The sequence below is a fragment of the Mesorhizobium monacense genome (assembly GCF_056781675.1).
In genome coordinates, this window is sequence record NZ_CM165567.1 from 3,760,785 (window position 1) to 3,876,127 (window position 115,343).

General features: G+C 61.4%; 93 protein-coding genes, 1 tRNA gene and 3 pseudogenes (2 of these 97 cut by a window edge). 41 read left to right on the forward strand and 56 right to left on the reverse strand.

All coding sequences use genetic code 11. The features are described 5' to 3' along the window. On the reverse strand, positions 1-234 hold the 5' portion of the coding sequence (locus AC1RUK_RS18440; protein ID WP_481839462.1) for an SH3 domain-containing protein. 138 nt of this gene lie to the left of the window's left edge; 234 of the gene's 372 nt are visible here — the first part of the coding sequence; its start codon is at positions 232-234; its stop codon lies beyond the left edge, outside the window. Positions 235-345: 111 nt separating this feature from the next. Between AC1RUK_RS18440 and AC1RUK_RS18445 the strand changes: the two genes are divergently transcribed. The 3 genes from AC1RUK_RS18445 to AC1RUK_RS18455 all read left to right on the forward strand — a co-directional run bounded on the left by AC1RUK_RS18445 (position 346) and on the right by AC1RUK_RS18455 (position 3,755). Next, complete coding sequence (locus tag AC1RUK_RS18445; RefSeq protein WP_481834478.1) at positions 346-2,457, forward strand: S9 family peptidase; 2,112 nt, start codon at positions 346-348, stop codon at positions 2,455-2,457. An 81-nt stretch (positions 2,458-2,538) separates the two neighbouring features. Then, entirely contained in the window at positions 2,539-3,165 is a 627-nt protein-coding gene (locus tag AC1RUK_RS18450; RefSeq protein ID WP_481834477.1) for a LysE family translocator, read from the forward strand. A gap of 200 nt (positions 3,166-3,365) precedes the next feature. Beyond that, the gene (locus tag AC1RUK_RS18455) at positions 3,366-3,755 is read left to right on the forward strand and encodes an SET domain-containing protein (protein ID WP_481834476.1); all 390 of its coding nucleotides are present in this window, start codon (positions 3,366-3,368) and stop codon (positions 3,753-3,755) included. An 84-nt stretch (positions 3,756-3,839) separates the two neighbouring features. On the opposite strand, the gene AC1RUK_RS18460 is transcribed toward AC1RUK_RS18455, so the two are convergent. The 4 genes from AC1RUK_RS18460 to AC1RUK_RS18475 form a co-directional block, all read right to left on the reverse strand. Next, positions 3,840-4,790, reverse strand: coding sequence for a cytochrome c (locus AC1RUK_RS18460; RefSeq protein WP_481834475.1), 951 nt, complete (start codon positions 4,788-4,790; stop codon positions 3,840-3,842). A gap of 9 nt (positions 4,791-4,799) precedes the next feature. Next, positions 4,800-5,237, reverse strand: coding sequence for a c-type cytochrome (locus AC1RUK_RS18465; RefSeq protein WP_481834474.1), 438 nt, complete (start codon positions 5,235-5,237; stop codon positions 4,800-4,802). Between the two features lie 154 nt (positions 5,238-5,391). After that, positions 5,392-5,988 (reverse strand): superoxide dismutase, encoded by a 597-nt coding sequence (locus AC1RUK_RS18470; RefSeq protein ID WP_006199690.1) that lies wholly within the window; start codon positions 5,986-5,988, stop codon positions 5,392-5,394. 187 nt (positions 5,989-6,175) lie between these two features. Next, positions 6,176-7,054 (reverse strand): branched-chain amino acid aminotransferase, encoded by an 879-nt coding sequence (locus AC1RUK_RS18475; protein WP_481834473.1) that lies wholly within the window; start codon positions 7,052-7,054, stop codon positions 6,176-6,178. 151 nt (positions 7,055-7,205) lie between these two features. Between AC1RUK_RS18475 and AC1RUK_RS18480 the strand changes: the two genes are divergently transcribed. Beyond that, on the forward strand, positions 7,206-7,868 hold the full coding sequence (locus AC1RUK_RS18480) for a haloacid dehalogenase type II (RefSeq protein WP_481834472.1): 663 nt from the start codon (positions 7,206-7,208) through the stop codon (positions 7,866-7,868). Between the two features lie 220 nt (positions 7,869-8,088). Next, on the forward strand, positions 8,089-8,892 hold the full coding sequence (locus tag AC1RUK_RS18485) for a L,D-transpeptidase (RefSeq protein WP_481834471.1): 804 nt from the start codon (positions 8,089-8,091) through the stop codon (positions 8,890-8,892). Positions 8,893-9,060: 168 nt separating this feature from the next. Here AC1RUK_RS18485 and AC1RUK_RS18490 read toward each other — a convergent pair whose 3' ends face one another. The 5 genes from AC1RUK_RS18490 to AC1RUK_RS18510 all read right to left on the reverse strand — a co-directional run bounded on the left by AC1RUK_RS18490 (position 9,061) and on the right by AC1RUK_RS18510 (position 13,447). Then, entirely contained in the window at positions 9,061-9,447 is a 387-nt protein-coding gene (locus tag AC1RUK_RS18490; RefSeq protein WP_481834470.1) for a RidA family protein, read from the reverse strand. A 105-nt stretch (positions 9,448-9,552) separates the two neighbouring features. After that, entirely contained in the window at positions 9,553-10,869 is a 1,317-nt protein-coding gene (locus AC1RUK_RS18495; RefSeq protein ID WP_481834469.1) for an MFS transporter, read from the reverse strand. Between the two features lie 38 nt (positions 10,870-10,907). Next, positions 10,908-11,696 (reverse strand): SDR family oxidoreductase, encoded by a 789-nt coding sequence (locus AC1RUK_RS18500; protein ID WP_481834468.1) that lies wholly within the window; start codon positions 11,694-11,696, stop codon positions 10,908-10,910. A 1-nt stretch (position 11,697) separates the two neighbouring features. Then, positions 11,698-12,684 carry a D-2-hydroxyacid dehydrogenase family protein gene (locus tag AC1RUK_RS18505; RefSeq protein WP_481834467.1) on the reverse strand — a complete coding sequence of 329 codons (987 nt, stop codon included), beginning with the start codon at positions 12,682-12,684 and terminating at the stop codon, positions 11,698-11,700. A gap of 16 nt (positions 12,685-12,700) precedes the next feature. Beyond that, positions 12,701-13,447 carry an RraA family protein gene (locus tag AC1RUK_RS18510; RefSeq protein ID WP_436171657.1) on the reverse strand — a complete coding sequence of 249 codons (747 nt, stop codon included), beginning with the start codon at positions 13,445-13,447 and terminating at the stop codon, positions 12,701-12,703. A 38-nt stretch (positions 13,448-13,485) separates the two neighbouring features. On the opposite strand from AC1RUK_RS18510, the gene AC1RUK_RS18515 reads away from it, so the two are divergent. Further along, positions 13,486-14,553, forward strand: a complete 1,068-nt coding sequence (locus AC1RUK_RS18515) for a LysR family transcriptional regulator (protein WP_481834466.1) — start codon at positions 13,486-13,488, stop codon at positions 14,551-14,553. Positions 14,554-14,628: 75 nt separating this feature from the next. On the opposite strand, the gene AC1RUK_RS18520 is transcribed toward AC1RUK_RS18515, so the two are convergent. Together AC1RUK_RS18520 and AC1RUK_RS18525 are read right to left on the reverse strand one after the other, a co-directional pair. Next, a complete protein-coding gene (locus tag AC1RUK_RS18520) occupies positions 14,629-15,630 on the reverse strand; it encodes an MBL fold metallo-hydrolase (protein ID WP_481834465.1) in 1,002 nt (333 codons plus the stop codon). Between the two features lie 237 nt (positions 15,631-15,867). Next, a complete protein-coding gene (locus AC1RUK_RS18525; RefSeq protein WP_481834464.1) occupies positions 15,868-16,176 on the reverse strand; it encodes a hypothetical protein in 309 nt (102 codons plus the stop codon). Positions 16,177-16,198: 22 nt separating this feature from the next. On the opposite strand from AC1RUK_RS18525, the gene AC1RUK_RS18530 reads away from it, so the two are divergent. Together AC1RUK_RS18530 and AC1RUK_RS18535 are read left to right on the forward strand one after the other, a co-directional pair. Further along, a complete protein-coding gene (locus tag AC1RUK_RS18530; RefSeq protein WP_436171653.1) occupies positions 16,199-16,618 on the forward strand; it encodes a GlcG/HbpS family heme-binding protein in 420 nt (139 codons plus the stop codon). Between the two features lie 56 nt (positions 16,619-16,674). Beyond that, on the forward strand, positions 16,675-17,439 hold the full coding sequence (locus tag AC1RUK_RS18535; RefSeq protein ID WP_481834463.1) for a hypothetical protein: 765 nt from the start codon (positions 16,675-16,677) through the stop codon (positions 17,437-17,439). 59 nt (positions 17,440-17,498) lie between these two features. Here AC1RUK_RS18535 and AC1RUK_RS18540 read toward each other — a convergent pair whose 3' ends face one another. Beyond that, a complete protein-coding gene (locus tag AC1RUK_RS18540) occupies positions 17,499-18,434 on the reverse strand; it encodes a LysR substrate-binding domain-containing protein (RefSeq protein WP_436171651.1) in 936 nt (311 codons plus the stop codon). A gap of 272 nt (positions 18,435-18,706) precedes the next feature. Here AC1RUK_RS18540 and AC1RUK_RS18545 point away from each other — a divergent pair, with 272 nt between their 5' ends. Next, positions 18,707-19,753, forward strand: coding sequence for a Kelch repeat-containing protein (locus AC1RUK_RS18545; protein WP_436171650.1), 1,047 nt, complete (start codon positions 18,707-18,709; stop codon positions 19,751-19,753). A gap of 51 nt (positions 19,754-19,804) precedes the next feature. Here AC1RUK_RS18545 and AC1RUK_RS18550 read toward each other — a convergent pair whose 3' ends face one another. Beyond that, positions 19,805-21,352, reverse strand: coding sequence for a helicase HerA-like C-terminal domain-containing protein (locus AC1RUK_RS18550; RefSeq protein ID WP_481834462.1), 1,548 nt, complete (start codon positions 21,350-21,352; stop codon positions 19,805-19,807). Positions 21,353-21,595: 243 nt separating this feature from the next. Here AC1RUK_RS18550 and AC1RUK_RS18555 point away from each other — a divergent pair, with 243 nt between their 5' ends. Continuing rightward, positions 21,596-23,038 carry a methylmalonyl-CoA mutase subunit beta gene (locus AC1RUK_RS18555; RefSeq protein WP_481834461.1) on the forward strand — a complete coding sequence of 481 codons (1,443 nt, stop codon included), beginning with the start codon at positions 21,596-21,598 and terminating at the stop codon, positions 23,036-23,038. Further along, positions 23,035-25,155: a methylmalonyl-CoA mutase gene (gene scpA / locus AC1RUK_RS18560; protein WP_481834460.1), complete on the forward strand. Its 2,121-nt coding sequence runs from the start codon at positions 23,035-23,037 to the stop codon at positions 25,153-25,155. Before AC1RUK_RS18555 ends, scpA begins: the two co-directional genes overlap by 4 nt. A 103-nt stretch (positions 25,156-25,258) precedes the next feature. Here the strand turns inward: scpA and greA are convergent, their stop codons facing one another. Further along, positions 25,259-25,732: a transcription elongation factor GreA gene (greA, locus tag AC1RUK_RS18565; protein ID WP_436171646.1), complete on the reverse strand. Its 474-nt coding sequence runs from the start codon at positions 25,730-25,732 to the stop codon at positions 25,259-25,261. Between the two features lie 118 nt (positions 25,733-25,850). Between greA and AC1RUK_RS18570 the strand changes: the two genes are divergently transcribed. Next, positions 25,851-27,227, forward strand: coding sequence for a TIGR03808 family TAT-translocated repetitive protein (locus AC1RUK_RS18570; protein ID WP_481834459.1), 1,377 nt, complete (start codon positions 25,851-25,853; stop codon positions 27,225-27,227). On the opposite strand, the gene AC1RUK_RS18575 is transcribed toward AC1RUK_RS18570, so the two are convergent. Beyond that, on the reverse strand, positions 27,220-28,224 hold the full coding sequence (locus tag AC1RUK_RS18575; RefSeq protein ID WP_481834458.1) for an asparaginase: 1,005 nt from the start codon (positions 28,222-28,224) through the stop codon (positions 27,220-27,222). The genes AC1RUK_RS18570 and AC1RUK_RS18575 overlap by 8 nt on opposite strands. Positions 28,225-28,252: 28 nt before the next feature. Next, a complete protein-coding gene (locus tag AC1RUK_RS18580; RefSeq protein ID WP_481834457.1) occupies positions 28,253-29,419 on the reverse strand; it encodes an acetyl-CoA acetyltransferase in 1,167 nt (388 codons plus the stop codon). A gap of 199 nt (positions 29,420-29,618) precedes the next feature. Here AC1RUK_RS18580 and betI point away from each other — a divergent pair, with 199 nt between their 5' ends. The 5 genes and pseudogenes from betI (at position 29,619) to betB (ending at position 35,895) form a co-directional block, all read left to right on the forward strand. Further along, the gene (gene betI, locus AC1RUK_RS18585) at positions 29,619-30,209 is read left to right on the forward strand and encodes a choline-binding transcriptional repressor BetI (protein WP_436171642.1); all 591 of its coding nucleotides are present in this window, start codon (positions 29,619-29,621) and stop codon (positions 30,207-30,209) included. A 23-nt stretch (positions 30,210-30,232) separates the two neighbouring features. Then, a complete protein-coding gene (betC, locus tag AC1RUK_RS18590; RefSeq protein ID WP_481839461.1) occupies positions 30,233-31,729 on the forward strand; it encodes a choline-sulfatase in 1,497 nt (498 codons plus the stop codon). After that, a pseudogene (locus AC1RUK_RS18595) lies at positions 31,726-32,728 on the forward strand (threonine/serine dehydratase family protein). Before betC ends, AC1RUK_RS18595 begins: the two are co-directional and overlap by 4 nt. Further along, entirely contained in the window at positions 32,721-34,373 is a 1,653-nt protein-coding gene (gene betA / locus AC1RUK_RS18600) for a choline dehydrogenase (RefSeq protein ID WP_481834455.1), read from the forward strand. The pseudogene AC1RUK_RS18595 and the gene betA overlap by 8 nt, the downstream one beginning before the upstream one ends. Positions 34,374-34,431: 58 nt before the next feature. Next, the gene (gene betB, locus AC1RUK_RS18605; RefSeq protein ID WP_481834454.1) at positions 34,432-35,895 is read left to right on the forward strand and encodes a betaine-aldehyde dehydrogenase; all 1,464 of its coding nucleotides are present in this window, start codon (positions 34,432-34,434) and stop codon (positions 35,893-35,895) included. A 59-nt stretch (positions 35,896-35,954) separates the two neighbouring features. On the opposite strand, the gene AC1RUK_RS18610 is transcribed toward betB, so the two are convergent. Both AC1RUK_RS18610 and AC1RUK_RS18615 read right to left on the reverse strand, forming a co-directional pair. After that, on the reverse strand, positions 35,955-38,192 hold the full coding sequence (locus AC1RUK_RS18610; RefSeq protein WP_481834453.1) for an AGE family epimerase/isomerase: 2,238 nt from the start codon (positions 38,190-38,192) through the stop codon (positions 35,955-35,957). A gap of 44 nt (positions 38,193-38,236) precedes the next feature. Next, on the reverse strand, positions 38,237-39,136 hold the full coding sequence (locus tag AC1RUK_RS18615) for a LysR family transcriptional regulator (protein ID WP_481834452.1): 900 nt from the start codon (positions 39,134-39,136) through the stop codon (positions 38,237-38,239). A 100-nt stretch (positions 39,137-39,236) separates the two neighbouring features. Here AC1RUK_RS18615 and AC1RUK_RS18620 point away from each other — a divergent pair, with 100 nt between their 5' ends. Next, the gene (locus AC1RUK_RS18620; protein WP_481834451.1) at positions 39,237-40,124 is read left to right on the forward strand and encodes an NmrA/HSCARG family protein; all 888 of its coding nucleotides are present in this window, start codon (positions 39,237-39,239) and stop codon (positions 40,122-40,124) included. A gap of 215 nt (positions 40,125-40,339) precedes the next feature. Further along, positions 40,340-40,416 (forward strand) — tRNA-Pro (locus tag AC1RUK_RS18625). A gap of 266 nt (positions 40,417-40,682) precedes the next feature. Here AC1RUK_RS18625 and AC1RUK_RS18630 read toward each other — a convergent pair. Continuing rightward, complete coding sequence (locus AC1RUK_RS18630; RefSeq protein WP_481834450.1) at positions 40,683-42,719, reverse strand: oxidoreductase; 2,037 nt, start codon at positions 42,717-42,719, stop codon at positions 40,683-40,685. Between the two features lie 148 nt (positions 42,720-42,867). Between AC1RUK_RS18630 and AC1RUK_RS18635 the strand changes: the two genes are divergently transcribed. The 3 genes and pseudogenes from AC1RUK_RS18635 to AC1RUK_RS18645 all read left to right on the forward strand — a co-directional run bounded on the left by AC1RUK_RS18635 (position 42,868) and on the right by AC1RUK_RS18645 (position 45,311). Further along, positions 42,868-43,497: a TetR/AcrR family transcriptional regulator gene (locus AC1RUK_RS18635; RefSeq protein WP_481834449.1), complete on the forward strand. Its 630-nt coding sequence runs from the start codon at positions 42,868-42,870 to the stop codon at positions 43,495-43,497. A 14-nt stretch (positions 43,498-43,511) separates the two neighbouring features. Then, a pseudogene (locus AC1RUK_RS18640) lies at positions 43,512-44,306 on the forward strand (pyrroline-5-carboxylate reductase family protein). A 663-nt stretch (positions 44,307-44,969) separates the two neighbouring features. Further along, on the forward strand, positions 44,970-45,311 hold the full coding sequence (locus AC1RUK_RS18645; protein ID WP_481834448.1) for a hypothetical protein: 342 nt from the start codon (positions 44,970-44,972) through the stop codon (positions 45,309-45,311). Between the two features lie 26 nt (positions 45,312-45,337). On the opposite strand, the gene AC1RUK_RS18650 is transcribed toward AC1RUK_RS18645, so the two are convergent. The 4 genes from AC1RUK_RS18650 to AC1RUK_RS18665 form a co-directional block, all read right to left on the reverse strand. Further along, a complete protein-coding gene (locus tag AC1RUK_RS18650) occupies positions 45,338-46,957 on the reverse strand; it encodes an ABC transporter ATP-binding protein (protein ID WP_481834447.1) in 1,620 nt (539 codons plus the stop codon). Between the two features lies 1 nt (position 46,958). Next, positions 46,959-48,077 carry an ABC transporter permease gene (locus AC1RUK_RS18655; protein ID WP_481834446.1) on the reverse strand — a complete coding sequence of 373 codons (1,119 nt, stop codon included), beginning with the start codon at positions 48,075-48,077 and terminating at the stop codon, positions 46,959-46,961. Further along, positions 48,070-48,993, reverse strand: coding sequence for an ABC transporter permease subunit (locus AC1RUK_RS18660; protein ID WP_436171631.1), 924 nt, complete (start codon positions 48,991-48,993; stop codon positions 48,070-48,072). Before AC1RUK_RS18660 ends, AC1RUK_RS18655 begins: the two co-directional genes overlap by 8 nt. A 180-nt stretch (positions 48,994-49,173) precedes the next feature. Beyond that, the gene (locus tag AC1RUK_RS18665; RefSeq protein WP_481834445.1) at positions 49,174-50,766 is read right to left on the reverse strand and encodes a peptide ABC transporter substrate-binding protein; all 1,593 of its coding nucleotides are present in this window, start codon (positions 50,764-50,766) and stop codon (positions 49,174-49,176) included. Between the two features lie 313 nt (positions 50,767-51,079). Between AC1RUK_RS18665 and AC1RUK_RS18670 the strand changes: the two genes are divergently transcribed. After that, on the forward strand, positions 51,080-51,436 hold the full coding sequence (locus tag AC1RUK_RS18670) for a hypothetical protein (RefSeq protein WP_481834444.1): 357 nt from the start codon (positions 51,080-51,082) through the stop codon (positions 51,434-51,436). Between the two features lie 36 nt (positions 51,437-51,472). Here the strand turns inward: AC1RUK_RS18670 and bglA are convergent, their stop codons facing one another. The 10 genes from bglA to AC1RUK_RS18720 form a co-directional block, all read right to left on the reverse strand. Further along, on the reverse strand, positions 51,473-53,095 hold the full coding sequence (bglA, locus tag AC1RUK_RS18675; RefSeq protein ID WP_481834443.1) for a beta-galactosidase BglA: 1,623 nt from the start codon (positions 53,093-53,095) through the stop codon (positions 51,473-51,475). Beyond that, the gene (glgX, locus tag AC1RUK_RS18680) at positions 53,096-55,108 is read right to left on the reverse strand and encodes a glycogen debranching protein GlgX (protein WP_481834442.1); all 2,013 of its coding nucleotides are present in this window, start codon (positions 55,106-55,108) and stop codon (positions 53,096-53,098) included. A 286-nt stretch (positions 55,109-55,394) separates the two neighbouring features. Beyond that, positions 55,395-57,023: an alpha-D-glucose phosphate-specific phosphoglucomutase gene (locus AC1RUK_RS18685; RefSeq protein ID WP_481834441.1), complete on the reverse strand. Its 1,629-nt coding sequence runs from the start codon at positions 57,021-57,023 to the stop codon at positions 55,395-55,397. Between the two features lie 3 nt (positions 57,024-57,026). Further along, positions 57,027-58,472, reverse strand: a complete 1,446-nt coding sequence (glgA, locus tag AC1RUK_RS18690; RefSeq protein ID WP_481834440.1) for a glycogen synthase GlgA — start codon at positions 58,470-58,472, stop codon at positions 57,027-57,029. Positions 58,473-58,493: 21 nt separating this feature from the next. After that, on the reverse strand, positions 58,494-59,759 hold the full coding sequence (gene glgC / locus AC1RUK_RS18695) for a glucose-1-phosphate adenylyltransferase (RefSeq protein ID WP_481834439.1): 1,266 nt from the start codon (positions 59,757-59,759) through the stop codon (positions 58,494-58,496). A 35-nt stretch (positions 59,760-59,794) separates the two neighbouring features. Continuing rightward, a complete protein-coding gene (gene glgB, locus AC1RUK_RS18700) occupies positions 59,795-62,008 on the reverse strand; it encodes a 1,4-alpha-glucan branching protein GlgB (protein ID WP_481834438.1) in 2,214 nt (737 codons plus the stop codon). Between the two features lie 58 nt (positions 62,009-62,066). Beyond that, positions 62,067-64,529, reverse strand: coding sequence for a glycogen/starch/alpha-glucan phosphorylase (locus AC1RUK_RS18705; RefSeq protein ID WP_436171621.1), 2,463 nt, complete (start codon positions 64,527-64,529; stop codon positions 62,067-62,069). Positions 64,530-64,671: 142 nt separating this feature from the next. Beyond that, a complete protein-coding gene (locus tag AC1RUK_RS18710; RefSeq protein WP_481834437.1) occupies positions 64,672-65,460 on the reverse strand; it encodes an ATP-binding cassette domain-containing protein in 789 nt (262 codons plus the stop codon). Further along, positions 65,457-66,542: an ABC transporter permease gene (locus AC1RUK_RS18715; protein ID WP_481834436.1), complete on the reverse strand. Its 1,086-nt coding sequence runs from the start codon at positions 66,540-66,542 to the stop codon at positions 65,457-65,459. The genes AC1RUK_RS18710 and AC1RUK_RS18715 overlap by 4 nt, the downstream gene beginning before the upstream one ends. An 85-nt stretch (positions 66,543-66,627) precedes the next feature. After that, entirely contained in the window at positions 66,628-67,605 is a 978-nt protein-coding gene (locus tag AC1RUK_RS18720; RefSeq protein WP_481839460.1) for a sugar ABC transporter substrate-binding protein, read from the reverse strand. A gap of 272 nt (positions 67,606-67,877) precedes the next feature. Here AC1RUK_RS18720 and AC1RUK_RS18725 point away from each other — a divergent pair, with 272 nt between their 5' ends. The 4 genes from AC1RUK_RS18725 to AC1RUK_RS18740 all read left to right on the forward strand — a co-directional run bounded on the left by AC1RUK_RS18725 (position 67,878) and on the right by AC1RUK_RS18740 (position 71,870). After that, the gene (locus AC1RUK_RS18725) at positions 67,878-69,101 is read left to right on the forward strand and encodes an ROK family protein (RefSeq protein ID WP_192183709.1); all 1,224 of its coding nucleotides are present in this window, start codon (positions 67,878-67,880) and stop codon (positions 69,099-69,101) included. A 3-nt stretch (positions 69,102-69,104) separates the two neighbouring features. Beyond that, positions 69,105-69,551 (forward strand): RbsD/FucU family protein, encoded by a 447-nt coding sequence (locus tag AC1RUK_RS18730; RefSeq protein WP_436171618.1) that lies wholly within the window; start codon positions 69,105-69,107, stop codon positions 69,549-69,551. Then, complete coding sequence (locus AC1RUK_RS18735) at positions 69,548-70,471, forward strand: carbohydrate kinase family protein (RefSeq protein WP_436171617.1); 924 nt, start codon at positions 69,548-69,550, stop codon at positions 70,469-70,471. The genes AC1RUK_RS18730 and AC1RUK_RS18735 overlap by 4 nt, the downstream gene beginning before the upstream one ends. Before the next feature lie 256 nt (positions 70,472-70,727). Then, entirely contained in the window at positions 70,728-71,870 is a 1,143-nt protein-coding gene (locus AC1RUK_RS18740) for a DegT/DnrJ/EryC1/StrS family aminotransferase (RefSeq protein WP_481834435.1), read from the forward strand. A gap of 3 nt (positions 71,871-71,873) precedes the next feature. Here AC1RUK_RS18740 and cysQ read toward each other — a convergent pair whose 3' ends face one another. From cysQ to cysD, 3 genes are read right to left on the reverse strand one after another with little or no spacing between them, the layout of a single operon-like run. Further along, on the reverse strand, positions 71,874-72,662 hold the full coding sequence (cysQ, locus tag AC1RUK_RS18745) for a 3'(2'),5'-bisphosphate nucleotidase CysQ (RefSeq protein WP_481839459.1): 789 nt from the start codon (positions 72,660-72,662) through the stop codon (positions 71,874-71,876). A 10-nt stretch (positions 72,663-72,672) separates the two neighbouring features. Beyond that, on the reverse strand, positions 72,673-74,610 hold the full coding sequence (gene cysN / locus AC1RUK_RS18750) for a sulfate adenylyltransferase subunit CysN (protein WP_481834434.1): 1,938 nt from the start codon (positions 74,608-74,610) through the stop codon (positions 72,673-72,675). A 2-nt stretch (positions 74,611-74,612) separates the two neighbouring features. Beyond that, on the reverse strand, positions 74,613-75,518 hold the full coding sequence (gene cysD / locus AC1RUK_RS18755; RefSeq protein WP_481834433.1) for a sulfate adenylyltransferase subunit CysD: 906 nt from the start codon (positions 75,516-75,518) through the stop codon (positions 74,613-74,615). Between the two features lie 489 nt (positions 75,519-76,007). On the opposite strand from cysD, the gene AC1RUK_RS18760 reads away from it, so the two are divergent. Together AC1RUK_RS18760 and AC1RUK_RS18765 are read left to right on the forward strand one after the other, a co-directional pair. Next, the gene (locus AC1RUK_RS18760) at positions 76,008-77,270 is read left to right on the forward strand and encodes an O-antigen ligase family protein (RefSeq protein WP_481834432.1); all 1,263 of its coding nucleotides are present in this window, start codon (positions 76,008-76,010) and stop codon (positions 77,268-77,270) included. Positions 77,271-77,288: 18 nt separating this feature from the next. Next, positions 77,289-78,227 (forward strand): NAD-dependent epimerase/dehydratase family protein, encoded by a 939-nt coding sequence (locus tag AC1RUK_RS18765; protein WP_481834431.1) that lies wholly within the window; start codon positions 77,289-77,291, stop codon positions 78,225-78,227. Positions 78,228-78,245: 18 nt separating this feature from the next. Here the strand turns inward: AC1RUK_RS18765 and AC1RUK_RS18770 are convergent, their stop codons facing one another. The 6 genes from AC1RUK_RS18770 to rfbA all read right to left on the reverse strand — a co-directional run bounded on the left by AC1RUK_RS18770 (position 78,246) and on the right by rfbA (position 84,630). Continuing rightward, the gene (locus tag AC1RUK_RS18770; RefSeq protein WP_436171610.1) at positions 78,246-78,791 is read right to left on the reverse strand and encodes a sugar transferase; all 546 of its coding nucleotides are present in this window, start codon (positions 78,789-78,791) and stop codon (positions 78,246-78,248) included. 120 nt (positions 78,792-78,911) lie between these two features. Further along, positions 78,912-80,900, reverse strand: coding sequence for an SDR family NAD(P)-dependent oxidoreductase (locus tag AC1RUK_RS18775; protein WP_436171609.1), 1,989 nt, complete (start codon positions 80,898-80,900; stop codon positions 78,912-78,914). 250 nt (positions 80,901-81,150) lie between these two features. After that, entirely contained in the window at positions 81,151-82,089 is a 939-nt protein-coding gene (gene rfbD, locus AC1RUK_RS18780; protein ID WP_481834430.1) for a dTDP-4-dehydrorhamnose reductase, read from the reverse strand. Beyond that, positions 82,086-83,168, reverse strand: coding sequence for a dTDP-glucose 4,6-dehydratase (gene rfbB / locus AC1RUK_RS18785; protein ID WP_481834429.1), 1,083 nt, complete (start codon positions 83,166-83,168; stop codon positions 82,086-82,088). The genes rfbD and rfbB overlap by 4 nt, the downstream gene beginning before the upstream one ends. 25 nt (positions 83,169-83,193) lie before the next feature. Beyond that, entirely contained in the window at positions 83,194-83,748 is a 555-nt protein-coding gene (gene rfbC / locus AC1RUK_RS18790; RefSeq protein WP_481834428.1) for a dTDP-4-dehydrorhamnose 3,5-epimerase, read from the reverse strand. Further along, positions 83,749-84,630, reverse strand: coding sequence for a glucose-1-phosphate thymidylyltransferase RfbA (gene rfbA / locus AC1RUK_RS18795; RefSeq protein WP_481834427.1), 882 nt, complete (start codon positions 84,628-84,630; stop codon positions 83,749-83,751). Between the two features lie 115 nt (positions 84,631-84,745). On the opposite strand from rfbA, the pseudogene AC1RUK_RS18800 reads away from it, so the two are divergent. From AC1RUK_RS18800 to AC1RUK_RS18845, 10 genes and pseudogenes are all read left to right on the forward strand, one after another. Beyond that, a pseudogene (locus tag AC1RUK_RS18800) lies at positions 84,746-85,103 on the forward strand (VOC family protein). A 93-nt stretch (positions 85,104-85,196) separates the two neighbouring features. Then, positions 85,197-86,624 carry a phosphomannomutase gene (locus AC1RUK_RS18805; RefSeq protein ID WP_481839458.1) on the forward strand — a complete coding sequence of 476 codons (1,428 nt, stop codon included), beginning with the start codon at positions 85,197-85,199 and terminating at the stop codon, positions 86,622-86,624. Beyond that, positions 86,621-88,036, forward strand: a complete 1,416-nt coding sequence (locus tag AC1RUK_RS18810) for a mannose-1-phosphate guanylyltransferase/mannose-6-phosphate isomerase (protein WP_481834426.1) — start codon at positions 86,621-86,623, stop codon at positions 88,034-88,036. Before AC1RUK_RS18805 ends, AC1RUK_RS18810 begins: the two co-directional genes overlap by 4 nt. Positions 88,037-88,121: 85 nt before the next feature. After that, positions 88,122-89,108, forward strand: coding sequence for a GDP-mannose 4,6-dehydratase (gene gmd, locus AC1RUK_RS18815; RefSeq protein WP_481834425.1), 987 nt, complete (start codon positions 88,122-88,124; stop codon positions 89,106-89,108). A 36-nt stretch (positions 89,109-89,144) separates the two neighbouring features. Next, the gene (locus AC1RUK_RS18820) at positions 89,145-90,089 is read left to right on the forward strand and encodes a GDP-mannose 4,6-dehydratase (protein ID WP_481834424.1); all 945 of its coding nucleotides are present in this window, start codon (positions 89,145-89,147) and stop codon (positions 90,087-90,089) included. A 21-nt stretch (positions 90,090-90,110) separates the two neighbouring features. Next, positions 90,111-90,896 (forward strand): ABC transporter permease, encoded by a 786-nt coding sequence (locus tag AC1RUK_RS18825; RefSeq protein ID WP_481834423.1) that lies wholly within the window; start codon positions 90,111-90,113, stop codon positions 90,894-90,896. 2 nt (positions 90,897-90,898) lie between these two features. Further along, positions 90,899-92,125 carry an ABC transporter ATP-binding protein gene (locus AC1RUK_RS18830; protein WP_481834422.1) on the forward strand — a complete coding sequence of 409 codons (1,227 nt, stop codon included), beginning with the start codon at positions 90,899-90,901 and terminating at the stop codon, positions 92,123-92,125. Further along, a complete protein-coding gene (locus AC1RUK_RS18835) occupies positions 92,122-93,678 on the forward strand; it encodes a class I SAM-dependent methyltransferase (RefSeq protein ID WP_481834421.1) in 1,557 nt (518 codons plus the stop codon). The genes AC1RUK_RS18830 and AC1RUK_RS18835 overlap by 4 nt, the downstream gene beginning before the upstream one ends. After that, positions 93,675-96,548 carry a glycosyltransferase family 4 protein gene (locus AC1RUK_RS18840; protein WP_481834420.1) on the forward strand — a complete coding sequence of 958 codons (2,874 nt, stop codon included), beginning with the start codon at positions 93,675-93,677 and terminating at the stop codon, positions 96,546-96,548. Before AC1RUK_RS18835 ends, AC1RUK_RS18840 begins: the two co-directional genes overlap by 4 nt. A 36-nt stretch (positions 96,549-96,584) precedes the next feature. Beyond that, entirely contained in the window at positions 96,585-97,655 is a 1,071-nt protein-coding gene (locus AC1RUK_RS18845) for a class I SAM-dependent methyltransferase (protein WP_481834419.1), read from the forward strand. A 397-nt stretch (positions 97,656-98,052) separates the two neighbouring features. Here AC1RUK_RS18845 and AC1RUK_RS18850 read toward each other — a convergent pair whose 3' ends face one another. The 13 genes from AC1RUK_RS18850 to AC1RUK_RS18910 all read right to left on the reverse strand — a co-directional run bounded on the left by AC1RUK_RS18850 (position 98,053) and on the right by AC1RUK_RS18910 (position 113,177). Continuing rightward, positions 98,053-99,249, reverse strand: coding sequence for an acyltransferase family protein (locus AC1RUK_RS18850; protein WP_481840078.1), 1,197 nt, complete (start codon positions 99,247-99,249; stop codon positions 98,053-98,055). A gap of 35 nt (positions 99,250-99,284) precedes the next feature. Then, positions 99,285-99,911 carry an acetyltransferase gene (locus AC1RUK_RS18855; protein ID WP_481840079.1) on the reverse strand — a complete coding sequence of 209 codons (627 nt, stop codon included), beginning with the start codon at positions 99,909-99,911 and terminating at the stop codon, positions 99,285-99,287. Next, positions 99,908-101,152, reverse strand: a complete 1,245-nt coding sequence (locus AC1RUK_RS18860; protein ID WP_481834417.1) for a glycosyltransferase — start codon at positions 101,150-101,152, stop codon at positions 99,908-99,910. The genes AC1RUK_RS18855 and AC1RUK_RS18860 overlap by 4 nt, the downstream gene beginning before the upstream one ends. Positions 101,153-101,523: 371 nt before the next feature. Then, the gene (locus AC1RUK_RS18865; RefSeq protein ID WP_481834416.1) at positions 101,524-103,734 is read right to left on the reverse strand and encodes a glycosyltransferase; all 2,211 of its coding nucleotides are present in this window, start codon (positions 103,732-103,734) and stop codon (positions 101,524-101,526) included. Between the two features lie 122 nt (positions 103,735-103,856). After that, positions 103,857-104,639: a sulfotransferase family 2 domain-containing protein gene (locus tag AC1RUK_RS18870; protein WP_481834415.1), complete on the reverse strand. Its 783-nt coding sequence runs from the start codon at positions 104,637-104,639 to the stop codon at positions 103,857-103,859. After that, positions 104,636-105,382, reverse strand: coding sequence for an ABC transporter ATP-binding protein (locus AC1RUK_RS18875; protein ID WP_481834414.1), 747 nt, complete (start codon positions 105,380-105,382; stop codon positions 104,636-104,638). The genes AC1RUK_RS18870 and AC1RUK_RS18875 overlap by 4 nt, the downstream gene beginning before the upstream one ends. Then, entirely contained in the window at positions 105,379-106,185 is an 807-nt protein-coding gene (locus AC1RUK_RS18880; protein WP_481834413.1) for an ABC transporter permease, read from the reverse strand. The genes AC1RUK_RS18875 and AC1RUK_RS18880 overlap by 4 nt, the downstream gene beginning before the upstream one ends. A gap of 16 nt (positions 106,186-106,201) precedes the next feature. Next, entirely contained in the window at positions 106,202-107,332 is a 1,131-nt protein-coding gene (locus AC1RUK_RS18885; RefSeq protein ID WP_481834412.1) for a DegT/DnrJ/EryC1/StrS family aminotransferase, read from the reverse strand. Between the two features lie 202 nt (positions 107,333-107,534). Then, positions 107,535-108,545 carry a class I SAM-dependent methyltransferase gene (locus tag AC1RUK_RS18890; protein ID WP_481834411.1) on the reverse strand — a complete coding sequence of 337 codons (1,011 nt, stop codon included), beginning with the start codon at positions 108,543-108,545 and terminating at the stop codon, positions 107,535-107,537. Between the two features lie 177 nt (positions 108,546-108,722). Continuing rightward, on the reverse strand, positions 108,723-110,612 hold the full coding sequence (locus AC1RUK_RS18895) for an acyltransferase family protein (protein ID WP_481834410.1): 1,890 nt from the start codon (positions 110,610-110,612) through the stop codon (positions 108,723-108,725). A gap of 60 nt (positions 110,613-110,672) precedes the next feature. Continuing rightward, the gene (locus AC1RUK_RS18900; RefSeq protein WP_481834409.1) at positions 110,673-111,590 is read right to left on the reverse strand and encodes a hypothetical protein; all 918 of its coding nucleotides are present in this window, start codon (positions 111,588-111,590) and stop codon (positions 110,673-110,675) included. Then, complete coding sequence (locus AC1RUK_RS18905; RefSeq protein WP_481834408.1) at positions 111,551-112,192, reverse strand: class I SAM-dependent methyltransferase; 642 nt, start codon at positions 112,190-112,192, stop codon at positions 111,551-111,553. The genes AC1RUK_RS18900 and AC1RUK_RS18905 overlap by 40 nt, the downstream gene beginning before the upstream one ends. 4 nt (positions 112,193-112,196) lie before the next feature. Next, a complete protein-coding gene (locus AC1RUK_RS18910) occupies positions 112,197-113,177 on the reverse strand; it encodes a glycosyltransferase family 2 protein (RefSeq protein WP_481840315.1) in 981 nt (326 codons plus the stop codon). Positions 113,178-113,410: 233 nt separating this feature from the next. Here AC1RUK_RS18910 and AC1RUK_RS18915 point away from each other — a divergent pair, with 233 nt between their 5' ends. After that, on the forward strand, positions 113,411-114,535 hold the full coding sequence (locus AC1RUK_RS18915) for a glycosyltransferase family 4 protein (protein WP_481834407.1): 1,125 nt from the start codon (positions 113,411-113,413) through the stop codon (positions 114,533-114,535). After that, positions 114,532-115,343: the 5' portion of a glycosyltransferase gene (locus AC1RUK_RS18920; protein WP_481834406.1), read on the forward strand. 307 nt of this gene lie beyond the right edge of the window; the window shows 812 of its 1,119 coding nt (coding positions 1-812); its start codon is at positions 114,532-114,534; its stop codon lies beyond the right edge, outside the window. Before AC1RUK_RS18915 ends, AC1RUK_RS18920 begins: the two co-directional genes overlap by 4 nt.

Consider the following 115,343-nt stretch of genomic DNA (forward strand, 5'->3'; position numbering starts at 1 on the left):
CAGATTTATGCCGCCGGTGCATTTGCCGGTCATCTGCAAGACTGTCCCGCTGGGATAGGCGGCCTGCTTCTGTGATTCACCTGATGGATATTTGCGCGCGTTGAGCGTGTCGCCGAACGGCACGTTGGCCACTTGCCAAGCCGCGAACACGGTTGCATGAGACTGGCAGGTGAAGGCCAGAACAGTCGAAGCAACGGCCAGAGCCGCAGCGGTGCGAACATAAGACTTCATCATCTCTCCTCCGGCCCATTTCCAGAGAGCCGCCCTCATCCTGCCGTCCTGCCCTTGAACCGGTGCTAATCGGCGTGTTCATTTGCCATTCAAACAACTTCCCAGCGAGACGCAATGACCAGAACACCAGCCTTTCCGATCGCCAGCCCGCCGCCGCCCGAGAAACGGCCTGTTTTCGACACGCATCACGGCTTCACCCGCACCGACGACTACGCCTGGCTGCGCGCCGATAACTGGCAGGCGATGTTCAGGGATCCTTCCCTGCTAGACGGCGACATCCGCGCTCACCTCGAAGCCGAAAACGCCTACCAGGCAACGCTGACGGCCGATATGGCCCCGCTGCGGAAGCGGCTCTTCGCCGAGATGAAGGGACGCATCAAGGAAGACGACTCCACCGTGCCGATGAAGGATGGCGCTTACGCCTACGGCTCGTCCTTCAAGCTTGGCGGAGAGCAGCCGCGCTATTTCCGCACGCCGCGCGATGGCGGCGACGAGCAGATCCTGCTCGACGGCGACGCGGAAGCCGAGGGCAAGGCCTATTTCAGGCTCGGCGGCGTTGACCATTCGGCCGACCACGGGAAGCTGCTATGGGCGTTCGACGACAAGGGCTCTGAATTCTTCACGCTTCGCGTGCGCGATCTCGCCAGCGGCAAGGAACTGACGGACCAGATCGCCGATACGGGCGGCGGCGGCGTCTGGGATGCGGGCGACAGCGGGTTCTTCTACACAAGGCTCGATTCCAACCATCGCCCGTCGAAGGTGTTGTTCCATGCGCTTGGCGACGGAACCGAAAACGACCGGCTGGTCTATGAGGAAACCGATCCCGGCTTCTTCATGGATGTCGGCGGCACGCGCTCCAACGAGTGGATCCTGATCGGCATCAACGATCACGAGACATCCGAATACCGGCTGATGCGTGCCGGCGATCCGCTTGCCGAGCCGAAGCTGGTCGCGCCGCGCGAGACCGGCCTGCAATACGATCTCGAGGAAGGCGGCGACGTCTTCTTCATCCTGACCAATGCCGACGGCGCCAAGGACTTCAAGGTCATGGCGGCGCCGGCTAACGATCCGGTACGCGCCAACTGGCAGGAACTGGTGCCGCACGAAGCCGGCCGGCTGATCCTGTCGGTGATCGGCTTCAAGGACCATATGGTGCGTCTCGAGCGCAAGGAGGGCCTACCGCGCATCGTCGTGCGCGATCGCGCCAGCGGTGAGGAACATCTCATCTCGTTCGACGAGGAGGCCTTTTCGCTTGGTCTGTCCGGTTCCTATGAATACGACACCGAGTTCATGCGCTTTACCTACTCGTCGATGACGACGCCGGCGCAGGTCTTCGACTACAACATGCGCACACGCGAGCGGGTGCTGCTGAAGACCCAGGAGGTGCCTTCCGGCCACGACCCGGACCAGTATATCACGCGCCGGCTGATGGCGCCTGCCGCCGACGGCGAACTGGTGCCGATCTCGCTGATCCATCACCGCGACACGCCGCTCGACGGCACAGCACCTTGCCTGCTCTACGGCTACGGCTCCTACGGCATCACCGTGCCGGCCGCCTTCAACACCAATTGCCTGTCGCTGGTCGATCGCGGCCTCGTCTATGCGATCGCGCATGTCCGCGGCGGCAAGGACAAGGGCTATGGCTGGTACGATGACGGCAAGCGGCAGCACAAGATGAACACTTTCACGGATTTCATCGCCGCGGCGCGCCATCTCGTGGCCGAGCGCTACACGGCGCATGACCGGATCATCGCGCAAGGCGGCTCGGCCGGCGGCATGCTGATGGGGGTGATCGCCAACATGGCGCCGGAGTGTTTTGGCGGCATCGTCGCCGAGGTCCCGTTCGTCGACGTGCTCACCACCATGCTCGACGCGACGCTGCCGCTGACGCCGCCGGAATGGCCGGAATGGGGCAATCCGATTGCATCGGTGGAGGACTACCGGACCATCTCTGCCTATTCGCCCTATGACAATGTGGCGGCGCTCAACTATCCGCCGATCCTGGCGCTGGCGGGGCTAACCGACCCGCGCGTCACCTATTGGGAGCCGGCCAAATGGGTGGCGCGGCTACGCGAGCGCAAGGGCGGCGACAATCCGGTGCTGTTCAAGATCAACATGGACTCAGGCCATGCCGGCGCCTCCGGGCGGTTTTCCAGGCTGGAGGAGATCGCCTATATCTATGCCTTCGCGCTCAAGGTGACCGGCAAGGCCGATCTTGCCGGGTGAACGCGATGCGATGAGCAGTCATTGCCTTCCGTTCCGCAACGTGGCTTTCATTGGCGGCGAAAGTAACGGAGACGCGCAGCGATGATCGACCTCGCCACATTGATTGCCTATGTCGCGGTTGTGCTTGGCTTTGTCTTCGTTCCGGGCCCGGCCACCCTGCTGACGGTGGCGCGAGCGACGAGTTCGGGAACCAAGGTGGGTATCGCGACCGGCGCCGGGATCGCGGCCGGCGACGTGTTCCACACCTTCATGGCGATGGTTGGCATCTCGGCGATCATTGCCACTTCGGCAATGCTGTTCAGCATCATAAAGTATATCGGCGCGGCCTATCTCGTCTATCTCGGCATTCGCGCCATCATCGAGAGCGCGCCGGCCGATCCGGCAGCCGGCGCGCTTGCGATCTCTGCTGGCAAGGCATTTCGGCAGGCCGTGCTGACCGAGATGCTCAACCCAAAGACTGCCCTTTTCTTCCTTGCATTCCTTCCCCAGTTCGTGCGGCCCGAAAACGGATCGGTGATGCTCCAGTTGGCGACATTGGGTGTCATCTTTGTTTTGCTCGGCCTTTTCAGCACGGTGATTTTCGCGGTAGGCGCGAGTGGGCTCGGCACTTTCCTGCGCCGAAATCCTGCTGTGCAGAAATGGCAGGGCAAGGTTGTTGGCGGCATCTATTGCGCCCTCGGCATCCGTCTGGCGCTGCAGCAGCGCTAGAGCCATGACAGGCGATGTGCCGGCACGGCTCGCATATCGCCTTGGGTAATGATTTTTTGATTTGCACATGACCTTTTTCGAAGCTTTGAATCAGCGGCAAGCGCCGCTGATTTTCCGCTCGCAATTGCCATCGCCGCGCGCTACCCAATGCCCGGCTTTTCAGAGCCGCACCCGCAGTCACAATCTCGCAAGGGCCCGCCATGCTGCTCGTCGACGTCTATCTCGACAAATCGCCCATCCAGGGCATCGGCGTCTTCGCCAAGAAACACATTCCACGGGGCACGCTGGTCTGGAAGCTCGACCCCCGGTTTGACCGGCTGATCAAGGTCGACACCTACGAGGGTGAGTCCGGGCCGGTAAAGGGGTATCTCGACCGCTATTCCTATCCTGATCGGCGCAACCCCGGATACATCGTCTTCGAAGCCGACGACGCGCGCTACATGAACCATGCCGATGAACCGAATTGCGACGTCTCCTCGCCCGAGGAGACCTACGCGTTGCGCGACATCGCGCCCGGCGAGGAATTGACCTGCGACTACAACCACTTCTTCGAAACCGGCTTCGATTTCCTCGGCGACCGCCACCCGTAGAGCGGTTCAGAACCGCTCTATCTCTTTGTTTTGACGCAATTCCGGACGGAAACCCGTTTCACACTTTTCCTGGAATTGCTCTAATCAGTTGGCTGGTTTTTTGCGCGCGGGATAGCCGTTGGGATGCGGCGGGACGGCCTTCAGATAGGCGGCGATGGCCGCGCGGTCTTCGGGCGTCAGTTGGGCCATGTTCCTTTGCACGTCGACCATCGCACCGCCAACAGAATCGAAGTCCGGCGTGAAGCCGGTTTCGAGATAGTTGGCGATGTCGGCTTCCGACCAGTCACTGATGCCGCCCTCGCCCGAGGTGATGTTGGGGACGATGCCGCGGCCTTCGGCGGAGGTCGCGCCCGCCAGCCACTCGGCCTTCTTCGTTCCGCCCGCAAGGTCGCGCGGCGTGTGGCATTCGCCGCAGTGGCCTGGCGCCTCGACCAGATAGCGGCCTGCCATCACCGGATCCGTTGCGTTCTCAGGCAATGCGATCACCGGCTGCGGGCTGAGATAGAGCAGCTTCCACAGGCCGATGCCGCGGCGGATGTTGAAGGGGAAGCCGAGCGTATGGCCCGGCGCCTTGCCGGCCACCGCCGGAAGCGTCTTCAGGAAGGCGTAGAGGTCGGCAATGTCCGATGGTTTCATGCGGGCGTAGGACGCGTAGGGAAATGCCGGATAGAAGTGCTCGCCGCCTGGCGACACGCCCTTCAGCACGGCGTTGGCCAGGTCTTCCTCCGACCAGGCGCCGATGCCGTCCTTGGCGTCCTGCGAAATATTCGGTGGCACGAAAATGCCGAACGGCGTCTTGAGTTGGAGACCACCAGCCAGTTGCAGACGCGCCTCGCCCTTCGAGCCCGGCTTGGCATGACAGGAGGTGCAGCCGCCGGCATAGAAGATGCGTTTGCCCCTGGCGGCATCGCCAGGGCCGAGCTGCGCCAGGGCTTCAGCATCGAGCCTGACCGGTGCCGACAGGAACCACGCGGCAACAGCGCCGACGCCGCCCAGCACAAGGGCGGCGCCGATAAGCTTTTTCAGCACGGGCATTGCCCGCCGTCAGCCCTTCTTGATCCTGTAACCCTCGTGGCAGGTGCCGCAATCGCCACCGATGGTGTTGAACTGCGCCTTCAGCGCATCGACATCGGCGGGTGCGGCAGCGACCGCCGCCTTGACGTCGGCGACATACTTGTCGTTGGCCGCCTTGAAGCCGGCCGTATCTTCCCAGATTTTCGGAGATGCCGTGGTGTCGCCGGTATCGCTGCCGGCCGGGAAGAGGGCATCAATGTCAAGTTTCTCGGAATTCGCCTGCAGCGACTGCAACGCAGTGAGCACGGCGGCAGCGTCGAAAGCCTCCTCGCCCTTGACCACTTTCGACAATCCGCCGGCAATCTTTCCACGTTCCTTCATCAGAGCCTGGCGATCCAGCATCGGGTCGGCAAACGCCGCCGAACCGACAAAGGCGAGCATAGAGATGGCGATGACAAGCTTTCTCATTCAATTGGCTCCATGGTGAAGATAGTTCGAGACACAACCATAACGGCGCCGATGGCGTGATTATTCCCCTTCCCTGGGTGCTATTTTGTCGGACGCTGTATAGGCGCCGGGAAAAGAAAAGCCCCGGTCGTGCCGGGGCTTTTCAAAAGTGCGATCAGGCCTTTTCGTAGAGTTCGAGGACGTGGTCCCAGTTGATGAGACTGTCGACGAAGGCCTCGAGATATTTCGGCCGGGCATTGCGGTAGTCGATGTAGTAGGAGTGCTCCCAGACGTCGACGCCAAGGATCGGCGTCGCGCCATGGACCAGCGGGTTCTCGCCATTCGGCGTCTTGGAGATCGCCAGCTTGCCGTCCTTGACCGAAACCCAGGCCCAGCCCGAGCCGAACTGGGTGGTGCCGGCGGCGATGAAGTCCGCCTTGAACTTGTCGTAGCCGCCAAGGTCGCTGTCGAAGGCCTTCTGCAGCGCGCCCGGCAGCTTGTTGCCGCCGCCACCCTTCTTCATCCACTTCCAGAAATGGATGTGGTTGTAGTGCTGGGCGGCGTTGTTGAAGAGCCCGGCATTCTTGCCGAAAGACTGCTTCACCACGTCCTCAACCGACAGGTCGCCCATTCCGGCCTCGGCGGCCAGCTTGTTGCCGTTGTCGACATAAGCCTTGTGGTGCTTGTCGTGGTGGTATTCCAGCGTCTCCTTCGACATGTACGGCTGGAGCGCCTCGTAGTCGTACGGCAGAGCGGGCAATTCGAAAGCCATGGATGGTACTCCCTCATGGAAAAATCCGGTGTCGATACCGGACTAACATAGGTCTGGAATGATTAGGGACAACTCCGGAATGAAGCGCCGGTTCCCTTTCTAGAGAGGTTCCGGAAAACTGTCACACGGTTTTGCGAACGGACCCTGCGTCAAAACAAACGCAGCGCCGCAAGGCGCGCCTGGCGGCTCAGGCGGCGGACGTCGAATGCGCCCAGTCCCAATAGAGTTCGCGCGCCTTCTTGGCCACCGGCCCCGGCTGCAGGTTGCGCTCCTCGATGCGCGTGATCGGCACGACCTTGGAATGGTTGCCGGTCGAGAAGATCTCGTCCGCCTCGAGGAAGTCGCGCACCGAGAGCGTCTTTTCGGTGGTCTTGAAGCCGTAGTCGCCGAGCAGGTTTATGGTGCGCGAACGGGTGATGCCGGACAGGAAGGTGCCGTTGGCGGCCGGCGTCATCACATGGCCGTCCTTGACCAGGAAAATGTTCGAGGTTCCGGTCTCGGCGACATTGCCCAGCATGTCTAGCACCAGCGCATTGTCGAAGCCGCGCATCTTGGCTTCGAGGATGGCGCGGCCATTGTTGGGATAAAGGCAGCCGGCCTTGGCATTGGTCGGCATGGTCTCGATCGTCGGCCGCCGGAATGGCGACACGGAGACCGAAAAGCCCGCCGGCGAAATCATCGGCGATTCGTAGAGGCAGAGGCAAAAGCGGGTCGAGGCCGGATCGGCCGGCACGCCCATATAGCCGCCATGCTCGGCCCAATACATCGGCCGGATATAAACAGCCGTCTTGCCGTCGAATTTCTTCAGGCCGTCCCAGGTCAGTCCGACGATCTTGTCGGTGGTCATGGTGGGTTTCAAGCCGAGCGCAATCGCCGAAGTGTTGACGCGCGCGGCATGAAGTTCGAGGTCAGGCGCGACGCCTTCGAACCAGCGGGCGCCGTCGAAGACGCTGGTGCCAAGCCACATGGCGTGGCTGCGCGGTCCCAGAATGGCGACATTGCCTTCATGCCAGTCGCCGTCGACGAAGGTCCATGTCGCGGATTGCGCCGCAGCTGCCAGTGTCATCGCTTGTTTCCCTGGATGATATTCCGGGGCAGCATAGGAAGATGCTTTGGCGGCTGCCGTCAACCGGCATCGTCGAGAATCGTTCAGGCCAGCATGAGCGCCTTGCAATCAATGCTTGCGCCTTTCGCCTGCTCGCCTCAAAACTGTCGCCATGCATCACGCAGCCTATGTTTTCGACGCCTACGGCACGTTGTTCGACGTGCATGCCGCCGTACGCCGCCATGCCGACCAGATCGGGCCGGACGGCCAGCTGCTGTCCGAAATCTGGCGCGCCAAGCAGCTCGAATATTCCTGGGTCAGGACGCTGATGGGCGCCTATGCCGATTTCTGGCAGTTGACCGAGCAGGCGCTCGATTTCGCATTTCGCACGGTGCCCTCGGCGGACAAGGCGCTGCGGACCAAGCTGCTCGACGCCTATTGGCGCCTCGACTGCTACCCGGAGGTGCCGGCCGTGCTCAAAGCGCTCAAGGCATCGGGCGCAAAGCTCGCCATCCTCTCCAACGGCTCGCCGGAGATGCTGGAGGCGGCGGTCAAATCCGCCGCGCTCGACCAGGTGCTGGACGACGTCTTTTCCGTCGATACCGTCAGGTGCTTCAAGACCGACCCGTCGGTCTACGACATGGTGAGCACGGGGTGGCGTCTTTACCCGGCAGCGGTGTCGTTCCAGTCCTCCAACCGCTGGGACGTCGCCGGCGCCACCAAATTCGGCTTCCGCACCGTCTGGATCAACCGCGCCGACCAGCCCGACGAATACCGGGACTTTCCACCATCACTGATCCTGCCGTCGCTAGAAGGTCTGCTGACCGGTGGATGAAACCGCGCCCGACCATGGTTCAAGGCCTGTGGCGCGGCCTGTTGCTGTTGGGCAACAGATGTATGGCAGTCACAGCTTTGCCTTTGTTTGTCCACCGTCAGGCCAGAATCGGAACCGTCTATCGCCGCCGACTGTTGAGAGCAAAAGGATGCTCCCCCCGGCCAGATCCCGCTTGGTGCATTCACGCGTTCTTGCAAATTAAGACCTAGAAAAGGCAACCATGTTCACACCCGATTCGTCCTCCTTTCGCCTGAGCCGCCGCGGCTTCCTCAATGCCGCTGCGCTCGGCGCCGCCTCGGTCGCGGTTTCCGCCTGCGGCACGGTCGGGCAGCAGCTGGTCGAGCCGCCGCCACCGGCCTATGTCGAGCCGCCCCTGTCCGATTATGCGATGATGTACGGTCCGATCAGCGATGGAGGCTTCGAGGTTCCCGCCATACCGTACCAGAAGATCGACCCACAGTTCCTGCGCCAGATCGTACCCGATCCGACCGGCCAGAAGCCGGGCACCATCATCGTCGATACGACCGGCCACCACCTCTATCTCGTGCGTGAGGGCGGCCAGGCGATCCGCTACGGCGTCGGCCTTGGCCGCGCCGGCTTCGAATGGGCGGGAGACGCCGTCGTCCAGTGGAAGCAGAAATGGCCGAAATGGACGCCGCCGGACGAGATGGTCGCCCGGCAGCCGGAACTGAAGGAATACAGCGCCGACAATGGCGGCATGCCAGGCGGGCTCAAGAATCCGCTTGGCGCACGCGCGCTCTATCTGTTCCAGGGCAACCAGGACACGCTCTACCGCCTGCACGGTTCGCCGGAATGGAATTCGATCGGCAAGTCGGTATCATCGGGCTGCGTTCGCCTGATCAATCAGGACATCATCGATCTCTACGATCGCGTGCCTTCGAAGACGCCAGTGATCGTTACCGCCAATATTGGTCAGCCGATGGTGGCTACGGCGAACCGCAGAGCCATTCCGATCGACGCCGGCGTTCCGGACGGATCGATCCTGCTCGGGCCGGTGGACTGAACAGCGACCAGATCTTCCGACCTGTTCGTACAGGGCGGCGGATGTCGCCGCCCTGGGGTCTCGCGTGATCATCGAATGTGGATCGGTGCGCAGCGCGCACTCGCGGTGCGGCTGACGAACTACCCTATCAATAGCTCTTCCAGCCGCAGACCAGCTTTGGTGCTGAGATCAGGCAACGTCCTCGATGACGGCAATGAATTCGGATTGCACCAGGGATGGGCTATCCGGCGGCAATGGCCGAACGTGCCGGGCCGGACGCGACTGCGGATCTGGAAACATCCGCAGCCATTCTTCGTTCACGGAATTCCTGTCGCTGCTGTCGCGGAGATAGATTTCCACCTTGATAATGTCCTCCACGCTGCCGCCTGCCGCCTCGATGATGGCAAGCATATTGGCAAAAACATTGGCGGACTGATCGGCCATGCCGGACGGCAGTTCGTGCGTGATCGGGCTCACCCCGTGAACCGCGCCTGAGAACACCATGTTGCCGATCCGACAGGCATTGGGAACCGGATGCCTGTGGCTCAGTCCTTTCACCGAAATGCTCTTGCGCATGGTCTAATGATCCTCCGCGAGATCTGATCCGTGGGTTAATTCGGGGGCGCTGGGTGCCGAGCACCTGGAAACAGGCTGCGCAAGAGCAAACCCGGAACCGGCCGGCTATCGTCTCGCGCGCACAACGGCGGCCTCGGCGGACGGCGAAGAGACACCGCAGTCGGGATGCGGCGCAAGAGGCTCATAACCGGGAGTGAGTTGAATTCCACGCGTCTCGGGCAGCATAAGGGTCGCGACAAAAGCGATGCTGTAGCCCAGCAGCGCAACCAGGCCGATCGCCTCCGCCAGGGTGATGTATTGCGCCAGTATTCCGATAGTGGACACAGCCGCCGCGCCTGCAGCCTTGCCGAAATTATAGGCGAAACTCTGGCCGCTCGCGCGAATGGCAGAGGGGAACAGCTCGGTGAAGAACGGCCCCAGCGTCGCATAGTTTCCGATCGTGAAGAAGCCGAACGGCGCGCCCAGTATGACCAGCGGCCAGCCGGAGAGCGGCAAAAACATGTAGGCGACGGTGATCAGCCAGGAACACAGCAAAAACAGCTGGAACGTGCGACGCCGCCCCAGATGATCGGCCAGGTATGCGCTCGCCAGAAATCCGAAGAAGGAGCCGCCGGTCACCACGAACACGTAGTATCCCGATGTGGCCGGCGACAGTTCGCGCACGGTCTTCATGAAAGTGGGCAGCCAGTTGACGATCGCACCGCCAACGCCAATCACGCCGAATGCAAGCAATGAGGACAGGATCGTTATCCGCAAGGTTTCCGGCTGGAATATCGCGCCCAATCCCGGACGAGTCCCGGTCTTCTCGACATGCGCGCGCGTTTTGACGAAGATCTCCGGCTCCTCGATCTTGCGGCGCAAATAGAGAACCAGAAGGCCGGGGAGAACACCAATCATCAGCAGAACGCGCCATCCATACTCCTGGGGCAGATGCGCCAGAACCAGGCCTGCCAGGATCGCGGCCGCGCTCCATCCAACGCCGAATCCGCTCTGGACGGTACCCACGGCCTTGCCGCGATGTTCGGCGCGAATGATCTCGCCCATGAGAACCGCGCCGGCGGCCCACTCACCGCCAAAGCCCAGCCCTTGCATGATGCGCAGGACCATCAGTTGCTGGAAGTCCTGCGCAAAACCGGCGAGGAAGGTGAAGGCGCAGAACCACAGGATCGTGAACTGCATGATGCGAGCACGGCCGAAACGGTCGGCGAGATATCCGCAGGCCCATCCTCCGATCGCCGCCGAGAGCAGCGTTGCCGTGGCCAGATAGCCGGCCTGCGCCGTCGTCATTCCCCAGGCTGCAATAAGAATTGGCAGCACGAAGCTGAAGAGCTGCGCGTCCATCGCATCGACGGCCCAGCCGGCGAAGCAGCCCCAGAAGGTGTTTTGCTCCCGCTCCGTCAACTCCCTGTACCAAGCGAACATTTTCTTCCTCCCGTAATTTTCCTTGCTGTGGGGCCGCGTCAAACGACCAATGGAGTGAGACCTCCGTCCATGGTCAGCGACGCTCCAGTCACGTAGGAGGATCTTGCGCTGGAGAGAAAAAGCACGGCGTCGGCCACTTCTTCCGGCATTGCGTAGCGCCGCAGCGGAATGCGTTGCTCGTTCAACCGCAGCAGCTCCTCCGGCGCCTTGCCCGTCATTTTGGATTCGACTTCAAGCGACATCTGCAGACGCTCGGTCATGGTGGCGGCGGGATTGATGACGTTGACCCTGACCCCTGCGTGCCCCCAGGCAGCCGCCAGTCCCGCCGAGGCGAGCATCAGCGCCGCGTTGGCAGCCCCTCCTGGCAAATGCATGGGTGATGCGATCTTGCCGCCGGTGCCGACGATGTTGACGATCGTGCCGGCACGCCGGGCCACCATCAGGGGCAGGACGTAGTCCGTGACGTTCATGTAGGTGAAGAATTTCGCGTCCATCGCGATACGCCACTTGTCCGGCGTCAGTTCGTCCGGAGGAACTCTCCGGGCGCCGCCGGCTGAATTGACCAGGGACGCGATCGGACCCACCTGATCCTCAAGTGCTGCGACCATTTCCTTTGCCGCAAGCTCGTCCGACAGGTCGGCGGCGAAGCTCGCTACCGACAGGCCGTCGGCTGCCAGCGTTGCCTTCGCGGCGTCCAGGTTCTGCTGGCTGCGCGAGACAATCACCACGCGTGCTCTTTCCCTGCCAAAGGCCCGTGCGCAAGCCAGCCCTATTCCCTTGCTGCCGCCAGTTATCAGGACGACTTTACCGTCGAGTTCGAGGTTCATTTCAGTGATCCTGTTTTGGGCTATGGGCGTTGCGCACGTTGATCGGGCTTCCCTGCGCGAACGCGACGATCTGGTCGAACGCGTTGCCGTAGGCGAACTCGTAATTGTCGCGTTCGACGTAGCCGAGATGCGGCGTGCATAGTGCGTTGGGGAGCCTGAGCAGGGCGTCGTCCGGATTGGTGAGCGGCTCGCGTTCGAACACGTCAACGGCAGCCTTGCCGGGGCGGCCACGCACCAGCGCCGACACCAGAGCCCCCGGCTCAATCAACTCGGCGCGGCTGGTGTTCACAAGCAGCGCGGTTGGCTTCATCAAGGCCAGGTCATCAGGACCAATCACACCGGTGGTCTCGGCATTCAGCCGCAGATGCAAACTGAGGACATCCGACAGGCTGAACAGTGAGTCCTTGTCCGCGGCGGTGTCAAACCCCTCGGACCTGGCGCGCGCCAGCGAGCCCTCGCGGCCCCACACCAGCACATCCATGCCGAAGGCCTTACCGATGCGCGCCACCATCGAGCCCAGCCGGCCGAAACCATAGATGCCCAGGACACGGCCTCTCAAGCCGAGCCCGATGGTCGTCTGCCAATGGCCTTGCCGCAGCGAGGCGCTCTCGAACGGAATGTTTCGCATCGCTGCAAGGATCAGCCCCCAGGTGAATTCCACCGTCGAATAGGACGGGCGCGACGTGAGAGCGGACGAAACGACGACGCCATGCCTATCGCACGCCGCCAGATCGATATGGGGGATGTGGCCGTTCTGGCTGATGAGCTTCAAATTGGGCAGGCGGCTGAGCAGATCTTCGTCGATCCTGGTGCGCTCACGCATCAGCACAAGGACATCCGCATCGAACAGACGATTTGCCAAGACGTCGATGTCGTCGACGATATCGGTCCAGATGGTAATTTCATGGCCTTCCAGCGTGGAAAAGCAGTCCAGTGTCCGCACCACGTCCTGGTAGTCGTTAATGATGGCGACGCGGAGCTTTTTCACTGGATGATCCATCGCTTCATGCATTGCCGGGCAGGTCCGCGACGGCGGTACCGGCGTCGATTGCTTCGCACTTTGCCCATTCGAAAGCTGACTTTTTAAGCGCCTTTGCGAGAACCTCGGCGGCCCGGGCGATTGGGATGAAGCAGACGCCGGTTTCGTCCGCGACAACAATATCGCCGGGAGCAACCCGAACGCCGGCGATCTGGATATCGCCATTGATCTCCACGGTCTCGATCCGCCATTTGCCGGTGACGGGCGTAACCTCCGTGGCCCAAAGCGGGTAGCCGACCCGTCGCGAATGTCCGAGGTCGCGAATGCCTCCAGAGACGATTGCGCCGGCCTCCCCCTGTCTCTTTCCCGTCTGGGCCGAAATTCCGCCCATGTTCGAAACGCCGGCGACACCGTCGATGACCACCACGTCGCCCGGCAGTGCCAGATTGTGGGCCTCGAATTCCGCCATCCGGTTGACGTGGTTTCGCGCCGTCTCGTAGACATGCTCGCGCTGCAGTATGTTGCGTACAGTAAGTGCTGGACCGACAATCGACGTTGAAGGCAGGGTCGGCTTCAGCAGCGATGCGCCAATCGCACCGGTGATGCCGAGCTCATCCAAAATATCCGAAACAACGCTGGTGGCGTCGCCGATCCTCTTGAACCCGTCGATCAGTTCCTTCGGCGGACGCGGCGTCCGCATCAACCGGATGCGGTCGGCGCTGATCTTGCCGGTAAGTTTTGGCAGCTCGTCCGCGAAAGCGACGTCATCCATGTCGTATCCTCTGTTTTGTACGGAGCTTTTATCACCGGTTGCGAGGTGCGCGCATTCACTCGCATGTGTTCGGTGGCTCGTTCGAAACAGGATTGCTTGCCGCGGCCGGCGCGTCCAATTTAGAATTAGACACAAGCGTCATTTCCTGGGTGAATAACGTGCGCCTCGATTTGAACCTGATCGCCGTTCTCGAGGCCATCATGCTGGAAAGAAACGTAACGCGTGCGGCCGCGAGCCTGGCGATGAGCCAGCCAGCGGTCAGCAATGCGTTGCGCCGCGCCCGCAAGCTGACGAAAGACCAGCTCTTCCTCAAGACCGCGACGGGGGTCCAGCCGACGGCACGCATGGTCGCGATGTGGCCCGAACTGCATCGCTCGCTTACGGCAATCCGCGCCTCTTTCACCCCGGACGACTTCGATCCCGCATCGGATGCGACCAGTTTTCGAATTGCCGTCACCGACAGTCTTGCGTTGGAAGGTGTCAGCGCAATCACGCTGAAGTTGCAGGCTGCGTCCCCACGCGCCCGCGTTTCCTTTGCGATCCATACCCATGAAAGCTCACTGGGAGGAATCGACCGCGGTACGCTTGATTGCGCCGTAGGCATGTTTGCCTCGCTGCCAAGAGATGTACATGTGCAAAGCCTGCGGACGGATCGCTATGTCTGCGTAATGCGCAGCGGGCACGAACTGGCCGACGGCCTGACGCTGGATCAGTTCACCGCCGCGGCGCATGTTCTGGTAACCCCATCCGGCATGGAACTGGGATTGGTGGACGGCTGGCTCAGCCTGACGGGGCGGACAAGGGCGATCGCCGTCGTCGTCAATCACTTTGCCGACGCGCTGAGGATCGTCTCACGCAGCGACCTTCTGACCTGCGTGCCGCTTGGCTTCCTAAGCGGACCATGGCGTGCCACTGCCGATGAGCATGAGTTGGTGGTGCGCAATCTGCCGTTCGAGACAGAGAAATTGCTCTACAAGCTGATCTGGCACGAACGACTGCAGACCCACCCTGCCCACCAATGGTTTCGATCGCTGGTGGGAGAAGTTTGCGGATCGCCATTCGATGACCCGCCGATTGGCGAAACGGCATCCGCCAGGCAGACATGATTGTCTTGTGAGCGGACGAATGTCCAAGAGGTCTTTTGCGCGGATGTGCTTCCACTTTGAGGTGATAAGACCACCTTACCCGTAATTCAGAGGCAAATATGTGTAGGTATTTTCGGCGTCGCGACGCACATGGCCCAGCCCAGGAAACGATATGTGCGCACCGCCCACCATATAGCCGTTTTCGGCCGCATCGGCGAATGCGAGTTCGTGCACGCGTTCGGCCTCGGATGCGTCCGCATCGTACTGGATCGTGACGGAAGGGTCTTTGAACTGCACGCCGGCGACATGCACGACATCGCCCCACAGCACTATCTTTTCGCCCCTGCTCTCGACCACGTACATGGTGTGTCCGGGCGTGTGGCCATAGGCTGTTTGCGCGCGCACACCGGGCACGAGATCGGTGTTGCCTTCGAAAACGGCGAGCTTGCCGGCTCGCATATATGGCGTGATCGATGCCATGGCGGCCTGAAAGAACCGCTTCGCCTCAGCCGGAGCAGCGCGCATGTTTGCCTCACTTAGCCAGTAGTCGGTGTCCCGCTTGTCGGCACGTACAATTGCGTTGGGAAAAGCTCTCTGGCCGTCGGCCATGAGACCGCCAACGTGATCCGTGTGCAGATGTGTAAGGTAAAGTTCGTCGATCTGCTCAGGCCGATAGCCCGAGGCGCGCAGATTGCTGAGCAGATGGCCCGTCGATGGCCCCAATAGTGAGCCTGCACCGGCGTCGATCAAGACCAGCCTGGCTCCGGTATTGACGAGAAAGGAATTGTGCGAGGTCTCGATGAGGTCGCCGAGGTAGTTGCGTTTCAGGGCTTCTTCGATCCGTGCCGGGTCGCCTTGCAGCAATTTCGTAGCGGGCAGCATATTGCTGCCGTCGGACAGCGCCGTTAGCTCAAAATCGCCGACCGCCAGGCGATAAAACCCGGGTGCCTGGCTTTTCACCATGGGCGCATCTGCGAACAGTGGCGTCGCAAAACTGCAGGCCAGGCAAAAACAGCCAACGGCCAAAAAGGCGCGACGGGTGGGATTGATGGCATCGCTGCTGGTCAGTTGGGCAGAGCCTTCGGTGTCGTCGAACAAGCGATCGAGCGTTATCCGGGAAGCGACCATTTTCGGACCTCTGTTTGGTTTGCCGGGGCGCTGCAGCTGGACTTCCGCCTCGCTGCTCGCTCGCCGAAGCTCTGCACGCCTCGGCCGGGGCTGTTGCGGGCGTACCGTTGCCGAGATGGCCAACTCCGTCCAATTCAGAGTTTAGGGGCAGCATCATAACTCGGTTGAATAACGGCGGCTTAACCGTCTCGCACCAGGCGGCTTGTGTTAGGCGCAATTCATCGCGTTCGTGTGCCGCCTATCGGCCGCGTCATTGTCCGTGCAAGCCCATTCTTTCACATCCCCAAATACTCCATTTCGGAATTCGTCATTCATTCGCGGGACGGGCAGGAATATCCATGTCCAGTGACCAACGGCATTCACTCTCAAGTCTACCAATGATTGATGAGCGCCCGTCAGGTCTTCTCGTGAAGCGGCAACGACCTTCGCTTCGTCTCGACGAAACAAGGTCGCATGACCAACGAAAGGTTCAAATATGTCTATGTCAAAATGGGCCGCCGCCGCAGCAGCAGCCATTGGCGTTCTCTCGGTTACCACCTTGGCATTTGCCAGCGACGCTGATGTTTATGGTCCCGACATCACTCTGTCGGAGGCCAAGCAGGTTGCCGCCGGCGCAGTCAAGGAATGCGCAGCCAACAAGTGGCTCATGGCCATCGCCGTCGTCGATACGCACGGCGCCCTAGTCTATTACGAAAAGGCAGATAACACCGAGGTGGCGAGCGCCCAGATCGCCTTGGACAAAGCAACTTCGGCAGCCGTCTACAAGCGTCCGACACGCGACTTCTTCGACGTCACGGCCAAGATGGGTCCATTCATGCTGAACATGGATCACGTCATCGCAGCGCCTGGCGGCATTCCGGTCATGAAGGACGGCAAGATCATCGGTGCGATTTCGGCTAGTGGCGGCACGGGCGCGCAGGACGAGCAGTGCGCCAAGGCCGGCCTTGCCGGCTTTTGATCCTCGTTCAGCGACGGCTCCGGACGGAGCTGCCGCACTCCAAAGGAACCATTGACATGATGCATCTCAAATCGCTGGGCAACCGTCTTGCCGCGGCCGCCGCGCTTACCATTGCGCTCGCATTGCCCTCGCTCGCAAACGCCGAGCTTTACAGCGGAAGCAATTCCGATGTCCGCACGGTTCTCTACTACAAGGCTTCGACGGCGGCACTCTCCAAGTTCCTGCCAGCGGGCTGGGAGCTCAGCCCGTTTACAACAGCACCTTCCGCCGGCGCCAACCTCCAGATTGAATTTGTGGATCAGCTTTATGCGGTGGATCCCAAGGGTACAGTCGGGGCTCCGTACCGCTACGTGCTTTTCGGCATCCCTGTTCACAAGACGGGAAGCAGTGAGAGCGTGCTGATGTTGTTCGATGGCCTTTCGCGCGGTGGAGCCGGTCCTTACGGCATTGCCGAAACGGCCAAGGACGACGTCAATCGTGGGGTTCATTATAACTCGAGCCCGACGACGGTGAGCGAGACCTGGAACTTCGAAGGCGGCGGTGAGAAGGTTTCACTGCAAATGGAATTCGAACGTGGCCCGATGACCCTGGAGAAGGGCGACAGTCACGTCTACTCGCAGCTCAAGCCAGAATTCTCGCGCATCTATCGCTACAATGAGGCTGCTGACGTTGTGAAGTCCGGCGACGCAAACCATCTCCGCGGCCTGTCCTTGAAGGCCGAAGGCGGAAAGTTGACCGCGATCTTCGACGGCAGCGAGAGCCTTGTCTCGGTCGTATCGTTGCCTGTCTATTCCCGCGACATCCTTGTTCCTCAGCCCTGAGCTCCGATTTCCTTGGAGGGCGGCGGCCACCCAACAGGTTGCCGCTGCACTCTAAGGTTCTACTGCGCCTGTGGCTTTCTCTTTGCAGGCACATGTAGCGCGGGTCTGTTCTGCTTCATGAACGTTATGAAGGCAGCAAGGGCTGCAGGTATCTGTCGACGGCTGGGATAGTACAAGTAGATCCCGGAGATCGGGGAACCCCACCCCTCGAGGACGGTCACGACGCGTCCCGACCGCAACTCTTCCTGCAGCAGAATGGCTGGCACCAGGCCGATTCCGGCACCTCCAGCAATTGCACTGGCAATCGCACGAAGATCGTTGGCCACGACATGCGTGCCGGTGGCGGGTTCGGCCTTCTCATCCCCCTTGTGCAGGGTCCAGGGTTGGATCGTACCGTCCCACGGGGATCGAAGGCGAACGCACCAGTGATCCGCGAGCGCGCTGGGCTCGCTGGGCTCGCCATGAGCCAGCAGGTAGTCTTTCGCAGCAAAAAGAAGTTCGTCGAAGGGTTCGGCGATCCGGACGGCGATCATATCCTTCTCGATGCGTTCTCCGACCTGAATGCCCGCGTCGATGCGGTGTTCCACCAGATCAAGGTGAAGGTCATCGACAAGGATTTCGAACTCAATTTCGGGGTGCCTTGCAAGGAAGCGGCCGATAAGAGGGGCTATCAGGACAGTTGTTGCCGTCCGTGAACCCAGAATTCTCAGTTTCCCGCCCGTGGCGCTACGGAACTTGTTCAATCCGTCGAGGACACTGTCCAGTCCGCTCAATATCGGGCCTATGTTGGTAAGAAGCTCTTCACCCGCCGCGGTCAGCGACACACTACGGGTAGTTCGTGTGAGCAGTCTCACGCCGAGCTTCTCTTCCAGACCCCTCAGTGTTTGGCTGAAGCTGGGTAGCGACACCCCCAGTGCGGCGGCGGCCCTGGTAAAGTTCAATTGCCGAGCGGCCTCCGCGAAGGCGATGAGCTCCCGCAATTCTGGCTTGTGCATTTGTCCTCCTCGCTGGGGCATGCCGTCGATTGACGGTTTGGTAAGTGCTCAAGCTTCAATTTCCCGACGGCCGCGGCGTCGCGGCCGAACCTCTGCCAAGGCCGCTTTGGAATAGCAAGGTTGAGCATCACATTGTTTGGCAGGCCCAAAGAGCCCATTCCGTAATCGATAATTCTAACTGCTCATACGTTCAGTTACCTCCTTGTTGCGGAGGACGAAGGGCGTTCAGGCAACTCCGGGTCGGCGCCTAACCGCAACCCAAGGAGCTTCCTATGAAGACAAAATTGCTGGTTTCCGCTGCGATGATAAGTCTGGCACTCAATCTTGCGCCAGCGTTCGCCCAGGATGGCACGTGGCAGATGGGAACGCCGATGCCTGAGCCTCAGAGCGAGAATTCCAGCGCTGTGGTGGGCAATCAGTGGTTCGTCATTGGCGGCATCGACGTGCCGGAGGTTATGCCCGTCGGCACGGTCGTGATGTATGACGAAAATACGAAGGCCTGGTCGAAGAGAGCGGCAATGCCTGAGCCGGCCCATCATACTGCAACTGTGGCTTACGACGGCAAAGTGTACGTGTTCGGTGGTTTCGTCGGAGAGCCGGGCACCAAAGAATGGCAACCGACAGCTGATGCTTTTGTCTACGATCCGAAGACCGACGGCTGGTCCAGGCTTCCACCTATGCCAACTGCCCGCGGAGCGGCAGCTTCTGTGGTGCTCGACGGAAAAATCTACGTCGTCGGCGGCGCACATGCCCATGAGCATGGCCGCGACATGAAGGAGCCCCTTTGGGCCGACGTTCCCAACATCGTCGGCAGGACTGTCGAGGTCTACGACCCCGCATCCAACACTTGGACAAGCCGGGCTCCCATGCAGACCGGCCGCAATCACTTTCTCGCCGCTGCTGTCGGTGGAAAGATTTATGCGATTGACGGTAGAATTGGTCTGCCCTTCGTGACCAAGAGCGACGTCACCGATCTGGTCGAGGAGTACGATCCCAAATCCGATTCCTGGACCTACAAGGGCCGTTCCCCCACACCGCGGGGTGGGGTGTCGGGCAGTGCCTATGGTGGAAAGATCTATGTGACGGGTGGCGAGTACCAAGACCCGGCAGGCAAGCGCACATTCTGGGCCTTTGAGGCCTACGATCCTGCAACCGACACGTGGCAGACCCTACCGCATATGCAGATTGCTCGCCACGGCTTCGTAGCCGGTTTCATTCGCAACGAGTTCCATGTCGCCGGTGGCTCCTTCCAGTCCGACGGCATGCCGGGGATCAATGCTCAGATGAACACCCACGAGTTCTACACCGTGCCCAAGTAGTTCAATTCAATGCCGATCCCGATCGATATGCGGCCTTTAGGTCGATGCTGTTTAGCGTCCTCTGGCGAGGCTGCCCAGAATACCGCGCACGATCGCCCGCCCTACCGACGAACCAACCGAGCGCACCACCGATTTGATCGCGGCTTCCGCCACCGTCTGGCGGTTGGACGGCCGTGGTGCCGGGGCGCGCCGGCCGCCTGATTGCGGCGCCGGGTCGTCATCGCCGAAGCCGGGAATGGTCCAGCGCGAGCGGCCGCTGTCGGCCTGCTGCGCCTGCTCTTCCGCGTCCTGCGCTTCCTTGGCCTTCTTCTGCAGCATCTCGAAGGCCGATTCGCGATCGACGGTCTGGTCGTACTGGCCGGAGACCGGGCTCTCGCCGATCAGCTGGCGGCGCTCGACTGGCGTGATCGGGCCAAGCCTGGACGATGGCGGACGGACCAGCGTCCGCTGCACCATGGACGGCACGCCCTTGGTCTCCAGCGTCGAGACCAGAGCCTCGCCGGTACCGAGCTGGGTAATCGCCGTGGCGCAGTCGAAGTCGGGATTGGGCCGGAACGTATCGGCGGCGGTTCTGACCGCCTTCTGCTCGCGCGGCGTATAGGCGCGCAGCGCGTGCTGGACGCGGTTGCCGAGCTGGGCAAGTACGGATTCGGGAATATCGAGCGGATTCTGGGTGACGAAATAGACACCGACGCCCTTCGAGCGGATCAGGCGGACCACCTGCTCGACCCGGTCGACCAGCACCTTGGGTGCGTCCTCGAACAGGAGATGCGCTTCATCGAAGAAGAAGACCAGCTTCGGCCTTTCGGGATCGCCGACTTCGGGCAATTCCTCGAACAGCTCAGACATCAGCCAGAGCAGGAAGGTGGCGTAGAGCCTGGGATTCATCATCAGCTTGTCGGCGGCCAGAACGCTGATGGCGCCGCGCCCGTCGCGGGTGGTGCGCATGATGTCGGCGATGTGCAGCGCCGGCTCGCCGAAGAAGTTCGCCGCCCCCTGCTGCTCCAGCACCAGAAGCGTGCGCTGGATGGCGCCGACCGAAGGCTTGGTCACATTGCCGTAGCGGGAGCCGATTTCGTCGGCGCGCTCAGCGATGTTGGCAAGCAGCGCCTGCAGGTCCTTTAGGTCGAGCAGCAGCAGGCCTTCCTCGTCGGCGATGCGGAAGGCGATGTTCATGATGCCTTCCTGCGCCTCGGAAAGATTCATCAGCCGCGACAGCAGCAATGGCCCCATTTCCGAGATGGTGGCGCGGATCGGGTGGCCCTGCTCGCCGAACAGGTCCCAGAAGATGACCGGGAATTCCTGGAAGTCATAAGGGTCGAGCTTGACCTGCTCGGCCCGCTTGACAAGGAAATCCTGCGCCGTGCCCATCATGGCGATGCCGGAGAGGTCGCCCTTGATGTCGGCGCAGAAGACCGGCACGCCGGCGTTGGAGAAGCCTTCTGCCAGGATCTGCAGGCTGACCGTCTTGCCGGTGCCGGTCGCGCCGGTGATCAGGCCATGGCGATTGCCGTATTGCAGCAGGAGCTGCTCGGCGCGCTGATAGCTGTCGTCGGGCTTGCGGCTGGCGCCGATGAAAATGCTCTTGTCGTCAGCCATATGTCCGGTCTCCGCAAACTGATCCGTCGAAAATGTCAGGCTCATCCGAGGTATAGTAACGCTATCGCGCAGCGGCAATGGCCGCCACTGAAATTGGCCTTTCGAAACTTGCGGATTTTGCGCATGTTTGGCAATCGGTTAGCTATCCCCGGGAACTGGCGGAACGGATGCCGCATTGTGATATCCAACCGGGGACCTTAGACTGGGCTCCCGGCTGATGCAGCCGAGAAAACGGGGAATGCAATGGGCGCCGGCGCCTTGACCATGGATGTCGACCTTCCGAACGCTGAGCGCCAGCGCTGGCTGGCCTTGGCGGAAAAGGCACTCGCCGGCGGGTCCTTCGAGGACAAGCTTGTGTCGCATAGCGACGACGGCATCCGCATCGAGCCCCTCTACGAGCGTTCGATCGCGGCTGAGCCGCTGGTGCGGGCAAATCCGAGAGCGCCATGGATCGTCAGCCAACGCATCGACGATCCGGATATCGGCCGCGCCAAGGCGCAGGCGCTGGAAGATGTCGCGCAAGGCGCGACCGGGCTGTCGCTGGTCTTTGAAGGCGCGCCGAATGCCTTCGGCTACGGCCTGCCGAGGACGGCCGAGGCGCTGGAAACTGTGCTCGACGGCGTGCCACTCAACCACATCCAGATCCGCATCGACGCCCATCCCTGGAGCCGCGCCGTGGCCGACTGGCTGGTGGCGTTCCTCGGCAAGCGGCGCTCCGACCCGGCAAAGCTCAATCTGTCTTTCGGCATCGATCCGGCGGCGATCTTTGCCGGCACTGGCCGGCTGCGCATGTCGATCGAGGCGCTGCAGGCGTCGATGCCTCAATCGCTAGCGCATTTCTTCTCGATGGGCGTTCCGGGCGTGCTGCTCGAAGCGGACGGGCGCGTGTTCCACAATGCCGGCGCCACCGAGGCGCAGGAACTCGGCGCGATGCTGGCTTCGGCGGTCTCCTACCTCAGGATGTTCGAGCAGGCGCGCCAGCCGCTGGTCTATGCCGCACCCCATATCGGCTTCGCGCTCAGCGTCGACCAGGACCAGTTCCTGTCGATGGCCAAGGTCCGCGCCTTGCGCCGGCTGTGGGCACGAATCCAGGAAGCCTGCTCGATCCCAGCCTCGACGGCCAGCATCCATGCCGAGACGTCCTACCGCATGATGACCGCGGCCGACCCGGAGACGAACATATTGCGCACCGCGATCGCCGGTTTTGCCGCGGCCGCAGGGGGCGCCGATTCGATCTCCGTCCTGCCGCACACGATCGCGCATGGACTGCCGGCGGGCTTTGCCCGTCGCGTCGCCCGCAACACGCAGCTGATCATGGCCAATGAAAGCCATATCGACCATGTCGCCGACCCGGCCAGCGGCTCGGGCGCCGTGGAAGCGCTGACCGCCGACCTCTGCGCGGCCGCCTGGGAGGAATTCCAGCGGATCGAGGCGGAGGGCGGCGTGCTGGTCAGCCTGCAGCAGGGATACATCCAGAATCGCGTTCAGACCGCGTCCGCGAAGCGCAATGCCGCATACCGGGCAGGCGAACGCGCGATCGTCGGCACGACGCTTTTCCGATCCGGCACCGAGCGTCCGGTCGAGACGCTGCCGGCCGAGCGGCGGCCCGCCTTGACCGAGGGCGTGGCGGTTTGCGAGCCGCTGTTTCCGGTCCGCATCGATCAGTCGATCGGAGCCGGATCATGATCCCGGATTTCAGCCAGATCGGCTGGTCGGCGCCACGGCGCATGCCGGCCGAGGTCAAGGGCCAGCGGCTAACGCCGGAAGGCATTGCCGTCAAGCATCTCTACAACCAGGGCGATCTCAAGGGATTGCCGCATCTCGACACCTATCCGGGCCTGCCGCCCTTCGTGCGCGGCCCCTACCCGACCATGTATGTCCAGCAGCCGTGGACGATCCGGCAGTATGCCGGCTTCTCGACGGCGGAAGAATCGAATGCCTTCTACCGGCGCAATCTTGCCGCCGGCCAGAAAGGCCTGTCGGTCGCTTTCGACCTCGCCACCCATCGCGGCTATGACAGCGACCATCTGCGCGTTGCCGGCGATGTCGGCATGGCGGGCGTCGCCATCGATTCGATCCTCGATATGCGCCAGCTTTTCGACGGCATACCGCTCAACGAAATGACGGTGTCGATGACCATGAACGGCGCGGTGCTGCCGATCATGGCGCTTTACATCGTGGCGGCGGAAGAACATGGCGTTGCGCCGAAGGATCTCGCCGGAACCATTCAGAACGACATTCTGAAAGAGTTCATGGTGCGCAACACCTACATCTATCCGCCGAAACCCTCGATGCGGATCGTGTCGGATATTTTCTCCTACACGTCTCAGCATATGCCGAAGTTCAATTCGATCTCGATCTCCGGCTATCACATGCAGGAGGCGGGCGCGACCGCCGACCTCGAGCTCGCCTACACCATCGCCGACGGTATCGAATATGCCCGTGCAGGCGTCGCTGCCGGCCTCGACATCGACCGCTTCGCGCCGCGGCTTTCCTTCTTCTGGGCTGTCGGCATGGACTTCTTCATGGAGGTCGCGAAGCTGAGGGCCGCGCGGCTCTTGTGGTCGAGCCTGATGAAGAAGAATTTTTCGCCGAAGGACGAGCGTTCGCTGTCGCTGCGCACCCATTGCCAGACCTCGGGCTGGTCGCTAACGGCGCAGGATCCCTACAACAACATCACCCGCACCATGATCGAGGCGATGGCGGCGACTCAAGGCCATACGCAGTCGCTGCACACCAACTCTTTCGACGAGGCGATGGCGCTACCGACCGATCATTCGGCCCGCATCGCCCGCAACACGCAGCTCATCCTGCAGAAGGAATCCGGCACCACGCGCATCGTCGATCCGTGGGGCGGCTCGGCCTTTGTCGAACGGCTGACGCATGATCTGGCGGCGCGCGCGCTTGCCCATATCGAGGAGGTCGAAAGCCTTGGCGGTATGGCCGCCGCGATCGAGAAAGGCATCCCAAAACTGCGCATCGAAGAGGCCGCCGCCCGCACCCAGGCGCGCATAGATTCCGGCGAGCAGACCCTGGTCGGCGTCAACGCACATCGCCCGGAAAAGGATATCGAGGTCGATGTGCTGAAGATCGACAATGCCGAGGTCCGGGCCCGGCAATTGTCGAAGTTGCAGCGGCTGAAGGGTACACGCGATGTCGGCGCGGTCGAGAGCGCGCTCGCAGCTCTCACCCGCGCGGCGGAGAGCGGCGAGAACCTGCTCGAATTCGCCATCCGGGCCGCGCGCGCCAGCGCCACGGTCGGCGAGATTTCGCTGGCACTGGAAAAGGTGTTCGGACGCCATGTCGCCTCGGTGCAGACGATCTCCGGCGTCTATCGCAACGCGCTTGGCGACAATCCGACGGTCGACCGTCTGCAGGACAAGATCGCGGCCTTCGAGGAGAAAAACGGCAGCAAGCCGCGCATCCTAGTCGCCAAGATGGGCCAGGATGGCCATGATCGCGGCCAGAAGGTGATTGCCACCGCCTTCGCCGATCTCGGCTTTGACGTCACGGTCGGGCCGATGTTCCAGACGCCGGAAGAAATCGCGAAACTCGCGGTCGAGCATGACGTGCATATCATCGGCGCCTCATCGCTGGCGGCCGGCCATCTGACGCTCATTCCCGAACTCAAGGGTGCGCTGAAGAAGCTCGGCCGCAACGACATGCTGATCGTCGCCGGCGGCGTCATCCCGCCGCAAGACTATGGCGCGGTGCTCAAGGCGGGTGCAGCCGAAATCTTCCCGCCAGGGACCGTCATTCCGGAAGCGGCGGACCGGCTGATGGATCGGCTGCTGCAGGCTTGAGAGGCCTGTTATAATATGAATTCGTCATGGGCATCGCTGCCGGTGAGATCAACGAAGCCGGTGAAGCGGCTTTCTTCCGCGACCATGTCGTCAAGCTCAAGGATTAGCCGTCCGACAGCTTGACGATCTCCCACTCCTTGCCATTGACCTTTGCGACGTCGCCGACTTTCTTGCCGAACAGGGCCATGGCCATCGGCGACACGTGGGAAATCGAGCCCTTGGCCGGGTCGGCCTCGTCCTCACCAACGATCTTCCAGTGCACCTTCCTGCCGTCATCGCCTTCCAGCGTGACGCCCATGCCGAAACGAACCAGATCGCTGCCCGGCTCCGGCACAGAAAGCTCGGCGCTTTCGCGCCTGGCGGTCCAGTAGCGCAAATCGCGCGACATCAGCGCGATGCGCTCGCGGTCTGCCCTTTTCTCGGCCTTTGCCAGTTCATCGCGCAGCCCAGTCAACTCCGCCTCGATCTGCGCGAGACCGTGTTCCGTCACCAGGTTGCGATGCTGACTGACCGGCCGCTCGCCGATGCCGGCGATGGCGTTTTCGCTGTCTTCCTCGCGGGTGAAGGCCCTGCTCATACAGCAAACTTAGGCGTGTAAGGGTGACTTCACAAGCCATTGCCTGCGTTCCGGTCGGGTCGGTCCGGCTTGGCACGATTCCTGCGATGTGACTGCCAAACGCCAGGAATCTGTGCCGATGTTGAACAGACGAACGCTGCTCACGGGAACCACCGGCTTTGCCGTCATCGGCCTTGCGCTGGGCAAGGCCTCGGCGAAAGTCCTGCCCGGCATCGAGAAGGCCTCTATGCGCGGCTCGATCGACGCCACCGAGCTTGGCGTGCAGCCCGGCGCCGTCGACGACCAGAGCAAGGCCTTCGCCAAGCTGCTGCGCGACGCCACCGAGCGCGACATGCCGGTGTTCCTGCCGCCGGGAACCTATGTCGTGTCGAATCTGACGCTTCCCGCCCGTGTCAGGCTCTCCGGCGTGCCGGGCGCTACGCGGATCGTCTATGGCGGCAACGGCCATCTGATGATGGCCGAGCAAGCTGAGCATATCGAACTCAGCGGGCTGGTGTTCGACGGCGCCAACCGCTGGATGGCCGACTATGCGCAAGGGCTGCTCGACCTGCGCCGCGTCGCCCACCTAGCGATCGACAATTGCCAGGTCACCGGCAGCGGCAAGAACGGTCTGGCGCTGGAGCATGTGACCGGCCGCATCGAGCGTTCGGACATATCGGGCGCGGCGGACGCCGGCATCTATTCGGTCGAGGCCGGCGGCCTGGAAATCTCCCGCAATACCGTGTCCGACTGCGGCAATGGCGGCATCCTCGTGCATCGCTGGCAGCAGGCGGAGGACGGCACCATCGTCAGCGGCAACCGCGTCCAGCGCATCCAGGCGCGCAGCGGCGGCACCGGCCAGAACGGCAACGGCATCAACGCCTTTCGCGCCGGCAATGTCGCGATTTCCGGCAACATCGTCTCGGATTGCGCCTTCTCGGCGATCCGCGCCAACAGTTCGAGCAACCTGCAGGTCACCGGCAACACCTGCTCGCGGTCGGGTGAGACGGCGCTCTATTCCGAATTCTCCTTCGAAGGCGCGATCATCGGCAACAACATCATCGATGGTGCGGCCAATGGCATCTCGATCGTCAATTTCAACCAAGGCGGCCGCATGGGGGTGTGCTCGAACAACATCGTGCGCAACCTCTCGATCACGGGTCCCTACCCTGCCGACGCGCCCGGCTTCGGCGTCGGCATCAGCGTCGAGGCCGATACCACGGTGTCAGGCAATGTCGTCGAGAATGCGCCGCTCTACGGCATGCAGATCGGCTGGGGATCGTATCTGCGCAATGTCGTGGCGACGGGAAACATCATTCGCAAGGCGGGAACCGGCATTGTCGTGTCCGTGGTCGAAGGCGCCGGAACGGCTGTCATTTCGGACAACGTCATCGACAGGGCAAAAAACGGCGCCATCATCGGTCAGCGCTGGGCTGAGCCGGCGACACATGACCTCGCCTCTTCAGGCGACACCGGCTATGCGCATCTGACCGTCGAGCGCAACCACGTCAGTTGAGCGCAGCGGTCGGACGAAGCGAACCAACTTTCGCGCCGACGCGGCTTTCGATGGCCGGATTGGCTTGTTCAGTCAGCTTCGCCGCCAGCGACGCGTCAGCCTGAAGCAGCTTCGCCAGCACTGCAGCGATCATGACTTCGGCGGCGCGGCCGGCGCCGTCATCGCATTTCAATGCAATGCCCAGGCCAAGCTCCGGAACTGCGGCGCAGTAGACGCCCTCGGCGCCCGTCTTGACGAAAATCCGACCCGGTGCCGCCTGCATCAGCGCGACATCGGCGCGGCCGGTGCCAGCGACGAGAAAGGGCTCGGCCATGCAGGCGGAAAACAGTCGCTTGGCGGCCTTGGCGCGCACGGGTTCGAAACCGGCGCCGGTCGCCATGCGGGCAAAGCCCAGCGCAAAGTTTTTCAGCGGCACGGCATAGGTCGGGATCGAGCAGCCGTCGGTGCCGCAATGGTCGACATCATGAGCGGCCCCGGTCACCGCCTGCATGGCGTCGCGGACCATCTCCTGAAAGGCGTGCCCGGCCTTGACGTAGCCTTGATGGGCAACGCCCGAATGCACGCAGGTGCAGAGGAAGCCGGCATGCTTGCCGGAGCAGTTGTTGTGCAGCGGGTTCGGCAAGCCGCCGGTACGGGCAAGCGCCACCGTCGCATCATGGTCCAGCGGCCAATGTGCGCCGCATTCAAGTGCGGCCCGGTCGAGGCCGGCCCTGGCCAGCATCGCGTCAGCCAGTTCGGCATGCGCCGGCTCGCCGGAATGCGAGGCACAGGCCAGCGCCAGTTCCCGGTCGCCGAACCCATAGGCATCGGCCGCACCGCTTTCGACCAGCGGCAGCGCCTGGATCGCCTTGACCGCCGAGCGCGGGAACACCGGACGCGCCGTGTCGCCGATCTCCAGCAACGGCTTGCCATCGGCATCGAACACGGAGACCGCGCCGCGATGGCCACTCTCGACCACCGCACCGCGCAAAACCTCGACCAGAACCGGATTTGTCATGAAATCACCCGCGAAATGCGGGCCGCTTCTACCTGATCCGGTCGAGAATGGAAACGTAGTTGGCGACCGCGGCACCGCCCATGTTGAAAATGCCGCCGAGCTTGGCGCCCGGCACCTGGATGCCGCCGGCCTCGCCAACAAGCTGCATGGCGGTCAACACATGCATCGACACGCCGGTAGCACCGATCGGGTGGCCCTTGGCCTTCAGCCCGCCAGAGGGGTTGACCGGCAGGCGGCCGTCCTTCGCCGTGGTGCCGTCCAGCGCCAGTTTCGCGCCCTCGCCAGGCTTGGCCAGGCCCATCGCTTCATATTCGATCAGCTCGGCGATGGTGAAGCAGTCATGCGTCTCGACGAAGGAGAGGTCGTCCAGCGTCACGCCGGCCTTCTTCAGGGCCTGGTTCCAGGCGTGCTCGCAGCCTTCGAAAGCTAGGATGTCGCGCTTCGACATCGGCAGGAAATCCTGCACGTGCTCGTTGGCGCGGAAGGCGACGGCGCGACGCATCTTGAGCGCCGTCGAAGTGTCGGCGAGCACAAGAGCGGCCGCGCCGTCGGAAACCAGCGAACAGTCAGTGCGCTTCAGCGGTCCGGCGACGAAGGGGTTCTTCTCGCTCTCCTGGCGGCAGAACTCGAAGCCGAAATCCTTGCGCATCTGCGCATAGGGATTGTCGACGCCGTTCTTGTGGTTCTTGGCGGCGATCATGGCGAGTGCGTCCGACTGGTCGCCATAGCGCTGGAAATAGGCCTGCGCGATCTTGCCGAAGACGCCGGCGAAACCGGCCGGCGTTTCGCCATCTTCCGGCAGATAGGAAGCCTTGAGCAGGTTCTTGCCGATCTCGGGACCGGGCGTCGTTGTCATCTGCTCGGCGCCGACCACGAGCACCACGCGGGCGGCATTGGCGTCGATGGCGCGGATGCCTTGCCGGACCGCCGCCGAGCCGGTGGCACAGGCGTTCTCGACCCGGGTCGCCGGCTTGAAGCGCAGCCGGTCGTCGGCCTGCAGCACCAGGCTTGCGGTGAAATCCTGGGCGGAAAAGCCGGCGTTGAAATGGCCGAGCACGATCTCGTCGACATCGTCCGGACCAATGCCGGCATGGTCGAGCGCGTCCGTTGCCACTTTGACGATCAGGCCCTCCAGCGTCTCGCCTTCGAGCTTGCCGAAGCGCGAATGCGCCCAGCCGACGATGCATGCGGTCATGGCGGTCTCCATCCTCGGCGCCAGCCTAGCACGTAAGGCATCGGCGCGGTGTCCAAGCATTGTTCAAGTGTGAACCATTTCTGCCGCCCCGTGAAGGGCCGGAACAGAACAATCGTTTGGTGCAGCGCACACAGCTTCGATTTTTTGTTGATTGACGGATCAATAAAAAATAATCATGGGGCAAGAGCCGGGAACAAGAATGCCGAAAATCGGAATGGAGCCATTGCGCCGCAAGGCGCTCATCGACGCGACGATCTCGGCGATCGGCGAGCGCGGCTCGCTTGACGTGACCATGTCGGAGATCGCCGGGCGGGCTGGCGTGTCGTCCGCGCTTGCCCATCACTATTTCGGCGCCAAGGACGAGCTACTGCTGGCGACGATGCGGCACATACTGGCCGAACTGACCGCCGACACGCTGCGCGCCCTGGGTTCGGCCAAAACCTCACGCGAGCGCGTTTCGGCGGTGGTCGCCGTCAACTTCTCCGATCTCCAGTTCCAGCCGGAAACGATCGCCGCCTGGCTCGCCTTCTACGTCGAGGCGCAGAAATCGGCCGCATTGCGCCGGCTGCTCAAGGTCTATGCGCGGCGGCTGCATTCCAACCTGTTGAGCGGACTGACCGGTATCCTGCCGCGCAACGAAGCCGACCGCGTCGCCGAAGGGACCGCGGCGCTGATCGACGGGCTCTACATCAGGCGCGCGCTGAAGGACGGCGTGCCCGACGCCGCGACCGCGATCGCGCTGGTCGAGGACTATCTCGAAACGAAACTCAGCGGCCGGAGCGCGCAGTGAATCGACCCAATTTCCTCATCGTCATGGTCGATCAGCTCAACGGGACCTTGTTTCCGGATGGACCGGCCGATTTCCTGCATGTGCCGCATCTGAAGGCGCTTGCCGCCCGCTCGACGCGCTTTGCCAACAACTATACGGCCTCGCCGCTCTGCGCGCCGGGCCGCGCCTCGTTCATGAGCGGGCAATTGCCGTCGCGCACCGGGGTCTATGACAATGCCGCCGAATTCGCGTCTTCCATCCCGACCTTCGCCCATCATCTGCGCGCCGCCGGCTATTACACCTGCCTGTCGGGCAAGATGCATTTCGTCGGGCCGGATCAACTGCACGGTTTCGAGGAGCGGCTGACCACCGACATCTATCCGGCCGATTTCGGCTGGACACCGGATTATCGCAACCCCGGCGAGCGCATCGACTGGTGGTATCACAATATGGGCTCGGTGACCGGCGCCGGCGTCGCCGAGACCACCAACCAGATGGAATATGACGACGAGGTCGTGTTCCTGGCCACGCAGAAGCTCTATCAGCTCTCGCGCGAGCAGGACGATGCCACCCATCGGCCCTGGTGCCTCACCGTTTCGCTGTCGCACCCGCACGACCCTTACGTCGCACGCAAGCAGTACTGGGATCTCTACGAACATTGCCAGGCGCTGGACCCGGAAACAGGGTTCATCGCGCATGACGAGCAGGATACGCATTCGCAACGGCTCTATCACGCCTCCGACTACTCCTCCTTCGATATTTCCCGTGAGCAGGTGCGTCGTTCCCGGCGCGGCTATTTCGCCAACATCTCCTATGTCGACGACAAGCTCGGCGAGCTTCTCGACGTCCTCGGGCGCACTCGCATGCTCGACGACACCGTCATCCTGTTCTGCTCGGACCACGGTGACATGCTCGGCGAGCGCGGCCTGTGGTTCAAGATGAGCTTTTTCGAAGGCTCGGTGCGGGTGCCGCTGATGATTGCCGGCAAGGGCGTGCCCACCGGGCTGATCGAGGCGCCGGTCTCCAATCTCGACGTAACGCCGACGCTTTGCGACCTCGCCGGCATCGACATCGGCGCTATCGCGCCATGGACCGACGGCCAGTCGCTGTTGCCGCTTACCAAGGGCGGGCAGCGTACCGCGCCTGTGTTGATCGAGTATGCCGCGGAAGGCTCCTATGCACCGCTGGTCGCGATCCGCGACGGCCAATACAAATTCGTCCATTGCGAGCTCGACCCGCCGCAATTGTTCGATCTCGAAGCCGATCCGCTCGAGCGGGACAACCTAGCCGACGATCCGGCCAATGTATCACTGGTAGCGACGTTCATGGACAAGGTCCGGGCCCGCTGGGACATGGCCGGCTTCGACGCGGCGGTGCGCGAAAGCCAGGCGCGCCGCTGGGTCGTCTATCCGGCACTGCGCAACGGCGCCTATTACCCATGGGATTTCCAGCCGCTGCAAAAGGCGTCCGAGCGCTACATGCGCAACCACATGAATCTCGACAATCTCGAAGAGAGCAAAAGGTATCCGCGAGGCGAATGATGACAATTCTCATCCCCTCCCTCGATCACCTCAGGCAGGCCTACGCGGTCACCGCCAAGGCGACGCAGATCACGCCGTTGCTTGAGTTCGGCCGCACTTGCCCGCGAGACCGGTGCGGCTCGCGTCTTCGTCAAGCCGGAATCGCTGCAATGGGCGGGTTCGTTCAAGGTGCGCGGCGCCTATTGGCGGCTGAAGCGGCTTTCGCCTGACGAGGCGAGCAAAGGCGTCGTCGCCTATTCCTCCGGCAATTTCGCGCAAGGCCTGGCGGCAGCCGGCCAGGCGCTCGGCATCCCCGTTACCATCGTCATGCCGATCGATGCGCCGGCCGCCAAGCGCGACGCCACGGCGGGCTACGGCGCGCGCGTCGTGCTGACCGACCATGGTGAGCGGGCGCGTGAAGAGGTCGCCGCCGCCAAGGCGCGCGAGATCGCCGAGACCGAAGGGCTTACGCTGCTGCATCCCTTCGACGATCCGGAGATCGTCGCCGGCCAGGCCGGCGCCGGACTCGAAGCGCTCGAGCAACTCGATGTCAAGGGCGCCAAGGCCGATCTGTTGTTCTGCTCTGTCGGTGGCGGCGGGCTGATCGGCGGCGTGTCGCTCGCCTTCCACTATCTGTCGCCGGCGACCGAGATCATCGGCGTCGAGCCGGAGGGATTCAACGGCATGGGCTCGTCGCTGGCGCATGGCGCCATCGAGACGATGCCGATCGGCCCGAAGTCGATCTGCGACGGGCTGATGTCGCGGCGGCCGGGCGACGCGCCGTTCGCGGCGGTCAAGACGGCCGGCGTTCGCGGCATCACCGTCGACGACGCCGGGGTGCGCAGCGCGATGCGGATCGCCTTCGAGCGGATGAAACTGGTGCTCGAACCGTCGGGTGCTGCGTCGCTCGCGGCGCTGCTTGGGGGCAAAGTCGATGTAGCGGGAAAGACCGTCCTTGTTGTGGCTACTGGCGGCAATGTCTCGCTCGCCGATTTCATGGCGCATATGAACAATGCTTGAAGCAGATTTCGTCATCATCGGCTCCGGCTCGGCCGGCTCGGCCATGGCCTACCGGCTGTCGGAAGACGGCAAGCATTCGGTGATCGTCATCGAGTTCGGCGGCACCGATCTCGGGCCGCTGATCCAGATGCCGTCGGCACTGTCGATCCCGCTCAACATGAGCCTCTACGACTGGGGTTTTGCCAGCGAGCCGGAGCCGCATCTCGGCGGCCGCGTGCTGGCGACGCCGCGCGGCAAGGTCATCGGCGGTTCTTCCTCGATCAACGGCATGGTCTATGTGCGCGGCCATGCGCGCGACTTCGACCACTGGGCCGAGGAAGGTGCGACCGGCTGGGGCTTCGCCGACGTGCTGCCCTACTTCAAGCGCATGGAAGACTCCGACGGCGGCGAGGACGGCTGGCGGGGCAAGAGCGGCCCGCTGCATGTGCAGCGCGGGCCGCGACGCAATCCGCTCTACGGTGCCTTCGTCGAGGCCGGCCGCCAGGCCGGCTTCGAGCTGACCGACGACTACAATGGTGCCAAGCAGGAAGGCTTCGGGCCGATGGAACAGACCATAAGCGGCGGCCGCCGCTGGTCGGCGGCAAGCGCCTATCTGAAGCCGGCGCTCAGGCGAAAAAACGTTAGCCTGCTCAAGGGTTTCGCCCGGCGGGTGATCATCGAGAATCAACGCGCCGTCGGCGTCGAGATCGAAGCTCACAAACAGATTCAGGTCGTTAAGGCGCGACGTGAGGTGATCGTCGCCGCTTCGTCGATCAACTCGCCCAAGATCCTGATGCTGTCCGGCATCGGCCCGGGCGCGCATCTTCAGGAAAACGGTATCCAGGTCGTGGCCGAGCGGCCCGGCGTCGGCCGCAACCTGCAGGACCATATGGAGCTCTACATCCAGCAGGAATCGACCAAGCCGATCACGCTGAACTCGGTGCTCAATCCGTTCTCCAAAGCGCTGATCGGTGCGCAATGGCTGTTCTTCAAGACCGGCCTCGGGGCGACCAACCATTTCGAAGCGGCGGCCTTCGTGCGCTCGCAGGCCGGCGTCGACTATCCTGATATCCAGTATCATTTCATCCCGGCGGCGGTGCGCTACGACGGCAAGGCGGCGGCGAAATCGCACGGCTTCCAGGCGCATGTCGGGCCCATGCGGTCGAAGTCGCGCGGCTCGGTGACGCTGCGCTCGCCGGACCCGAAATCGAAGCCGGTGATCCGCTTCAACTACATGTCGCATCCAGACGACTGGACCGAGTTCCGCCACTGCATCCGGCTGACGCGCGAGATTTTCGGCCAGAAGGCTTTTGACGGCTTCCGTGGCAAGGAGATTTCACCCGGCAGCCACGTGCAGTCGGACGAGGATCTCGACGCCTTCATCCGTGACCACGCCGAGAGCGCCTACCATCCCTGCGGCACCTGCAAGATGGGTCGTGCCGACGATCAGATGAGCGTCGTCGATCCGGAGTGTCGCGTCATCGGCGTCGAGGGGTTGCGTGTCGCGGATTCCTCGATCTTCCCGCGCGTCACCAACGGCAACCTCAACGCGCCGTCGATCATGACCGGCGAGAAGGCGGCCGACCACATACTCGGCCGCACGCCGCTGGCGTCGTCCAACCAGGAACCATGGATCAATCCGCGCTGGCAGGTGTCGGACAGATAGAGCATTGTCGGGCGGACTGAACGATCCGCATGTCGCGAATGAAAATCGGAGAATAGCCATGCGCGCCCAGCCAACGGCATCGCACTATGTCAACGGCCGCTACCTGGACGACGAGCGGGGTGCGCCGTTGCCGGTCATCTATCCGGCCACTGGCGAGACCATCGCGACATTGCATTCGGCGACGCCGAACGTGCTGGAACTGGCGATCGAGGCCGCGCGGGCGGCACAGCCCGCCTGGGCACGTTTGAAGCCTGTCGAGCGCGGGCGCATCCTGCGCCGCGCCGCCGACATCCTGCGCGCACGCAACGCCGATCTCGCCCGCATCGAGACTTTGGACACCGGCAAGGCGATCCAGGAGACGCTGGTGGCGGACGCGCCGTCGGCGGCAGACTGCCTGGAATATTTCGGCGGCGCGGTCGCTGCCTTCAATGGCGAGTCCATCGATCTCGGCGGGCCCTTCGCCTATACGCGCCGCGAGGCGCTCGGCGTCTGCGTCGGCATCGGCGCCTGGAATTATCCGATCCAGATCGCCGGCTGGAAATCCGCGCCGGCTCTGGCCATGGGCAATGCCATGGTGTTCAAGCCGTCGGAGAACACGCCGCTGTCGGCGCTGGCACTGGCCGAGATCTACACCGAGGCCGGCTTGCCCGACGGGCTGTTCAATGTGGTGCAAGGCTATGGCGATGTCGGCGCCGGCCTCGTCGGTCACGATGTCGTCGCCAAGGTCTCGGTGACCGGCTCGGTGCCGACCGGCCGCAAGGTGCTGTCGCTCGCCGGCTCGAAGATGAAGCACGCGACCATGGAACTCGGCGGCAAGTCGCCGCTGATCGTCTTCGACGACGCCGATCTCGAAAATGCCATTGGCGGCGCCATGCTCGGCAATTTCTATTCGACCGGCCAGATCTGCTCCAACGGCACGCGCGTCTTCGTGCAAAGCGGGATCCACGACCGCTTCGTCGAAAGGCTGGTCGAGCGGACCAAGAAGATTCGCATCGGTGATCCGCTCGACCCCGAGACGCAGATGGGACCGCTCGTCAACAAGGCGCAGCACGAAAAGGTCATTTCGTACATCGAGGCCGGCAAGCAGGATGGCGCGACGCTCGCCTGCGGCGGCAATGTGCCGTCGCTGCAGGGTTTTGGCGGCGGCTTCTTCGTCGAGCCGACGGTGTTCACAGGCGTCACCGACAGCATGCGCATCGCCCGCGAGGAGATCTTCGGGCCGGTGATGAGCGTGCTGAAGTTCGACAGCGAGGACGAGGTGATCGACCGCGCCAACGACACCGAGTTCGGCCTTGCCGCCGGCGTCTTCACGCGCGACCTGCCGCGCGCCCACCGCGTCATCGCCGAGTTGCAGGCCGGCACCTGCTGGATCAACGCCTACAATCTGACGCCGGTCGAAATCCCCTTCGGCGGCTTCAAGCAGTCGGGCATCGGACGGGAGAATTCGCTGGCAGCGCTGGCGCTCTACTCGCAGCTGAAGGCGATCTATGTCGAGGCTGGGGATGTGGCGAGCCCGTATTGATTGGCGAAAGCCGGCGTGACAGCCGATCTCCCCCGGGGAAGTTTGGCAGCTTCAGCGCTTCAGCCTTTGTCAGCCGTCCCATCCAGATACTGCGTCAGCGCGCAGACGAGGTGATAAAAGATGCTGGCGGGCACGTCTGATGCCAGCGAGCGGCCGCGCTCGTCGATGCGGTCGATCCAGAGACCCAGCGGCGCCGGATCGACGTGCCAGCGGAACAGGCGGCCGACGCGCGCCTCGATCTCGGGCTTGAGGTCAGGGCCGCCTGTGCCATCCAGCGCGATCGCCGCCTTGACCGCCTCGGCCTGCGGCCAGCTGCGCGACACAAGGTCGAGTGGCAGGCCCTGTCTGGAGACGGCGCCATAGGAGAGGCCGGTGGCGCGGTTGAGGCCGTTGGCGATCGCCGAAGCATATAGTTTTCGGGCAAAGCCGCTGAGCTCGGTCTGGCCGCTGCGGGCCGCGAAATCAACGAGCAGCGAGGCCCATTCGAAATGATGGCCAGGCTCGGTCCAGGCGCCCTTCTCGCCGGCCACCGGCTTCCAGCCGGCGTCGAAATATTCGCCCAGCGTCCAGCTTTCCGGGTCGAAGAAATGGCTGCGAAAGAGGTCGATAATGCGCGCCGCGCGGCGCAGATAGGCGCGCTCGCCGGTCGCCTGATGCCAGGCCAGGAAGGCTTCGAGCAGATGCATATGCGGGTTGGAGCGCCGCTCGCCCGCGCCGTCCGACGTTTCGAGGAAGCCGGTCATGCGGCTGTCCTCGAGGTGGGCGTCGAGAAAGGCGAAAGTCTCCTCGCCGAGCCGCAGCGCATCGGGATGGCCTGATATATGGGCGTGCGCCAGCGCCAGCAGCACGCAGGAATGGTCATAGGCGTCCTCGGCCGGATCGGCGACCGAGCCGTCGATGTTGAGCGTGCGCACCCAGCCGCCCCTGGTGGTGCGGCCATTGCTGGCCATGAAATCGATACCATGCGCGATCAGCTGGTCGGCCGGGCCGGTCCAGCCGCGCTCCTTGGCGACCGCAAAGGCATAGACCTGGCGGGCTTGCGTGCGCATGCGCTTGGGCTTCAGCAGCGGCGCGGCGTCGAAGCCCAGCGCCTCGTGAAAACCGCCATGGCGTTCATCGACGCCCGATGTCGACCACAGCGGCAAGGTCTCGTCGAACAGCCAGTGATGGACGCGTTGCCGCCAGGCGCCGCTTTCGATGACGCGGTCCTGCGCCGGCGTGAACCTTGTTTCAAGCCGGCCTGATTTTTCCAGCTGCTCGACGATCTTCTTGACATGCTGGCTGTGGCTGACCGGGGCAACGAAAGTGGCGTCGGCGGTCGAGACTATGGCGACATCCTTCATGCCGATGGCCGACAACAGCCGGCCTTCGCCGCGGATATAGGAATTCTCGCAATCGATGGCGACGACGTCGCCGACGATGACATTGCCCTGCTTGTCGGAGGGGCCGACATCGAGCAGCGACTGCCATGAGCCGAGATCGTTCCAGCGGAAGCCGGCCGGCACCATGGCGATGTCGCTCGCCCGTTCCATGACAGCGTAGTCGATCGACGTCGATGGGATGGCGGAATAGAGCTCCAGCGGCATGTAGAGGCCGGAGAGATCGCTGGTCGCCGCGTCAAAGGCCGCCTCGGTGGCCTGCCAGATATCAGGCGCGAAAGCCGCAAAGGCATCGCGCATGGCGCCGGCGCGAAACAGGAAGATGCCGGTGTTCCAGTAGAAGGTACCGGCCTCGACATAGCCTTGCGCGGTGGCGAGGTCGGGCTTTTCGACGAAGCGCGAGACATCGAATACACCGGCCCTGTCGGCGGCGACCGCAATATAGCCGTAGCCGGTCTCGGGTTGGCTCGGCTTGATGCCGAACACCACCAGCCGGCCGGCACCTGCCGCCTCGGCGCCGGCCTCGACGCTCTGCCAGAACTGCCGCGCCGTCGAGATCTCGTGGTCGGACGGCACCACCAGCACCAGGCTGTCGCCGAACTCCGACAGTGTGCGCAACGTGGCCAGCGCGACGGCGGCGGCGGTGTTGCGGCCAGCCGGCTCGAACAGCGGGCCGCCGCCGGCGAGATCGAGGCCGGCAAGATCGGCATGGACACGTTCGGCATGGCGCTCGGCGGCGATCAAGAAGATCGGTGTCTCACCATCCGGCCTTGCCGTCAGCCGGCGCAAGGTCTTGGCCAGCATCGAGCCGTCGCCGGAGAGGTCGTGGAACTGCTTGGGGTTGTCCTCGCGCGACAGCGGCCAGAGCCGCGACCCGACGCCGCCGCTCATGACAAAACTGACGATCCGCTCGCTCATTCAGGCCTCGCTCGGGAATTGGCCGGTTTGGGTAGCATACATGCCTAGGCGGTGTTTACCCGATTCGAAATCCGTTCGGCTGCCAGCTCGATGAAAGCCTTGACCAGCGGCGAAAGGTGGCGGCTGCTCGGATAGAGGACGTGGAGGCCACCGGCCGGCGTCGTGTGCTCCCCAAGAACGTGCTGCAACCGCCCCTCATTAATCAGCCCCTCGGCTATCGCCTGCGGCAATTGGGCGATGCCGAAGCCCGCAAGCGTCGCCGTGACGACCGCCTGCATCTCGTTGGCGGCGAAGCGTCCGGCCACCGCGACCGTCTCCTGGCCGCGCGGCCCGTCCAGCACCCAGTGCGCGCCGGCGGCCGAGGAGCCGGCGATGACGCAGTGATGGTGAGCGAGATCCGCGGATTCTTCCGGCACCCCGTGGCGCGCGAGATAATCCGGGCTGGCGCAGAGCAGCCTGTGCGTGGAGCCGAGCTTGCGGGCGATCAGCGTCGAATCCTGGAGGACGCCGGTGCGGAAAGCGATATCTATGCCGTCCTCGACCAGATTGAGCCTGTCGTCAGTCAGGCGGAGCTCGACCTTGGTCTTCGGGTACATCGTCAGGAAGTCGACCACGGCGCCAGTGAGGAAATAGTCGCCGAAGCCGACAGGCGCCGAAATGCGGATCGTGCCCGATGGTTCCGCCCTCGCTTCCGCGAGGTGCAGATTTGCTTCCTCGATCGTCCGCAGCGCCTGGCTGCTCTGTTCGTAATAGAGACGTCCGGCATCCGTCAGGTTGAGGCTGCGTGTCGTGCGCTGCAGCAGGCGCACCCCGACCTCGCGCTCAAGCGCGGCGATGCGTCGGCTGACCGTCGTCTTGGGCATGGCGAGCAGACGCGCGGCAGCGGTGAAGCTGCCGGCTTCGACGACGCGAGCGAACACGGCGATATCGTTGAGATCGAGCATTGTATCCAAATATGGGACAAAGTTTTCCAACTATAGGCAATTATGCATCAATGCGACAGACCCTAATTTTGCTCCAGCGAAACAAGAAGGAGCAGACAAGATGACCAGCAAACGAAGCATTTTGGTGACCGGCGCCACAGGCCAGCAAGGCGGCGCGGTTGCGCGTGCCCTGCTGTCGAAAGGACATCGCGTCAAAGCACTGACACGCAGGCCGGACTGCGATGCCGCGAGGCAGCTGGCGTCGGTGGGCGCCGATGTCGTGGCCGGCAATCTCGCCGACACAGCGTCCGTCGTGAGGGCTGCAAGTGACGTCGACACCATGTTTCTGATGGGCAACAGCTATGAGGCCGGCATGGCGGAGGAGACGCGCCAGGGGATTCTTGCCGCCGATGCAGCGAAGGCTGCCGGCATTGGACATCTGATCTATTCATCGGTTGCCGACGCCGACAAGAAAACCGGCATCCCGCATTTCGAAAGCAAATATCTCGTTGAGCAGCATATCCAGCAGCTCGGCATCCCCTACACGATCAGCGCGCCAGTCGCCTTCATGGAGAACGTCGTCGCGCCATGGTCGATCGGCGCGCTCAGCCAGGGCACGCATGCCTTCGCGATGCCCCCGAAGCGCGTCCTCCAGTTGGTCACGCTGTTGGACATCGGCGCCTTTGTCGCCGCTCTGGTCGAGCGTCGCGAACAGGTGCTCGGTAGGCGCATCGATTTTGCCGGAGACGAGTTGTCCGGCGAGGATCAGGCGAAGATCCTGTCTCAGACCATCGGCCGTCCGATCAGTTATCAGGAAATCCCGCTCGCCGCAGCCCGCCAGCAGAGCGAGGATGCAGCGTCGATGTTCGAATGGTTCGACCGCGTCGGTTACGACGTCGACATCGCCGCCTTGCGCACGGAATTCCCGGAGGTCCGCTGGCACGGTTTTGCCGACTGGGCACGCGAATTCGACTGGAGCGCTCTTGGGCGGACGTCTTCCGCTGCCTGAATTGCCGTAAACATCATGAGCCCATGAAAATCGGGAAGCGGACCTCAGCGGTTTCCATCGCTACTGGTCCGCTTCCCCATCTCGCCCTGTTTGTCGGACCGACAAATCTCGTCCATCCTGGCGTCTGCGGCGAAAGCGGACGAAATGCGACAGAAGCGCTGCCATTGCCGCTTGCAGGAACGAAGTACGGCGGCTATAAGCCCGCGGTCTGGTCACGGAGTGTAGCGCAGCCTGGTAGCGCACCTCGTTCGGGACGAGGGGGTCGCAGGTTCAAATCCTGCCACTCCGACCAGAAAAAACAATGGGTTAGCGACATTACATGTCCGCTACCCCACAGATATCCCCACAGAAACAGATGCGAATCTGGGCCGCTCGGTGCAGCCGGCGGACACGCTAGACGCCTTCGATATCCCTTCCCCTTGATCTGCGCGACCGCAGGTCGTGAGAGAACCGGTCGAACGCCACGAACGCGGTGTCTACAAAATATTGCAGCGCGTCACTTCTGATCATGGCCGAATCCTTGCTACGAAGAGTGCACGCTGTCGTCCGCCCCGCCAATCAGATATCTTTCGCCAGACGAAGTGCGTCGTAGATCGCGGCGTGGGTGTTGCGCGCTGAAACAGCGTCGCCGATGCGGAAGAGCTGGAATTGGCCCTGCGCATTGCGCACCACCGACTGCGGTTGTCCGGTGATGAGCTCATCGTGCGAAATCTCGCCGTGATTGGTCGATTTCGGTTTCAGTTCGAAATAGATGTCGTCGAGCGGAACGGTGCCGTGATTGACGACAACCTGATCCACATTGCGCTGTTTGGATATGCCGCCGTAGTCACTGCCAACGTGCGCAATGAGCTGGTTGCCGTTCTTTTCAACAGACTCGAGCCGATAGGTAACCGTGAAAATCACGTCGAGTTTTTGAAGAGACCTCATGTAGGGCACGAGGTTCATCGCCATGACCTCGGGTGAGAAGGACCGGTCCGGTGTCATGATTTCAACCTTCGCTCCGGCGCCCGCGAGGAATTCCGCGGCCTGGAGTGCCGCGTGGTCACCCGCATCGTCGAAGATGAGGACATTGCTTCCCGGCTTCACGTCTCCGGAGATGATGTCCCATGAAGACACCACGAACTCGTTGCCCTTGGAAAGGACGTCGGTGTGGGCCACCCCACCCGTGGCGATGATGACGACGTCCGGGTTTTCAGCCTCGATGGTGTCGGCTTCCGCCCAGGTATTGAACTTGATGGTCACTCCGTGTTTTTCGCACTGGGCCATGCGCCAATCGATGATGCTCATCATCTCCTTACGGCGTGGGCTCTGCGCCGTCAGGCGGATCTGCCCTCCCGGATCGCTGGCGGCCTCGAACACCACGACTTCGTGTCCGCGCTCGCCCGCCACGCGGGCGGCCTCGAGGCCAGCCGGACCTGCGCCGACGATGACAATCTTCTTGCGGGTGTCGGCCTTGGCGACAATGTGCGGCATGGTCAGTTCGCGGCCGGTCGCGGCGTTGTGAATGCAGTATGCCGCCCCACCCTGATAGATACGGTCAAGGCAATAATTGGCACCCACGCAGGGCCTGATTTCGTCTTCGCGCTTTTCGATGATCTTCCGCACGATGTGCGGGTCGGTCATGTGCGCGCGCGTCATGCCGATCATGTCGACCTTACCCGACGCAATCGCGTGGCGCGCAGTCGCCACATCCGGTATTTTCGCCGCATGGAATGTTGGGAAGTTGGTCGCGGCACGAATCTCGCCGGCAAAATCAAGGTGCGGCGCATTCGCCATTCCCTGAATCGGAATGACGTCCGTCAGGCCCGCATCGGTGTCGATGTGGCCACGGATCACGTTGAGGTAATCGACAAGTCCGCTTTCCTTGAGGCGCTTGGAGATTTCAAGGCCCTCCGACTTGCCAGTGCCGCCGGGAAGAGCCTCATCCGCGGTATATCGCACGCCCAGAATGAAGTCCTCGCCGACCCGTGACCGGATCGCCTTCAAGACATCCATGCAGAAGCGCATGCGGTTATCAAGCGAACCGCCATAGGGACCGTCAAGTTCGTTCGTGAGTGGAGACGTAAACTGATCGAGCAAGTGCCCGTAAGCCTCAAGCTCGACGCCATCCATTCCCCCCGCCTTCATCCGCTCGGCGGCATCTGCGAAGTCCTTGATGATGCGCTCGATATCCCAGTCTTCAATTTTCTTGGGAAACGCGCGGTGTGAGGCTTCACGATGATGGGACGGCGCCACGACGGGAAGCCAGTCGCCTTTGTCCCAGCGTGTACGCCGTCCAAGATGGGTTAGCTGGATCATGATGGCGGCGCCCTCTTCGTGCACCGCATCTGTCATCTGCCTGATCCACGGCACGATCTCGTCCTTGTAGGCGAGCAGGTTGTTGAAGACCGGGGGACTGTCCTTCGAGACGGCCGCGGACCCAGCTGTCATCGTCATCGCCACACCGCCCTTGGCCCTTTCCACCGTGTAAGCGAGATAGCGCTGCTTCGGCATCCCGTCCTCCGGATAGGCTGGCTCGTGGGACGTCACGATGATGCGGTTGCGCAGGGTCAAATGCTTGAGTTTGTACGGCTGCAAAAGGGGATCGTTCGACATCAGACGGACTCCGGGCTGGGACGGCAAGCGCGAATGCTATTCGAAAATGTACATGCATGTCAAGTTTGAGTTCTCAGACGTCAACTGAATAGACATACATGTACATTTCGCTGGTTTTCACTTTGACATTTTGTTAGGCTGGTCGCTCATGGAGCAAATTTCGAACGATAGCGGATGGCGCGGATCGCCGGAGGGGTGGCTTGAAGCCGCCTACGACTTGCTCCTGGAATCAGGCGTCGACACGGTGAGAATTTCGCCACTGGCCAAGAAGCTGGGCCTGTCGCGCACCAGCTTCTATTGGTTCTTCAAGGATAGAGAAGAACTGTTGGCTGCCCTCGTGACGCGTTGGCGCGACAAGAACACCGGCAACCTCGTCAAGCAGGCCGAGGCATATGCGGAGACGGTCGCCGAAGCGATGCTGAACGTTTTCGACTGCTGGCTTGACAAGACGTTGTTCGATTCCCAATTCGAGTTCGCGGTCAGAAGCTGGGCGCTGCAATCTCCTGACATTCTGGCTGAGGTCCAAAAAGCCGACCAGACGCGTCTCGACGCAATGAGCCAGATGTTCATGCGCTTTGGCTACGAAGAAGGCTCCGCCGATGTTCGAGCGCGCACCATCTACCTCGTGCAGATCGGCTACATTTCAATGCAGACCAAGGAAGATCTCGCGGCTCGCATGAAACGCATTCCGGGGTACGTGGAGATTTTTACAGGCGAGGCCCCGCAGCAGCGCGAGTTGGATCGGTTCTTCGCCAGACACGGCTATTCGGCGGGTTGAGGAAGGTTTCGACAATGGGCGAACCCTTAAGCATCGGAATAATCGGCGGAGGTGGGTGGCTTGGCCGCGCCTTCGCCGAGGCCATCATCGATGCGCAAATAGTGTCCCCTGAGCAACTCACTCTCTCTCATAGAAGCGAGTAACCCGGCTTTCTGCCAAGCGCTACATGGACCAGGGACAATCAGAAACTGGTGGATCGCTCCGATGTCATCATCGTATCGGTCCGCCCCCAGGATTGGCCTGCTGTCGAGATTTCTGCGTACGGCAAGCTCGTGATGTCGGTCATGGCCGGAATCCCAATCGACCAATTGGCTGTACGTCTCAAGACCGACCGTGTCGTCCGCACGCTTCCGAATGCAGCGGCAGAGGTGCGGTATTCCTATACTCCCTGGATAGGCTCTCAAGGGGTCACCGCGGATGACCGCGATGTCGTTCGCCGGATACTGGAGGCCTGTGGCGCTGCCGATGAGGTCAAAAGCGAAGCAGATATCGACTATCTGACTGGCCTCACTGGATCCGGCCCGGCGTTTCCCGCGCTTTTGGCGGCGGCGATGATGGACGACGCCGTCGGCCGAGGAATGAGCTCGGATATTGCCCGAAGGAGCGTTAGCGCGGTTCTGATTGGAGCGGGAAGACTCCTCGAAGCTCGCGCAGACAGTCCCAAAGACATTGTTCAGACCTTTCTCGACTACCGCGGCACCACCGCGGCAGCCATGGAGGCCATGCGCGCAGCTGGGTTTGAAGCAGCCGTGCGAGACGGCCTCGCAGCAGCGCTTCAGAAATCGGTGACTATGGGACAAGCCTTCTGACTGGCCAAGAACGCTGGACGTTGGCGGCCATGTGGCATCCGTCAGAGATTGGCTTGTCAAGCAGAGTTCACTGTAAGCCAGAGTTTCGCCCCGCACCACAAATGGCACGACAATCGGCATCACGGCTACCTGCCCTTGTGCCTCCTTCGCGCCAAAACCGAACCGTGACTCCCAGCGCGAAAAAGTCGCCAGCCAGGTGACTTTATTTCGTGCTCCCCCATCGGTTGAGTTCCTATACAGTTTGGTCGAGTTGCAACCGCACACTCTTCGCGAAAGACAAGGATATCGCCCTAAGCGATCCTTCCTGGGTCGGGCTTCGCTTTGCGTGTGATAACTTCATCTATTCCCTTACCGACGATCACCGGGCGTCGATGCTCGGCCATCCTCGACCGCCAAGTGTGGCGTCAAGTAGCGCGAACTGACGACACAGGGACGCGACAAACGAACGACCAGCCAAGCTAATGAGGCTCAAGTGCCCGCGATGGACGCCACCGGAGAGTTAGGCGTCAATTGGTCGGGGGTCCCTTCCGCCAGCGCTCGTAGCGAGCTGGATCGTGGCCAGTCGCGATGATGCTCGACAGCAAGGCCTCACTTTGACCTAATGGCGCCCTGCCCTAGTTCCACGGGTGGCATGGAGTCGGGAATGGCGAGACCGGACAAGACATGAAGCTGACGTCGACGGTCGCCTTGCCATTCACCCTGGCCGCAATGCTCCTTCTTGCTACGGGCTGCTCATCGACGAGCAGATCGCTCGACCCGGCGAAATACGACAAGATGACGTGCACCGAGCTCAACAGCGCGCTCGGCGACACCGCCAGCGACATCTCGCAGACCGCAATCACCCGCGGCAAGGTTGCCAACACCAGCGTCCCACGCTGGCTGCTGGGCGGCTCGACCGTCAAGACCGCGGTCGCCAATCGCGAGACGGCCAGGATCGAACGGCTTCAGCAACGGCAACAGGCTATCGTCGCAGCAAGGAAGCGCAGCTGCCCATCCTCGCAATGAGTCGCATGCCGTCGGACGACGGTCCCTCACGCGCTCAATCTAAAGCGCGTGACATCGATCGCCGCGTTCATCAGCGTCTGCGTGTAGGCGGCCTGCGGGTTGCTGAATATCTCTTCGGTCGGCCCTTCCTCGACGATCTTGCCCTGTTTCATGACGATGATGTAGTCGGCCATGGCGCGCACGACGGCGAGATCGTGGCTGATGAACAGATAGGAAAGTCCGTGGTCGGCCTGCAGCTTGCGCAGCAGTTCGACGATTTGCTTCTGAACGGAACGATCGAGCGCCGAGGTCGGCTCGTCCAGCACCACCAGCTTCGGCTTCAGGATCATGGCGCGGGCTATGGCGATGCGCTGACGCTGGCCGCCGGAGAATTCATGCGGATAGCGGTTGCGCGAATTGGGGTCGAGCCCGACCTCAAGCAACGCCTCGACAGCGCGCTGGTCGCGCTGCTTGCCCGAAAGGTTCGGCTCATGCACCAGGAGCCCTTCGGTGATGACCTGGCCGACGGTCATGCGTGGTGACAGCGAGCCGAACGGATCCTGGAAGACGAGCTGCATCTCGCGCCTGAGCGGCCGCATCGCCTGCCTGTCGGCGGTAGAAATGTCGCGGTCGCCGAAGCGGATCAGGCCGTCGCTGGGCAAAAGCCTGAGCAGCGCGCGGCCGAGCGTCGATTTTCCGGAGCCGGATTCGCCGACGATGCCGATCGTCTGGTTGCGCTGCAGCCGGATCGAGATGCGGTCGACGGCGCGCAGCATCAGCGGCTCGCCGGACAGAAAGCCGCCGCCGATCCTGAACACCACTTCGACATTCCTGCCTTCGAGCAGCACCGGGGCGTTGGCCGGCGGCGGCGCCTTGGAACCGGTCGGCTCGGCGGCGAGCAGCATCTTGGTGTACGCGTGCTGCGGGCTGGCGAAGAGCGCTTCGGCGTCGCCCTCCTCCACCACTTCGCCCTGGCGCATGACGTAGACGCGGTCGGCGAAGCGTCTGACGATGCCGAGATCGTGGGTGATGAAGACGATGGCCATGCCGAGCTTGCGCTGCAGTTCGGCAAGTAGCATCAGGATCTGCGCCTGGATGGTCACGTCGAGCGCCGTCGTCGGCTCGTCGGCGATCAGAATGTCGGGATCGTTGGCCAAAGCCATGGCGATCATGACGCGCTGGCGCTGGCCGCCCGACATTTCGTGCGGATAGGATTTCATCCGCCGCTCGGGATCGGGAATATGCACCAGCCGCAGCAGCTTGAGGGCCTCCTCGCGCGCTTCGGCGGCATTCAGCCCGCGATGCCGGCGGATCGGCTCGATCAGCTGGTTGCCGATCGAATAGAGCGGATCGAGCGAGGTCATGGGCTCCTGGAAGATCATGCTGATCTTGCGGCCGCGGACCTGATTGAGCTCGGACTTGCTCAGCGTCAGAAGGTTGCGGCCGCGGTAGTCGACACTGCCGGTGGCTTCGCCGTTGGAAGCCAGCAGGCTCATCGCCGCCATCATCGTCTGGCTCTTGCCGGAACCGGATTCGCCGACCACGGCAACGGTCTCACCGGCCTTGACGTTGATGTTGATGCCCTTGACCGCCTCGACCGCGCCATCGAGCGTGCGGAAGCGGACGCGCAGGTCCTTGACACTGAGAATCGTTTCGGAAGCAGCCATGTCAGCGATCCCTGGGGTCGAGCGCATCGCGCAGGCCGTCGCCGACGAAGTTCAGCGCGAACAGCGTCGAGACAAGGAAGAAGGCCGGGAATAAAAGCAGCCAGTTGGCGCTGCCAATGTTCTTGGCGCCGACCGAAATCAGCACACCCCAGCTGGTCATCGGTTCCTGCACGCCGAGGCCGAGGAAGGACAGGAAGCTTTCCAGGATGATGACCTGCGGCACCAGCAGCGTCATGTAGATGACCACCGGGCCGAGCAGATTGGGGATGACATGGCGCAAAAGGATACCGCGCTGGCCGACGCCCATGGCTTCGGCCGCCTGGACATATTCCTGGCGGCGGATCGAGAGCGCCTGGCCGCGCACGATGCGCGCCATGTCGAGCCAAAGCACGGCCCCGACCGCCAGGAACATCAGCACGAAGTTCCTGCCGAAGAACACCACCAGCATGATGACGAAGAAGATGAAGGGCAGCGAATAGAGCACGTCGACGATGCGCATCATCACCTCGTCGACCTTGCCGCCGGCAAAGCCGGCAGCGGCGCCGTAGAGCACACCGATCGCCACCGCCACGACGCCGGCAAGCAGCCCGATGGCCAGCGATATGCGTCCGGCCATCAGCGTGCGCGACAACAGATCTCGGCCGGTGTTGTCGGTGCCGAACAGGAAATATTGCTGCTTGATCGAGGCGCTCATCGTCGCTTGGAGGCCGTCGGGCGATTTGTTCTCGATCCTGGTGTCGTCAAAGGCGTCCGAGCGATCGAGATAGCGGATGTTGCGGTCGTCGATCGGCTTGCTCGAGGTGACGGTGACGAAGACCTGGTTGCCTTCTTGGCGCCACTCCTTGATGTCGACGCGCATGCGCTTGATCGCCTCATCCAGCGCCGTCTCGATCATATCGGCCTTGGGATAGGCCGAAAGGCTTGGTGGCATGCGCACATAGTCGGCATAGATGGTGGTGTATTGATGCGGCACGAACCAGGGGCCGAACACGCTGATAATCGTGATGAAGGCAAGGTAATAGAGGCTGAACATGGCGGCACGGTTGGCCTTGAGGCGCGCCCATGCATCGCCCCACAGGGAGCGGCCGACGACCGGCACGATGGCAGCGATGTCAGTCATAGCGCACCCTCGGATCGACGACCGCGTACATGACGTCGACAATCAGGTTGAAGACGATGGTGAAGAGAGCGATCACCACCACGGTTCCCATCACCAGCGTGTAGTCGCGGTTGAGCGCTGCATCGACGAAATAGCGGCCGACGCCAGGAATGGCGAAAATCGTCTCGACGATGACCGAGCCGGTGAGAAGTGCTGCCGCCGCCGGGCCGGTGAAGGAGACGATCGGCAAGATGGCGCCGCGCAGCGCATGCTTGACGACCACCGACCAGTCGGAGAGGCCGAGCGCGCGTGCGGTGCGGATGTGATGCGACCGCAGCGATTCGATCATCGAACCGCGCATAAGGCGGGCGACGATGGCGATCTGCGGCAGAGCGAGCGTTAGCACCGGACCGACCTTGTTGAGGAGCGCGCCATCGCCCCAACCGCCGATCGGGAGCAGCTTCCAGGTCAATCCAAACAAAAGTTGGATGACCGGCGCAATGACGAAGGTCGGGATGGTGCTGCCGGCGGTCGCCAGCGCGATCACAGAATAGTCGGCAAGCTTGTTCTGGTTGAGCGCGGCAATTGTGCCGAGCAAGGACCCGAGCAGCAGCGCCAGGATCAGGGCGGAGGCGCCGATCTGAACCGAAATGGGCAGACCTTTGGCAAACAGTTCGGTGACGGTGAAGTCCGGCATGTTGTAGCTCGGGCCGAAATTGCCGTGCAGCAAATTGCCGAGATAGTGGACATATTGCAGCCAGAGCGGATCGCTCAAGCCGAACTGCGCTTCCAGATTGGCCTTGATCTCTGGGCTCAGGCCCCGCTCCTGATTAAACGGCCCTCCCGGCGCGACACGTATCAGGAAGAACGCCATGGTCACGATGACGAATAGCGTCGGGATGGCGGTCAGAAGCCGCCGGAATATGTAACGCAGCATCGGTGCCCCGCTTTGGCCAGAGCGACACGCGTCCATGCGGACGCATAATCATACTCCAGCGCCTTCAAATCTTCGCATCGCGCTTGCCGAAAATCGACCACGACTTTCGGACCGATGCGATGACCGACCGGACCGCCGCGCGCCCCGGGAGGAGCGCGGCGGTCCAGCCAAGGATGATTGTCAGTCCTTGGAGACGAAGCGGGACGGATGCACGTCCATCACATTGTCATCGAAGCCATGCAGCTTCGAGGAAACGATATCGTGGAAGCTGTAGTAGAGAAGCGGAATGTTGCCGACGTCATCGACAAGGATACGCTCGGCCTCAGTGAGGTCCTTCATGCGCTCTTCTGGCTTGCCGCCGGCAGCCGCGGCCTTGTCCATGGCCGCTTCATATGCCGGGCTGACGTAGCTCGAATAGTTGTTTCCGCTGGCCTTGCGTGTGATGCCGAGGAAGGTCTCGGGATCCTTGTAGTCGGCGATCCAGGCGGCACGTGCCACGTCGTAGTTGCCCTTCTGCTCAAGGAAGGAGTAGTGGGTCTTGGTGTCGGTGTTGACCATGGTGACTTCAATACCGAGCGGCTTCAACTGTTCCTGGATGGCGACCGCCGTGTTCTTGTGGTTTTCCGAGGTGTTGTAGCGGATCTCCATCTTCAACGGCTTCTCGGGCGTATAGCCGAGTTTCTCGAGCACCTTCTTGGCTGCGTCCTCGCGATCGATCTGCGACATGTCGGCGTATTTGGCCACTGCCGGCGTGTAGCCCGCGATGCCCGGAGGCACCATCGAATAGCCAGGCAGCATCGAGTTCTGCCAGACCTTCTCGGCGAGGAAGTCGCGGTCGATCGCCATCGAGATGGCGTTGCGCAGCTCGACATTGTCCCACGGCGCCTTGTCGGTCTTGATCGCGTAGTAGTAGGTGCCGAGATACGGTCCGACGCGGACCTGATCGCCGAACTTGGCCTTGAGGTCAGCAAGCTGTTCGGTCGGCAGGTCGCCGTAGCTGTCGAGTTCGCCGGCCTCGAAGCGCTTCATCGCCGATGAGCGGTCTTCGGTCGGGATATAGTTGACGACGTCGATCTTGACGGTCGCGGCGTCCCAGAATTTCGGATTCTTGACCAGCTTCATGTGGTCGTTGGGAATCCACTCGGCCAGTGTATAGGCGCCATTCGAAACGAGATTGCCCGCCTTGATCCAGTCGGCGCCGAGCTTTTCGATCGAGGCCTTGTTCACCGGATAGGTGGCCTGGTGGGTCAGCATCTCGAGGAAGTATGGCGTCGGCGCCTTCAGCGTCACTTCCAGTGTGTTGGCGTCGATCGCCTTGACGCCCATATCCTCGGGCTTGCCTTTCTTGGTGTTGACTTCCTCGGCGTTCTTCACGGGATAGAGCATGGAAGCGTATTCGGCGGCGGTCGCCGGATCCTCCAGCCGACGGAAGGAGTAGACGAAGTCCTCCGCCGTCACCGCGCTGCCATCCGACCACAAGCCGTCCTTGCGCAGCTTGAAGGTGTAGACGGTGCCGTCGTCGGATACGGTCCAGCTTTCGGCGGCGCCCGGAATGAGGTTCGTCTTCTGATCGTGCATGACCAGTCCCTGGAACAGGTCGCGTATGATATCGGCTTCGTAGACAGTCGAGGTCTTGTGCGGATCGACCGTCTCCGCTTCGGCGGCGCTGCCTCTGTTATAGACGGTCTCGGCGAAAGCCGGCGTGTAGAACATGCCGGCGGTCAAGGCCATGGTTGTGGCGAACACCGTCGCCTTCAGCATATTTTTCAGCATGAAGTTCTCCCTGTGGGCGCTGCCGTCGGCGCGCCTTTACGTGTTGACGCCCCGGAACCGATGTCTGGCCCCTTTGAGCGCGCTGCCGGTTCCCTGTCCGGCGGCTGGTGGCAGGAGACTAGACAGACGGAAATGCGATTTCAACCGAGTCTTGCTTGACGCAAAGTGAGCAACCTTCCGCTAAAACAGCGATGTCTAAAGTCTGGCGCCTTTCAACTTGGCACACCCAAAGGTTGCTCGGCCTGTTTTCTGTTTTTGCAGTCGGGATTTGGCATGCTGCAATTATGCTGCAGAACCCCAAAACCCGTACTTCATGGCCTCGTTTCCGGACAGACGCCGCGGGAACTTCGGCGATCGAATTCGCCATGCTGGCCCGATCTTCATCCTGCTTCTGCTCGGCATGGTTGCATACGGCATCTATTTGACGCAATCGCTGACCACGTCGCTGGTCAACAATCTGTCGCTGTCGGTCAAGGCGCTGGGCCTCGGCCTCGACATCACCGCCGTGCTCGGCACGGTGAAGCCGGCCGTGGTGACGGTGCTCAACGGCGTGACCGCGCCGGTCGACGACCTGGTCTACAACACCCTTGCCGCGCTCGGCGTGCATGTCGGCGAAGCCGATATCCGGGTCACCGGCGCTACCTGCGGACGCTCTGTTCTCGTTCAATAGGACGCCGGGCGATCAGCTTGCGCTGACGCCCAACGATCAGCCTGCCCTTCCGAGAAACCATCCGAGCGGCGGCAGCGACAGGCCCTCTTCCTGTAGACCGGCTCCATCCGGATCAATCGCCGCGACGGCATGCAATTCCTGCGGCAAAGGCCAGCTTGCAGGCTCGTCGGCGAAGTTGAAGACGCAAAGCAGCGTCTCGCCGCCGCCTTCACGGACAAAAGCAAGAACATCGCCTTCGGTATCGAGGAAGCGGATCGAGCCCGTGATCAGCGCCGGGTGCCGCTTGCGCAAGCCGAGCATCGCCCGGTAGGCGGCAAGCACCGACGCCTGCTCACCGTTCTGGATGCCAACGGCGCGGGCGCGATGACCGGCCGGCACGGGCAGCCAGGGCTTGCCTGAGGTGAAGCCGGCATTGTCGGCGCCCGCTTCCCAGACCATTGGCGTGCGGCAGCCGTCCCTGCCCTTGATGCCCGGCCAGAAGCGGATGCCGAACGGATCGCGCAAATCCTCGAAGGCGAGTTCCGCCTCCTCCAGCCCGAGTTCCTCGCCTTGGTAGAGGCAGATCGATCCGCGCAGGCAGGAGAGCAGCGCGATCGAGAATTTCGCGACTATTTCGGGGTCGCCGCCCGGGCGCGTCCAGCGGCTGACATGGCGCACCACGTCATGGTTGGAAAAGGCCCAGCAGACCCAGCCGTCGGCGACCGCGGTCTCGAACGCCTCGACGCAGCCACGTATATGCGCGGCGGAGAATTGCGGGCCGAGCAGGTCGAACGTGTAGCACATCTGCAGCTTGTCGCCGCCGGACGTGTAGGCGGCGAGCGTCTGTAGCGAACGGTCTTCGTCGCCGACTTCGCCGACCGCGGCGCGGCCTCCGTATTCGTCGAGCAACGCCCGAAAGCGACCGAGGAAAGTCAGGTTTTCCGGCTGCGTCTTGTCGAACAGATGCATTTGAAAGGCATAGGTGGTGGTGGCCTCATTGGTGCCGGCGACGCTTGCCGCCAAAGGCGGGTTGTCGCGCAGCCATTGGTCATGAAAATAGTAGTTGACCGTATCCAGCCTGAAGCCGTCGACGCCGCGCTCCAGCCAGAACCGCACCGTTTCCAGCAGCGCGTCCAGAACCTCGGGATTGTAGAAATTCAGGTCCGGCTGCGAGGCGAGGAAGTTGTGCATGTAGTACTGCCGGCGAGTGGCATCCCACTCCCAGGCCGGGCCGCCGAAGAGCGACAGCCAGTTGTTGGGCGCGCTGCCATCGGGCCTGGCGTCGGCCCAGACATACCAATTGGCCTTGGCATTGTCGCGGCTGGCGCGGCTTTCGACGAACCATTCATGCTTGTCGGACGAATGCGACAGCACCTGGTCGATGATGATCTTAAGTCCGAGCCGGTGCGCCTCGGCGATCAGCGCGTCGAAATCCTCGATCGTGCCGAACATCGGATCGACGTCCTGATAGTCGGATACGTCGTAGCCCATGTCGGCCATCGGCGACTTGAAGAAGGGCGACGCCCAGACGGCGTCGACGCCAAGCGACGCGACATGCTCCAAACGGTTGGTGATGCCACGCAGGTCGCCGCTGCCGTCGCCCGTCGTATCCTGGAAGGAGCGCGGGTAGATCTGGTAGATGACGCAGCCGCGCCACCATTCGGCATTTCCGTCAGCCATTTACGAGCCCTTCCTGGCGCTGGCCTTTCCGGCTCGGCGCTCAATCATGAAAATCACCGTCCGCCCCGGCACAGGCCGTGCGATGTCGGTGCCGCCGGCCGAGGCTTCGATCGCCGGAACCCAATGAAATCCCTCACGCCCGGGCAGCGTGAACATCGATTGGCGGCGGTCGCCATTGACGATGACGGCAAAGCGGCCATCGCGCGTGCCAGCCCCGCCAAGCAGCATGACCAGGCGATGCCGCCGCGGATCGTGCCAGTCCGCCTCGCTAAGCGGTGCTCCCGTCTCGGTCAGCCAGGCGACGTCGGGAAGGTCCGAGCCCGCCGGCGGCTCTCCGGTCAGAAAGACTGTGTCGGAAAGCACTGGTGCCGCGCGGCGCATTGCGGCGAGCCTGAATGCGTGGGCTTGTAGCGCCAGGTCGCGTCCGGCCCAGTCGAGCCAGGTGATCGCATTGTCCTGCGCATAGGCGTTGTTGTTGCCCTTTTGCGTGCGGCCGAATTCGTCGCCCGCCGTCAGCATGATCGTGCCGCGCGAGGCAAACAGCGTGGCGAGCAGCGCGCAGCGGTCGTCGAAACGAGCTTCGGCAATCGCGGCGTCCAACGTCTCGCCCTCGACGCCGTTGTTCCACGACAGGTTCTCGTTGTGGCCGTCGCGGTTCTGCTCGCCATTGGCCGCATTGTGCTTGCGCTCATAGGCGACGAGGTCGGCCAGCGTCATGCCGTCATGCGCGGCGATGAAGTTGACCGTGCGGTTCACCGGCTGATCTGCCTTGGCGAACACATCGGACGAGCCGGCGAGCCTTGTCGCCAGCGCGCCGACCATGCCGGCGTCGCCGCGCCAGAAGCGCCTGACACCGTCGCGGTATTTGTCGTTCCATTCGAGGAATGGTGGCGGAAAATTGCCGAGCTGATAGCCGTCCGGGCCGATGTCCCATGGCTCTGATATCAGCACCCTGTCGGCGAGAACGGGATCGTTCGCGATGGCCTTGAGCAGCGGCGCGGCCGGATCGAACACGCCGTCGACCCGGCCGAGAATGGGTGCGAGGTCGAAGCGGAAACCATCGACCCCGGCATGGCGGACGAAATGGCGGAGCGTGTCCAGCACCATATCCGCGACGATCGGGTGGTCGCAGGCGACCGTGTTGCCGGTGCCGGTGTCGTTTACCAGCCTGCCGTCCGGTTCATGCCGGTAATAGGCGCGGTTGTCGAGGCCGCGCAGCGACAGCGTTGGGCCGAGCCGGTCGCTTTCGCCGGTGTGGTTGAAGACGAGGTCGAGGATGGTGCCGATGCCGGCCTTGCGCAGTGCCGCGACCGTGTCGCGCAATTCGGCCAATCCACCCGGAGCCAGGCGCGGGTCGAGCGCCATGAAGGTGACGGGATTGTAGCCCCAGGCGTTTCGCAGCCCGAGCGGCGGCAAATGCCGCTCGTCGATCGACGCCGTCACCGGCATCAGTTCGACGGCGCCGACGCCGAGCTTCTTCAGGTGTTCGACAACAGCGGGATGGCCAAGTGCTCCGATCGCGCCGCGCTGGCTCTCGGGGATATCCGGATGCTGCATGGTGAAGGCGCGCACCGGCACTTCGTAGATGAGGCCGCCGGGCCGAAACAGCGGCGGCAAGGCAGGCAGCGGCTTCGGCAAGGTTTTGGCCATAGCCTTCGGCATCAACGATGCGGTGTCGACGCCTTCGTTGCGCCGCGCGGCGAGCCGCCAATGGTGCGCATAGGGCCGGTCGATCTCGATAGCGTAGGGGTCGACGAGCAACTTCTCCGGATCAAACCACAAGCCGCGCTCGGGCGCATAATCGCCATCGGCGCGAAAGCCATAGCGCGTGCCGGCGCCAAGGCCGGCGACGAAAAGCGCGTGAACGCCCTCGCCTTCCGGCTGGAGCTCGAGCCTGTCGATCTCGTGCGTGCCGGCAACGTCGAAGATCGAGACCCAGAGGCGTCTCGCCGATGACGACCAGGCGGCGAAGCGAATGCCCTCGCGGCTGACGGTAGCGCCGAGCTGGCTCACGCGCACTCACAGGGGCAGATCGTAGACAATTTGAGGCGTTGGCAGGTTGGCTCCCCCTTCTCCCCTTGTGGGGTCCGAAGGACGGGGCGAGACCAGCGGCTCGCCCCCGGGCGGTGTCGCCGAAGGCGACGGATGAGGGGGGCTCCAGCTTGGCACCTACGGCGATCCGGCCAACACCCTTCATCCGTCTCGGCGCTACGCGCCGATCCACCCCCTGGGCGAGTCACTGGCCTCGCCCGTCCTCCGGACCCTACAAGGGGAGAAGGAAAGGCGCGCCGCGTCAGCCTCACGTAATCACGCTCGGCTTGTTGCGGCCCGTGTGGTTCTTGATCCCGGCAATGTCGTCAGCCGCCGCGATCAGGTCGGCAAGCGCCTCCTGGGTGTCGAGATCGTGCCGGTTCTTGTCCGGCTCGTAGCGCTCGATATAGACGCGCAGCGTGGCTCCCGAGGTGCCGGTGCCGGAGAGGCGGAAGACGACGCGCGAGCCGCCTTCGAACAGCACCCGGATGCCCTGGTTCTTGCTGACCGAACCGTCGACCGGATCGTGATAGGCAAAGTCGTCGGCGCTGGCGATTGTCATGCCACGCACGCTGGTGCCGGGCAGCGAGCCGAGCTTGGCGCGCAACTCGTCGACCAGGGCGTTGGCGCGATCCGTCTCGACCTCTTCATAGTCGTGGCGCGAATAGTAGTTTCGGCCGTAGGTCGCCCAATGCTCGGTGACGATCTGCTTTGCGCTCTCGCCGCGCACCGCCAGGATGTTCAGCCACAACAGCACCGCCCACAGGCCGTCCTTCTCGCGCACATGGTTGGAGCCGGTGCCGGCGCTTTCCTCGCCGCAGATCGTCGCCATATCGGCGTCAAGCAGATTGCCGAAGAACTTCCAGCCGGTCGGCGTCTCATAGATGCCGATGCCGAGCTTTTCGGCGACACGGTCGGCGGCACCGCTGGTCGGCATCGAGCGGGCGATGCCCTTGAGGCCTTCCTTGTAGCCCGGCGCCAGATGCGCGTTGGCGGCCAACATCGCCACCGAATCCGACGGGGTGACGAAGATGCCCTTGCCGATGATCAGATTGCGGTCGCCGTCACCGTCGGAGGCAGCGCCGAAGTCGGGCGCATCCGGTCCCATCATCTCATCGTAGAGATGCTTGGCATGGACCAGATTCGGATCGGGGTGATGGCCACCGAAATCCGGCAGCGGCTTGAAGTTGCGGCAGGTGCCGTTGGGCGCGCCAAGCCGCCGTTCGAGGATCTCCTTGGCATAGGGCCCGGTGACCGCATGCATGGCGTCGAAGCGCATGCGGAAGCCGTATTTGAAATTGGCGCGGATGGCGTCGAAATCGAACAGGCTTTCCATCAATTCGGCATAGTCGGTGACCGGATCGATGATCTCGACGGCCATGCCGTCCGCCTTGACCGTACCGATCCTGTCGATGTCGATCGGCCCGATATCGGCGATCTTGAAGCTCGCGATCGTCTTGGTCTTTTCGAAGATCAGGTCGGTCAGCTTTTCCGGCGCCGGGCCGCCATTGCCGGCATTGTACTTGATGCCGAAATCCTCGTGCGGGCCGCCGGGATTGTGGCTTGCAGACAGGATGATGCCGCCGAAGGTCTTGTATTTGCGGATGACGTGCGAAGCGGCCGGCGTCGACAATATGCCGCCCTGCCCGACCATCACCTTGCCGAAACCGTTGGCGGCGGCCATGGCGATGGCCTTCTGGATGACCTCGCGGTTGTAGAAGCGGCCGTCGCCGCCGATCACCAGCGTTTTGCCCTCAAATCCCTCCAGCGCGTCGAAGATCGACTGGATGAAGTTCTCGGCATAATGCTCCTGCTGGAACACCGGTACCTTCTTGCGCAGGCCGGAGGTGCCGGGCTTCTGGTCGAGATAAGGTTTGGTGGCGACGGTTCTGATCATGCCTCAGGCAGCCCTTTTCGATAGCAGCAAGCGATAGAGTTCGACGTATTTTTCAGCGCTCTTGTCCCACGAGACATCGGCTTTCATGCCCTGGCGCTGGATCGATTGCCAGGTAGCGGCGCTGGCATGCGCGTCGACCAGCCGGCGGATGGCGTGGAGCAGCGCGCCGGCATTGTTCGGCGCGAACTGGAAACCGGTCGCCACGCCGGCCGAAATCGCCGCTTCATTGGCGTCGATGATGGTGTCGGCAAGGCCGCCGGTGCGGGCGACGATGGGCACGCAGCCATAGCGCAGGCCGTAGAGCTGGGTCAGCCCGCAAGGCTCGAAGCGCGACGGGATGATGATCGCGTCGCAGCCGCCCTGCATGGTGTGGGAGAGCCCCTCGTCATAGCCGACGACGACGCCAATACGGCCGCGATGGCGGGCGGCGGCGGCGAGCAGCGCGCCTTCGAGGCCGGCATCGCCCGAGCCCAGGATCGCCAGCCGCGCACCGGCCGCGACGACGCCGTCGACGACCGCGGCGAGTATGTCCATGCCCTTCTGCCAGGTCAGCCGGCTGACGACGCAGACGATCGGGCTGTCGTCGCGCTCGAGGCCAAAGCGGTCCTCGACAGCCGTCCGGTTGGCGCGCCGCGCCTCGAGCGTCGCTGCCGAATAATTTGCCACCAGATGCTTGTCGGTTTCCGGATTCCAGATCTCGACATCGATGCCGTTGACGATGCCGTAGAGATCGGTCGAGCGCATGTTGATCAGGCCGTCGAGGCCCATGCCGAATTCGGCCGAGCGGATCTCCTGCGCATAGGTCGGGCTCACCGTGGTGATCGCCCAGGCCGCCTGCAGGCCGGCCTTCAAAAAGCCGACGCCGCCATAATACTCGACGCCGTCGAGGGCCATCGCCACCGCCGGCAGGCCGAGCTCGCCGAAGATGCCGGCGCCGAACTGACCCTGGAAAGCAAGATTGTGCACGGTGATCAGCGACGGGATGCCGACCGCCTTGCCGTAGCGCATATAGGCCAGCGTCATCGCCGACTGCCAGTCATGCGCATGCACGATATCCGGCTGGTAGCCGGAGATGGCGCCGCCGGCGATGTCGCCGCCGGCCTGGCTCAAGGCAGCGAAGCGCCGCCAATTGTCCGGCCAGTCAGCGCCAGTCGCATTGCCGTACGGGCCGCCGGGCCGGTCGAACAGATGCGGCGCGTCGAGCACGAACAGGTCGAGCCCGGCGATCTGGACGGCATGGACGGCGGCCTTGCCGCCCTGCAGCAGCGGGTATTGATAGACGGCCTTCTTTTTCTTGAAGGCGCCCATGACGACGGGATAACCGGGAATGAGCGTGCGCATGGCGACGCCCTTGCCGGCGAGCGCGATAGGCAGCGCGCCGGTCACGTCGGCAAGCCCGCCGGTCTTGATCAGCGGAAAGATCTCGGGCGTGACCGACAGAACCTGCATGCGCCTACAATCCAATCCTGCCTATAGCTTCAGCTTGTCGATCATGTCCTGCGTGACCAGGCAGATGCCTTTCTCCGAGACGCGGAAACGCTTGGCGTCGAGCACGGGATCTTCGCCGACCACCAGCCCTTCCGGTATCCTTACGCCGTGATCGATGACCACGCGCTTCAACTTTGCGTTCCGGCCGACATGAACGTCGGGCAGCATGACGACTTCTTCCAGCGTCGAATAGGAATTGATGCGGGCGCCGGTGAAGATCAGGCTGCGCTTCAGCGAAGCGCCCGAGACGATGCAATCGCCCGACACCAGCGAGGACACGGCCGAACCGCGCCGGCCATCCTCGTCGTGCACGAACTTTGCCGGCGGCTTCAATTCGGCATAGGTCCAGATCGGCCAGTCGCGGTCGTAGAGGTCGAGTTCCGGCGTGATGTCGGTGAGGTCGATATTGGCTTCCCAATAGGCGTCGACGGTTCCGACATCGCGCCAATAGGCCTCGTTCTCGGCGGTCGAACGCACGCAGGATTTGGCGAAGCGGTGGGCGATCGCCTTACCGTTCTGGACGATGTAGGGGATGATGTCCTTGCCGAAGTCGCGGCTCGAGCCCGCCTCGGCGGCGTCGCGACGCAATTGCTCCATCAGGAACTTGGTCTTGAAGACATAGATGCCCATCGAGGCCAGCGCGAACTCTGGCTTGTCGGGAATGCCGGGCGGATCGGCCGGCTTTTCGACGAAGGCTATGATGTTGTCCTTGGCGTCGACATGCATGACGCCAAAGCCGGTCGCTTCCATGCGCGGCACTTCGAGGCAGCCGACCGTGACGTCGGCATTGGCGTCGACGTGCTGGCGCAGCATCAGCTCATAGTCCATCTTGTAGATGTGGTCGCCGGCGAGGATCACCATGTATTCGGGCCCGTGGGCCTCGATGATGTCGATGTTCTGGTAGACGGCGTCCGCCGTGCCTTCATACCACTGCGTTTCCGAGACACGCTGGCTGGCCGGCAGGATGTCGAAGCTTTCGTTTCGCTCGGGGCGCAGGAAGTTCCAGCCGCGCTGCAGGTGGCGGATCAGCGAATGCGCCTTGTACTGGGTGGCGACGCCGAGGCGGCGAATGCCTGAGTTGAGAGCATTGGAGAGCGCGAAATCGATGATGCGCGTCTTGCCGCCGAAATAGACCGCGGGCTTGGCGCGCCGGTCGGTCAATTCCTTGAGGCGGCTGCCGCGCCCGCCGGCCAGCACATAGGCCATGGCGTCGCGCGCCAGCGGCTGGGTCCGTTTCGTCTCTGCCATTTTTTACCCTCCCAAGTCACTCAGTCTGAAACATCTCAGTCCGGAACAAATTCGAGCATGGTCGTCGACAGCGGCGGCAAAAGCATCGTCGCCGATATGCCTCCTCCTTCCGCCCGAGCCTCGACCTCGCCGCCATTGCCCTGGCCCGAACCGCCATAGTCCGAAGCATCGGTGTTGATGATTTCACGCCATTTGCCGGCCTGCGGCAATGGCACGCGGTAATTGTCGCGCGGTACCGGCGTGAAGTTCGAAATGATGGCGATCGGGTTGCCATCGGGCGCGCTGCGCAGCCAGGCAAACACCGAGTTGGCACTGTCGTCGACGATCAGCCACGAGAACCCCTCCGGCTCGCAGTCGCGCGCATGCAGCGCCGGACGCGAACGGTAGAGGTAGTTGAGGTCGCGCACCGTCTGCCAGACGCCGCGGTGCAGCCTGAAATCGAGCAGGTTCCAGTCGAGCGCGCGCGCCTCGCTCCACTCGCGGCGCTGGGCGAATTCCTGGCCCATGAACAGCAGCTTCTTGCCGGGATAGCCCCACATGAAGGCGTAGTAGGCGCGCAGCGTCGCGAATTTCTGCCAGTCGTCGCCGGCCATCTTGCCGAGCAGCGTGCCCTTGCCGTGCACGACCTCGTCATGGGAGAGCGGCAGCACGAAATTCTCGGAGAAGGCGTAGACCAGGCCGAAGGTGATGTCGTTGTGGTGATGTTTGCGGAAGATCGGCTCCTTGGAGAAATACTCCAGCGTGTCGTGCATGAAGCCCATGTTCCACTTGAAGCCGAAGCCCAGGCCGCCCTCATGCACCGGCTGCGATACCTTCGGCCATGAGGTCGATTCCTCGGCAATGGTCATCACGCCGGGATGGTGGCCGTAGAGCTCCTTGTTCATCTTCTGCAGGAAGCTGACCGCTTCGAGGTTTTCGCGCCCGCCCTTCTCATTGGGGATCCACTCGCCGGCCTTGCGCGAGTAGTCGAGGTAGAGCATCGAGGCCACCGCATCGACGCGCAAACCGTCGACATGATATTTCTCGGCCCAGAACAGCGCGTTGTTGACGAGGAACGACACCACCTCGCGGCGGCCGAAATTGTAGATCGCCGTGTTCCAGTCGGGATGAAAACCCTTGCGCGGGTCGGCATGCTCGTAGAGCGCGGTGCCGTCGAAATCGGCCAGGCCATGCGCGTCGACAGGGAAATGCGCCGGTACCCAGTCGAGGATGACACCAATGCCGGCACGATGGGCGCCATCGACGAAACGGGCAAAACCATCCGGATCGCCGAAGCGGGCCGACGGCGCGTAGAGGCCGGTGGTCTGGTAACCCCAGGACGGATCATAGGGATGTTCGGAGATCGGCAGAAATTCGATATGGGTGAAACCGGTTTCGGCGACATAAGGGATCAGCCGGTCGGCGAGTTCATCCCATGACAGGAAGGTGCCGTCGTCGCGCAACTGCCACGAGCCGGCATGGACTTCGTAGATCGATATCGCTTCGCGCCGGGGATCGGCGTTGCGCCAGAAATTGCGGTGTGCCTCGTCGCCCCATTCATGCGCCGGCGGCACCGCCGTCACCGAAGCGGTGGCCGGGCGCAGCTCGGACTTGAAGGCGAACGGATCGGCCTTGAGCGGCAGGCGCACGCCATCGGGCGCGATGATCTCGTATTTGTAGGGCCGGCCAGCACCGATGTCGGGAATGAACAGTTCCCAGATGCCGGTGTCGCGGCGGTCGCGCATCGTATGCCGGCGACCGTCCCATTCATTGAAGTCGCCGACCACCGAGACGCGCCGCGCATTTGGCGCCCAAACGGCGAAGTGCACGCCGGTGGCGCCCTCATGGTCGATGAGATGAGCGCCGAGTTTGTCGAACAGCCTGAGATGCGATCCCTGGGCGATGTAGTAGTCGTCCAGCGGGCCGAGCACGGGACCGAAGGAATAGGGATCGGTCAGCCACCAGTCGCCGCCGGCATTCCTGGCATGGTAGCGCAGCGGCTGGCGCTTCTTGAGCGACAGCTTGCCCTCGAAGAAACCGCCATCGTCGCGCCGGGACAGTTCGCCGGCGTTCTTGCCGGTCAGCGTGTAGGCGGTGACGAGCTCGGCATGCGGCACGAAACAGCGGGCGACAAAGCCCTTGCCTGCCTCATGCACGCCGAGAACGGCAAACGGGTCGCCATGCGTGCCGGCGACAATCGCCGCGACATCGCTGGCTGGCGCCAGTCCGTCCGGCCCGCTTGTCGCAGCGGTCACGCGCGGTTTCCTCATCAGGCTGTGTCCCTCCCAGGGAGCTGGACCACATTGTTCGTGGTCTCATGCAATCATATCAGGCGGGCACGTTCCAGATGTCTTTCGCATATTGGCGGATCGTGCGATCGGACGAGAACCAGCCGACGCGAGCGACATTGCGGATCGCCCGCGCGTACCAGTCGGGACTGTTGCGCCAGACGGTGTCGACGTCGCGCTGGGTGGCGGCATAGGCATCGAAGTCGGCCGCCACCATGAACCAGTCGCTGCCAAAGAGGCCGTTGATCAGCTCGCGATAGCGCTCGGGATCGTCAGGCGAAAAGACGCCCGACGAGATGGCGGCGAGCGCCTGAGACAGTTCCGGCGAGGCCTCGATCACGGCGCGCGGATCGTAGCCGTTGTTGCGTCGCTCGGCGACTTCGGCGGTGGTCAGGCCGAAGATGAAGATGTTGTCGTCGCCGACACACTCCTTGATCTCGACATTGGCGCCGTCGAGCGTGCCGATGGTCAGCGCGCCGTTGAGCGCGAACTTCATGTTGCCGGTGCCGGACGCCTCCATGCCGGCGGTCGAGATCTGCTCGGAAAGGTCGGCGGCCGGCATCAAGATCTCGGCCAGGCTGACATTGTAGTTCGGCACGAACACCACTTTCAGCAGGCCGCGCACCGCCGGGTCTCGGTTGATGACCCTGGCGACGTCGTTGGCGAGTTTGATGATCAGCTTGGCATTGTGGTAGCTGGGCGCCGCCTTGCCACCGAAGAATTTCACGCGCGGCATCCAGTCGCGCTCGGGGTGCGAGCGGATCTGGTCGTAGAGCGCGACCGCCTCCAGGATGTTGAGCAGCTGGCGCTTGTATTCGTGGATGCGCTTGACCTGGATGTCGAACAGCGCAGAGGGATCGAGCTTGATGCCGAGCCGGTCGGCGACCAGGTTGGCGAGCTTGGCCTTGTTCGCCCGCTTGACGGCGGCGAACTTGTCGCGGAAGGCGGCGTCGTCGGCAAAGGCGTCAAGCCCCTTGATCGCATCAATGTCATCGAGGAAACGGTCGCCGATCGCCTCGCGGGTGAGCGCGGTGAGGCCGGGATTGCACTGGATCAGCCAGCGCCTGGGCGTGATGCCGTTGGTCTTGTTGTTGATGCGGTTGGGGTAGAGCTTGTGGAGATCGGCGAAGACCGTCTCTTTCATCAATTCGGTGTGCAGCGCCGAGACGCCGTTGATCGAGTGCGAGCCGACAAAGGCCAGGTTGCCCATGCGCACGCGGCGGTCGCCGTTTTCCTGGATCAGCGAGATGCGGCTGATCTGCTCGCCCGAGAACTTGTTGGTGGCGCGCGCCTCCAGAAGCACCTCGGCGTTGATGGCGTAGACGATCTGCATGTGGCGCGGCAGCAGCCGCTCGAACAGCGGCACCGGCCAGCTTTCCAGTGCCTCGGGCAGCAACGTGTGGTTGGTGTAGCCGAAAGTGCGCTTGGTGATGCTCCAGGCCTGGTCGAAATCCATGCCGTGGACGTCCATCAACAGACGCAACAGTTCCGGTACGGCGATGGCCGGATGGGTGTCGTTGAGATGGATCGCCGCCTTGTCAGGCAGCGACTGCAGATCGCCATATTGGCTGAGATGACGCTGGAGAATGTCCTGCAGCGAGGCGGTGGAGAAGAAATACTCCTGCCGCAGCCGCAATTCCTGCCCGGCCTTGTGGGAATCGGCCGGATAGAGCACGCGCGACAAGGCATCGGCCTTGTTGCTCTCGGCAAGCGCGCCGATGTGGTCGCCGGCATTGAACTTGTCGAGCAGGATCGGATCGATCGGCATACCGGACCACAGCCGCAGCGTGTTGACGCGGTTGGCTCGCCAGCCGACCACCGGCGTGTCGTAGGCGACGGCCAGAACATGTTCGGTCGGCTTCCAGACGTGGCGTTCGAGCCGGCCATCCTTCGAGGTGATCGATTCCACCGAGCCGCCGAAGCCGACCTCGAAGGAACGTTCGCGGCGCTCGAACTCCCAGGGGTTGCCGTGGTCGAGCCAGGTTTCGGGCAGCTCTACCTGCCAGCCATCATGGATCTCCTGGCGGAACATGCCGTTGGCGTAGCGTATGCCGTAGCCATGCGCGGGAATGTCCACGGTGGCCATGCTTTCCATGAAGCAGGCGGCAAGCCGGCCGAGACCGCCGTTGCCGAGTGCTGCATCCGGTTCGAGCCCGGCGATGAGGTCGAGGTCGACGCCGAGAGACTTGAGCGCCTCGCGCATATTGTCCATCAGGCCGAGATTGGAGAAGGCATCGCGCATCAGGCGGCCGATGAGGAACTCCAGCGACAGATAGTAGACGCGCTTTTCCTGCTGAGCGTAGGCCTCCTGCGTCGCCTGCATCCAGTGATCGACGATGCGGTCGCGCACGACTTTGATCGAGGCGGTGAGCCAGTCGTATTGGGTGGCGACGTTGGTGCCCTTGCCGACCCTGTATTTGAGGGCCAGCAAGACTTCGTCGGCGAGCGTCTTGGGGTCGGGGATTTCGAGAACGGGGGCTTGGGATGTCATCGTGCGCGTCATACTGCCTCTCGTGATCGTACCGCGATCATACCGGCTTTCACCGTCACTCCCAGCCCATCCTAGTGCATTGCAGCATATGTTCAATCGATTTAGATCGGGAAGCCACCCAGTTCCCCTGCGGCAATTTACCCATCGAGGCAGATCAGGCCGCCAGCGCATCCTCCGGCGGCTTCTTCGCGCCGGTCATGAGGGCCACGGCATCCGACATGGAAATCTGCTTCGGGTCGACGACGCAAAGGCGTCGGCCGAGCCGGTGGATGTGGATGCGGTCCGCGACTTCGAAGACATGCGGCATGTTGTGCGAGATGAGCACGATTGGCAGGCCGCGTTTCTTGACGTCAAGGATCAGTTCCAGCACGCGGCGGCTCTCCTTGACGCCAAGGGCAGCCGTCGGCTCGTCCATGATCACCACGCGACTGCCGAAGGCAGCGGCGCGCGCCACCGCCACGCCCTGGCGCTGGCCGCCGGAGAGCGTCTCCACCGCCTGGCTGATGTTCTGGATGGTCATCAGGCCAAGTTCGGTGAGCTTGTCGCGGGCGCGCTTTTCCATCGCCGGACGGTCGAGCATGCGGAACCAACTGCCGAGCGGGCCCGGCTTGCGGATCTCGCGGCCGAGGAACATGTTGTCGGCGATCGACAGCGCCGGCGACAGCGCCAAATTCTGGTAGACCGTCTCGATGCCGGCTTCGCGGGCCTCCATCGGCGACTTGAAGGCAACGGGTTTGCCTTCAAGCCGGATTTCACCCTCGTCGGGCACGGCCGCGCCGGAAATCGCCTTGATCAGCGATGATTTTCCGGCGCCGTTGTCGCCGATGACGGCCAGGATTTCGCCCGGATAGAGGTCGAAGTCGGCATTGTCGAGAGCGGTGACGCGGCCATAACGCTTGACCAGGCCGCGTGCGGTGAGGATGGGTTCTTGGGCTTGGGTCATGCCGAGATCTTCCTGATCCACTGGTCGATACCAACCGCGATGATGATGAGGGCGCCGACGGACAATTGCGTCCATTGCGGGTCCGTTCCCCAGAGCCTGAGGCCCAGCGCGAAGACGCCGACGATGAGGGCACCGAAGATGGTGCCGAGGATGGAACCGCGGCCGCCGAACAGCGAGGTGCCGCCGATCACCACGGCGGTGATCGAATTGATGTTCTCGAATTGCCCGGCCTGCGGCGAGACCGATCCGATGCGCCCGATCAGAGCCCAGCCGGCGATGGCGCAAATGATGCCCGTCAGCGTGTAGACCGCGACCAGCATCCGGCTGACGCGCACACCTGACAATTCAGCGGCTTCCGGGTCATCGCCCACCGCGTAGACATGCCGGCCCCAGGCGGTGTGGTTGAGCACATACCACGCGATTGCCGCCATGATCAGCACCAACAGCACGCCATAGGTGAAGACGGCGCCGCCGATCTTGAACGATCCGCTGAAAAACTGCAGCAGCGGCGCCGTCGCCTCGAGATCCTGGCTGCGGATGGTCTCGTTGCCGGAATAGATGAAGTTGATGGCCGCGTAGATCGACCATGTGCCGAGCGTCACGATGAAGGGCGGCAACTTCACCCAAGCGATAAGGATTCCGTTTATCAGGCCGCAAATCGCGCCGACAAGCAGCCCGACGGCAACGGCCACCGGCGCCGGAATGCCGTAGTGCATGGCAAACTGGCCCATGACGACCGAACTCAGCACCATGATGGCGCCGACGGACAGGTCGATACCGGCAGTGAGCACCACCAGCGTCTGCGCGATACCGACCATGCCGGTTATCGCCACCTGCTGGAGGATCAGCGTGAGGGTGAAGGGAGAAAAGAAGCGCCCGCCGACGACGATGGCGAACAGGATCACCGAGATGATCAGGATGATCAGCGGCACCATGGCCGGGCTTTTGTGCAGGCGGTGCTGGATGCTCTCCAGCGTCGAGCGGGAATGATGCGTATCGAATGAAGCGACGCTGCTGTCGCTTGCGGCTAGAACCGTCTCGAATTCCTGTGGTCCTTTGCCCTTGGTCGTTTCAACGGTCAATTCGGCCTCCCGCCTTATGTGGAGCGGCCGAGACCGCCCCACATTTTTATCATTGCTTTGAAATTGAGCCGATTAGGAGATCAAATCAACCCCAGCACTTGGCGAGGCCATCCTTGGTGTCGATGGATTCTACGCCCGCGGCAGGCTTGTCGGTGATCAGCGTCACGCCGGTGTCGAAGAAATCCTTGCCTTCGGTCGGCTTGGGCTTCGTCCCGTCCTTGGCGAAAGCGGCGATCGCCTCGATGCCGAGCGAGGCCATGAGCAGCGGGTATTGCTGCGAAGTGGCGCCGATCACGCCCTCGGCAACATTCTTGACGCCGGGGCAGCCGCCGTCGACCGAGACAATCAGCACGTCCTTCTCCTTGCCGACCGCTTTCAGCGCCTGGTAGGCGCCGGCCGCCGCCGGCTCGTTGATGGTGTAGACGACATTGATGTCCGGATCCTTCTGCAGGCAGTTCTCCATGGCAGTGTGGCCGCCATCTTCATTGCCGCTCGACAGATCGTGGCAGACATTGCGTGCGTCGGTTTCGTCGCCGATCTTCTTGGGATCACCGAGGTCGATGCCGAAGCCCTTCATGAAGCCTTGGTCGCGCTGCACGTCGACCGAGGGCTGGCTGGCGATCAGATCCATGTAAGCGATGTGGGCATCCTTGGCCTTGTCGCCCAAGGTGGCCTTGGCCCAGGAGCCGATAAGCTCGCCGGCCTTGAAATTGTCGGTCGCAAACGTCGCGTCGGCGGCGTCGGCAGGATCGAGCTGCGTGTCCAGCGCGATCACCAGCACCCCTGCATCACGCGCCTTCTTCACCGCCGGCACGATTGCCGCCGTATCGGTTGCGGTGATCAGGATGCCCTTGGCGCCGTCGGCGATGCAGGATTCGATCGCCGCAACCTGACCTTCATTGTCGCCTTCCGCCTTGCCGGCATAGGACTTGAGGTCAACGCCGAGTTCCTTGGCTTTCGCCGAGGCGCCTTCCTTCATCTTGACGAAGAAGGGGTTGGTGTCGGTCTTGGTGATCAGGCAGGCGCTGACATTGGCAGCGGACGCAGCCGACGCGAACGCCATCAGGCCCAGCCCGGCCGCCGCAAAAACGGTGGACTTCAACAGTTTTGACTTGGTCACGATTTTCCTCCCAGTGGAACCATTTTCGGATGCCGGCCAACCGGCACCCGCACAAGCATCCAGACGAATTCTCCCAGTGTGGACGCTGATGCCAACAGACACCAGTCAGAAGTGGCTGTCAATAATTAAATCACTCTTATTTATTATTGACACACTTGCCTCGTTCGCTCATTCTGGCCCAAAAGCAGTGTGGGGAAACGACGGGAGGAACAAGGGTGGAGACCGGCATTGCGAGGCACGGTTCGCCCGAGGCAGCCGAGAGCCGTCTGCACCGTGGCACCAACCAGAGCGGCATGCGCGACCACAATGAGCGGCTGGTGCTGTCGCTCGTGCGCCAACATGGCAGCCTGGCCAAATCCGACATAGCGCGCATGACCGGCCTCTCGGCGCAGACCGTCTCGGTGATCATGCGCGAACTGGAGGAAGACAGCCTGCTCGTCCGCCAGGCGCCGCTGCGCGGCAAGATCGGCCAGCCCTCCATCCCCATGGCGCTCAACCCCGAAGGCGCCTTCTTCATCGGTCTCAAGATCGGCCGCCGCAGCGCCGAGTTGGTGCTGATCGACTTCCTCGGCACGGTGCGCTCGATGCTGCACCACTCCTACCGCTATCCGGCGCCGCGCGAGACGGTGGAGTTCGTCACCGCCGGCATGAAGACGATGCGCGGCGAACTGACGCCGGCGCAGGACAAGCGCATTGCCGGGCTTGGCATCGCCATGCCGTTCGAACTGTGGAACTGGGCCGATACGGCCGGTGCGCCGCGCGAGGTCATGGACGAATGGCGCCATCGCGACATCCGCTCCGACATCCAGGCGCAGTGCGATTTTCCGGTCTATCTGCAGAACGACGCCACTTCGGCCTGCGGCGCCGAGCTTGTCTTCGGCCAGGCGGCGGCGCGCGACTTCGTCTATTTCTACATCGGCGCCTTTGCCGGCGGCGGCATCGTGCTCAACGGCCGGCTTTTCGGCGGTCCGACCGGCAATGCCGGGGCGCTGGGTTCGATGCCGGTGCCAGGGCCTGACGGCAAGCCGACGCAGCTGATCGACGTCGCTTCGATCGCCATGCTGGAAAAGGCGCTCAACGCGCGCGGCGTCGAGGCCTCGCATCTGTGGACCTCGCCGCAGGATTGGGGCGACATCGGCGACGAGCTCGACACGTGGATCGCCACCGCCTCCCAGGCGCTCGCCTATGCCATCGTCGCAGCGTCCTCGGTGATCGATTTCGAAGCGGCGGTGATCGACGGCTGGATGCCGCTGACCGTACGCCGCCGCCTGGTCGATGCCGTCATCGAGGCGATCGGCACGATCGACGGCGAAGGCCTCAAGCTTCCCGCCGTGCGCGAAGGCACCGTCGGCATCCACGCACGGGCGCTGGGCGGCGCCAGCCTGCCGCTTTCCGAGCGCTTCCTGATCGGCTCGACCACGATTTCCAGGAGCGCCTGAGCCATGCTGATCGGCATCCCGGCGCTGCTCGGCCCGGAGCTTCTCGCGATTTTGCGCGCCATGGGCCATGGCGATGAGATCGCGCTTGTCGACGGAAACTATCCGGCCGAGGAACAGGCGAAGCGGCTCATCCGCGCCGACGGTCATCCGTTGGTCCCGGTGCTCGACGCCATATTGAGCGTCTTGCCCGTGGACGACGCCGTGCCGGAAGCGTTGTTTCGCGCCTCGGTCAAGGGCGACCCCACGCTTGCCGATCCGGTTCATCACGAAATGGAGGCGGTCTGCGCCAGGCGCGCGCCGGGCCACAAGGTGGTTGCGCTGGCTGGCCCCGACTTCTATGCACGGGTCAAGGCCGCGCACGCGATCGTGGCGACCAGCGAACCCAGGCTCTACGCCAACATCATCATCCGCAAGGGCGTGATCTATCCGCCGGAGACCAAGAAACAATGATCCTCTGCTGCGGCGAAGCCCTGATCGACATGCTGCCGCGCACGACGACCGAGGGCGAGCCGGCCTTTGCGCCCTATGTCGGCGGCGCGGTGTTCAACACGGCCATCGCACTCGGCCGGCTGGGCGCCCCCGCGGGCTTCTTTTCCGGCCTGTCGTCGGACCTGTTCGGCGGCCAGTTCCGGGACGCGCTTGGGGCAAGCAAGGTCAGTTCGACCTACGCGCACACCTCGCCCCGGCCGACGACGCTTGCCTTCGTGCGGCTGAACAACGGCCAGGCGACCTATACCTTCTATGACGAGAACACAGCCGGACGCATGCTGACCATCGAGGACCTGCCGGAACTCGGCGCAGAGATCGAGGCCATGCTGTTCGGCGCCATCAGCCTGATCTCGGAGCCGGCCGGATCGGCCTATGAGGAGTTCATGCGGCGCGAGCAGGAGCGGCGCGTCATGATGCTCGACCCCAACATCCGGCCCAATTTCATCCCCGACAAGGCCAAGCACCTCAGGCGCATCCGCTCGATGATGGCGATGGCCGACATCGTCAAGCTGTCGGACGAAGACCTGAACTGGTTCGGCGAAGCCGGCTCGCATGAGGACGTCATCCGCAACTGGCTGGATCGTGGGCCGAAGCTGATCGTCGTCACCCATGGCAGCGAAGGCGCTGTCGGCTACAGCCGGGAGCACAAGGTCACGGTCATGCCGCAGAAGGTCACGGTGGTCGACACGGTTGGCGCCGGCGACACCTTCAACGCCGGCATCCTCGCCTCGCTGCACGAACAGGGCCTGCTCACCAAGGCGGCGATCGGCGGCCTGCCCGAGGACGCGATCCGCCAGGCTTTGGCGCTCGGCGCCAAGGCCGCGGCGGTGACGGTCTCGCGGGCCGGCGCCAATCCGCCCTGGCGGCATGAAATCGCCTGATCATTGGGAAATCGGCGTTGATCGCGGCTCAGCCCGGCTGATCACTTTATGTTTCCGAGGGCCGGAAGGCCGCGATAAATTGGCCGGGTCATACCCGACGAAGGCCGGATTTCCGGCATCTTCCGGCAATGCGGAGGAAATCGGCAGTAACAGCCTGCGACACCTAGGCAATTCGCCGTCCCGCCTGTCCGCCTTTCTCGGCTGGCTCAAGTCTGGTACCAGCGGCCGGTTAATTGGCTAGCTATTCGAGGCCTACATGCAATTCATCGATCTTGGCGCGCAGCGCGAACGAATCCGCGACCGGCTGAAAGCCGCGATCGACCATGTCGTCGAGGATGGCCGCTACATCCTCGGACCTCAGGTTACGGAATTCGAGAACAAGCTCGCCGCCTATGTCGGCACCAAGCATGTCGTGGCCTGCGCCAACGGCACCGATGCGCTGCTGCTGCCGCTGTTCGCGGCCGGCATCGGGCCGGGCGATGCGGTGTTCGTGCCGAGCTTCACCTTTGCCGCGACGGCGGAAGTCGTGGCGCTGGCCAAGGCTGAGCCGGTGTTCGTCGACGTCGATCCCGAGACCTACAACATCGACATCGCCAGCCTCGAAGCGGCGATCGCCATGATCAAGAAGGAAGGAAGGCTGCAGCCGAAGGCGATCATTCCGGTCGACCTGTTCGGGTTCGCCGCCGACTATGAGGCGATCATGGCAATCGCCGACCGCGAAGGGCTGCTGGTGATCGAGGATGCCGCCCAGTCGATGGGCGGTTCGCTCGACGGCAAGATGTGCGGCGGGTTCGGCCATGTCGGCTCGACCAGCTTCTATCCGGCGAAGCCCCTCGGCTGCTATGGTGATGGCGGCGCGATGTTCACCAATGACGATGGTATGGCCGACAAGCTCCGCTCCTTCGCCTTCCACGGCAAGGGCGAAACGCAGTACGATAATGTCCGAGTCGGCATCAATTCGCGGCTCGACACGCTGCAGGCGGCGATCCTGATCGAGAAGCTCGCCATCCTCGAGGACGAGATGGTCGCCCGGCAAGCAGTGGCCAAGCGTTATGCCGAAGGTCTCGGCGACATCGTCAAGGCGTCCCGCAATCTGGACGGCAGCCGCTCGGCCTGGGCGCAATATGCCATCGAAACGCCGAAGCGCGACGGGCTGAAGGCGCATCTGGGCGAAAAGGGCATCCCCTCGGTCATCTATTACGTGAAGCCGCTGCACAGCCAGATCGCCTATCGCGACTATCCGCGCACGCCGACCGGCCTTGCCGTTTCTGAGGAGCTACCGAAGCGCATCCTGTGCCTGCCGATGCACCCCTATCTCAGCGAAGCCGACCAGGACCGGGTCATCGAGACGATCCGCAATTATATCGGCTCGAATTCGGCGCACGTCGCGGCGGCTTGACCGTCAGGCTGCGCCGGCGCTCTTCCCGCTGGCGATAAAATGCGGGTTGGCGAAGTCCGCGTCGTCAGCTTGCTTGCGCTTGCCATAGGCCAGCGGCTTACCGTCCAGCGTACGCGTCACGCCGCCCGCGGCGCGCAGCACAGCGTCGCCGGCCGCCGTGTCCCATTCCATGGTGCGGCCGAAGCGCGGATAAATATCGGCCTCGGCCGCCGCGACGAGGCAGAACTTCAGCGACGAGCCGACCGAGACGATCTCCGCGGCGCCAAGATCACGGATGAAGGCGTCGGTTTCCGGCGTATTGTGGGAGCGGCTGGCAACGACGGCAGGCGGCTCAGCGGCCGGTCGTGCCGAAATCGGCCGGCGGCCGACGATGCGATAGTCGCCATCGACTTCGATTGATTCCGCCCTGCCAGGCCGTCCGGAGAAGAAGCGTCCGGTGCAGGGCGCGAAGACGACGCCGACTTCCGGCACGCGGTGGCGGACAAGCGCGATGTTGACGGTGAAATCGGTCCGGCGGTTGACGAACTCCTTGGTGCCGTCGAGCGGATCGACCAGGAAGAAGGCATCGCCGAGATCGCCCGGCATGACGCCGGCCGAAGCTTCCTCTTCGGCTACGCAAGGAATTTCCGGAAATGCGGCGCGCAGGCCGGCGAGGATGATCTTCTCGCTCTCGCGATCGGCTTCGGTCACCGGCGAACTGTCGGACTTGCGATCGACCGCGCAGCCCTCATGAAAGACGCGCATAACCTCGCGACCGGCCTCCAACGCAAGGCGCTCGAATACGCCGAGCATTGTTTCGTCGTCAGATACCGCCGCCGTTGTCGTAATGGTCTTCGGCAATGTCGCGCTCGTTCAGCCAGAGTTCCAGGGCCTCTACCATCTCCTCGGCCGACTTGCCGAGTGTCTTGAGATGGATTTCAGGTTTTTCCGGAGCTTCATACGGTGAATCGACGCCGGTGAAATTCTTGATCTCGCCATTCAGCGCCCGTGCATAGAGGCCCTTCGGATCGCGCCTGGCGCATTCCTCGAACGGCGTGTCGACGAACACCTCGATGAATTCGCCGTCGGCCATCAATTCCCTCGCCATGCGCCGCTCGGCGCTGAACGGGGAGATGAAGGATACGATGACGATCAGCCCGGCGTCAGCCATCAGGCGGGCCACTTCGGCGACGCGGCGGATGTTTTCGACGCGGTCGGCATCGGTGAAGCCGAGATCGCGGTTGAGGCCGTGGCGAACATTGTCGCCGTCCAGGATGTAAGTGTGGCGGCCCGAAGCGAAGAGCTTCTTCTCGAACAGATTGGCGATGGTCGACTTGCCCGAGCCGGAAAGCCCGGTGAACCAGAACACGGCGGGGCGCTGGTTCTTCAAGTCGGAGCGGCCATGCTTGCCGACATCGAGCGACTGCCAGTGGATGTTTTCGGCACGGCGCAGCGAATGCAGGATCATGCCGGCGCCGACCGTGGCGTTGGTGATGCGGTCGATCAGGATGAAGGCGCCGGTGGTGCGGTTCTCGGCAAAGGTGTCGAAGGCGATCGGCGACCGGGTCGAAATGTTGCAGATACCGACTTCATTCATCTCCAGCGACTTCGCCGCCTCATGGGCAAAGTCGTTTACGTTCACGCGGTACTTCAGGTCGGTGACGGTGGCGCTGGTCTGGTCGGTCTCGGTGCGCAGGATGTAGGAGCGGCCGGGCAGCAGGGCGTGTTCGTCGAACCAGACGATGTTGGCGGCGAACTGATCGGCGACCTGCGGTCTGGCTGCCGGCGATACCAGCATGTTGCCGCGCGAGACCTCGACCTCGTCGTCGAGCACCAAGGTGATGGCCTGGCCGGCAACCGCCTGGCTGAGGTCGCCGCCATGCGCGACGATGCGCCTGACACGCGAGGATTTGCCGGATTTGGCGACGACAACCTCGTCGCCCTGCGCGACCGTTCCGGACGCGATGGTGCCGGCAAAGCCGCGGAAGTCGAGATTGGGACGGTTGACGTACTGCACCGGGAAACGGAACGGCAGTTCGGCGGCGGCTTCATCGACCGACACGTTTTCGAGATGCTCGATCAGCGTCGGGCCGGAATACCATTTCGTCTTGTCGGAGCGGCCGGAGACGTTGTCGCCGTAGCGCGCGGACATCGGGATCGGCACGACCGTCTGGAAGCCGAGTTCCTGCGAGAACTGCCTGTAGTCTTCGATGATCCGATCGAAGACGCCCTGGTCGAAACCGACGAGGTCGATCTTGTTGACGGCGAGCACGATGTGGCGAATGCCGAGCAGCGAGGCGATGATCGAATGACGCCTGGTCTGGCGCAGCACGCCCTGGCGGGCGTCGATCAGCACGATGGCGAGATCGGCGGTCGAGGCGCCGGTCGCCATGTTGCGCGTGTACTGTTCATGGCCGGGCGTGTCGGCGACGATGAACTTGCGCTTCGGCGTGGCGAAGAAGCGATAGGCGACGTCGATGGTGATGCCCTGCTCGCGCTCGGCCTCAAGGCCGTCGACCAGAAGCGCAAAGTCGATGTCGTCGCCGGTGGTGCCGTGCTTGCGCGAATCGCGCTCGAGCGCGGCGAGCTGGTCCTCGAAAATCTGCTTGGTGTCGGACAGCAGGCGGCCGATCAGGGTCGACTTGCCGTCATCGACGGAGCCGCAGGTGAGGAAGCGCAGCAGCGACTTCTTCTCCTGCGCCGCCATGTATTCGCGGATGCTGTCGGTCGGGGCGAGGCTCTTGGCCAGGATGTGGCGCATGCTCAGAAATACCCTTCGCGCTTCTTCTTTTCCATGGAGCCGGCTTCATCGCGGTCGATGAGGCGGCCCTGGCGCTCGGAGGTGCGCGCTGTCAGCATCTCGCCGACGATGGCCTCAAGTGTGTCGGCGTCAGATTCGATGGCGCCGGTTAGCGGATAGCAGCCAAGGGTGCGGAACCGCACCAGCCGGTTCTCCACCGTTTCGCCCGGTCGCAATTGCATGCGCTCGTCGTCCTTCAAAATAAGCATGCCGTCGCGTTCGACGACCGGACGCTCCTTGGCGAAATAGAGCGGCACGATCGGGATGTTTTCCTGCAGAATGTACTGCCAGATATCGAGCTCGGTCCAGTTCGACAACGGAAACACGCGGATCGATTCCCCTGAAGCGATGCGGGTGTTGAATATCTTCCACATCTCCGGCCGCTGGTTCTTCGGATCCCAGGCGTGCTGGGCGTTGCGGAAGGAAAAGATGCGCTCCTTGGCGCGCGACTTCTCCTCGTCGCGGCGGGCGCCGCCAAAGGCGGCGTCAAAACCGTATTTATCGAGCGCCTGGCGCAGCGCCACGGTCTTCATCACATGGGTGTGGGTGTTGGAGCCATGATCGAACGGATTGATATTGTCGCGCACGCCGTCTTCGTTGACATGGACCAGAAGGTCGAAGCCGAGCTTTTGCGCCATTTGATCGCGAAAGGTGATCATCTCGCGAAACTTCCAGGTCGTGTCGACGTGGAGAAAAGGAAAAGGCGGCTTGGCGGGATAGAACGCCTTCATCGCCAGATGCATCAGCACCGAGGAATCCTTGCCCACCGAATAGAGCATGACCGGCTTGCTGAACGCAGCCGCGACCTCGCGGAAGATGTGGATGGATTCGGCCTCAAGCCGCTGCAGGTGCGTTAGCGCGATATTCATGGACTGTGAGCGTTCTCTCGTGCCATCCAGACCTTGCATCGACGCGTCGGGCACAGTCTTTCAACAGCCCGGTTCAAGCTTCACGTCTGGACATTATGATTTCGTGCCGGCGTTCTAGCAGATCGCCATTGCCGGGAACAATGCCGTAGAGGTCCGCTACCGGGCGGATAGAGAATGAATTTTCCACATAAAGCTTAGAAACCGGAAATTCCTGCCTAACGGGTTGATGGACCCGAAAGGCCGCGAAAAACTATTGCCGCTGCAAGTTGCCACCCGGCGAAAGGCTGATGTCACGGGGCGTAAAGGCCATGCTGGCGATTTTTGATCAGGAGCCGGGCCTCGCCGCACTATCGAAGATCGGACCCAGCCGCTATACCGGAGGCAGCAGATGGGCCAGCGGCCGCCTTGCGGCGCGTGGATTTCGAAGGTGATCTTGTTTGCTGCCACCAGAAGGCAGCGTCCCCAACCCCGCAATTGTGAACCAGAGCATTGAACCGGCTTTCATCCATAAAACGTCACTTCACGCCTTCGCAGATCAACATCTACTTCTCCATCGTCTGCTTCTTTTCTCCGCCGGTTCTGGGATCGGTGGTCAGCTTCGTGTTCAGCGGCGGCGCCCTGTGGTCCGTCCTGCTGCTCGCCGTGAAGCGGCGGCGCTTCAATATCGACCGGCCGATGCTGGCGATGACCGTGGCGATCTATGCCTATTGCGCCGCGATGATCCTCGCTTCGATCGTCAACAATACGCTCAGGGCCGACGCGGTCTATTTCCTACCGCTGATAACCTTGCTGTTTTTCCCCCTCTCCTACTCGACCTGGAGCATTACCGAAAAAGCCACCCTTGTTCGCATTGTCGTGCTGGCCAGCATGGCGGCATGTTTTTGCGCCCTGGCTTTGGCCATCGTGCAGTATTACTGGCTTGGCATGAGGGCTGAAGGCGGGGCGGGAAATGCGATCGTGTTCGCGACCGTCGCCTGCCTCAGCGCCATGATGTGCCTGGCCGGCGCCCTGTCGGGCATAGAGAGGGCGTGGCTGTTGCTCTCAGCAGCACTGGCCGGCGCTGTCGCCATCGTCTGCTCGGGCTCGCGCATCATCTGGCTGGCCATGCTGATCGCCGGCATTGCCGTGCTTCTGATCAACCGGCGCAAGCTCGCCGGCAAGAATTCCGTGCGCCTGCTGCTGATCGCCGCCGGGATCGCGCTGGTGATCGCGGTGGTCGGCTTTCCCATCATATTGGAGCGCACCGATTTCCTGTTCAGCGACTGGGATGCGCTGAACAGCAAGGACGACCACTCGACGGCGCTCGGCTTGCGCGTGGCGCTTTGGCAGATCGGTCTTGGCGCATTCCGCGAGATGCCGATTTTCGGACACGGCATCGCCGCCAGCCGTGACCTCATGCATCAGGGATTCCAAGACCAGTTCGGCATGGACCGCGGCTTCAGCCACTTTCACAACGGCTTCCTGACGGCAATGGTCGAGGCTGGGATTCTGGGCGCCATCACGTTGGCGGCCATATTCGTGGTTGCCGCCAGAAATGCGGCGAGGGTGCTGCGCATCAGCACCGATCCTTTGGAGCGCTTCGGCGCAACGATGATCGTCGTGACCGTGATCACCTATCTCATCGGCGGGCTGACCGGCATCCTTGTCGGCCATGACATTCTCGATTCGACCTTGATGGTGTTCCTGGTCTGCGGGACATATCTGGCCTCGGGGCGTCAGCAGCCATTGCCGGAAGCATCGGCAGTTGGCTGACAATTTTCGGACAAGGCCATGAAAGTGCTGGTCACAGGCGCTACGGGGTTTATCGGACGCCAAGTCGTGCAACAGCTCCGCGAAGCCAGGTTCGAGGTGCGGATCGCCTCCCGTCATCCCGAACGCTTCGAGCCGACGAGCGATGCCATCCTACTACCGGAGCCTGACGCGCCGGTCGAGGCGTTCCTGGCCATCATGCAGGACGTCACACATGTCGCTCATTGCGCCGCCCTGAACAATGATCGCGACGCAAGCGATGCCGACTATTTGAGAGCCAACGCGGAACTGACCGGACGGCTGGCGCATGCCGCAGCCGTGCAGGCCGGCGGACGCTTCATCTATCTGTCGTCGATACGGGCAGTGGCCGGTCCCGGCTTCAGCGGCACCATCGACGAGAAAACACCCGCTGCCCCGCAATGCGCCTATGGGCGATCGAAGCGCGAAGGCGAGATCAGGACGCTGGACGCCTATAGGCCGGCAGGCCGCTCCGACGCCGCCGTGCTGCGGCTGCCGCCGGTTCATGGCGAGGGTATGAAGGGAAACCTGGCGACGCTGATGCGGCTGGCCGACACCGCCCTGCCGTTGCCGGCGGCCGCGTTGACGGGGGTCCGCTCGCTGATATCTTGCGGGGCGGCCGCGCGCGCGGTGCTGCACCTGTTGACCCGGTCGACGCCACTTCGCCCCGTCTATGTCGCCGGCGATCGCCGCCCCAGCCCGATTTCGGAGATCATCACAGCCTTTCGGCGAGGCTTCGGACGGCCGGCGCGGCTGTTTGCCATGCCCGCGGCGCCGATGCGGGCGGCCGCGTCCTTACTGGGCAAGGGCAGCACCTGGGAGACCATGACCGCAACGCAGATCTGCGATCCGTCGCTGCTTGTTTCGCAAGGCTGGGCGCCGGAAACCGACACGCTCGAACAATTGGCCGAAATGGCCAGACACAGCAAGATCGGAGCCTGATCCAAACCGTGTTGGTGATCAGCTCCGATAGATCGTCCGCAGCAATATCTCGAGATCGCCGCCGATCGAGGCCGTATCGAGATAGGCGGCATCGGTCTCGGCGCAGAGCTTCGGGTCCGACATGTCGATGCCCCTGACCTGGGCGAGACCGGTTATGCCGGGGAGCGCCTGCAGCACGCCCAATTCCTTGCGGTGCCCGATCAGTTCCGTCTGCGTGGGCAGGCACGGGCGCGGCCCGACAAGGCTCATCTCGCCTTTCAGCACATTCCAGAGCTGCGGCAACTCGTCGATCTTGGTCCTGCGCAAAATCCTGCCGACGGCGGTGACGGAATGCGCCGGCGCCTCATGCGTGGGCAGGGACGGCGTTCCCTGATGCATCGTTCTCAGCTTGTGACAGCGAAAAGGCGTACCGCCCTGCCCGACCCGGACCTGGGAAAACAGCGCCGGCCCCGGCGACGATGCCTTGACGGCCAGCATGGCGATAAGCAGGACAGGGGATGTCGCCACCAGCATCGAGGCTGCAATCACAAGATCGAAGGCCCGCTTTGGCCCTTTCAGGGTCATCCGATGTTGCTCCGCGGTCGATAGCCAAGATCCGGCGCACCCGAATGACAGATAGAAACCAATGCGCGAGGCGACGATCGGCCTTGGCTTCAATAGCAATCGTCGTCGCGCGGAACAGGTCTAACCTATTTGTCCAACTGTTTTCGGGCTGTTTTCCTGCAGTGCCTCGACCGGAGGTTTTCTAGCCTCATGCAGTCCCGCCAACACGGCAAGCGCGGCAGCCTTGTCCTGGATCCGCATCGCCGCCTGCAACGCCGTCAGAGCGGCCTGGATGCTCGGCCATTCCACGATATCGGTCCTCAGGCCAAAAACCTTGGCGATGTCGATCGTGACGATCTCCTCGTTCTCGCCCTGAAGCGTTTCGTGCAGCTTCTCACCGGGCCTGATGCCGGTGAAACGGATCGGAATGTCGGTGTATGGGCTCTTGCCGGCCATGCGGATCATGGTTTCGGCGACCTGGAGGATCGGCACAGGCTTGCCCATATCGAGCATATAGATGGCATAGTCGTCCTTGCCCTCGCGCCGCTCCGAATCGGCGGCTGACATGATGACAAGGTCGACGGCCTCGGCCACGGTCATGAAATAGCGCGTCATGCGCCGGTCGGTAATGGTGACGGGGCCGCCTGCCTCGATCTGCGCCTGGAAGATGGTGGCCACGGAGCCGTTTGAGCCAAACACGTTGCCGAAGCGCACGGCGATGAATTTGGTGCCGGAGCGGCGCCCGCCGAGCCCGGTGGCGTGCGTCTCATGCAAGGAACTGACGATCTGCTCGGCGGCCCTTTTGGTGACGCCTAACACCGAGGTAGGGTCCACCGCCTTGTCGCTCGAAATCAGCAGGAACTGCGGCACCCCGCATTTGGCGGCGACCTCGGCGCAGGCGAGCGTTCCGAAAATGTTGGTCTGGATCGCCGATTCCCAGTTCTCTTCGAGCAGCGGCACGTGCTTCAGCGCCGCGGCATGGAAGATGATGGCCGGCTTGAATTCGCTGACGACGCGCGTCATCTGGCGCCGGTCGGTGACATCGATGATGCGGCACTTCAGCCGATCATGATCCTTTTCGTCGACGGACTGGTCGAGCTGGAAAATGCCGAATTCCGAGATATCGGCGACCAGAACGGCCTCGGCGCCGAGTTCCAACGAGCGTTTGACCAGGATGCGGCCGATGGAGCCGGCGCCCCCGGTCACCAGGACGCGCTTGCCGCTGACGAAAGCACCGATACGCTCGATATCGGGCGGCACGGTCGAGCGGCGCAGAATTGTTTCCATCTCGACGGCGTCGAGAACCAGCTTGCTGCCCTGCCCGAGCTCCGAGAAGCCGGAGAACTGCACGACGGCGATGCCGCTGTGGCGGGCGACGCGAACCAGCTCCGAATACTCCTCGATCTCGCGTTCGACGCCGTTGCCGAAAATCAGCAGGTCGAGATTCTCGGTACCCTTGGCGTATTCTTCCAGCACTTCGACCAGCCGCGGGCGCAGCGCCACCACCGGAACGCCCTGGATCCGCGTGCCCCGCGGCGCCTCGCTCTCGATGGCCATGATGCCGGCAATGGCATACTCCGCCGGCTGCGCGGTGCGCGTGAAACGGATGATCACGTCGGCCTCGCTCAACCTGCCGATGAACAGCGCCTGCTTGATCAGCTTGTTGTTGGTGTCGCGGCCCAGGATGCGCCAGCTCGCGCCGTCGCGAAGGAACCGGTAGTAGAGCCGGGGCGCCGATATGATGGTGAAGGAGACCAGGAAGAAGACGATGAACTGGCGCTCGTTGAGGCCGATCACCGGCTGGAAGGCACGAAACGTCAGCGAGGCGCCATAGAGCAGCACAGTCAAAGTCGCGCAGCTCTTCAGGATGTTGAAGAAGTCGGGCGTCGAGGCGAACCGCCACACTGTGTTGTAGAGACCGCAATATCTGAACAGCAGATGGCTGAGAACGACGATACTTGCCCAGCATGCCAGGCCCATTGGAGACAGCGCCCCGAACGACAGGTTCGATCGCGACAAAACCAGGCTGAGCGCCACCGCGATCAGGACCATGACGATGTCCTGAAGCATGATGATGGCGCGCCGTATCTTCGGCCGAAGTCCGGACACGGCTTCTACGTATGAGGTCATTGGGTAGTACTGAACTCCAGGCGCGAAGATAGTAACGCAAAAGTGGCGCCAGATCGACTTTCAACCGTCACCGGCCACCTGTTAGAGTGCCAAATCTTCAACCCCGCCGCCTCCTATCGCATAGCGCGGAGTTGGGGGCATCGCCAGAGATTTTTTGGAACCGCACGTGGTTGAGCGATCACATACTTTTCAGCCGGCCAATTGTTTTGCGCGCACGAACCCTGCCAGACTGGCGAGCGGGCATCCTACGTTAGCGATCGCTGCTGCAATTCCGAGTCTGTGAAGGACCTGCCAAAATTGCGGTTTCCTTGCTCAGCAGTCGAGATACCGTCCTTTGCGTGGAGATGCGCCAATCCGGTGCTTGCCAAGCGAATGCACTCCTGAATTTCACAGTCGACAGGCGCGAATTGCAAGGGCGCCGCGCCTTGGTCGAATAGTCCTCGGTGGCGATGTCGCATATTCGCGCATGCGGCCCCCCAAGCGCCCGGCTGATATCCAGTATTTGGCGGGCAAAGCCGCTCCAATTGGTCTCGCCCGTCCCTGCCAGATGGTAGACGCCGAAGGCGTCAAAACCCTTGTCGCGATCGAGCACGGCGGCGGCATGCAGGATAGCAGCGGCGATATCCAGCGCCGACGTCGGATTTCCCCACTGATCGGCCACCACTTTCATCTCGTCGCGATCGGCGGCAAGCCTGAGCATGGTCTTGACGAAATTCCTGCCGAACGGGCTGTAAGCCCATGCCGTGCGCAGGATGATGTGGCGTGGATTGGCCGCCGCCACCGCCAATTCGCCGGCGAGCTTGGAGGCGCCGTAGACGCCGAGCGGCGCTGCCGCGTCAGTCTCCACATAGGCGCCGTCCTTGGTGCCGTCGAAGACATAGTCGGTCGACAGATGGATGACGGGAACGCCGAGTCGCGCGGCGGCTTCGGCGACCGCGCCGGCGCCTTCGGCATTCACAGCAAAAGCCAGGTCCGGCTCGTCCTCAGCCTGGTCAACGTCGGTGTAGGCGGCTGCAGAGACGATGATGTCGGGCCTCGATGCTTCGAGCGTCTTGAACACCGTGTCGGGCCGCACCAGATCGAGCTGCGGCCGGCCCACGGCAATGACCTGCACGTCATCTCGTCCATGCGCCGCCTCCAGCAGGCTCGCGGCGATCTGGCCCTCGCGTCCGGTGACGACAAGCCTCACGCCGCGCCCTTTCTGTCTTCCGCCGGGCTTTGGCCCAACCGCTCACCGGCATAGCGCTGCTCGCGAATCGGTCCCCACCACCATTTGTTGTCGAGGAACCAGTCGACCGTCCTTGCCAGGCCGCTGTCGAAATTCTCCTTTGGCGACCAGCCGAGATCGCGGCTGATCTTGGAGGCGTCGATGGCATAGCGGCGGTCGTGGCCGGGGCGGTCGGTGACGAAGGAGATCAGGTCGCGGTAGCGCTGGCCGTCGGCGCGCGGCCTTCTCAGGTCGAGAAGATCGCAAATGGTCTCGACGACGCTCAGATTGGTGCGCTCGGAATTGCCGCCGACATTGTAGCTCTCGCCCGCTTGCCCCTTTGTCGCGACAAGCTCGAGCGCGCGCGCGTGATCCTCGACGAACAGCCAGTCGCGCACATTGGCGCCGGCGCCGTAGACCGGCAGCGGCCTTTCGTCGAGCGCGTTCAGGATGACCAGCGGAATGAGCTTTTCGGGAAAGTGATAGGGCCCGTAATTGTTCGAGCAGTTGGAAAGCACGACCGGCAGGCCATAGGTCTCGTGCCAGGCGCGCACCAGATGGTCCGAGGCCGCCTTGGAGGCGGAATATGGCGAGGACGGCGCATAGGGCGTCTCCTCGACGAACATGCCGCCGTCGAAGGGAAGATCGCCGAACACCTCGTCGGTCGAGACATGATGGAAGCGGAAGCGGGCCTTGCGGTCCTCCGGCAGGCCGCGCCAGTATTCCAGGGTCGTATTCAGCATCCGGTAGGTGCCGACGATGTTGGTCTCGATGAAGGTGCCCGGCCCGTCGATCGAGCGGTCGACATGGCTCTCGGCGGCCAAGTTCATGACGATGTCGATGTCGTCGCGGCGCAATATGTCGAGCACCGCCCTCTCGTCACAAATGTCGGCCTGCTCGAAGCGGTAATTGTGCGCGTTCTCGATCGGCCGCAACGAGGCGAGGTTGCCGGCATAGGTGAGCTTGTCGAGATTGGTTACCCGGTAGGCCGGATTGGCGCACAAATGCCGGCACACGGCCGAGCCGATGAAGCCGGCGCCGCCAGTCACCAGGAAATTCATGCCGCTCTCCCTCCACGAACAGTCTTCACGGGAACACCTCCGCGCCAGCAAGCAGCGGCGCCTCGATGTCCTTGTCCGAAAGCTGGAACCCGCCCGATATCGCCGGCCATTCAATGCCGATTGCGGCGTCGTCGAAACGGATCGACCGGTCGTGCCCGGGCGAATAGATATCGGTGACCTTGTAGAGAACCTCGGTGTCCGGCACGAGCGTGATGAAGCCGTGCGCGAAGCCCTTCGGCACCACGATCTGGTTGCCCTTCTCGGCCGAGACTTCGAGGGCGACCCATTTTCCGAAGCTTTTCGAGCCGCGGCGGATGTCGACCGCGACGTCGAGGATCTTGCCTCTGATGACGCGCAGCAGCTTGTCCTGGGCGCGCGGCGGAAGTTGGTAGTGCAGCCCCCTCACCACGCCCGCAGCGGCGGAATAGGAATGATTGTCCTGCACAAAGCGCAGGTCGATGCCGGCCTCGGCGAAGCGCTCGGCATTCCACGTTTCGATGAAAAAGCCGCGCGCGTCGCCGTGCCGCTTCGGCACGATCTCCAGCACGCCGTCGAGACCGAGTTGCCTTACCTCCAGCACCTAGTTCTCCGTCAGTTCGGTGACGCGCCTGCGCAGATAGGTGGCATATTCGTTCTTTCCGAGGCGGGTGGCGCGCTGAAGCACCTTGTCCGCCGTCAGCCAGCCCTGTTCGAAGGCGATCTCCTCCGGGCAGGCGACCTTGATGCCTTGGCGGTGCTCGATTGTGCGCACGAAAGACGAAGCCTCATGCAGGCTGTCATGGGTGCCGGTGTCGAGCCAGGCATAGCCGCGGCCGAGCTGATGGACGTGCAGCTGCCCGCGCCCCAGATAGACGTTGTTGACCGCCGTGATCTCGAGTTCGCCGCGCGCGGAGGGCCGAATCGTCGAGGCGATGTCGACGACATCGTTGTCGTAGAAATAAAGGCCGGTGACGGCCCAGTTGGATTTGGGCTTCTGCGGCTTTTCCTCGATCGTCAGAGCGGTGCCGCTGAGCTTGTCGAACGACACCACGCCGTAGCGTTCCGGATCGTCGACATGATAGGCGAACACCGACGCGCCGCTATCGCGGGCTGCCGCTGTGCGGCAAAGCTGGGACAGCCCATCGCCGAAATAGATGTTGTCGCCAAGGATCATCGACACGCTGTCCTTGCCGATGAAGTCGCGGCCGATGATGAAGGCTTCGGCCAGGCCGTTGGGATGCGGCTGCTCTGCATAGGAGAAGTCGAGCCCGAACTCGGAACCGTCGCCGAGCAAATCGCGAAATACCGGCAAGTCGCGAGGCGTTGAAATGATCAGGATCTGGCGGATTCCGGCGAGCATCAATACGCTCAGCGGATAGTAGATCATCGGCTTGTCGTGTATCGGGAGGATTTGCTTAGATATCGCTAATGTTATGGGATAAAGGCGGGTTCCGCTGCCTCCAGCAAGGATAATCCCCTTCAACCTAATCTCCTCGAGTTACCCAAGTCGGCCAGCCTCCCGCAGTCCAGTCAAGGTAGCACAGGAAAGGCCCAGCGGCCCGCATTTTGCAGAGAACGGATGGCGGCTGCTCTAATGGATTCCATCCGATGTTACAAGCCATTGGCGATCCAGGAGCACTAGCAGCCAGCCGGCAACGGGTGCGACATTGGACAGGTTCAAGGCGTTCTACGCAACTGCGTTTTCATGGTGGTTCACCGATGGCGGGCCGACCTATTCGGCCTTTTCCGGGGCTCGACGGAGGCTTTCAGGCGGACGCCGCGGAAGCGCCCGCCAAGCTGCTGCCCGTGCTTGATTCCGAGATCTGGAAGAGACCCTGGATGCCGTCGAAAAGTGCCGGTTGGTACGATCGTCAGGCCGATCTTTTCATTCCCAGGTGCCGGCAGTTCCATTTCGTCGACCCGGCCGGCAATGGGATGGCGGTATGGGGATATTAGGAAAGATGCAGATTTCGAAGCCATTTTGCCTGTTGACACGCGGGCTCACTCCAATAAGTAGCAGCCCCACTTTCCAACGGCAAAAGCAGAATGATGAAATTCGGGTCAAGCGGCGTCCGAGGTTTGGCTTCGGAATTGGTTGGAAAGCCAAGCGGACTTTATACCGAAGCCTTTGCTCGGCGTTTGGCTTCCAGTGGATTTCAGCCGAATGGCCAGGTCTTCGTAGGCCGAGATCGGCGCGATAGCAGTCAAGCAATTGCCGACGACTGCATGGCAGCCTTGGCCGCAAGCGGGTTTCGGCCTATGGATTGCGGCACCATCCCTACGCCTGCCCTCGCTCTATATGCCCGGAAGTACAGGGCCGCGGCCCTCATGGTGACGGGTTCGCATATCCCTGCAGATCGCAACGGTATCAAGTTTTATGGCCTGAAAGGTGAGATCGACAAAGCGGACGAGGCAGCGATCACGAACTATGTCGCCGAACGGTCAAATGTGTACCCTTGGCCGCCTGCTCGCGGAACGTGGCCGGTTTGTCATGACGAGGCGGTCGCGGCCTATCGAGACCGCGCCAATGAGATATTGGAGCCGGGCGCTCTTTCCGGTATGAGGCTCGGCGTCTATCAGCACAGTTCGGTCGCAGCGGAGCTGCTGGTGGAGGTTCTTCAGTCCTACGGGGCCGATGTAGTTCCCGTCGGCAAAACTGCAACCTTCGTGCCAGTCGACACCGAAGCCGTGGATGCGGCCACGCTTGCGAAGCTGAAGGGTTGGGCCCACGAATTCAAGCTCGATGCCATTGTGTCCACGGACGCCGATGCCGATCGCCCCCTTATCGCCGACGACAACGGTGATCTATTTCGGGGCGACCTGATCGGGCTCGCCACGGCTCTCTTCGTAGCCGCAGATACTGTCGTCACGCCGGTAACCTCCAATTCGGGTATTTCAGGTGCTCTGGGTTTTGAGGTGGTGAGAACGAAGGTCGGGTCCCCTTTTGTCATCGAGGGCATGGAAGTGGCGTACGGCGATGGCAAGATTGTCGTCGGCTTCGAGGCCAATGGCGGCGTTCTCCTGGGGACGGATTGTCGGCTGAATGGGAAGACATTGGCGGCGCTGCCGACACGGGACGCCATCCTCCCGATCCTGGCCGTGCTCGGCACCGTGGCATCGACAAAAAGACCCCTGTCCCGCCTACGCGAGATGTGGAAGCTTCCATTCTGCGCAAGCGAACGTCTCGAGAACTTTCCCCTTGAGAGCTCGCGCAAACTGATGCGCCACCTCGCGAGCTTGGATTTGCTCCAGAAGTTTCTAGCCCCGTTTGGCACTATTGCCGACGTCGATGAAACCGACGGCATCAGGGCGCGGATGCATACAGGCGAGATCATACACTTGCGGCCGTCCGGAAATGCGCCGGAATTGCGCTGCTATTCGGAGGCCGCGGACTTCGACAGGGCGACGGCGCTCGTAGCGCAGACACTGGAGAAGGTGCGGGCAACCGCGTCCACGGACACTGAGGTCGTTCGATGAAAGTTGTTCCGGTCATCATCAGCGGTGGAGCTGGTTCGCGACTATGGCCGGCCTCCCGGCAGTCGCATCCCAAACCTTTCCTCAAGGTGGCGGACGGACATTCGCTCATACAGCATACTGTGCTGCGCGCTGCCTCGATCCCGGATGTCGTCGAGCTTGTCACCGTGACGTCCAGGGAACACCTTTTCCTCACGACAGACGATTTCGACGAGCTGGAACCAGTCATCCCGCCGCGCACCTTTCTGCTTGAACCAGAGGGGCGCGACACTGCCGCCGCCGTGGCAGCGGCCACGATCCACGCCAAGGCAACGCAAGGTCCCGACGCCATTCTGTGCATCTTTCCCGCCGATCACATGATCGGGAACGTGCCGGCATTTCTAAGCGCCATCGCCAGGGCCATCGAACATGCAAAGCAAGGGCGTATCGCAACACTGGGCATAAACCCGACCCGGCCGGACACGGCATTCGGCTATATCGAGGCAGACGGCGGAAAAGTTGTCCGCTTCGTCGAAAAACCGGATATCGAGACGGCCAAGGCCTATGTCGCGTCTAAGCGCTTCTTCTGGAACGCCGGCATCTTCTGCTTCAGAGCGCAGGTCATGCTTGATGAAATGGCTTCGCATTGTCCTGCCGTGATCGAGGCCGTTCTCGCCAGTTACGAGGACGGTCGCGTCAGCCATGGCGAAGGCTTTGCGAGCATCGAACTCTCGTCAGAACATTTCGCCTTGGCGCCGCGTATTTCGCTCGACCACGCGGTGATGGAAAAGACCCAAAACCTGGCGGTCGTCCCCTGCGACATGGAATGGAACGACATTGGATCGTGGAACGCGATGGCCGAACTGGTCGCCCCCGACGAGAGCGGGAACAGAATTCGCGGCGACGTTCGCATGGTGGACACCACCGGCAGCTACATAAGTTCGGGCAAACGCGTCATCGGCACGGTCGGCATCAGCGACCTGGTGATCGTGGATTCCCCGGATGCCTTGCTCGTGGCGTCCCGCGACCGCGTTCAGGACGTCAAGAAGTTGTTCGAGTCCCTCAAGGCATCCGGACATGAGGCGCATTTGCTTCACAGCACCGTGCACCGACCGTGGGGCACCTACACGGTCCTGGAAGAAGGCGAACGCTTCAAGATCAAACGCATCGAGGTGAAGCCTGGACGGCGCCTGAGCCTGCAAATGCACTACCATCGTTCCGAGCACTGGGTCGTGGTCAGCGGTTCTGCAAAGATAGTCAACGGTGACGAGGAACTGTTCCTGGCGACCAACCAGTCGACCTACATCCCTTGCGGCCACAAGCATCGGCTCGAAAACCCAGGCAAGATCGACCTGGTAATCATCGAAGTCCAGAGCGGCGACTATCTAGGCGAGGATGACATCGTGCGGTTCGACGACGTATATGGTCGCACCTGACAATTCATTGGCTCGCAGGGCTGGGGCGAGCAAACATCAATTCTGAGCTGGGGCGGGGAATCATCAGACACAATCGAGAGAATTGATGACAAAGACAGCACTGATAACCGGCGTCACCGGGCAGGACGGCGCCTACCTGGCTGAGCTTCTGCTCTCCAAGGGCTATGAAGTTCACGGGCTCGCCAGGCGATCGAGCACTGCAGACGTGAACACCACGCGCCTGAAATGGCTTGGCATCGAGAAAGACGTTCGAATCGTTGATGGAAACCTGACGGATCTGTCCGGACTGGCTCGAACCATGCGCGACATAAGGCCAGACGAAGTCTACAATCTCGCCGCCCAATCCTTCGTCAAATCATCATGGCAGCAGCCGATCCTGACAGGCAACGTTACCGGCATAGGCGTGACCAATGTCCTGGAGGCTCTCCGGCTCGAAGCCCCGGAGGCGCGCTTCTATCAAGCCTCATCGTCGGAGATGTATGGTCTTATCCAGGAGCCGATGCAGTCGGAAACCACCCCCTTCCATCCCCGCTCCCCTTATGCTGTGGCGAAACTCTACGGCCATTGGATCACCATCAACTATCGCGAGAGTTTTGGCCTGCATGCCTCGAGCGGCATCCTGTTCAATCACGAATCACCGCTTCGCGGCATCGAGTTCGTGACCCGCAAGGTCACGGATGCGGTTGCGCGCATCAAGAAGGGCACGTCCAAGGAGTTGCGGCTCGGCAATATCGACGCCAAGCGCGACTGGGGTCACTCCAAGGATTATGTCCGCGCCATGTGGTTGATGGTGCAGCAGGACCAGCCAGACGACTATGTCGTTGCCACAGGCAAGACGACGACCGTGCGCGACATGTGCCGGATCGCATTCGAGCATGTGGGGCTCAACATTGAGGACCACCTTGTCATAGATCCAGAACTGTTCAGGCCGGCGGAAGTCGAAATCCTGCTTGGCAATCCGGCAAAGGCAAAGCAGAAGCTGGGCTGGGAAGCGACGATCTCGCTGGAAGAGATGATCAGGGAAATGGTGGATGCCGACCTCGAACGTCACTCCCAGCCTATCAGGCGTTGAACTGAGCAGAAGGCCCTGGCGCGGATGGTTGATAGGTTGAAGCATCGCATCCTGATCACCGGGGCGAGTGGATTTGTGGGCACAGCATTATTGCGGCTGCTGGAGCGGGAACACAGCGAATGCGAGGTGTTCGCGTTTGGCCATGGCAACGGACATCTGAACCCGATCGATCTCATGGATCGGGACGCGGTCGACGCGGCAGTCCATGAGGTCCGTCCTACCGCGCTTGTGCATTTGGCGGCGGTCGCCGCGCCCGCCGATGCTCGCAATGCCCCGCGCCATGCCTGGGACGTCAATGTGACGGGAACGATGAATCTCGCAGAATCCGTGATGCGCCATGCTCCGGAGGCGAGGTTCGTTTATGTTGGGAGTTCGGAAGCCTACGGAGCCTCATTCCAGAGCGTAGCCGGTCCGGTGACAGAAACCGTGCCGCTTCGGCCCGTGACGGTCTACGGTGTCACCAAGGCGGCCGCGGATCTGATGATCGGTCAAATGGCGTATGACGGACTGCGCGCGGTTCGTTGCCGCCCGTTCAACCACACCGGCCCTGGCCAGTCTGATGCTTATGTAATTCCCGCCTTCGCTCGCCAAGTGGCCGAGATCGCGGCTGGCAAGAACGAACCGGTCATTCATGTGGGAAATCTTGAAGTCGAGCGCGACTTCCTCGACGTTCGCGACGTCGTGCGCGCATATGCCGGTGCCGCGATGCTGAATCCGAACGCCGATCCGGACTGTGTCTACAATATCGCATCCGGGCAACCGCTCAAAATCCGGCATATCCTTGATATGCTTATCGCGCAGTCGGGCATCGATATCGAAGTCCGCGTCGACCCGGAAAAACTCCGCCCGAACGACATTCCCTTCGCGTCGGGTGATGCGTCAAAAGCACGCGACTGGCTGAAGTGGAAGCCTCTGGTGCCATTCGAGCAGACAATAGCCGACGTTTTCGGATATTGGCAGCGGGTATGTAAGGCCCGCTGACGCGCGCAAGAGGTTGATCGAATGTTCCGAAGCCTTTGGCAATATCGCCATTTCATCATCTCCTCGATCAGAGGCGATCTGAAGGGACGTTTTGTGCGGTCCCGTCTGGGCGGCCTTTGGTTCATCCTTCATCCGCTGGCGCAGGCCGTGATCTTCTCGATCGTGCTTTCGGAAGTTCTCAAGGCACGGCTTCCGGATACGGACAGCCCCGCCGCCTATCCGATCTATCTTTTGTCCGGGATGGCGGCGTGGACGCTGTTCAGCGAAATCCTCACGCGCAGCATGACTGTCTTCATCGAGCAGGCGCCGGTGATGAAGAAGATCGCCTTTCCGCGTCTGTGCCTGCCCGTGATCGTCGGGGGCACGGCGCTGATCAATCATCTGCTATTGCTCGTCGCCCTGTTCATCATCTTCATCTTCCTGGGACATATACCGGGCCGGGCGTTGATTTTGCTGCCGGTCGGGATCGTCCTGATTGCGGCAATCGGCTTCGGCCTCGGTGTGATCCTCGGGGTGATGAACGTGTTCATCCGCGACATAGCGCAGGTCATGACGATCGTGCTGCAGCTCTGGTACTGGATGACGCCGATTGTCTATCCGGCCAATGTTCTGCCCGAAAAGTACAGCTTCATGATCAGCCTGAACCCGATCGCGCCGCTGGTGGGGTTGTATCAGGATGCGCTGTTGTTCAACCGCTGGCCGAGTCCGGAAAGCCTGATCATGCCGGCCATTTTGGGACTGCTCAGCATGGGCTTTGCGATGCTGTTCTTTCGCCGCGCAAGCCCCGAACTCGTCGACGTGCTGTAGCCATGACCGTGCTTTCCGTCAGTCATTTGTCGAAACGCTATGCAAACTATGCGAGCAACCTCGAGCGATTTGCGGGCTGGTTCGGTGCGCACGTCGAGCCGACGGAGGAATTCTGGCCGGTCAAGGACATCTCGTTTTCGCTGTCGGCAGGAGAAGCGCTCGGCCTCATCGGGCAGAACGGCGCCGGCAAGAGCACGCTTTTGAAGCTGATCACCGGCACGGTGCGGCCGACCGAGGGCACGGCGCATGTCGTCGGCCGCATCAGCGCCATCCTCGAACTCGGTCTCGGCTTCAATCCCGAGTTCACCGGACGGCAGAACGCCTATCATGCCGGCGGGCTGATGGGCCTCTCACAGGCGCGCCTGGCCGAGCTGATGCCGCATATCGAGGACTTTGCCGAGATCGGCGAGTTCTTCGACCAGCCGCTGCGAACCTATTCGAGCGGCATGCAGGCGCGGCTGGCCTTCGCGCTCGCCACCGCCGAACGGCCGGAGGTGCTGATCGTCGACGAGGTGCTTTCGGTTGGCGACAGCTATTTCCAGCACAAGAGCTTCGACCGGATACGCAGTTTCAGGGCCGCCGGCACCTCGATCATCCTGGTCACCCACGGTATGGGCGATGTGAGAGCATTGTGCGACCGTGTAATTCTGCTGGACAAGGGACAGGTGCTGAAGGACGGGCCGCCGGACGAGGTCGTCGACTACTACAACGCCCTGATTGCGACCAAGGAGAACGCGAAGCTGACCATCGAGCAGCGGCGCGAAAAGGACGAGTGGCTTTACAGCAGAAGCGGGACCAAGGCAGTGGCCGTTGAATCGGTGACGCTGCTCGACAGCGACAGCGGGGGGCAAATCAGGACCGCCGTTTCGGGGCAGACCGTGACGATTCGGGCGCGGATTGTCGCCAAGGAAGATGTCCCGGAGCTTGTCATCGGTTTCATGCTGAAGGACCGCGCCGGCCATACCGTCTGGGGAACCAACACCTGGCATACGGGCCAAGTTCTTTCCAACCTCTCGGCCGGCGACAAGGTCGAATGCCGCCTGCGTCTCTCCTGCGCCCTTGGCCAAGGCTCATACGGTCTTTCCATATCGCTGCACACGGGAGACGTGCATATCAACAACAATTTCGACTGGATTGAAAACGTCGAGGTTTTCGACGTCATCAATTCGAGCCAGCCATTTTTCATTGGGACAAGCCGTCTTGAACACGCGTTTGAAATCACTCGATGAAAAAGAACTTTGACGATTTGTACAAGGCGTTCGAGGACCGCTTCCGGGGTTCGCGAGAACTCATAACGGAGCGGCTGACGATCTATTTGCCCTTGTTGGAGCAGGTGCCGCGGCAGGCTGAAGGGCCGACCCTGGCAGTCGATCTCGGCTGCGGACGGGGCGAATGGCTGGAGATACTCACCGAGTCCGGGTTCGATGCGATAGGCGTGGATACCAATGCGCGCATGGCGCAGGAGGCCATCGACAACGGCCTCACAATCGAATTGCAGGACGCGCTCGAATATCTCGGCGGCAGGCCGGACAACAGCGTGGCCGTCATTTCGGCCTTCCACATGGTCGAGCATGTACCGACCGATTACCTGATCGGACTGCTGGATGAATGCCAGAGGGTGCTGGCCGAAGACGGCCTGCTGATCCTGGAGACACCCAATCCGGAAAATATCTCGGTCGGGACGCATACTTTCCACCTCGATCCGACTCACAAAAGCCCGCTGCCCCCCGATCTTCTTGAGTTTCTGGTGGAACAAGCGGGCTTCTCGGAGACAGCAATCGTCAGGCTGAACGGCGCGCCGATGATCAACGCGGGCCCCATCGAGCGAAGCATTCATCTCATGTTCGAAGTGGCGCGTGACTATGCCTGCCTGGCAAGAAAACGTGATAAACAAGCTGCGGAAGAACCAGACTCGCTTGCCGCCTTTGTCCAGTCAGTGTCACAGCCGGCCCCCACCGACACCGGAAAGCTAAAGGAATGGCTCCGTTCCGCCGATGACGAGATCGTGGGCATATCGGAAGGGGTCAAGGCAACGATGTCCTCCAACGCGGACCAACTTCGCCAATTGAGCGACAATCTCACTGCCCAGTCGAAGCTGTTGCGAACAGGAAATATTGCCCTGAGGAACACGGTGGCTTCTCTCGGCAAGCAGCTGACTGAAATAGTCAGAGACAAGGCGGTAGCCACGCGCGATGGCGAGATCGAGCGTCTTCGTCTGCAGATTGCCGAAGCGGAGGTTGCCAAGGCGGAACAGTTGGCCTTGAAAGAGACTGCCATCCAGGAGCGGGATGATGAAATTGACCGCCTCCACCAGCATGTTGCGGATGCAGATACCGCGAGCACGGAGCTGCTGGCTCGCAAGGAAGCCGCCATCCGCGAGCGTGATGCCGAAATTGCCCGGCTAAGCAAAAAAGTCACGAGTGTCGAGGAACGGGCTCAGCAGCTGGCAGCCCAGATCACCGCGTTTCAGAACTCGACCTCATGGAGAGTTGCAGCGCCAATGCGTGGTCTTGTCTACGGCTCTCGGGCTGTGGGTCGACTTCCAAAGGCAAATGCCCGGCTTGTGATGGTGCATGGGTTGCTGTGGTTGCGCCGAAGGCCCAGGATCGCCGCATTTGTCCAGCGCATGGTGCGGTTCGTTCCGCCGGTCGAACGCCGTCTCCTGGCGTTCGCACGAGCAAGCAGCGGTTTCGTCCCCATCGACACGGGTTGGACGCTTGAACCTGACCCGGTTGCTCTTGGCGTGTGGCGCAAACGTCTCGAGACCGGAAGGTCGGCATGACCAACACACAGCCCTTGAGACTCTGGGTCGACGGCCAGTGTCTCCAGACGCATAGCCGCAAGCGCGGGATCGGACGCTACGTATTGGATCTGCTGAGCGCCCTTTCGACTGACGAAAGCAGCATCGAGCTCTCGGTTTCGCTGAATGCCGCGATGCCTGACGCCACAGTTGCTGCGCGATCGCTGCTTTCGGGCATCGTGCCATCGGAGCGCATTCACGTCTGGCACGGGAAAGTCGAAGGCGGTGAAGCCGACTACGGACACACGCCATGGCGCAGTCGTAGTGAGATGGCCCTCGTCCATCATGTCAATCAGCTCAATCCAGACGTTGCCTTGTCTGCCAGCCCGTTCGAAGGCGCAGTCGACCCCGCGATCCCCTACCTCGGAGGGTCATTGGCGGCGGTCAGAACGGCAGCCCTGTTTTATGATGCGATCCCGTTCAGGTTTCCGCACAAATACATTCGCGATCTTCGTCAACGGGAATATTATCATCGGCGTCTTTCCAGCTACAAGAATTTTGATCTGGTGTTCACCATTTCAGATTTTTCTTCTCAAGAATTTCGACATTTCGTCCAGTCGTCAAAAGAGACATGCATCGGCACAGGAATATCTGAAAGCTTTGTTAAATGCATCAAAGATAGCTCGGGTGAAAGCCCAATTGATGGGAAATACGTTCTTTACGTTGGCGGCTCAGATTGGCGCAAGAATCTTGAAATAGTTCCATCTGCATTTATGAAAATTTCCATATCATTGCAGGAAAACTTGAAGTTCGTAATCGCCGGAGAGATTACCGACCGAGAAGAGATTGAATACCGCAAAAATTGGGAATTGCACAACTTATCTTCTGACCGACTCGTATTCGCAGGCGCAGTCGATGACAGAACGCTGGTTCGTCTTTACAAAGGGGCGCTTGCACTGGTCCAGCCGTCGTTCATGGAAGGCTTCGGGCTGACTGCGCTGGAAGCAATTGCCTGCGGAACGCCTGCAATCGCGGCCAGAACGGGCGCACTTCCCGAAGTTGTCGGAGACGGCGCATTGCTCTTCGACCCCGCGTCACCTTCGGATCTTGCGGAGAAAATAGAAGCGGTAGCGGCAGGCAAACTCGACGCGCGAAAGCTGGAAGAACTGGCGCGGGATAGAATTGACACGTTCAGTTGGCGAAAGGTCGCAGAGCGCGTCGTTCAGGGCTTGCACGGGCTCGACCGCCACACGGCTCCGCAGCAGGTTGACCTGGTCAAGGCGCTTGGCGTCAAGAAAGGTGATGAAACGGACCTGGCGACCCTGATGGCCCTCGCCGAGCCGGAAGCCACGAAGCCGCGCCTGCTGGTGGACGCGAGCGCAACACTGATAGACGACCACAAGACTGGCATTCAACGCGTTGTTCGGCGGATCTGTGAAAATATGTTCCCGCCCCGGTCGAGCGACGAGGGCAAGTACATCTCGTTCTGCGACGACGAATCCGGCTGGTACTTTGCAAGAGAATGGACAGCACGCCCGCCGTCGAAGCAACCATCGAACCGTATCCAGCCACACGCCGGCGACACCGTCTTGATGCTAGACAGCTCGTGGCCTTTCCACACCCTCCATCCGGCATTTCTTCGCCCGGTCCTGATCAAGGGCGGCGAAGTCATATCCTGCCTCTACGACACGGTTCCCCTGCGCTCGGCTGCCTTTTGCCATGAAGGCATGCCGCCCATTTTCAGTGCATGGTTTCAAACCGCTCTCGCCTATTCGACCGGATTTGTCTGCATCTCGCGCGCGGTCGCCGACGAACTGCTGGAATTGCTCGCAGGCATCCAGTTTCCACGCCGCATGAAGGTCGGCTACTGGCATCTCGGCGCGGATTTCGCAACCGACCTGTCCTCACCCAAGCCGGCTCGGCGGAACATGGCCGTGGCCCGTCCTCGCTTCCTGATGGTCGGAACGCTGGAGCCCCGCAAGGGCCACCGCGTTGCATTGGAAGCCTTCGAGGCATTATGGGCCGATGGTTTCGACGTCGAGCTGGTTATCGTCGGAAAGATCGGGTGGGGCATCTCGCATCTGGCCGACCGTATTCGGCGCCATGCGGAATTCGGCAAGCGTCTTCACCTACACGAAAAGGTTGGCGATACCGACCTGGCCGCTCGGTACAGCGAGTGCGAAGCCTTGATTGCGGCCTCCTTTGCCGAAGGTTTCGGTCTGCCCATTGTCGAGGCAGGCCATTTTGGCAAACCGGTGCTGGCCAGTGACATTCCCGTGTTCCGCGAAGTGAGCAAGGGGGCAGCGGAGGCGCATTTCTTCAAGGTCGGCTCGCCTGCCGCGTTGGCTGCGGCCGTTAAGAGTTTTCTGAATCGTACGTCCGGTGACACGCCTCCCCATGCGTCTTGGCCAACCTGGTCCGAAAGCGCAGCGCAGCTGGAAGATATTGTTGTTGGGCAGAACTGGTACAAGCTCTACGAGCCACGATCGCCTAGGCCTTTCACACAGCTCACCGACCTTGGCAACACACGGGTCGCAGCAGCCCTCGATGAGGAGCAGCGTGCCCATCGCCTTGAACTTGTGGAAGGTCCCTACAGGACCGATGATGGCACGGGATTGAAGATCGTTGTCAATGTGACCAACCTTTCCGGGACAGCCTGGTCGAGCCTCGGCCCGACCGACGGCCACATGGGAATAGCGCTGGGCTATCATGCGTTCGACGCCGCTGGCGAACTCCTCCAGTATGACCAAGCGCGCACCTGTATTCCATTTGTTCTGGTGCCGAATGATACAATCTATCTGGCCGTCAACGTCCCCGCGTCGCTTAGAGAACGTGGTGCCGCACGCGTCGATATAGAACTCGTCCAGGAGGGCGTCCGTTGGTTCGGCAGCCCCCTTCGCGTGGCTTTGTAGCCAGATGGGGGCTGGCTGGATAGGAAGCAGAAACGCATGATCGCACGCAGCGATGTCATTGCCGGCTACAAGCAACTCCTTGATCGCCCGCCTGAATCGGATGAGGTTATCTCCGCGCACCAGGCAGCCCACCGGGATGTCGAGGCGTTTCACGACAGCATCAGACAGTCGTCCGAATACCTGGCGAAAAACAGAGCCTCGGCCGGGAATCCGGTCTCGTCCGTGCAGCCATCAAATTGGCTGCACGGCAAGGCAATTGGACCAGGCAACCTCGATACCTTCATTGCCTGTTCCGACAGCCTCGGGCCTCCAAGTTCTCCGCAGGTCGAGCAGTTCTGGCGTGGCATGAAATATCTGCCCGAGACCAGAGTAAACCAGAAGCTGGATCCGTTCGGGTACGAATATGTCGCTCAGCAGATAGCCGTATATCGGGAGATCGCGCGGCGCGACATCAACCAAGATGTAAATGAACTGACCGACTTCGCGATGGCGGACCACATTGCCGGCGCAAATCCCTACACCCATCAGCCGCCTACGGCGGTAGCGCTGCATGTCGGGCGTGCCGCGCGGGCCATCCAGTATTCGGGACTACAGATCGGCGCCCATGTTCTGGACATGGGTTGCGGCTGGGGTACGAGTTGCGAACTGATGGCCTTCAGCGGACTCGAAGTCACCGGTCTCGACATTAATCCGCGCTTTGTCGAACTGGTGAACACCAGGGCGAAGCGGATCGGCCACAAGGTCAGCGCCGTTCAAGGCAGCTTCGAGACCATTCCCGGCGACGGGCTTTATGACGCCGTGCTTTACTATGAGAGCCTGCACCACGCGATAAAGCCATGGGAGACGCTGTCGCTCGTGCACAGCAGGTTGAAACCAGGCGGAAAGCTCATGCTGGCGGGCGAGCCTGTCAACGATATCTGGAAACACTGGGGCATTCGCACCGACCCACTGTCGGTCTATTGCATCCGCAAATTTGGCTGGTTCGAGAGCGGATGGAGCGCCGATTTCATCTCGAAATGCGTGAAGCGGTGCGGCTTCGAGATCGACCATTTCGCGGAAGAGCCGGGTTCGATCGGCTGGATCATGATCGCCCGCAAACAGAACTAGACACGCAGACTTACTCCGCCTCAGGGCACCGTCACCTCCTAGGGTGTTGACACAGGAGAAAAACCAGCAAAATTATGTGCTTAGGTCTATCCGAGAGCTACTCACGGGTGACACACATGGTGCCTGCGATGAGCTGTCCAATAAGACACCGTATGACCGGCGTGTACTGGTTTCGAAAGCGCGTACCGGCCGACATTGCGGTGCTAAGCGGCCGCAACCAGGTCACTCGCGCAATTTCATCGCTGACCAGCGGGATCACCAAGCGCCCCGCCGGTTTCGGCGCCGGTGAGCGCCAGAGCCTCGCCAAAGCCGATCCTGCCGCTACGACACGATACTGAGCGTCACAAATGAGATGGCATTTCGCCCTTCCGACGGGGTTCGGTCGATCAATCTTGCATCATGGTTGGACTGAAGGCGCCGGTAGCTCCTTCGCAGAGCCGGGAGTCAGCAAACGGTGATCGAATTCATGCAAGTCATGTGACTGGATGGGCTTCGTTTTGCTTAGACCGAGTTGTGTCCTGTTCGTTGGGCTGAATACTCGTCGGCCAAGGTTTATAAAGGGGCGCTCTACGTAGCGCTCGGATAGCTCGGATAGTGGGATTGTTATTGCCGTCACTATCACTCCAAACAGCACCCCGAAGACGGCGTAATTTCTCGCAATCCAGTCCCAGCCCAGCGTTGCAACGACGAGAGGCAAAAGCGCCGACAATACGACGGGATGGATCAGGTAAAGCCCGTAGCTGATACGGCCCAACCTTGTCAGCATCGGGTTGTGAAAAGCGTGGTGCTTCACTTGGCTCTGGAACAGAACCGTGACCGCGAAGAACGAAAGGGCCAACTCGGCTATTAGAGCTCTAATATCTGCAATGGGGAGCGAAAAACGGATGCCAATCATTGCGATCAGCGCAGCAAACACGATCCATCCAGGGAGTTTTCCGGCCTCAGAGTCGGCCATCGCGGGAACCAGCATTCCCAGAGCAAACGATGGAAGGGCTACGTTCATTAGCCCTGGTGCAAAAGGCGCGCCGAGGAACAAGCGACTGGTCGCCCAAAACAGAAACAACACAGGAGCGATATTGCCCAATAAGCTGCGACCGAACGCGATCAACAAGATGAAAGGGACCATAAGCATCTCGGCTTGCAGGGTCCATGTAGCGCCATTGACATGGTTCGTTAGGAGTAGGCCGTTTTCAATCATCTGCCGCGCAGTGAACGGTACAGAGGAATGGCTCGGCGGATACACCCAACTCAGCAATCCGAAGCCAGCGATCATTACGACCAGGGCGGGATAGATTCGTAATATCCGACGTGCCATGAACCTTACAGCGGTCCCGAGATTGAAAGTTTCTTCCCTCTCAAGCGAGGCCATCAGAACGGCTCCACTTAGGATGAAAAAGAGGTTTACCGCCATCCCGCCGGCGAAAACAGAAAGCAGGGCTCTGCCGGCAATGTCGGCGCCAGATACTGATGACAAGGGTACGTTCAGCACCTGAGGCACGAGATGGGGATTGGCTATATGGATGCAATGATGGAATACGACGCAGAGTGCTGCAATTCCGCGCAGGCTATCCAGCCTAAGGTTGCGAGTTGACATCGGTGATTCCTTGGGGACGATCCGCCCGAATGCGCCTAGCTGCACCGGTTTTTTATAGGGCGCGCTGGCGTTCCTACGTACGTACCTGGCGAAGTGATGTGGTCGACTACCGTTGCTCCAGCTCCGACAATTACGTCATCGCAGATTGACACTTTGTCGATGACCGTGGCGCCTGCCCCAACGAACACGTTCGAACCGATACGTCCACGTCCAGCAATCGTTGCGTTGACGGATACGTGAGAGAAGTCACCGACTTTGCACTCATGCTCAACAATTGCGCCGGTGTTTATGATTACGCCGCGGCCGACCAGCGCCCCTGGCCCTACGTGGGCGTGATGGCATACGAGCGTCCCTTCGCCCATCTCAGCCAGGACCCCGATAGTAGCGGTTGGCGAGATCAGCGTCGCGACGGGCAGGCGTCGCTGCTCCCACACAGCTCTGCGACCCAGATTGTCGCCGATCGCGGGGAAGATCCTCCAACCAGGCGCCAACTTTGCTGGCAAAACGCTCACAACGCGGAATCCAGCGAAAGCTTCATTCGGCTGGGCATTTGCATCAACAAAAATCAGATTTTTGACACCAGCGCTCAAGGCTATATCGGCGACACTACGCGCATGGCCCCCAAAACCCAGCACATAGATACCGTCCAATAGGAACGTCACTTCGCCGCCACCTTCTGTCGCCCGGCCAACTCGTCGAGAATACGCAGGTGCTCTTCGACGACATCAGCCCAAGATCGCTTTGCGAGCACATCGTCATAGAATTTTCGCTGTTGCTGGTAGAGGCTCGTCCGGTTCTGAATGCCCCATTCTATCTTTTCGCCCAAGGCTCTCCAGTTATAGGGGTCGAAGAGCGATGCTTCCCTTAGTGTCCGATCTTTTATTATTTCTCGGGTCACCTCGATATCGGCCATAATTGCTGGCGTGCCCACGGACAACGCTTCGGTAAATGTGAAGGGCATCCCGCCTTCTGAAAGGCTTGGATTCACCGCGAGATCCGCGAGCTTGTAGCAAGCCGCAAGCTCTGGCTCGGTCAGCCCGTGAACGCATAGCACGTCCGATCGTAAGTTGTGCTGGTCCAGAAAAATCCTAACGCTCTCATACTGGCTGAAGCCAGTTAGGATGAGCTTATGCCCGATCCTTCTCTTGCGGAGGAGCCATTCATAAGCACGAAGCAGCGTTATTACGTTCTTGGATGGTCGAAATTGACTAGCGTAAAAAAGGAACTGCACTTTCGGATTGCTGAAGGTACTCGCATACCCTGCGAGGCTAGCCTTTCTGATGGCGCCTAGCAGCAGCATCTCGGCATAAGCGCGCCCAGTTGCGTCGTTGTCGGGAAAACCGGTGATCGTAATAGGGCGGCTCAAGTCGTTCGGGGCGTGGGGTATCATCCGAATTGCACTGGGATCAATTCCAAACTTCTCAACAAGAATCCCACGCTTGATGTGCTCGCTGTACGTGACGAAATTCTCATTTCGACGAATAGTGGTTGCTACGGTCTGGTACGCATGCTGCATCGGAACGCCGCCGAGCCTCGCAAAGCCTACAGGAAATTCTGCGAGAACAACGTCAGGCACACAGGTTAGGACCGGTGCCTTCAACTCCGTCACCTTGGGCCAGAAAGCGGCTGGTGTGTACCAAGCGCCGATGTCATTCTGTCTATTCCCACTTTGGATCATCAAAGCGGTTTCCCGTTCCAGCATTCCTTCGTACAGCCTGAAACGCAGGCTGGAGGGCGACACTAGGCCGAGTGCAGCCACGCTTCGCCACAGTCTGCTTCGAGCCTGTCTGAACCAAGAGCTGATGGCGGTACGGGTCCGCCTCACCAGGCGCATCCCAAGAACCATAGCGGTGATGGGAATTGCCAAGGACACGCAGTATGCAGCAAAGGCAATCAGGGCCATGAGACTCCGCGTGCTTGCAATACGGCCTCTCAGCCATTCAGCGTGCGCAACCGCTATGGGATAAAGCCTGTCTCGAACCGCCTGAAAACGTTTGCGAGGCCGCTTAGTCTCTCTTCGTCGCTGCAGCAGTTGATAAATGCGATATAGCAGTGGTGTCTGGTCAGGGCCGACAAGGCTGTAGGCCTGGCGCGGAATCTCGGCTTCCATGCATAGCGTTATCAAGGCCTCTCGAGACCAGCTCGGGCAAAGGATTGCGAAATGAGCATCACCTCGGTCCGTAGCCGCCTTTAGAAACGAGGACAAATAGCGTCCTAGTCCCTCTGTTCGAAGATCAATGGAGGGCGCGTATGCTATGAAAATTCCGTACTGCTTCATAGGAATTCGCGTATAACGTGCCAATAGTGGGGAGCCAGGCGTCGGACGCTCTGATCGGCGAGTTGTTTCTCGGTCGCCAAAGAACGCTGGCGCTCCGCCAAATTGACTTCCATCGCATGCAATTGGGCTGCCATATCTTCAGGATCTTCCTGGTCCATGAAACTCAGGCCGAGTTGGAATTGGCGGTCCATTTCGCGCATCGCGGGATAATCGCTTGAGAGAGATGGAACGCCGTAGTGGGCTGCCTCTATGATGCTAAACGTGCCGTTGTCTAGCTCCGTGGGATGCCAGAGAAACGCCGATGCAGAGAGTTCCCTCCGATAAGCTTCGTCCGACAGCTCACCCAGAAACTTAACCCGTTGCCGAAGAGCGCGGCTGGCTGCAACGACACGGTTGAGCCCATCAAGGTGTGGTAGCTGGCTTTTGGTGATCTCGCTTGAGCCAAACCCCGTGACATGACAACTCAGCGTGCCCTCGTAAACCTCATAGTAAAGCTGCAATGCAGCCAGTGCTCTGCGATGGTTCTTGTGCGCTGCCAAGTTGGTGCTCCACAGGAAATGGGTAGGTTCAGCCCTTTGGCCGTTTCGCGTGGCCGTGCCCTTTTCAGGCACTAGCATAGGCACCTTGGTAACACGGCGAGGATCGATGCCCGCATATTGAAGAGCGTCCTGGCGGGTGAACTCCGTCGTTACCAGGACGTGACTGGCCAATCGGTTGGCCAGCAGAATCTGCTCCTCAACATGCGTGACCTTATAGTGACGCTGCAGATAATCGAAGACGCTCAGGATCGCAGGCCGCATTGGCAAGAGCGGCAGCGACAATCTATCGGAGATCACGATCCACAGATCACAATCACCAAGCTGCTTTATTCCATCGTCTATTGCTAAATATCTTTCGTAGACTGGCTCCCAGTCAGCGTGACCGTCAAACATCATCGCTGTTTTCGCCTCTGCCTTGTCCAAGACATTCCAAGTGAACGTTCTGGTGGTCACGGAGGACGGCAAATCAGACCAATCCTTTGGTGAGTATGCAGAAGGTAGATCAAGATGGAGCAATACGACTTCTACACCTTCTCCGGCTTGCTCCGCGCCCTCGGAGATCGCCTCCGCGAGCAACTTTGCAGCACGCAACGTCCCTCCGCGGTAGACGATAGGAAGGATAATCGCTATCCGCTTTTTCCGCGATGGCAGACCATTTTGCCCCGCTTTGGTGGCCTGCAAGCGTTCAACAACATGTGTCAGATTTTTCCGCCATGCGCTCTCGAGCCTATCCGGCCTCATAGCATCGAGCAGCACCCTCTGGCTCTTCCGGATATCGTCGGCAAGGCGGTCGTCGCCCTGCAACAGCCTGTGAATCTTGGATTTTGCCTCGGCTACTGTTCGAGCTCTGCCGGGCAGGCTGATTCCTCCAAGCTCATCGAGCATACCATCAGCCATGAAGACCAACGGCATGCCGGCACGCACCGCCTCGAACGGGTGATAGTGGATATGACGAGGCTCGCGGGAATGGTAGTACATCACGCGCATCTCCCGCATGTGCCGTTCGTGCAATTCTTTCGGGACAAAGCCCAGCACATTCGGATCCCCGACAGCTATCGGCTGGCTCCCGCCGATCGCATAAGGCAAACCGGCAAAATCGCGCTTAAATTCGTCGAAGATCGCTCGGTAGTATGGGTTGAAGCCGATGTCGGGACAAACAAAGAAGACCCGGCGGTCACTACCCGTCCATCCCTCCTGTAGATCGGCCGACGACAGACCCAGAGGGAGGTAGACAGTTCGCCTGCGAAGGAAATCATCCTCTACTGCATGCAAATCTTTGTAGGCTTCCCCGAACCAAAAACGATCACCCATCCTTTCAACGGTTTTCAGTCCATGGGTGAAATGTTTGCGAATTTTCGAATAGCTATTCGCTCGCTCAAGCCCATAGGCCCGCCATATGGCCGCCCCCTGAAAGTGAGCGGAAATGCTCCCCAACGCCTCTGAGGTGTGAACAATGAAAAAGAGCAATGAAAAATGGCGGTTGGCTACCGCCCAGGCCTCGCGCCCCGGATCCCCATACCAATCTGCAGCGTTTAGAACAGCCAGATCACTGGGAGGTATGGTCAAGTTTTGATCTTCAGAAAAGTCGAGCGACGCGCTACGAAAGCTCGGATCAACTGGATAGATTTTCGGAAGAAAGATTTCGTTGAAGCCGCATGCCTTGAGCATTGGGATCTCGAAGCGACGAGCCGCGCTATGGTTCAATAGCCACATGGCCCGAGGCATTCTCACAGTATCTGAGTGCGCGCCGGAAACGGAAGCCAAGCTGGGTGAAATGTCGGGGGACTCGATCAATTGCGGAGCACCTTGCGATACCGCTCTTCGAATAACCTGCAACCGAAGTCATAGAGGTCAAAGTCGTTCGAGTTTAAGCTGCGAAGGCGGGCCTGCGCTGCTGGTGAAAGATGCGTGGACTTTTCCCCCGACCTGTTTTCGCGCGTCGGAGAGATAGCGTAGGGCCGTGCGTTTTTGAAAGTAGCCCGGAACAGGCTGATGGAGTCCTCAAAACGTTCGACGATACCGAAAAAACGGAAGACAGTTTCGAGATTGCGTTTTGCACTGTCCAGCATGCCAGGCTTGTCCGGAGCGTCCGCCAGATATCTGGTCTGCACGTCTCTGATATGCCCTTCAATGTAGAGATTCGGCGACATGATAAACTCTTCGAGCGTGGCCGTTTGCGAGAAACGGAGCGCTTCGATCTGATAGGGCTCCATGACATTCAGCCAAGCTTCCGTTAGATTGCTGGGATTCGACCATGACTTCCATTGGGAAATCGCCCTTGCCAGCGGGTGGCGTAGGAATGTGATGAAAGTGAACCGTCGGCCAGTTGCCTTGAGCAGAAAATAGTCATAATGGCCCCAATATAGTTGATACTGGCTTCGCTCGTCCTTTGTAACAGTCATATCGCCCATAAATGGTGGCGCTACCTTCGACTGATCGGCAATATTCTCCATGAGATATTCAACAAAGGCCGTCCCTGCTGTCTTGGGTATATGCACGAAGGCGATCGGATTATTTAGATTCCGTAAATCTTCTACTGCTGGCCGCTTCAGCGAATTCAGAAAAAACTTCATTTTGAAAACTTTTCTTCATAGAATTCTATTGCTAGCTCGATGGGCGCATCCAGGACGATATGGCCGTCGGCTAAGACAAGCCCCCGCTGGCACAACTGCCGAAGCGTCGTCAGGTCGTGACTCGCGAGAATCATAATTTCTGACTGCTCGACGAGATTCATGATGCGCGCTCGGGCTTTCCCCATGAACCGAGCATCACCAGCCCCCACCACTTCGTCCAGAAGCAGAATATCGCCTCCGACCGACGTAGAGATCGCGAACGCCAAGCGAACTTGCATTCCCACGGAATATGTCTTGAGCGGGTAGTCAATGAACTCCCCCAGATCGGCGAACTCGACTATCTCAGCTTCCATGGACCGCATAGCCCTGGGCGAGAGTCCAAGCAACAAACCGCGATAAAGGACATTTTCACGGCCCGTAGCATCCGGTTCGAATCCCAAGCTCAGATCGAGCATTGACCTGATTGTGCCGCGGACATCTCTGCTGCCAGATGAAATTGGATAGAGTCCGGCGACCATCTTGAGGAAAGAGCTTTTGCCGGCCCCGTTGTGGCCAAGCAACCCGATCCGTTCTCCCTGCTTCACATGGACAGTGATATCTTTGAGCGCATGGATGTCCGTGAGATCTCGTTTGGTCCGAGCTTGGCTAAACCAAGTGGCGAGCAAGGACTTGAGGGACCTCTCCCTGAAGGCCACCGATGCATAATGCAGATTGACGTTTTGGAGACGAATTGCGTTTGTCATAGGTAGAAGATCACTCGTTTCTCGGAAGCCCGCCCAACTAGAATGGCGATCACTCCGAGTATGACAATCGCCCCAAGTGACCAAGCGTAGTTCGCCAAGGTCGGCCACTCCCCGTGCAAGAGCGGGGCACGAGCTATTTGGAGCAGGTGATAGATCGGGTTGTAGTCGACGAGCACATGCAGATCCCCATTCCGAAACGTTGCCGCTTCAAAGTAGATTGGCGACACAAACCACATCGCTTGCATGATGAGGCCTAGCGCGTGGGGCAAATCGCGGAAGCGTACTGCGATGTAAGCCGTGATCGTCGCTCCGGGCCAAGCGACAAGACCAAGAATCGGAAAGGCCGTAAGTGCTGCGAACCAACACCAGCCAAAATTCTGGGGCATGACGAGGAGCACCCACAAAATCAAAGCGAGGCTCGCCGTGACCAGAATGATGAGTCCGGTCAAGGCGTTGCGTAGTGTATAGATGGCGAGAGGGTGTCGGGTCTGCTTGATGTAGGCATCAGCTTGCACGAAAGCCAGTGAGCCTCCAATCACCGAGCCAGCCACATACTCCCACATGATCATCCCTGACAGGATGTAGGGGGCGTACTCCGTAATTAGCATGTCGAAAATTCGGCTGAAAACCAGGGACAACAACAACGTCAGCCCGAGAGGCTGCAGTATGGACCAGAACAGACCGAAGAAGGAGCGACGCCACCGCGAACGCAGATCCGACATCGAAAGATGCCACCAAAAATAGCGGGCGGCCCAGATACCCGATAGGTAATTCACATTCCATCCCTCGGCCCGCGCCCGCATAGAATCTCGAAAGAAACTATCTCCAAAACGAGCGGATCGCAGCGCAAATCCTATTGATCTGCCCTTGGCCCAAACCAGGATAACTTGGCAGGTTGATACCACGGGCACTCAAACTAACCGCAACCGGGAACTCCCCCTCTCCTCGACAATGGGGCAATGTGTGGGTCGGCGGAAAGAATGGGCGGGTCTCTATTTCTTGATCCGCGAGATGCGCCCTTAGCGGATCACGGTCTTGGCAACGATCGACAATCACTGAGCACATCCAGTGAGAGTGGGTAACGCTACCCACAGGGTCATGTGTGCGCAAGGGTAGACCAGCCAATCCGACACGATAGGCTTCCGCCATTTGGGCCTTCAGAGCAAGGATCTCGGATGCCACTTCGAGTTGCGCCAATCCGATCGCCGCCTGAATATTCGTCATGCGATAATTGTAGGCTAGGATGTCGTGCCAATATTCGCGAGTGGATGAAACCCCTTGGTTCTTGAGTCTGCGGCATCGCCTCATAATCTCCGGATCGCGCGTCACCACCATGCCGCCCTCACCAGTTGTGATCGTTTTATTCCCGAAAAAGCTATAGGTCGCCGCGTCACCGAAATTCCCGACATGCTGACCGTTCCATTGTGATCCGAACGCTTCCGCGCAGTCCTCGATCAACAGAAGATCATGCCTTCGACAAATAGCGACGATCGAAGCCATATCACAAGGGTGTCCATATAGATGGACAGCCATAATGGCCTTAGTCCGGGGGGTGACAGCCTGCTCGGTCGCCAGAGGATCCATCTGCAGAGTATCTGCAAGTGAATCCACAAAGACTGGCTTTGCTCCGGTCTGCAGGATTGTGTTCACGGTGGCGACGTAAGTCAAAGTAGGGACTATTACCTCGTCGCCCGGTCCTATTCCCAACGCCTCCAGCGCCAGGTGAAGCGCGACAGTACCGTTTGCAACGCTTGTGGCCTCATTCGCCCCAACGAATTCCGCGAAACCGGTTTCGAACTTTGGAACGAATTCGCCGCGCGATGAAATCCAGCCAGAATCCAAGCAATCGTTGACATACCTTGATACATTTCCCACCAAGTAAGGCTGGTAAACCGGCGTACGCCCTATCTTCGCTTCGTCGAATATTTCCGGCAATACCGCGCTTTTCATCAAATAAATGCCCCCGCATAATTCAACTCTTATTGTAGCGCTGCAACGCAGGACACTCAACCACCCGCAGGAGAAACTGCCCATTTTTTGCACAGAGCTGCTGTCTTTTTGCTCTGAACGGCCCAGGGATTGGAGTGGGTAATGCCATTGATCGAAAATGACGAGTAAGGCCCCTTCAAGGATTAGGCCTGCGCAGGATTTGCTACTGTCTAGAGCGGGAAGCGTTCCGCCAGCCCTGGACGCCATCAACCGAGATCTGTGGGCGCCCGTCGATCAACCGAATGATTGCCGGCCGCTCCATCTCGAGTTTCCAGCCTTCATTCAACAGGATGCTCATGATCCGTCCCTCGATCTGGCGTGAATGGGTACCGATCACAATGTAGCGGACGAATTTATTGAGGTCACCGATAGCGGCTTCGACGAAGTCTGCTTCGCCGCCCTGGATATCGATGTGCAGGAGATCCACCGGCTCGCCCTTGACGATCTCGGCTAGCGGGAAAGCGCCAAGTTGCTGATATTGCCCGGACGCCTCGGCTTCCTTGATCTGTGCAGCCGTCGCATTGAGGATCGGCTCCGAGCCCCAGGATGCGCCGGCATTGTCGACTACCGGAAAGAGAGCCACGCCTTTTTCCGGCGCCGCAACACCATGGATGATACGGAACTCGTCGCCAGAGAAGCCATTTGCTGCCATTGCCTCGTGGGCATAGGCGACATGCTCGCCATCGCCTTCGATACCAATCAGTTCGACGGCTAGCCCTTTGTTGCGCGCAGCAACGCCGGTGTTGTTCAACCAGCACCCCCAGCCGCAGCCCAGTTCAACCACGCGGAAGCGTCCCGAAGCCAAGTCAACAGCCCTGAGTGCGGCAGCCCATTCGGCTATGTCGGCATGCCAGTTGGCAGGGATCGGTATCGGCTCGACGGTGCCGGCCTTGCCATCGAGAATACCTGGGAAAAACCGCGGCGAAACTTTGACGCCGAGAAAGTTCGTAACGTAGGATGGATGTGCCATCACGTCGTTCCGAGCGTGCTTGTTGATTGCGTCGATCGCATCGAAACTGCAGTTGTAGTGGAAGAATACACTTCCAGGTTCCGGTCCGCCGGATCGCAACCGCTCGTTTTCCCTGATCAGGACATCGCGTTGCGCCAAAAGATTCGCGCGATCCTGCCAGAGCCGCCTGATCTGCGGGATTCTTAGCGCTGCGGTTTTGAGCATGTCGTCTCCCTGAACTGGCGCAACGCCTAGCAAAACAAATCACAGACCGCCACGGGCGGTCTTGCTTTCAACCGCAAACGAAGAAGGCAACACGTGGGCCACAACTTGGCCATGATCGGCAGTGTTCCAAAAGTTGAAAAAGGAAGCTTTTCCGCTCATGTGCGATCGGGCGCAACACTACGGCTGCGCGATGGTCGTGGTCTTGCCGATCGATTGATAAAAAGCACTTGTCGTGGGTTTGGACATGAATCTGGCCCCTTCTTGGGTCAAGTGGGTAAGCTCGAAATACAGGGGGGTGCCCGCACTCGATACGACGTTGCAGAAGCCGATGCGAGGACAGACGAACCGCATGAGGTCTAGGAACAACTCGCCTCTGCTCTTCAGGTAGTCGTTGGCCTTCATGGCCTTCTCGTCACGATGCGCATAGGCGTACTGCTCCAAACCGACAAGGCCGCCATTCTGACGCGCCATTTGTGTAGGGGTGGAAGAGAACGCCTTGTTGCCCACAATCACGATTCTTGCATGTGTGCGCTGCCTGATCGCAGCAATCATGTCATCAGCGTAAGGCAGCGCGAAATCACGCCAGAAGTAGCCGATCACGACATAGTCCGCCGACGCGAGAGCCTTGGAAGCGATAACACCCTGCTGCAGGGACAAGCACCTCGCAACGAACGATTTGTCCTTCATCGTCATGAAGTTCGTTGCGGTCATAAACTGCTCTGCAGCCTTTGGTGGGAGATACGGAATCCCACACTCAGTGTACACGGTTCTGGTGATGATCTCTGCCGCTCGCTCTTCGCCAGCCTCAACAAATATGTTTGTGACATCCGCGGCTTGGGAGTCTCCGACGATCAGGATCCGGACTTTTGAGGTTTTGAAATCCTCGACAAGCGATCTCTCAACGTGGTTCGCCCATACATATTTCGTAAGGGCAGTTCGATCGGGTATATAAAGAGCGAGTACGCTTTCTGAGAATCGCCACGGCCAGCCGGTCGCCCAGCTTTGGCCTGCTGTCAAAGAGACGATCGCGGCGACCATAGCTGCAACCACGTACGCCGCTCGGCGCGCTTTCTTTCGGAACGGGGCCTCGATCACATAGAAAGACAGAATGGCGAGGCCAAAAGTGCATGCGATAAGGGCGATTTGCTCCGATCCTGTGATCGGCTTTTGCATGTCATATCTGGCGAACACGATCAGCGGCCAATGCACGAGATATAGCGAATAGCTGATGCGCCCGATCCAGACGACAGGCCTAGCGCGCAGCAAGACAGACCCATGGGCATCCCCTGCGTAGATCGCCAGAGCAGTGCCCGCACAGGGTAGAAGCGCCGTCCAGCCAGGAAAAGACGTTAAGTTGGTGTACCTGACGACGCACCAAAGAACGGCCGCAAGCCCGAGAGCGTAGGCGCTCTCCATCAGCAATTTGGATTTGATCCGAGGGGCAACGGTGACCAAACCACCGATGGCAAATTCGAATACGCGGAATGGCGTGAAATAGAACGCCATGGTCGGCGCGACGGTCATCACATAGATACAGGCCACAAAACTCACAGCCGCTGCCGCCGATATCCCAACCGACATCATCCTTCGATTGGCCAGAAAGACGATGAACGCCGGCCAGATGAGATAGAATTGAATTTCGACTGCCAGCGACCAGGTATGCAGGAGCGGCTTCAAAGTCGATTCAACATCGAAATAGCCACTTTCGTTCCAGTAGAAGATGTTGGTGACCGCCAGCATCGCTGCGATCGTCGACCCTGAAAGTCGAGACAAGTCCTCGGGTAGAAGGAATGCGGTTCCCATGACAAACGTGATGACGATGGTTGCCAGAAGTGCCGGCAGCAGTCTCCTCGCGCGTCTGGCGTAAAACCCGAGGTATGAAAACCTCCCGATTCTTTCGCTGTCAGAAAGGATTTTCGTGATCAGAAACCCACTGATCACAAAGAACACATCGACGCCAACAAAACCGCCGGTGAACGGCCAAATGTCAAGATGAAACAGGAGTACGGCCAACACCGCGACCGCGCGGATTCCGTCAATGTCTGGCCGATACTCGGATGTATTCATGGCACGTCTAAGCACGACATCATCCGAAAAATCAAGACGACTAGCCCGCCATGAGTGGCCTCATCGAGCCCGGCAGCGCAACCACCGGCCGGCGAACTGCCCGCCGGCAAAAAAGAGAAGATCGCCCAAGACGGTGATCATTCGGCCAATCACCACTGCCAGAAGAATGACCGGGCCGGAACCGAGCCCTCCAAGCAGGAAGAGCAGAACGGCTTCCCTAACGCCAATGCCTGCAGGCGCTCCTGGTGTCACCAATCCCACCAGCCACGCCAGCACATAGGCACCGGCAATCACCGGATAGAGGGCCAAATTGTCGGGCCCGCCGGCTAGACCGAAAGCGGCCGCGAAAACTAGGCCTGAAAAAGCAAGGAAAGCTACATAGCAGACCGCCGCCAAGCCAAAATCCGCACCGCCGACAACGGTGGCCAACCAAAACGCGCTTGCCATGACCACGGCGAAGGATATCCAGCCGAACCAGTCCGGGACGGCCGCCTCGACCAAAGGCAGCAGGAGGGATGAAAAGAGCGCCCCACCGACGGCGAGGACAGCCAGTTCATATGCCGTCGATTTGGCAAGCGGACCATTGCCAATGCCCGCTGCCAGGCCGATGGCCTGCCGGCCGGCAAACTGGAAAATATTGCCGGGAACATATTTGGCGAGTTGCGAGATCGCATAGGTGCGAATCGCCCAGGGCCCGGAAACCGGAACGCCGAGATGTTGCAGCAGCCGTTGCCAGCCAAGGGCGAGCAGCAGATTGGATGCGCCATACAGGCAAGCCAGTCCGGCCAGAGCGGCATAGCTGCCAGGTCCCATCCCGTGGAAGTCAATTTGGCCGGCGTAGCCGTGGAGCTTGATGCCCACAAAGACGACGCCAGCCAGACCCAGAAGGGCTCCGATACGATTGAGCCACGTCTTCGCGCTCGGACCGAGCGCCATCGTCAGCGCCTTTTCTTCGGCTTGCAGTGTATCATCGTCCACGGCAGCGGCGACAGAATCTCAACCACATCGAAAAACTGCGACGCCAGCGAGACGATGCCTTGCCGCGACCAGTGCTGCAGGTGACCGGGCGTATTTCCCAGCGCCGAAACATATTTCCCGCGCGCCAGGTTGAGCACGCGCCAAAGCGGCTCGCGCGGCACGCTGAGGATCAGGTCTGACCTGACGATACGCTGCAGCGCCTGCAACGCCTTTTGCGGCTCCTCAAGGTGCTCCATCACCTCGCAGCAGACGATGAGATCGGCGCTGTCCTTTTCCGGCGTAACTTCATAGATGCTGCGGACCGCGAAACGCACGGGATCCATTCCCCGCGCGCGGGCGTTTTCCTTTGCCATATCGATAATTTGGGCTGAGAAATCGCTGCCTCGCGCATCGATGGCCTGGCCGAGCCAGCGCATGACCCAATAGCCTTCTCCACATCCGACCTCGTGAATGGTGGCGGGTGCTACCTTCGCCACAAGGCCCGACAATGCCCCTTCGAAGCCCTCGACCATCCGGCGGGCGATCGGGTTTCGCGTGCCGTATTTGTCGTAGGTGTTGCCTATGACGATACCGTCCTCGGCCTGTCCGCCAGCTACCTTCATCCGCTTATCCTGCTTTTCTCCTGCTGGCAGAAGCATGATTGCCAGCCTCGCCCTGCGTCGCGCGCTGCGTATAGCGAATGTCTTCAAGAAGCTTGCGGTTGGCCGCAATCACGTCGGCCAGGAAGGCCACGAGAAGCGACTGAAAGCCCATCGACATCAGCACGCCGGCCAGGATCACCGACTGCACGTGCCCGCCACCGGCCCCGATCAGATAAAAATAGAGGAAACGCAGGCCGATCAGAAAACCGAGACCGAACAGGACAGCCGCGACCATGCCGAAGAACCGCGCCGGCTGGTAGATGACGAAGATGCGCACGATGGTGAAGATCGAGCGCTTGATGTAGGAAGGAATGCTCTTGACCAGCCTCGACGGCCGCAGATCACCGTTGACGCGGATCGGGACCGAAACCACGCGCATGTTCTTGCGGCCGGCCTGGATGATTGTCTCCAGCGTATAAGTGTAGCTGTTGAACACGATCAGCCGTTGCGCCGCGTTTCGCGAGATGGCGCGAAATCCACTCGGCGCGTCTTGCACATCGGTGCCGCTGCTGACCCGAACCACCCAGCTTCCAACCTTCTGCAGAAGCTTCTTGAGCGGGGAGAAATGCTCTATCTCCGATATCGGCCGGGCGCCGATGACCATGTCCGCGCGCCCCTCCAGGACCGGCAAGGTCAGGGCCGGAAGGTCGGCGGCATGGTATTGGTTGTCGGCATCGGTGTTGACGATGACATCGGCGCCTCGTGCAAGGCAGGCTTCGATGCCGGTCATGAAGGCGTATGCCAGACCCCGATTGCTCGTATGGCGTACGATATGATCGACGCCGTTTTCCTCGGCGACCCTGACGGTTTCGTCGGTGCTTCCGTCGTCAATGATCAACCATTCGACGCTGTCGAAACCTGTAACGGTCCGAGGCAGATCGCTCAGCGCTATCGCCAGTGTTTCGGCTTCGTTATAGCAAGGAATCTGGATAATCAGCTTTGGCAGAAGTTCGCTCTCTAATTGGGAGGCTGGACAATCGTGCATCTACCATCATCAGACTGCGGTGCAAGCTGTTTTCCCCATGCGAGACTGCATTTCCAGTTTCGTGTATCGAATTGGCGAGATGTATGTCAGGGGCTACCCTCGCAACACGCTGCGGGCGGATCGCGCCTCCAAGCCTTCTCTTATCCGGTGCAAGTGTCCGGAATCCTTTGTTCAGTTCGTCTCCGGAGAAAAGATTGAAAATCGGGATCGACGGCAAGAACCTGGGATCGGCCACCGACGGAATCGGCAGGTTCGTCCTTAAGTCGATCGAGGCCTTGGCGACGCTTGGCGCCGAGGTGTGTGTCTACGCTCCCGCCCAGATCAACGCCAACTACGAACTCCCGCGCGGCGTTGGCTTGCGAACAAGCAGCTTCAACGCGCTGCCTGCACGCGCGCTGTGGGGGCAAGTCGTGCTGCCTTCCTGGGCTGCGCGCGACAAGGTGGACGTGTTCTGGGGCCCGGCTCACCGCCTGCCCCTCACCCTGGACGACCGGATGGCACGCGTGGTCACAATCCACGACCTTGTCTGGATCCACGCGCCGGAAACCATGCGCGTCCAGACCTGGATCGGCGAGCGCCTCCTGATGAAACCCGCTTTGCGAAAAGCCGATGTCGTGGCGACGGATTCGAGTGCCACGGCAACCGCGTTGACGGCAGAGTTTCCCTGGTTGAAATCACCGATCAAGACGATTGCCCCCGGCACGTCCCCCATGCCCGCTCCGGGCAGCTTTTCAAGCTTGGAGCATCTCGGCATCACCAGGCCCTACGCGCTTTTTGTCGGCACGCTCGAACCAAGAAAGAACCTGCGCAACCTGATAAGGGGTTACGGCCTGTTGCCCGCAAGTACCCGGTCGGGCTGCGACCTGGTCATTGTCGGGGGCAGCGGCTGGAAGCAAACGAGCCTGGCCGATGATGTGCGTCTCGGCGGGCTCGAAAAAAATATCATCTTCACCGGGTTCGTCGACGACGCAAAGCTTGCAACGCTCTATTCGAATTGTCTTTTTCTGGCGATGCCGTCGCTCTATGAAGGTTTCGGCTTTCCGATCGTCGAGGCGCAGTCTTTCGGCAAGCCGGTGCTGACATCGAACACATCGTCGATGCCGGAAGTCGCCGGCGACAGCGGTATCCTTGTCGACCCGGGCAACCCCGAGGCAATCGCCGTTGCATTCGATCAGCTTTGCGTCGATGGGCAATTGCGCCAGAAGATCGCGGCCGGAGCGCGCAAAAACGCGGAACGCTTCACGTGGGAAAATCACGCCAAGGGCATGCTTCATGTTTTTGAACAGGCCATCGAAAAAAGACGAAAGACACTCGCTTGAAAGTTCTGCACTTCTTCAAGACATACTGGCCGGATTCCTTTGGCGGTGTGGAGCGGACAATACACGCCATCGCCCAAAGCACTGCTCGCCATGGCATCGAAACCGAAGTGCTTTCGCTGAGCCGCACTCCCGAGGAGGCCACTCAACGGCTCGACGGACACCTGGCGCGAAAAGCCAGTCTGGATTTCGAACTGGCATCGACCGGTTTTTCACGCGACGTCTTCCGCAAGTTCAAGGCCCTGTCCGGCAAAGCCGACCTGATCCATTATCACTTTCCATGGCCGCTCATGGACGTGGTGCATTTTCAGTCCGGCCACCGCAAGCCGACGGTCGTCACCTATCATTCAGACATCGTCAAACAGAGGCTCATCCTGCCTTTCTACAGGCCACTGATGATGCGCTTCCTCGGCGATGTCGATGCGATCGTGGCGACATCGCCGAATTATCTGGAATCGAGCCCCGTTCTCAGGGCATTCAGGGCCAAGTCCAAGGTCATTCCGATCGGCATCGACGAAGACGCCTATCCCGCGCCGACCGAAGCCGACAACGACTGGTGCCGATCGACAGTCGCGGAACCATTCGTGCTGTTCGTCGGTGTTCTGCGCTACTACAAGGGATTGGACATCCTGATCCAGGCTGCCGACCAGGTTCGATGCAAGATCGTTATCGCCGGGTCCGGACCCATCGAGCGGCAACTCAAGCTTCAGGCCAAGACGCTACGCCGCGACAACGTGATTTTCCTTGGCGAGATCGCCGAGCCGCGCAAGATGGCGCTGCTTCACAACTGCCTCGGGTTCGTTTTCCCTTC

Excerpts from the sequence above, each read along its gene's own strand:
- AC1RUK_RS18445 (WP_481834478.1), top strand. The coding sequence starts at position 346 with ATGACCAGAACACCAGCCTTTCCGATCGCCAGCCCGCCGCCGCCCGAG.
- AC1RUK_RS18450 (WP_481834477.1), top strand. The coding sequence starts at position 2,539 with ATGATCGACCTCGCCACATTGATTGCCTATGTCGCGGTTGTGCTTGGC.
- AC1RUK_RS18455 (WP_481834476.1), top strand. The coding sequence starts at position 3,366 with ATGCTGCTCGTCGACGTCTATCTCGACAAATCGCCCATCCAGGGCATC.
- AC1RUK_RS18460 (WP_481834475.1), bottom strand. The coding sequence starts at position 4,790 with ATGCCCGTGCTGAAAAAGCTTATCGGCGCCGCCCTTGTGCTGGGCGGC.
- AC1RUK_RS18465 (WP_481834474.1), bottom strand. The coding sequence starts at position 5,237 with ATGAGAAAGCTTGTCATCGCCATCTCTATGCTCGCCTTTGTCGGTTCG.
- AC1RUK_RS18470 (WP_006199690.1), bottom strand. The coding sequence starts at position 5,988 with ATGGCTTTCGAATTGCCCGCTCTGCCGTACGACTACGAGGCGCTCCAG.
- AC1RUK_RS18475 (WP_481834473.1), bottom strand. The coding sequence starts at position 7,054 with ATGACACTGGCAGCTGCGGCGCAATCCGCGACATGGACCTTCGTCGAC.
- AC1RUK_RS18480 (WP_481834472.1), top strand. The coding sequence starts at position 7,206 with ATGCATCACGCAGCCTATGTTTTCGACGCCTACGGCACGTTGTTCGAC.
- AC1RUK_RS18485 (WP_481834471.1), top strand. The coding sequence starts at position 8,089 with ATGTTCACACCCGATTCGTCCTCCTTTCGCCTGAGCCGCCGCGGCTTC.
- AC1RUK_RS18490 (WP_481834470.1), bottom strand. The coding sequence starts at position 9,447 with ATGCGCAAGAGCATTTCGGTGAAAGGACTGAGCCACAGGCATCCGGTT.
- AC1RUK_RS18495 (WP_481834469.1), bottom strand. The coding sequence starts at position 10,869 with ATGTTCGCTTGGTACAGGGAGTTGACGGAGCGGGAGCAAAACACCTTC.
- AC1RUK_RS18500 (WP_481834468.1), bottom strand. The coding sequence starts at position 11,696 with ATGAACCTCGAACTCGACGGTAAAGTCGTCCTGATAACTGGCGGCAGC.
- AC1RUK_RS18510 (WP_436171657.1), bottom strand. The coding sequence starts at position 13,447 with ATGGATGACGTCGCTTTCGCGGACGAGCTGCCAAAACTTACCGGCAAG.
- AC1RUK_RS18525 (WP_481834464.1), bottom strand. The coding sequence starts at position 16,176 with ATGGCTGCTGCTGCGGCGGCGGCCCATTTTGACATAGACATATTTGAA.
- AC1RUK_RS18535 (WP_481834463.1), top strand. The coding sequence starts at position 16,675 with ATGATGCATCTCAAATCGCTGGGCAACCGTCTTGCCGCGGCCGCCGCG.
- AC1RUK_RS18540 (WP_436171651.1), bottom strand. The coding sequence starts at position 18,434 with ATGCACAAGCCAGAATTGCGGGAGCTCATCGCCTTCGCGGAGGCCGCT.
- AC1RUK_RS18545 (WP_436171650.1), top strand. The coding sequence starts at position 18,707 with ATGAAGACAAAATTGCTGGTTTCCGCTGCGATGATAAGTCTGGCACTC.
- AC1RUK_RS18550 (WP_481834462.1), bottom strand. The coding sequence starts at position 21,352 with ATGGCTGACGACAAGAGCATTTTCATCGGCGCCAGCCGCAAGCCCGAC.
- AC1RUK_RS18555 (WP_481834461.1), top strand. The coding sequence starts at position 21,596 with ATGGGCGCCGGCGCCTTGACCATGGATGTCGACCTTCCGAACGCTGAG.
- scpA (WP_481834460.1), top strand. The coding sequence starts at position 23,035 with ATGATCCCGGATTTCAGCCAGATCGGCTGGTCGGCGCCACGGCGCATG.
- greA (WP_436171646.1), bottom strand. The coding sequence starts at position 25,732 with ATGAGCAGGGCCTTCACCCGCGAGGAAGACAGCGAAAACGCCATCGCC.
- AC1RUK_RS18570 (WP_481834459.1), top strand. The coding sequence starts at position 25,851 with ATGTTGAACAGACGAACGCTGCTCACGGGAACCACCGGCTTTGCCGTC.
- AC1RUK_RS18575 (WP_481834458.1), bottom strand. The coding sequence starts at position 28,224 with ATGACAAATCCGGTTCTGGTCGAGGTTTTGCGCGGTGCGGTGGTCGAG.
- AC1RUK_RS18580 (WP_481834457.1), bottom strand. The coding sequence starts at position 29,419 with ATGACCGCATGCATCGTCGGCTGGGCGCATTCGCGCTTCGGCAAGCTC.
- betI (WP_436171642.1), top strand. The coding sequence starts at position 29,619 with ATGCCGAAAATCGGAATGGAGCCATTGCGCCGCAAGGCGCTCATCGAC.
- betC (WP_481839461.1), top strand. The coding sequence starts at position 30,233 with ATGGTCGATCAGCTCAACGGGACCTTGTTTCCGGATGGACCGGCCGAT.
- betA (WP_481834455.1), top strand. The coding sequence starts at position 32,721 with ATGCTTGAAGCAGATTTCGTCATCATCGGCTCCGGCTCGGCCGGCTCG.
- betB (WP_481834454.1), top strand. The coding sequence starts at position 34,432 with ATGCGCGCCCAGCCAACGGCATCGCACTATGTCAACGGCCGCTACCTG.
- AC1RUK_RS18610 (WP_481834453.1), bottom strand. The coding sequence starts at position 38,192 with ATGAGCGAGCGGATCGTCAGTTTTGTCATGAGCGGCGGCGTCGGGTCG.
- AC1RUK_RS18615 (WP_481834452.1), bottom strand. The coding sequence starts at position 39,136 with ATGCTCGATCTCAACGATATCGCCGTGTTCGCTCGCGTCGTCGAAGCC.
- AC1RUK_RS18620 (WP_481834451.1), top strand. The coding sequence starts at position 39,237 with ATGACCAGCAAACGAAGCATTTTGGTGACCGGCGCCACAGGCCAGCAA.
- AC1RUK_RS18630 (WP_481834450.1), bottom strand. The coding sequence starts at position 42,719 with ATGTCGAACGATCCCCTTTTGCAGCCGTACAAACTCAAGCATTTGACC.
- AC1RUK_RS18635 (WP_481834449.1), top strand. The coding sequence starts at position 42,868 with ATGGAGCAAATTTCGAACGATAGCGGATGGCGCGGATCGCCGGAGGGG.
- AC1RUK_RS18645 (WP_481834448.1), top strand. The coding sequence starts at position 44,970 with ATGAAGCTGACGTCGACGGTCGCCTTGCCATTCACCCTGGCCGCAATG.
- AC1RUK_RS18650 (WP_481834447.1), bottom strand. The coding sequence starts at position 46,957 with ATGGCTGCTTCCGAAACGATTCTCAGTGTCAAGGACCTGCGCGTCCGC.
- AC1RUK_RS18655 (WP_481834446.1), bottom strand. The coding sequence starts at position 48,077 with ATGACTGACATCGCTGCCATCGTGCCGGTCGTCGGCCGCTCCCTGTGG.
- AC1RUK_RS18660 (WP_436171631.1), bottom strand. The coding sequence starts at position 48,993 with ATGCTGCGTTACATATTCCGGCGGCTTCTGACCGCCATCCCGACGCTA.
- AC1RUK_RS18665 (WP_481834445.1), bottom strand. The coding sequence starts at position 50,766 with ATGCTGAAAAATATGCTGAAGGCGACGGTGTTCGCCACAACCATGGCC.
- AC1RUK_RS18670 (WP_481834444.1), top strand. The coding sequence starts at position 51,080 with ATGGCCTCGTTTCCGGACAGACGCCGCGGGAACTTCGGCGATCGAATT.
- bglA (WP_481834443.1), bottom strand. The coding sequence starts at position 53,095 with ATGGCTGACGGAAATGCCGAATGGTGGCGCGGCTGCGTCATCTACCAG.
- AC1RUK_RS18685 (WP_481834441.1), bottom strand. The coding sequence starts at position 57,023 with ATGATCAGAACCGTCGCCACCAAACCTTATCTCGACCAGAAGCCCGGC.
- glgA (WP_481834440.1), bottom strand. The coding sequence starts at position 58,472 with ATGCAGGTTCTGTCGGTCACGCCCGAGATCTTTCCGCTGATCAAGACC.
- glgC (WP_481834439.1), bottom strand. The coding sequence starts at position 59,759 with ATGGCAGAGACGAAACGGACCCAGCCGCTGGCGCGCGACGCCATGGCC.
- glgB (WP_481834438.1), bottom strand. The coding sequence starts at position 62,008 with ATGAGGAAACCGCGCGTGACCGCTGCGACAAGCGGGCCGGACGGACTG.
- AC1RUK_RS18705 (WP_436171621.1), bottom strand. The coding sequence starts at position 64,529 with ATGACGCGCACGATGACATCCCAAGCCCCCGTTCTCGAAATCCCCGAC.
- AC1RUK_RS18710 (WP_481834437.1), bottom strand. The coding sequence starts at position 65,460 with ATGACCCAAGCCCAAGAACCCATCCTCACCGCACGCGGCCTGGTCAAG.
- AC1RUK_RS18720 (WP_481839460.1), bottom strand. The coding sequence starts at position 67,605 with ATGGCGTTCGCGTCGGCTGCGTCCGCTGCCAATGTCAGCGCCTGCCTG.
- AC1RUK_RS18730 (WP_436171618.1), top strand. The coding sequence starts at position 69,105 with ATGCTGATCGGCATCCCGGCGCTGCTCGGCCCGGAGCTTCTCGCGATT.
- AC1RUK_RS18735 (WP_436171617.1), top strand. The coding sequence starts at position 69,548 with ATGATCCTCTGCTGCGGCGAAGCCCTGATCGACATGCTGCCGCGCACG.
- AC1RUK_RS18740 (WP_481834435.1), top strand. The coding sequence starts at position 70,728 with ATGCAATTCATCGATCTTGGCGCGCAGCGCGAACGAATCCGCGACCGG.
- cysQ (WP_481839459.1), bottom strand. The coding sequence starts at position 72,662 with ATGCTCGGCGTATTCGAGCGCCTTGCGTTGGAGGCCGGTCGCGAGGTT.
- cysN (WP_481834434.1), bottom strand. The coding sequence starts at position 74,610 with ATGCGCCACATCCTGGCCAAGAGCCTCGCCCCGACCGACAGCATCCGC.
- cysD (WP_481834433.1), bottom strand. The coding sequence starts at position 75,518 with ATGAATATCGCGCTAACGCACCTGCAGCGGCTTGAGGCCGAATCCATC.
- AC1RUK_RS18765 (WP_481834431.1), top strand. The coding sequence starts at position 77,289 with ATGAAAGTGCTGGTCACAGGCGCTACGGGGTTTATCGGACGCCAAGTC.
- AC1RUK_RS18770 (WP_436171610.1), bottom strand. The coding sequence starts at position 78,791 with ATGACCCTGAAAGGGCCAAAGCGGGCCTTCGATCTTGTGATTGCAGCC.
- AC1RUK_RS18775 (WP_436171609.1), bottom strand. The coding sequence starts at position 80,900 with ATGACCTCATACGTAGAAGCCGTGTCCGGACTTCGGCCGAAGATACGG.
- rfbB (WP_481834429.1), bottom strand. The coding sequence starts at position 83,168 with ATGAATTTCCTGGTGACTGGCGGCGCCGGCTTCATCGGCTCGGCCGTG.
- AC1RUK_RS18805 (WP_481839458.1), top strand. The coding sequence starts at position 85,197 with ATGAAATTCGGGTCAAGCGGCGTCCGAGGTTTGGCTTCGGAATTGGTT.
- AC1RUK_RS18810 (WP_481834426.1), top strand. The coding sequence starts at position 86,621 with ATGAAAGTTGTTCCGGTCATCATCAGCGGTGGAGCTGGTTCGCGACTA.
- gmd (WP_481834425.1), top strand. The coding sequence starts at position 88,122 with ATGACAAAGACAGCACTGATAACCGGCGTCACCGGGCAGGACGGCGCC.
- AC1RUK_RS18825 (WP_481834423.1), top strand. The coding sequence starts at position 90,111 with ATGTTCCGAAGCCTTTGGCAATATCGCCATTTCATCATCTCCTCGATC.
- AC1RUK_RS18830 (WP_481834422.1), top strand. The coding sequence starts at position 90,899 with ATGACCGTGCTTTCCGTCAGTCATTTGTCGAAACGCTATGCAAACTAT.
- AC1RUK_RS18835 (WP_481834421.1), top strand. The coding sequence starts at position 92,122 with ATGAAAAAGAACTTTGACGATTTGTACAAGGCGTTCGAGGACCGCTTC.
- AC1RUK_RS18840 (WP_481834420.1), top strand. The coding sequence starts at position 93,675 with ATGACCAACACACAGCCCTTGAGACTCTGGGTCGACGGCCAGTGTCTC.
- AC1RUK_RS18845 (WP_481834419.1), top strand. The coding sequence starts at position 96,585 with ATGATCGCACGCAGCGATGTCATTGCCGGCTACAAGCAACTCCTTGAT.
- AC1RUK_RS18850 (WP_481840078.1), bottom strand. The coding sequence starts at position 99,249 with ATGTCAACTCGCAACCTTAGGCTGGATAGCCTGCGCGGAATTGCAGCA.
- AC1RUK_RS18860 (WP_481834417.1), bottom strand. The coding sequence starts at position 101,152 with ATGGCCCTGATTGCCTTTGCTGCATACTGCGTGTCCTTGGCAATTCCC.
- AC1RUK_RS18865 (WP_481834416.1), bottom strand. The coding sequence starts at position 103,734 with ATGCTCAAGGCATGCGGCTTCAACGAAATCTTTCTTCCGAAAATCTAT.
- AC1RUK_RS18870 (WP_481834415.1), bottom strand. The coding sequence starts at position 104,639 with ATGAAGTTTTTTCTGAATTCGCTGAAGCGGCCAGCAGTAGAAGATTTA.
- AC1RUK_RS18875 (WP_481834414.1), bottom strand. The coding sequence starts at position 105,382 with ATGACAAACGCAATTCGTCTCCAAAACGTCAATCTGCATTATGCATCG.
- AC1RUK_RS18880 (WP_481834413.1), bottom strand. The coding sequence starts at position 106,185 with ATGCGGGCGCGGGCCGAGGGATGGAATGTGAATTACCTATCGGGTATC.
- AC1RUK_RS18885 (WP_481834412.1), bottom strand. The coding sequence starts at position 107,332 with ATGAAAAGCGCGGTATTGCCGGAAATATTCGACGAAGCGAAGATAGGG.
- AC1RUK_RS18890 (WP_481834411.1), bottom strand. The coding sequence starts at position 108,545 with ATGCTCAAAACCGCAGCGCTAAGAATCCCGCAGATCAGGCGGCTCTGG.
- AC1RUK_RS18895 (WP_481834410.1), bottom strand. The coding sequence starts at position 110,612 with ATGAATACATCCGAGTATCGGCCAGACATTGACGGAATCCGCGCGGTC.
- AC1RUK_RS18905 (WP_481834408.1), bottom strand. The coding sequence starts at position 112,192 with ATGAAGGTAGCTGGCGGACAGGCCGAGGACGGTATCGTCATAGGCAAC.